Origin of the sequence: Dyadobacter sp. CY356 (assembly GCF_021440195.1) — a bacterium.
In the GTDB taxonomy this organism is placed as follows: Bacteria; Bacteroidota; Bacteroidia; order Cytophagales; family Spirosomataceae; genus Dyadobacter.
In genome coordinates this window covers 1-115,343 of record NZ_JAJTSZ010000002.1, presented here as the reverse complement: position 1 = coordinate 115,343, position 115,343 = coordinate 1, and the positions used below count along the sequence as shown (strand labels likewise).

General features: G+C 40.0%; 85 protein-coding genes and 6 tRNA genes (1 of these 91 running past the window's edge). 39 read left to right on the top strand and 52 right to left on the bottom strand.

Annotated features, from left to right (window positions below; translation table 11 throughout):
- From LXL81_RS06615 to LXL81_RS06540, 16 genes are all read right to left on the bottom strand, one after another.
- On the bottom strand, positions 1 to 1,274 hold the 5' portion of the coding sequence (locus tag LXL81_RS06615) for a sulfatase (protein ID WP_234645935.1). The gene continues 244 nt to the left of window position 1, outside the view; 1,274 of the gene's 1,518 nt are visible here — the first part of the coding sequence; it begins with the start codon at positions 1,272 to 1,274; the stop codon falls past the left edge of the window.
- 148 nt (positions 1,275 to 1,422) lie between these two features.
- Entirely contained in the window at positions 1,423 to 2,802 is a 1,380-nt protein-coding gene (locus LXL81_RS06610) for a sulfatase (RefSeq protein WP_234645934.1), read from the bottom strand.
- 103 nt (positions 2,803 to 2,905) lie between these two features.
- A complete protein-coding gene (locus LXL81_RS06605; protein ID WP_234645933.1) occupies positions 2,906 to 4,564 on the bottom strand; it encodes an arylsulfatase in 1,659 nt (552 codons plus the stop codon).
- Positions 4,565 to 4,699: 135 nt separating this feature from the next.
- Positions 4,700 to 5,632 (bottom strand): substrate-binding domain-containing protein, encoded by a 933-nt coding sequence (locus LXL81_RS06600; protein ID WP_234645932.1) that lies wholly within the window; start codon positions 5,630 to 5,632, stop codon positions 4,700 to 4,702.
- 641 nt (positions 5,633 to 6,273) lie between these two features.
- Positions 6,274 to 6,996: a thioredoxin domain-containing protein gene (locus LXL81_RS06595; protein WP_234645931.1), complete on the bottom strand. Its 723-nt coding sequence runs from the start codon at positions 6,994 to 6,996 to the stop codon at positions 6,274 to 6,276.
- Positions 6,997 to 7,352: 356 nt separating this feature from the next.
- On the bottom strand, positions 7,353 to 9,170 hold the full coding sequence (locus LXL81_RS06590; protein ID WP_234645930.1) for a sulfatase-like hydrolase/transferase: 1,818 nt from the start codon (positions 9,168 to 9,170) through the stop codon (positions 7,353 to 7,355).
- Between the two features lie 238 nt (positions 9,171 to 9,408).
- Positions 9,409 to 11,031 (bottom strand): arylsulfatase, encoded by a 1,623-nt coding sequence (locus LXL81_RS06585; protein WP_234645929.1) that lies wholly within the window; start codon positions 11,029 to 11,031, stop codon positions 9,409 to 9,411.
- 53 nt (positions 11,032 to 11,084) lie between these two features.
- Entirely contained in the window at positions 11,085 to 12,662 is a 1,578-nt protein-coding gene (locus LXL81_RS06580; RefSeq protein ID WP_234645928.1) for an arylsulfatase, read from the bottom strand.
- A 99-nt stretch (positions 12,663 to 12,761) separates the two neighbouring features.
- Positions 12,762 to 14,327 (bottom strand): RagB/SusD family nutrient uptake outer membrane protein, encoded by a 1,566-nt coding sequence (locus tag LXL81_RS06575; protein WP_234645927.1) that lies wholly within the window; start codon positions 14,325 to 14,327, stop codon positions 12,762 to 12,764.
- 25 nt (positions 14,328 to 14,352) lie between these two features.
- Complete coding sequence (locus LXL81_RS06570) at positions 14,353 to 17,412, bottom strand: TonB-dependent receptor (protein ID WP_234645926.1); 3,060 nt, start codon at positions 17,410 to 17,412, stop codon at positions 14,353 to 14,355.
- 603 nt (positions 17,413 to 18,015) lie between these two features.
- Positions 18,016 to 19,656: an arylsulfatase gene (locus LXL81_RS06565; RefSeq protein ID WP_234645925.1), complete on the bottom strand. Its 1,641-nt coding sequence runs from the start codon at positions 19,654 to 19,656 to the stop codon at positions 18,016 to 18,018.
- Between the two features lie 109 nt (positions 19,657 to 19,765).
- The gene (locus LXL81_RS06560) at positions 19,766 to 20,836 is read right to left on the bottom strand and encodes a sterol desaturase family protein (protein WP_234645924.1); all 1,071 of its coding nucleotides are present in this window, start codon (positions 20,834 to 20,836) and stop codon (positions 19,766 to 19,768) included.
- A gap of 657 nt (positions 20,837 to 21,493) precedes the next feature.
- Positions 21,494 to 24,583, bottom strand: coding sequence for an efflux RND transporter permease subunit (locus LXL81_RS06555; RefSeq protein WP_234645923.1), 3,090 nt, complete (start codon positions 24,581 to 24,583; stop codon positions 21,494 to 21,496).
- Between the two features lie 18 nt (positions 24,584 to 24,601).
- Positions 24,602 to 25,645: an efflux RND transporter periplasmic adaptor subunit gene (locus tag LXL81_RS06550; RefSeq protein ID WP_234645922.1), complete on the bottom strand. Its 1,044-nt coding sequence runs from the start codon at positions 25,643 to 25,645 to the stop codon at positions 24,602 to 24,604.
- An 8-nt stretch (positions 25,646 to 25,653) separates the two neighbouring features.
- Entirely contained in the window at positions 25,654 to 27,018 is a 1,365-nt protein-coding gene (locus LXL81_RS06545; RefSeq protein WP_234645921.1) for a TolC family protein, read from the bottom strand.
- Positions 27,019 to 27,241: 223 nt separating this feature from the next.
- Positions 27,242 to 27,880, bottom strand: coding sequence for a TetR/AcrR family transcriptional regulator (locus tag LXL81_RS06540; RefSeq protein ID WP_234645920.1), 639 nt, complete (start codon positions 27,878 to 27,880; stop codon positions 27,242 to 27,244).
- 188 nt (positions 27,881 to 28,068) lie between these two features.
- On the opposite strand from LXL81_RS06540, the gene LXL81_RS06535 reads away from it, so the two are divergent.
- The 3 genes from LXL81_RS06535 (at position 28,069) to LXL81_RS06525 (ending at position 31,416) form a co-directional block, all read left to right on the top strand.
- The gene (locus tag LXL81_RS06535) at positions 28,069 to 29,844 is read left to right on the top strand and encodes a tetratricopeptide repeat protein (protein ID WP_234645919.1); all 1,776 of its coding nucleotides are present in this window, start codon (positions 28,069 to 28,071) and stop codon (positions 29,842 to 29,844) included.
- 260 nt (positions 29,845 to 30,104) lie between these two features.
- Complete coding sequence (locus tag LXL81_RS06530; RefSeq protein ID WP_234645918.1) at positions 30,105 to 30,530, top strand: globin domain-containing protein; 426 nt, start codon at positions 30,105 to 30,107, stop codon at positions 30,528 to 30,530.
- A gap of 364 nt (positions 30,531 to 30,894) precedes the next feature.
- Complete coding sequence (locus LXL81_RS06525) at positions 30,895 to 31,416, top strand: hypothetical protein (protein WP_234645917.1); 522 nt, start codon at positions 30,895 to 30,897, stop codon at positions 31,414 to 31,416.
- 290 nt (positions 31,417 to 31,706) lie between these two features.
- Here LXL81_RS06525 and LXL81_RS06520 read toward each other — a convergent pair.
- The 3 genes from LXL81_RS06520 to LXL81_RS06510 form a co-directional block, all read right to left on the bottom strand.
- Positions 31,707 to 31,779: transfer RNA gene (locus LXL81_RS06520), tRNA-Thr, on the bottom strand.
- 401 nt (positions 31,780 to 32,180) lie between these two features.
- A tRNA-Thr gene (locus LXL81_RS06515) sits at positions 32,181 to 32,253 on the bottom strand.
- A gap of 112 nt (positions 32,254 to 32,365) precedes the next feature.
- On the bottom strand, positions 32,366 to 34,270 hold the full coding sequence (locus LXL81_RS06510; protein WP_234645916.1) for a DUF349 domain-containing protein: 1,905 nt from the start codon (positions 34,268 to 34,270) through the stop codon (positions 32,366 to 32,368).
- Between the two features lie 106 nt (positions 34,271 to 34,376).
- On the opposite strand from LXL81_RS06510, the gene pdxH reads away from it, so the two are divergent.
- The 4 genes from pdxH (at position 34,377) to LXL81_RS06495 (ending at position 37,414) form a co-directional block, all read left to right on the top strand.
- On the top strand, positions 34,377 to 35,015 hold the full coding sequence (pdxH, locus tag LXL81_RS06505; protein WP_234645915.1) for a pyridoxamine 5'-phosphate oxidase: 639 nt from the start codon (positions 34,377 to 34,379) through the stop codon (positions 35,013 to 35,015).
- A 270-nt stretch (positions 35,016 to 35,285) separates the two neighbouring features.
- Entirely contained in the window at positions 35,286 to 35,489 is a 204-nt protein-coding gene (locus tag LXL81_RS29280; protein WP_409013865.1) for a response regulator transcription factor, read from the top strand.
- A gap of 96 nt (positions 35,490 to 35,585) precedes the next feature.
- Positions 35,586 to 36,842 carry a hypothetical protein gene (locus LXL81_RS06500; RefSeq protein WP_234645914.1) on the top strand — a complete coding sequence of 419 codons (1,257 nt, stop codon included), beginning with the start codon at positions 35,586 to 35,588 and terminating at the stop codon, positions 36,840 to 36,842.
- Positions 36,839 to 37,414 (top strand): hypothetical protein, encoded by a 576-nt coding sequence (locus LXL81_RS06495; protein ID WP_234645913.1) that lies wholly within the window; start codon positions 36,839 to 36,841, stop codon positions 37,412 to 37,414. Before LXL81_RS06500 ends, LXL81_RS06495 begins: the two co-directional genes overlap by 4 nt.
- A 99-nt stretch (positions 37,415 to 37,513) precedes the next feature.
- On the opposite strand, the gene LXL81_RS06490 is transcribed toward LXL81_RS06495, so the two are convergent.
- The 5 genes from LXL81_RS06490 to LXL81_RS06470 all read right to left on the bottom strand — a co-directional run bounded on the left by LXL81_RS06490 (position 37,514) and on the right by LXL81_RS06470 (position 42,407).
- Positions 37,514 to 38,797, bottom strand: coding sequence for a citrate synthase (locus tag LXL81_RS06490; RefSeq protein ID WP_234645912.1), 1,284 nt, complete (start codon positions 38,795 to 38,797; stop codon positions 37,514 to 37,516).
- A 328-nt stretch (positions 38,798 to 39,125) separates the two neighbouring features.
- Positions 39,126 to 39,581 carry a hypothetical protein gene (locus LXL81_RS06485; protein WP_234645911.1) on the bottom strand — a complete coding sequence of 152 codons (456 nt, stop codon included), beginning with the start codon at positions 39,579 to 39,581 and terminating at the stop codon, positions 39,126 to 39,128.
- Positions 39,582 to 39,617: 36 nt separating this feature from the next.
- Positions 39,618 to 40,592, bottom strand: coding sequence for a tRNA (adenosine(37)-N6)-dimethylallyltransferase MiaA (miaA, locus tag LXL81_RS06480; RefSeq protein WP_234645910.1), 975 nt, complete (start codon positions 40,590 to 40,592; stop codon positions 39,618 to 39,620).
- Between the two features lie 6 nt (positions 40,593 to 40,598).
- Complete coding sequence (locus LXL81_RS06475; RefSeq protein WP_234645909.1) at positions 40,599 to 41,483, bottom strand: hypothetical protein; 885 nt, start codon at positions 41,481 to 41,483, stop codon at positions 40,599 to 40,601.
- Positions 41,484 to 41,552: 69 nt separating this feature from the next.
- A complete protein-coding gene (locus tag LXL81_RS06470) occupies positions 41,553 to 42,407 on the bottom strand; it encodes a methylated-DNA--[protein]-cysteine S-methyltransferase (RefSeq protein ID WP_234645908.1) in 855 nt (284 codons plus the stop codon).
- A 159-nt stretch (positions 42,408 to 42,566) separates the two neighbouring features.
- Between LXL81_RS06470 and LXL81_RS06465 the strand changes: the two genes are divergently transcribed.
- Positions 42,567 to 43,211: a cysteine hydrolase gene (locus tag LXL81_RS06465; RefSeq protein ID WP_234645907.1), complete on the top strand. Its 645-nt coding sequence runs from the start codon at positions 42,567 to 42,569 to the stop codon at positions 43,209 to 43,211.
- 45 nt (positions 43,212 to 43,256) lie between these two features.
- Positions 43,257 to 43,580 (top strand): hypothetical protein, encoded by a 324-nt coding sequence (locus LXL81_RS06460; RefSeq protein ID WP_234645906.1) that lies wholly within the window; start codon positions 43,257 to 43,259, stop codon positions 43,578 to 43,580.
- A gap of 284 nt (positions 43,581 to 43,864) precedes the next feature.
- Here the strand turns inward: LXL81_RS06460 and LXL81_RS06455 are convergent, their stop codons facing one another.
- Positions 43,865 to 44,851, bottom strand: a complete 987-nt coding sequence (locus LXL81_RS06455) for a Gfo/Idh/MocA family protein (RefSeq protein ID WP_234645905.1) — start codon at positions 44,849 to 44,851, stop codon at positions 43,865 to 43,867.
- 98 nt (positions 44,852 to 44,949) lie between these two features.
- Between LXL81_RS06455 and LXL81_RS06450 the strand changes: the two genes are divergently transcribed.
- From LXL81_RS06450 to LXL81_RS06435, 4 genes are all read left to right on the top strand, one after another.
- A complete protein-coding gene (locus LXL81_RS06450) occupies positions 44,950 to 45,171 on the top strand; it encodes a VF530 family DNA-binding protein (protein ID WP_234645904.1) in 222 nt (73 codons plus the stop codon).
- A gap of 94 nt (positions 45,172 to 45,265) precedes the next feature.
- Complete coding sequence (locus LXL81_RS06445; RefSeq protein WP_234645903.1) at positions 45,266 to 46,159, top strand: DnaJ C-terminal domain-containing protein; 894 nt, start codon at positions 45,266 to 45,268, stop codon at positions 46,157 to 46,159.
- A gap of 13 nt (positions 46,160 to 46,172) precedes the next feature.
- Positions 46,173 to 46,472, top strand: coding sequence for a chaperone modulator CbpM (locus LXL81_RS06440; RefSeq protein ID WP_234645902.1), 300 nt, complete (start codon positions 46,173 to 46,175; stop codon positions 46,470 to 46,472).
- 304 nt (positions 46,473 to 46,776) lie between these two features.
- Positions 46,777 to 48,012: a DEAD/DEAH box helicase gene (locus tag LXL81_RS06435; protein WP_234645901.1), complete on the top strand. Its 1,236-nt coding sequence runs from the start codon at positions 46,777 to 46,779 to the stop codon at positions 48,010 to 48,012.
- Positions 48,013 to 48,083: 71 nt separating this feature from the next.
- Here the strand turns inward: LXL81_RS06435 and LXL81_RS06430 are convergent, their stop codons facing one another.
- Together LXL81_RS06430 and LXL81_RS06425 are read right to left on the bottom strand one after the other, a co-directional pair.
- Positions 48,084 to 48,551, bottom strand: a complete 468-nt coding sequence (locus LXL81_RS06430) for a CHRD domain-containing protein (protein WP_234645900.1) — start codon at positions 48,549 to 48,551, stop codon at positions 48,084 to 48,086.
- Positions 48,552 to 48,631: 80 nt separating this feature from the next.
- On the bottom strand, positions 48,632 to 49,366 hold the full coding sequence (locus LXL81_RS06425; RefSeq protein WP_234645899.1) for an SH3 domain-containing protein: 735 nt from the start codon (positions 49,364 to 49,366) through the stop codon (positions 48,632 to 48,634).
- A gap of 74 nt (positions 49,367 to 49,440) precedes the next feature.
- Between LXL81_RS06425 and LXL81_RS06420 the strand changes: the two genes are divergently transcribed.
- The 3 genes from LXL81_RS06420 to LXL81_RS06410 all read left to right on the top strand — a co-directional run bounded on the left by LXL81_RS06420 (position 49,441) and on the right by LXL81_RS06410 (position 49,799).
- Positions 49,441 to 49,513: transfer RNA gene (locus LXL81_RS06420), tRNA-Lys, on the top strand.
- 76 nt (positions 49,514 to 49,589) lie between these two features.
- A tRNA-Leu gene (locus LXL81_RS06415) sits at positions 49,590 to 49,673 on the top strand.
- A gap of 50 nt (positions 49,674 to 49,723) precedes the next feature.
- Positions 49,724 to 49,799: transfer RNA gene (locus tag LXL81_RS06410), tRNA-Lys, on the top strand.
- A 636-nt stretch (positions 49,800 to 50,435) separates the two neighbouring features.
- On the opposite strand, the gene LXL81_RS06405 is transcribed toward LXL81_RS06410, so the two are convergent.
- Positions 50,436 to 50,786: a helix-turn-helix domain-containing protein gene (locus LXL81_RS06405; protein ID WP_234645898.1), complete on the bottom strand. Its 351-nt coding sequence runs from the start codon at positions 50,784 to 50,786 to the stop codon at positions 50,436 to 50,438.
- Between the two features lie 103 nt (positions 50,787 to 50,889).
- Here LXL81_RS06405 and LXL81_RS06400 point away from each other — a divergent pair, with 103 nt between their 5' ends.
- The 5 genes from LXL81_RS06400 (at position 50,890) to LXL81_RS06380 (ending at position 57,990) form a co-directional block, all read left to right on the top strand.
- The gene (locus LXL81_RS06400; RefSeq protein ID WP_234645897.1) at positions 50,890 to 51,258 is read left to right on the top strand and encodes a DoxX family protein; all 369 of its coding nucleotides are present in this window, start codon (positions 50,890 to 50,892) and stop codon (positions 51,256 to 51,258) included.
- 375 nt (positions 51,259 to 51,633) lie between these two features.
- The gene (locus tag LXL81_RS06395; protein ID WP_234645896.1) at positions 51,634 to 52,959 is read left to right on the top strand and encodes a Gfo/Idh/MocA family protein; all 1,326 of its coding nucleotides are present in this window, start codon (positions 51,634 to 51,636) and stop codon (positions 52,957 to 52,959) included.
- Between the two features lie 534 nt (positions 52,960 to 53,493).
- Positions 53,494 to 55,155 (top strand): ATP-dependent endonuclease, encoded by a 1,662-nt coding sequence (locus tag LXL81_RS06390; RefSeq protein ID WP_234645895.1) that lies wholly within the window; start codon positions 53,494 to 53,496, stop codon positions 55,153 to 55,155.
- Positions 55,156 to 55,314: 159 nt separating this feature from the next.
- Positions 55,315 to 56,268: a hypothetical protein gene (locus LXL81_RS06385; protein ID WP_234645894.1), complete on the top strand. Its 954-nt coding sequence runs from the start codon at positions 55,315 to 55,317 to the stop codon at positions 56,266 to 56,268.
- 726 nt (positions 56,269 to 56,994) lie between these two features.
- Positions 56,995 to 57,990 carry an alpha/beta hydrolase gene (locus LXL81_RS06380; protein ID WP_234645893.1) on the top strand — a complete coding sequence of 332 codons (996 nt, stop codon included), beginning with the start codon at positions 56,995 to 56,997 and terminating at the stop codon, positions 57,988 to 57,990.
- 102 nt (positions 57,991 to 58,092) lie between these two features.
- Here LXL81_RS06380 and LXL81_RS06375 read toward each other — a convergent pair whose 3' ends face one another.
- From LXL81_RS06375 to LXL81_RS06330, 10 genes are all read right to left on the bottom strand, one after another.
- Positions 58,093 to 58,617 (bottom strand): antibiotic biosynthesis monooxygenase, encoded by a 525-nt coding sequence (locus tag LXL81_RS06375; RefSeq protein ID WP_234645892.1) that lies wholly within the window; start codon positions 58,615 to 58,617, stop codon positions 58,093 to 58,095.
- Between the two features lie 22 nt (positions 58,618 to 58,639).
- Complete coding sequence (locus LXL81_RS06370; RefSeq protein WP_234645891.1) at positions 58,640 to 60,835, bottom strand: hybrid sensor histidine kinase/response regulator; 2,196 nt, start codon at positions 60,833 to 60,835, stop codon at positions 58,640 to 58,642.
- Between the two features lie 115 nt (positions 60,836 to 60,950).
- A complete protein-coding gene (locus tag LXL81_RS06365; protein WP_234645890.1) occupies positions 60,951 to 61,646 on the bottom strand; it encodes a LytTR family DNA-binding domain-containing protein in 696 nt (231 codons plus the stop codon).
- A 234-nt stretch (positions 61,647 to 61,880) separates the two neighbouring features.
- On the bottom strand, positions 61,881 to 62,417 hold the full coding sequence (locus LXL81_RS06360; RefSeq protein WP_234645889.1) for a carboxymuconolactone decarboxylase family protein: 537 nt from the start codon (positions 62,415 to 62,417) through the stop codon (positions 61,881 to 61,883).
- A gap of 23 nt (positions 62,418 to 62,440) precedes the next feature.
- Positions 62,441 to 62,914, bottom strand: coding sequence for a Dps family protein (locus LXL81_RS06355; protein WP_234645888.1), 474 nt, complete (start codon positions 62,912 to 62,914; stop codon positions 62,441 to 62,443).
- A gap of 183 nt (positions 62,915 to 63,097) precedes the next feature.
- Complete coding sequence (locus LXL81_RS06350) at positions 63,098 to 63,856, bottom strand: LytTR family DNA-binding domain-containing protein (protein WP_234645887.1); 759 nt, start codon at positions 63,854 to 63,856, stop codon at positions 63,098 to 63,100.
- Positions 63,853 to 64,962, bottom strand: coding sequence for a sensor histidine kinase (locus tag LXL81_RS06345; RefSeq protein ID WP_234645886.1), 1,110 nt, complete (start codon positions 64,960 to 64,962; stop codon positions 63,853 to 63,855). Before LXL81_RS06345 ends, LXL81_RS06350 begins: the two co-directional genes overlap by 4 nt.
- Before the next feature lie 78 nt (positions 64,963 to 65,040).
- Complete coding sequence (locus LXL81_RS06340) at positions 65,041 to 65,391, bottom strand: hypothetical protein (protein WP_234645885.1); 351 nt, start codon at positions 65,389 to 65,391, stop codon at positions 65,041 to 65,043.
- 137 nt (positions 65,392 to 65,528) lie between these two features.
- Positions 65,529 to 66,476, bottom strand: a complete 948-nt coding sequence (locus LXL81_RS06335; protein ID WP_234645884.1) for a ketopantoate reductase family protein — start codon at positions 66,474 to 66,476, stop codon at positions 65,529 to 65,531.
- A gap of 9 nt (positions 66,477 to 66,485) precedes the next feature.
- Entirely contained in the window at positions 66,486 to 67,052 is a 567-nt protein-coding gene (locus LXL81_RS06330; RefSeq protein WP_234645883.1) for a hypothetical protein, read from the bottom strand.
- 509 nt (positions 67,053 to 67,561) lie between these two features.
- Between LXL81_RS06330 and LXL81_RS06325 the strand changes: the two genes are divergently transcribed.
- Positions 67,562 to 67,637, top strand: a tRNA-Lys gene (locus LXL81_RS06325).
- 4 nt (positions 67,638 to 67,641) lie between these two features.
- Here LXL81_RS06325 and LXL81_RS06320 read toward each other — a convergent pair.
- The 3 genes from LXL81_RS06320 to LXL81_RS06310 form a co-directional block, all read right to left on the bottom strand.
- Positions 67,642 to 69,387 carry a recombinase family protein gene (locus LXL81_RS06320; RefSeq protein ID WP_234645882.1) on the bottom strand — a complete coding sequence of 582 codons (1,746 nt, stop codon included), beginning with the start codon at positions 69,385 to 69,387 and terminating at the stop codon, positions 67,642 to 67,644.
- Between the two features lie 63 nt (positions 69,388 to 69,450).
- Complete coding sequence (locus tag LXL81_RS06315) at positions 69,451 to 69,621, bottom strand: hypothetical protein (protein WP_234645881.1); 171 nt, start codon at positions 69,619 to 69,621, stop codon at positions 69,451 to 69,453.
- 180 nt (positions 69,622 to 69,801) lie between these two features.
- Positions 69,802 to 70,374 (bottom strand): antirestriction protein ArdA, encoded by a 573-nt coding sequence (locus LXL81_RS06310; RefSeq protein WP_234645880.1) that lies wholly within the window; start codon positions 70,372 to 70,374, stop codon positions 69,802 to 69,804.
- 637 nt (positions 70,375 to 71,011) lie between these two features.
- Here LXL81_RS06310 and LXL81_RS06305 point away from each other — a divergent pair.
- From LXL81_RS06305 to LXL81_RS06270, 8 genes are all read left to right on the top strand, one after another.
- Positions 71,012 to 71,920, top strand: coding sequence for an ABC transporter ATP-binding protein (locus tag LXL81_RS06305; RefSeq protein WP_234645879.1), 909 nt, complete (start codon positions 71,012 to 71,014; stop codon positions 71,918 to 71,920).
- Positions 71,901 to 72,668, top strand: a complete 768-nt coding sequence (locus LXL81_RS06300) for an ABC transporter permease (protein ID WP_234645878.1) — start codon at positions 71,901 to 71,903, stop codon at positions 72,666 to 72,668. The genes LXL81_RS06305 and LXL81_RS06300 overlap by 20 nt, the downstream gene beginning before the upstream one ends.
- 7 nt (positions 72,669 to 72,675) lie before the next feature.
- Positions 72,676 to 74,127 carry a sensor histidine kinase gene (locus LXL81_RS06295; protein ID WP_234645877.1) on the top strand — a complete coding sequence of 484 codons (1,452 nt, stop codon included), beginning with the start codon at positions 72,676 to 72,678 and terminating at the stop codon, positions 74,125 to 74,127.
- On the top strand, positions 74,108 to 74,836 hold the full coding sequence (locus LXL81_RS06290) for a LytTR family DNA-binding domain-containing protein (RefSeq protein ID WP_234645876.1): 729 nt from the start codon (positions 74,108 to 74,110) through the stop codon (positions 74,834 to 74,836). Before LXL81_RS06295 ends, LXL81_RS06290 begins: the two co-directional genes overlap by 20 nt.
- A 1-nt stretch (position 74,837) precedes the next feature.
- The gene (locus tag LXL81_RS06285) at positions 74,838 to 75,971 is read left to right on the top strand and encodes a serine hydrolase (protein WP_234645875.1); all 1,134 of its coding nucleotides are present in this window, start codon (positions 74,838 to 74,840) and stop codon (positions 75,969 to 75,971) included.
- A gap of 206 nt (positions 75,972 to 76,177) precedes the next feature.
- Positions 76,178 to 76,576, top strand: coding sequence for a hypothetical protein (locus LXL81_RS06280; RefSeq protein WP_234645874.1), 399 nt, complete (start codon positions 76,178 to 76,180; stop codon positions 76,574 to 76,576).
- 616 nt (positions 76,577 to 77,192) lie between these two features.
- Complete coding sequence (locus LXL81_RS06275; protein ID WP_234645873.1) at positions 77,193 to 78,680, top strand: caspase family protein; 1,488 nt, start codon at positions 77,193 to 77,195, stop codon at positions 78,678 to 78,680.
- Between the two features lie 5 nt (positions 78,681 to 78,685).
- The gene (locus tag LXL81_RS06270; RefSeq protein WP_234645872.1) at positions 78,686 to 79,210 is read left to right on the top strand and encodes a hypothetical protein; all 525 of its coding nucleotides are present in this window, start codon (positions 78,686 to 78,688) and stop codon (positions 79,208 to 79,210) included.
- Positions 79,211 to 79,488: 278 nt separating this feature from the next.
- Here the strand turns inward: LXL81_RS06270 and LXL81_RS06265 are convergent, their stop codons facing one another.
- A complete protein-coding gene (locus tag LXL81_RS06265) occupies positions 79,489 to 79,890 on the bottom strand; it encodes a helix-turn-helix domain-containing protein (RefSeq protein ID WP_234645871.1) in 402 nt (133 codons plus the stop codon).
- Between the two features lie 137 nt (positions 79,891 to 80,027).
- On the opposite strand from LXL81_RS06265, the gene LXL81_RS06260 reads away from it, so the two are divergent.
- The 3 genes from LXL81_RS06260 to LXL81_RS06250 are packed head-to-tail and all read left to right on the top strand — an operon-like array spanning position 80,028 to position 83,011.
- The gene (locus LXL81_RS06260) at positions 80,028 to 80,981 is read left to right on the top strand and encodes a hypothetical protein (protein ID WP_234645870.1); all 954 of its coding nucleotides are present in this window, start codon (positions 80,028 to 80,030) and stop codon (positions 80,979 to 80,981) included.
- A 21-nt stretch (positions 80,982 to 81,002) separates the two neighbouring features.
- Positions 81,003 to 81,260, top strand: coding sequence for a hypothetical protein (locus LXL81_RS06255; RefSeq protein ID WP_234645869.1), 258 nt, complete (start codon positions 81,003 to 81,005; stop codon positions 81,258 to 81,260).
- Positions 81,261 to 81,304: 44 nt separating this feature from the next.
- Complete coding sequence (locus tag LXL81_RS06250; RefSeq protein ID WP_234645868.1) at positions 81,305 to 83,011, top strand: HEPN domain-containing protein; 1,707 nt, start codon at positions 81,305 to 81,307, stop codon at positions 83,009 to 83,011.
- A 1,152-nt stretch (positions 83,012 to 84,163) separates the two neighbouring features.
- Here LXL81_RS06250 and LXL81_RS06245 read toward each other — a convergent pair.
- From LXL81_RS06245 to LXL81_RS06220, 6 genes are all read right to left on the bottom strand, one after another.
- Positions 84,164 to 84,847, bottom strand: a complete 684-nt coding sequence (locus tag LXL81_RS06245; RefSeq protein WP_234645867.1) for a nucleotidyl transferase AbiEii/AbiGii toxin family protein — start codon at positions 84,845 to 84,847, stop codon at positions 84,164 to 84,166.
- Positions 84,805 to 85,116, bottom strand: a complete 312-nt coding sequence (locus LXL81_RS06240) for a DUF6922 domain-containing protein (RefSeq protein ID WP_234645866.1) — start codon at positions 85,114 to 85,116, stop codon at positions 84,805 to 84,807. The genes LXL81_RS06245 and LXL81_RS06240 overlap by 43 nt, the downstream gene beginning before the upstream one ends.
- A gap of 493 nt (positions 85,117 to 85,609) precedes the next feature.
- A complete protein-coding gene (locus tag LXL81_RS06235; RefSeq protein ID WP_234645865.1) occupies positions 85,610 to 86,143 on the bottom strand; it encodes a hypothetical protein in 534 nt (177 codons plus the stop codon).
- Positions 86,133 to 86,837 carry a hypothetical protein gene (locus LXL81_RS06230; RefSeq protein WP_234645864.1) on the bottom strand — a complete coding sequence of 235 codons (705 nt, stop codon included), beginning with the start codon at positions 86,835 to 86,837 and terminating at the stop codon, positions 86,133 to 86,135. The genes LXL81_RS06235 and LXL81_RS06230 overlap by 11 nt, the downstream gene beginning before the upstream one ends.
- Positions 86,834 to 87,169: a hypothetical protein gene (locus LXL81_RS06225; RefSeq protein ID WP_234645863.1), complete on the bottom strand. Its 336-nt coding sequence runs from the start codon at positions 87,167 to 87,169 to the stop codon at positions 86,834 to 86,836. The genes LXL81_RS06230 and LXL81_RS06225 overlap by 4 nt, the downstream gene beginning before the upstream one ends.
- A gap of 417 nt (positions 87,170 to 87,586) precedes the next feature.
- On the bottom strand, positions 87,587 to 88,351 hold the full coding sequence (locus tag LXL81_RS06220; RefSeq protein ID WP_234645862.1) for a hypothetical protein: 765 nt from the start codon (positions 88,349 to 88,351) through the stop codon (positions 87,587 to 87,589).
- Positions 88,352 to 88,799: 448 nt separating this feature from the next.
- Between LXL81_RS06220 and LXL81_RS06215 the strand changes: the two genes are divergently transcribed.
- The 6 genes from LXL81_RS06215 to LXL81_RS06190 all read left to right on the top strand — a co-directional run bounded on the left by LXL81_RS06215 (position 88,800) and on the right by LXL81_RS06190 (position 106,955).
- Complete coding sequence (locus LXL81_RS06215) at positions 88,800 to 89,504, top strand: hypothetical protein (RefSeq protein WP_234645861.1); 705 nt, start codon at positions 88,800 to 88,802, stop codon at positions 89,502 to 89,504.
- 564 nt (positions 89,505 to 90,068) lie between these two features.
- The gene (locus LXL81_RS06210; RefSeq protein WP_234645860.1) at positions 90,069 to 94,727 is read left to right on the top strand and encodes a DUF3320 domain-containing protein; all 4,659 of its coding nucleotides are present in this window, start codon (positions 90,069 to 90,071) and stop codon (positions 94,725 to 94,727) included.
- A gap of 663 nt (positions 94,728 to 95,390) precedes the next feature.
- The gene (locus LXL81_RS06205; RefSeq protein ID WP_234645859.1) at positions 95,391 to 98,648 is read left to right on the top strand and encodes a DEAD/DEAH box helicase; all 3,258 of its coding nucleotides are present in this window, start codon (positions 95,391 to 95,393) and stop codon (positions 98,646 to 98,648) included.
- A 194-nt stretch (positions 98,649 to 98,842) separates the two neighbouring features.
- A complete protein-coding gene (locus LXL81_RS06200) occupies positions 98,843 to 104,713 on the top strand; it encodes an NACHT domain-containing protein (protein WP_234645858.1) in 5,871 nt (1,956 codons plus the stop codon).
- Between the two features lie 107 nt (positions 104,714 to 104,820).
- A complete protein-coding gene (locus tag LXL81_RS06195; protein WP_234645857.1) occupies positions 104,821 to 105,978 on the top strand; it encodes a hypothetical protein in 1,158 nt (385 codons plus the stop codon).
- Positions 105,979 to 106,136: 158 nt separating this feature from the next.
- Positions 106,137 to 106,955, top strand: coding sequence for a hypothetical protein (locus tag LXL81_RS06190; RefSeq protein WP_234645856.1), 819 nt, complete (start codon positions 106,137 to 106,139; stop codon positions 106,953 to 106,955).
- Between the two features lie 334 nt (positions 106,956 to 107,289).
- Here the strand turns inward: LXL81_RS06190 and LXL81_RS06185 are convergent, their stop codons facing one another.
- The 4 genes from LXL81_RS06185 to LXL81_RS06170 all read right to left on the bottom strand — a co-directional run bounded on the left by LXL81_RS06185 (position 107,290) and on the right by LXL81_RS06170 (position 114,233).
- Entirely contained in the window at positions 107,290 to 108,216 is a 927-nt protein-coding gene (locus LXL81_RS06185) for a hypothetical protein (protein WP_234645855.1), read from the bottom strand.
- A complete protein-coding gene (locus LXL81_RS06180; RefSeq protein WP_234645854.1) occupies positions 108,216 to 110,204 on the bottom strand; it encodes an ATP-binding cassette domain-containing protein in 1,989 nt (662 codons plus the stop codon). Before LXL81_RS06180 ends, LXL81_RS06185 begins: the two co-directional genes overlap by 1 nt.
- A gap of 263 nt (positions 110,205 to 110,467) precedes the next feature.
- Complete coding sequence (locus tag LXL81_RS06175) at positions 110,468 to 111,697, bottom strand: TIR domain-containing protein (RefSeq protein ID WP_234645853.1); 1,230 nt, start codon at positions 111,695 to 111,697, stop codon at positions 110,468 to 110,470.
- 4 nt (positions 111,698 to 111,701) lie between these two features.
- Positions 111,702 to 114,233 carry a sacsin N-terminal ATP-binding-like domain-containing protein gene (locus LXL81_RS06170; protein WP_234645852.1) on the bottom strand — a complete coding sequence of 844 codons (2,532 nt, stop codon included), beginning with the start codon at positions 114,231 to 114,233 and terminating at the stop codon, positions 111,702 to 111,704.
- Positions 114,234 to 115,343: the final 1,110 nt, after the last annotated feature.

The window sequence follows — 115,343 nt, the reverse complement described above, 5'->3', positions numbered from 1 at the left end:
GCTCCGTTTTTGAAGGAGGCCATTAAGTCTTTCCCCTGAATTGTAGCCGGTGTCGCAACACCGGCAAAAGATAAAATCGTTGACGCAATGTCAATATTCAATGCTATATTATTGGTCTTTTTGCCAACCAGTTTTCTTGGAATAGGTGCACCGGAAATGATCAGCGGAACACGGATGGATTCTTCAAAACCAAACCATTTCCCTTCCAATCCATGTTCTCCAAGCGAAAAGCCATTATCACCCATAAAAATGATGATCGTATTTCTGTCGATCTGCAATTGCTTCAGCTGCGCCACCATGTTTCCAACCGCCTCATCGACACCAGTAATCAGCCGGTAATAATTCTTCACGGTCTCCTGCCGCTTTTCTTCTGTTGAGAAAAATGTCTTCCAGCGTTGTCTGCCAATATTTTTATCCGACCTGAAAAACTCAGGAAAACTATTCCAGTATTTCGGATCCGTTGTCACCGGTTTTGGAATATTTGTATTTTGGTATAAGCTGGCGAAACGCTCCTGATAGGGAAATGTTGGAGGATCGTTTTCTGATTCATGCGGCGCTTTGAAACTTACAGAAAGACAGAACGGTTCCTGTTGCCCTGCGAACTGATATAGAAATTGTTTGATATCTTTTCCAACGCTATCCGTGTTATGGATTGTCTGACCACTTCTGTTTACAACCAGATAAGGTGGCTGTTCCACTTTTGGGCAGGCCCAGTAATCAAATAAAGAATCTGGCTGGCGGTTGCTGTCGATACCAAACTTTCCAATAAATCCAATTTTATATCCCGCTTTTTTCAACAAAGCCGGATACGTTTTATCCAGTGCTTTTTTGGAAAAACAGGTAGAAAAATCATTAATCTTGTGGCGCGACATATATTGTCCGCTTAAAAGACTCGCCCGGCTTACACAACAGATGGAAGTTGTAACGTAAGCCTTTTTAAATAAGATCCCTCTTTCAGCAAGTGCATCCAGATTTGGCGTTTTAATGATATTGTTACCCATCACACCAAGAGCGTCCCAGCGGTGATCGTCTGTCAATACAAAAATAATATTCGGCCGACTGGGTTTTGGTTTGGTATTATCTCTGGCATTTTTATTCTGCCTGCTCTGTGTCCTGCTGGTCAGCGCGTCCCAAAGTTGCCTGTTACCCAGCTGAAAAATTAAATTTGGACTTGCAATTTTTCTTACTTCAATTCGCTGGCCGAACCCGGCCATTGAGGTTAAAACAAGCAAAACAAAGAAAAATACTTCCCTGACAAACTTCCTGATTTTCATAAAAGACTGACCATAATCACAAATTTCAAACTAATATTTTGAAAAACAATTAGGACTTTACAGAAAAACAATTTTTCGGGAGATGACATGCTTTTTTATCACGATCAATGACCTTGTTACAGTTGCCAGAATACCAATCATCTGGCTATTATTTACTCCCTTTTGCGGCTGCTCGTTCTGCACGTTTTTTGATATGGCTGTTGTCTGCGGGCATTTGCTGAACCAGCGCAGGCGGTGTCTGCCCCATTTTCTTTGTAAATAAATCAAGTGATACCAGCAATTCCTTCGCCTTTTCAGGGTTCGTTTTCAACAGATTATTTTTCTCTCCAATGTCTGTTTTCAGATTAAACAACAGTGTGTCTGTTACGGGAACAACCGTTATTCCTGTAACTTTTGTATCCGGCTGCGGCAAACGGATTTTCCAGTCTCCATTTCTGTACGCTTCAATCTTACCGTTCGAATAATAGGCAAATTCCTTTCCTTTACGTTTTCCCGTTCCAAATAAAACCGGACTGATATCTTCGCCGTCAATTGGCTTTTTAGTTTCTGTTTTCTGGCTTGCGGTCAGGCTGATGATGGTAGGATACAAATCCAGCTGCAAAGCCAGATCGTCGTAAACAGTCCCCGGTTTTATTTTCCCCGGCCAGGATGCCACGGTCGGCACACGTTGCCCTCCTTCAAAAGTGGTGCCTTTCCCCTGTCTCAAAGGACCGGCAGAACCACCTTCCACATCAAAGATAAGCCACGGTCCATTGTCGCTGGTGAAAACAACAAGTGTGTTTTCTTCCAATCCGTTTTTCTTCAATGCTTTAACAACCTCGCCTACACTCCAGTCAATTTCTTCGATAACGTCGCCATATAAACCTCGTTTGCTTTTCCCTTCAAAAGCAGGGGACGCATATAACGGAACGTGCGGCATATTGTGCGTGATGTACAGGAAAAACGGTTTTTCTTTGTTTTTATCAATAAATTTTACTGCTTCGCTGGTATATGTTTTTGTGATATAATTCTGATTGACTTTAATACTGTCGACATCGTTACCCCGCAAATACACAACCCCCATCATATCGTTGCTATACGGAATTCCATAATATTCATCGAAGCCATTTTGCAAGGGCAGAAACTTTTTATGATGCCCTAAATGCCATTTTCCAAAGATTGCGGTTTTATAGCCATTGCCTTTAAGCGCCTCTCCTATCGTAACTTCTTCCGCTGGTATTCCGGTGAAACTTTCAGGAAAAAATACATGATCAATACCCAGTCTTTTTGGATATCGACCTGTGATCAGCGCCGCCCTGGAAGGACTACAAACCGGCGAAGTAGAATAAAAAGAAGTGAATTTAATTCCGGTTTTCGCCAGGTTATCAATATTTGGTGTTCGGATGTCCGTTGCACCAAAAGCGCCGATGTCACCATAACCAAGATCATCAGCCATGATAACTACAATATTTGGCTTAACATTTTTTTGTTGCGCAAAGGAAATTGCCGGACCGGCCAGCATGATAATTCCCAGTAAAATCTTTTTCATTTAATACAATTATTGAATCCTGAAAAGGCTAAATCAGCCTGCAATAAAAAGGCCCCAGACGTATAACTTTGCCACATATACGTTTGGGGATGAGTTCGATCGACTATTCCAAATTTGCCCGTCTTGCAGCCGCTCTGGCCGGGGCTTGCGCCGGAGCTCCATTGGGATTTGCCGGCTTTATTTTTTCATAATCCACAACACCCGTCTTGACAGCCCATTTGAAATAATCCGCAGACAATTCATTGACAATTTCTGTATTCACGGCCGACAGATCATTGTTTTCTCCACGGTCTTTTTCCAGATCATAAAGCTCCCATTTGTAAGCCGGGTACGTTGAAACAATTTTCCACTTCCCTTTTCGCACCGCACGGTTTCCTGCACGTTCCCAGAAAATTGGCTCTCCTCTGTCAACGGTTTCCGATCTACCGGTTAAAACAGGAACCAAACTTTTTCCCGGAAGCGAATTTGTTGTGATTCCATTTAGTTTAACGGGATATGGTGTATTGGCTAACTCATAAAATGTGGGTGCAAGGTCAATCAAATGTCCGGTACCCTTTACGATACTTCCGCCTTTAATCTGCTTTGGATACCAGGCGATAAAAGGTGCGCTGATGCCTCCTTCATGCATGTTATTTTTGTAATTGGTATGCGGCGTGTTGGAAACATAAGCCCAGCTTTGTTCCTGATAATCGTAGGATCCGGCAGTTCCGATCGGTCCTGTATTGCGTGGTGGTTTTCTACGGTTACTAGCCGAATATCCTCCCTGTGCACCATTATCCGAGATAAAAACGATCAACGTATTTTCATCTTTTTTCAACTCCTTCAACTTTTCCCGCAGACGGCCTATGTTCTGATCAACCCGGTCCACCATGGCAGCGTATACTTCCATTTTCTTTTCCCAAAGCTGTTTTTCGCTGTATGTAAGATTATCCCAAAGCGGGACTTCCGGATCACGTTTTGCAATTGCCTGGTTTGGATCAGAAATACCAAGTGCCTTTTGCTTTTTAATACGTTCAATTCTGAGCGAATCCCAACCGATGCTGTACCGGCCTTTGTATTTTGCTATATCTTCCGGCAAAGCCTGAAGGGGCCAGTGCGGCGCGTTATAAGCTACATAAAGAAAAAACGGTTTTTCAGTTTTATTCTGCTCATCCAGAAATTCCAAAGCATTGTTTGTGATTTCATTGGTAAGATATAATCCTGATTTAAGGTTGATTTTCTTATTGTCTTTTACCAGCTCAACCGGCGGCGCCTGACCATATTCTCCAATGTCAAAATAATTGCTGGCACCTTTGATAAATCCATAAAAATGATCAAATCCACGCTGATTTGGCCAGGCCGTGCTATCACCGCCAACATGCCATTTTCCGCTCATTAAAGTGCTGTACCCCGAATTTTTTAATACTTCTGCAAAGGTCAGAGATTCTTTGTTAAGGTAACCCTGATATGCAGGCAAACCCAGATTCACATCAAAATATCCAATGCCGGCCTTGTGCGGGTATTGGCCTGTGATGAGGGATGCTCGTGTTGGTGCACAAATGGAATTGTTGTAAAACTCACGGAACCGGATTCCTTCTTGTGCAAGCTTATCCAGATTTGGTGTCCGGATTTCGGAGCCGTAGGAACCAATATCAGAATAGCCCATATCATCAACCATGATCAGGATGATGTTGGGTCTTGTATCTGGTTTTTTATTTTTTTGAGCAAACGCGGTAAGTGTACTGCCTGTTAAAAGCAGCCCGATCATAATGTTAAATTTCATCTGGCAGGGTTAGTTTTTGGAGTATGACGTCAGGAATATTTTAATTCCGGAAAGGATATCTTCGGGTTTGATAAAACTTTAAGGTGCCAGGAACGACATGCCCGGCACCAAAAGCGTAAATTAATTCACCTATGCTTATTTCACTGCTGAAAATCTTTCCAGCTTTTCTTTTTCAACCTGAAGACGTTTTGGTTCAGGTTTAAGATAACCATACTGGTGCAGATCCGCGTCTGCATGAGAAGCTACCCAAAGAAGAAATTTCTTCGCTTCCGGGTTGCTGTTATTTTTTGCTATTGAAAAATGTACATACTCAACCGGTACGTTTTTAACTTTTTCAATTTCAAGTTTTTCCAAAACCTGATCCAGATTGTTTAATTGTTTTTCTTCTTTCGAAACTTTTCCGTTTCCATCCAGATCAACAGGAATAACGGTTAGTCCTGCCGCTGGCTGACGTGTCGTTAAGTCATATGCCAAACCCGGAACGGTATAGGTGATACCAGTGTCGTCTTTTATCAACGCCTTGATCAGATGCTCGTCTGCACCTGCAATACTTTTCCCTTTAATCTGCTGTTGCTCATAGCCGAAATATTTTGCAAAAGTCAACGGTGCTCCTGCTTTTTGCAAACGGGTATAAACAGTGAATGGAACTGTGATCGACTGGTCTTTTTCTGCGTAAATATCGTGGAAGAAAATTTGCTTGTAAGTTTTCTCAATCAAACCTTTATCTCCATATTCTTTTGCAAATGCAGAAGCTGAATTGGCTACCGGCAAAAGCGCATAACGACCGATAGAAATATACTCCCTGGTTTCCTTTACCGCTTTGTCCTGATCATAAGCCTCAATCAGCAAGTCATATTTTTCAGGATCGGTAATTGTTCTGGCGTCAATGGTTATCTGTGCCTTGGGATTTTCAGCTGTATATTCTTTAATCCATTTATCCACCAAAGGATACGCAAAACGCACACCGGTGATAACCACTTTGTTTTGCGCTATTTCCTGTGCGAATAAATTTGGACCGGCAGACACTGCCAGGCCAGCAACAAATAGTAATGATTTGATCTTTTTCATGATGTTAAAATGAATAATTTGAGCTTATCGGAACGCAACTTTGTGACAGGTTGATTTCGATGAGAATGGAAATAAGTTTTGATTGTTGTTAAGCCGCCTGGCAACAACAAATTGTATCATAAGAATTAAAAAGATTTCCCACCGGAAATGCAGCACCAGGCCGCGAAGAATCAGCATTCATCGGTCTCATAGTTAAACTATTTTTGACATATTCTTTTTACTGGTGGTAATAAAAAGAACAATACCCTACTATATTGATAGACAAAGTAAGTTTAATAAAAACAGATTACCAAAGCTTTTTTTAAATTTTAATATCAATCTAAGAAATATAATATTTTATAATTAAATCATTATTTATTACCCTCATTGGCAGGTTACAACAGCTGCTGCATTCTTAGGTTACACGGAGTTTCACAGAGGTAAATGGAGATTAAGAGAGAATTTATATCGCTGCGCAACTTCGTATAAAACTCCACTGGTAGGTTACACAGAGTTTTACAGAGGCAAAAGGAGATACACAGAGTAATAACAGCTCTGTGAAGCCAGCTTCCACGGAGTACAAAAAGTTGAAAGGAGTTACACAGAGAAATATAATCCCTGCGCGACTCCTTTTAAAACTCCTTAACGCTTCGTTTAAAAAATTAAAGCGTTTGTGCGGCAAGTGCTTTTTCTATTTCTTTTTTAGGCGTTACACCGATTTTCTTCCAGATTACTTCGTTGTTTTTATATAACACCAAAGTTGGAAGTGATGTGATACCAAGCTCTTTTACAAGTTCCTTATTTTCGTAAGCTTCAATTTTTACGACTTTAAGAGTGCCCGCCTGCTCGTTTTTGATAGAATCTACCGCTGGTGCAAGTTTCTTGCAAGCTCCGCAATATCTTGATCCAAAATCAACAAGCACCAGTTTGTCGCTTTTTAGTGATGCCGTATATTCTTCACGATTTAATCCTTTTCCAACCGTCGAAATAACGGGTTTACCCAAACCAATCCATTTGCTCAACCCACCAGGAATTTCGGTAACATCTTTAAAACCAACACTTCTCAAATCTTTTGCCAAAACGCCGCTACGGCCGTTTCCAATAGAATAAATAAATACCGGTTTGTCTTTATTCAACTTTGCACTTTCCTTTTCAAAATCTGCCTTGTTCGCAATGTTGAAGCTCACGGCTCCTTCCAGATGGTTTTGAGTGTATTCTTCCGGCAAACGTGCGTCCAGGATTTGAGCGTCCTTTCCGGCTGCTTTTAACTTTGATTCGAATTGCTCAAAAGTCAGCAGATCTTGTCTTGGCTGGGTTTGCGCGAAAGCGAGTGTCTGGAAAAGAAGTGCCACCAGCGCAAATGCGTACAGTTTTTGATTTTTCATTTGTAAAGCTGTTTAAGATTGAATTGAAAATGTTGATTAGAAATGAGAAGCAATTGAAGGTTCGCGGAAACACGATGTGTGCAGCAATTTATCTCCCTATACAAGGGATCGTTGCAAAACGCAAAGACAGATGAATACCACCACTATGATTGCAGAAATTCGTAATTAACCCGCCATAGATCGCTAAACGATCTGGCGATTATATATCCGCGCTGGTGGTTAGCTTTCAGATATAGTCTATTAAATTGATAGACAAAGAAAGAAAAATATTATAGTATTGTCAACTATTGTTTCAAATATGTTTTTAGAAATATTTTATTGCCGTCTTATTGATACAACAGGACGGCAATAAAATACTATTTGTTTTGAAACCTCGTCACAAAATCCTTCGCCGCCCTGGAATCGTAATCCAGCATTTCAGGCGTTTCTTTAATTAATGTTTTTGCCGTTTCCAGTGCCGGAGCAGCCTCCGGGCCTATATTACTTAAAGCATTCAGCGCCTGTACGCGGGCCGGCACGTTCTTCGTTGTCAGTGCTTCGGTCAATGTTTTGATTGACAGATCCTTTTCTCCGATATAATTCAAAGCTTCCGCAGCGGCTATCCTGACAGCAACTTCCTGATCTTTTGTCGCTTTTGTCAAAGCCTCTTTACCAGATTTTGATTTTAGAATAATAAGTCCGGTTGCGGCCCAATAACGCACCGTCGGGTCGGAATCAGACAATCTTTGAATCAGATCATTTGTATAAGCAGGTTTTCCTGAAGAAGCCCAATCGGCAGTTTCCAGTACATGTTTGAGATTGTACTTCCCGCTTTTAGCATAATCACGCAAAGGTGTCGTGGCAGAGATTTCGGATAAAATTGCTTCGGGAATAAAACCAACATCTTCCGTTTTCAGCAGCCAATCTTCGTTCGCTTTTCTCAGGCGGGCCAGATCTTTTGCATATTTGGGATCGTCTGCCAGATTTTTGATATTATGCGGATCTGCTTCAATATCAAACAATTCCTCAGCCGGTTTTTCCTGCCAGAATTTCGATTGAACCGCATTCAACCTTCCTGCTTTGTATTCATTCTCCCAGGATTTTACAGAAGGTGCGCGCCATAAATATTCAAGATATTGGCCATAGATCTTGTGCGGCAAGTAATTGCGGATATACCTGAATTTTTTGTCACGCACCGCCCGCGAAAGATCAATCCGCTCATCCATCCGGCCGCGAAAGCCATAAGCATACTGATGTTCCGGTTTCTCTTGCTTTCCCAGAAATGCTTCTCCCTGCATATATTCAGGAATTTTTATTCCAACAAGGCTTAAAATTGTTGGCGCAAAATCCAGAAAAGTTACCAGCCGGTCTGTTTTTATGCCTGGTGCTAACGTCGCAAGTTTTTCATATTTCTTTGGCAAATGAATGATCAGCGGCACATGCAGGCCCGACTCGTACATGAATCTTTTGCTTCTTGCCAAAACGCCGCCATTATCAGCATAATAGAAAACAATCGTATTTTCTGCCAGTCCGGATTCTTTCAACTCCTGCAAAAGTTTGCCAAACTGACCGTCCATTGTTTCAATTTTATCATAATATTGCGCCCAGTCATGTTTCATTTCCGGTGTGTTTGGGTGATACGGTGGAAGCGGTACTTTCTCAGGATCATGCTTCAATTTCGGAAGCGGCACAAACAAAGAACTTTCATGGGTAGTCATCAGATTGAAAACGGCAAAAAACGGCTGTCCTACTTTCCTGTTTTTATATGTCGCCTTTTCACTGGATTCGTCCCAGGCATCCAGCTGGTCGGTGGTGTTATAATCTTTTTTTGAATTATTTGTCGTATAATAACCAGCTTCCCGCAAATATTTCGGAAAGAATTTCACATAAGACGGTACCGGATAAACACTGCGCATATGCTCTGTCCCAAGCGACGGCGGGTACATACCAGTGATCAATGTATTACGCGAAGGCGCGCAAACTGGGGCTGTTGAAAAAGCATTCTTGTACAAAATACTCTCTTTGGCAAAAGCATCCAGATTGGGCGTTGTCGCAAATTGATCGCCATAAGCACCGATCATGGGGATGTTATCTTCACTGACAATCCAGAGAATATTCGGCCGGTCTTCCTGGGTTTGTGCTTTGGTAGAAAAAACACATAAAACGAGGGAGATCGATAAAATTATTTTTTTCATATTGAGGCTTTTTAACAGTAAGCGTCTGGTGGTAAATATATTGCAAATTTCGCTGTGGCTAAAGCCGGGGAAGTCTGTAGATATTAAACCCAGGGTTGAAACCCTGGGTTAGTATTTTGGGTCCGGCACAACTTTGGTGGGTTGTGCCGGAAACGGGCTTTCGTAAAATAGATATAAATTCACAAATCTATACTACTTTCACCTGAGCAGAATTCGCAGAAAATCTGATGTTTAGAAACTATTTCAAAGAAGCAGCTTCCCTTTTTGCTTTATCATAATCATAAAACCATTTAAAATTCCGGTCATAAGGCTCAGCACCGACGCGTTTGAACCAGTCATCATATTTGGTTTTCAGGTCTTTAACAACGTCAGGATATTTTGCTGCGAGATCTACAAGTTCTGTGCGGTCTTTTTCAATATCATACAACTGCCATTCTTCCGGACGTTCTGCCACCAGTTTCCATTTCCCGTCGCGGATCGCGCGGTTTCCTTCGTGTTCCCAGAAAATCGGGTTTTTGCGGTTGATTTCCTTTCCTGATAATAATGGTTTCAAACTGGTACCTTCCAAAGGCTGAATCGTGTTGCCGTGATATGTGGCAGGATACTTCGCTCCGCCAATATCCACCAAAGTTGCCATGATATCGGTGATATGCGCAGGCTGTTTTTCAAATTTTCCATTACGACTTGCAGGAATTCCGGCAGGCCATGAAATGATGCCTGGCGAAGAAATTCCTCCTTCATGCGTATGATGTTTATAGGCCCAGAAAGGCGTACAAGCCGCTTCCGCCCAGCCTTGCCCGATAAATACGGCCGATTCAGCAGATCCCGGCTTTTCACCTTCAAACTTACCTTCAATACCCGGTTCAGCGTTTCCGCCGTTATCGGAAACGAACATAATAATGGTATCATCAAAAACCCCTCTTTTCTTCAAACCCGCAACGAGGTCGCCCACACTTTTATCGAGACGATAAATTACCGCGGCGTAAATCGCCATCATGTGGTCATATTTTTCCTTATCAGCTGCACTGAGTGTTTCCCACTTAGGAATGTTCGGATTGGCTGGCGGCAATTTCCATGACGGATCGATCAGGCCTAATCTGATCTGTTTTTCATACCTTTCCTGACGCAGCTTTTCGTACCCTTTCAGATATTTACCTTTGAATTTATCGATATCTTCCTGCGGAGCCTGCAAAGGAAAATGAGGGGCATTATGTGCGAGATACAGCAAAAACGGCTTTTTGGCAGCAATTCCTTCATCAATAAACCGAAGGCCAAAATCTGTCCATAAATCGGTAGTATACCATTCCTTCGGAAGTTTTTCTGAATCGTTGGCAAGCTCTTCTCCGTCAAGAAAAAGTTTAGCGCCTTTTCCTGCGCCATAGTAAAATCCACCTGCGGCAGCATTTAAAGATCTGTCAAAACCGCGTTTCCAGGGCACAGTTCCCTGCGGTTGCCCAACGTGCCATTTTCCAGTCATGGCTGTAAAATACCCTGCATCCTTCATTACCTCGGCAATGGTAACGCTGTTGTTATTTAGTTGGGCGCGATATGCCGGGTGATCAACCCCTTTGTCTTCCATCATGTGTCCGATACCAGCCTGATGGCTGTAAATACCCGTAAGCAATGCCGCACGGGTTGGACAGCAACGGGCTCCGTTATAAAAACTGGTCAGCCGAAGACCATTTTGTGCAAGTTTGTCAAGATTGGGCGTTGGAATTTCACCGCCATAACAACCCAGATCTGAGTATCCCATATCATCTGCCAGAATTACGATGATATTTGGTTTTTTCTGAGCAAAACTTATGTTTTGAAACGAAAGAAAAAATATCAGTGCCAGGACTGATTTGAAGTTTTTCTGCATAATAATGGGTTTAAAATTATTTAAAGTTTCCGGTAAGCATTTATTTCAAAAAATCATTTGATGGTATTCCAATCCACCACACCAACCTTATCAGCCCATTGCAGAAATTCCTTTTCCAATTCCTTCACTTTTTCGGGTTGCTGCGCTGCCATGTTTTTAGTTTCGGTACGATCTGTTTTCAAATTGTATAACTCCCAGGGCTGGTTAATTTCCGCTACCAGTTTCCAGTCGCCTTTCCGGATCGCGCGGCTTCCTTCATGTTCCCAAAAAAGTGCCTCGTGTTCAGGTGCGGTTTGGTTTTTGAAAATGTTCAAAAGACTTTTACCTTCCAGTGGCGTGAGGTTTTTCGAATTGAAATCTTTGGGATAAGAAACGCCTGCTAAATCCAGGCAGGTCGGCATGATATCAATAACATGTCCAACATGATCACTGACCGCTCCGGCTTTGATCATAGCAGGATACCAGGCAATAAAAGGCGTTGCGATACCTCCTTCATGCGTATTTTTTTTGAACAATTTAAAGGGCGTGTTGCTGACATTTCCCCAGGGCGGATAGTAACTGTCGATAGAATTAACTGTACCCTGCGCGCCATTTTTCTGCGTAACATAATCCCAGTCTTTCACCGTATCACCACTTCCACCATTGTCGGACACAAAGAGAATAATGGTGTTTTTATCCTTTTTAAAGTCTTTTAATTTTGTCAGAATATTTCCGATTTCATGATCCATACGGTCAATCATGGCTGCATAAATCGCCATACGCATATCCCAGAAATCTTTTTCCGCCGGAGTCAGCTTATCCCAATCCGGAACCTGATCATACTTTTTAGAAAGCTGCCAGTCATTTTTAATAATGCCAAGTTGCTTTTGTTTTTCAAAACGTTCGGCTCTCAGCTTTTCCCAGCCTTTGAGATATTTACCCTTGTATTTTGCTATGTCTTCTGGCAATGCCTGAATAGGCCAGTGCGGTGCATTATAGGTCAGATAAAGAAAGAATGGATTAAGGTCAGACTTGATTTCGTCCAGCGATTTTATGGCAAAATCAGTGATGGCCTGCGTCAGATATTTTGAAGTATCCTGTCTGGTTATGGGTTTCCCATTTAACAGAAAAGTAACTTTTCTGCCATCATTATAAATCGGCTCGGAATTGAAATAACTGCTCCCGTTGTTCTGCATGGTAAATGATTTGTCAAAACCGCGGTTGTGGGCCAAAGCGGATGGCACCAGGCCAACATGCCATTTCCCGGAAACAATCGTGTTGTAACCGGCTTTTTTTAGAAGCTGGGCAATGGTTACACTATGCTCGCTTAAAAATCCCTGATAAGCCGGTGAACCCTTATCCTGAACCATATCGCCCACGCCTGCCTGATGCGGATACAAACCCGTAAGCAGGGCGGCACGGGAAGGACAGCATCTTCCGCTGTTATAAAACCGGGTTATTTTCAAACCTTCTCTGGCGAGCTTATCGAGATTAGGCGTTTTAATTTCCGAACCAAAACTTCCCAAATCTGAAAACCCCATATCATCCGCCAGGATGACGATAATATTTGGTTTATCCGGTTTCTGGGCATGTAGTGTAGTTGCGACAACCAAAACGAAAAAATTGTATTGAAAGATTCTTTTTAAATACATAAATCTGATGGGTGGCTTTAACATCTGACTATTATTATTTTTAGAAAGTAAATGCCCTGATCCGGTTAAGGAAAAGGGCATCCGTACATATCGAAGTTGTTATTGCCAAAGTGTATTTTGTTTCAGCAATGGATTATTGTCAAGCTCAGTTTGTGGTATCGGATACAGGTAATGTTTCGGAGCCACATTGTTTTTTCCTACTTTCTGCAAACTTTTGATCAAAATTCCATTTCCGCTGGCATCTTTTTCACGGATCAGGTCAAACCATCTCTGGTATTCATAAGTAAGTTCAAGGCGGCGTTCAAAGTAAACCGAATCCCGGAACTGATCTTTTGTAAGCCCCTGCGTAAGATTTGCCAATCCCGCTCTGGTCCTTACACGGTTGATCGATTTATATGCTTTTGTAGTCGGACCGTTTACTTCATTTTCTGCCTCTGCGTGAATTAAAAGCAGTTCTGAGTAACGAATGATCGGGACATTTGCTTCTGAGTTGGTTGTAACAGCCTGGTTGTTCGGATCCCACCACTTGTTCCAGAACGGTGTCGAATCATTTGGAACGGCTGTATTAACGATTGGCAAAGCGTATTTTCTACCATTTGTCGGACTGGTAAAACTTCTTACGAAGGTGACATTTCTTCTTTTATCAGTAGCTTTAAAAAGCTTGTAGATACTGAAAAACTTGTCGTTACCTTCTGTGTAAAAACGAACCATATGCGCATAGTTTCCAGTCAGACCAGGAATAGCGGAATAGATAGCGCGGGAGGTTTCACTATTACCCTGGCTGTACGAATTGCCTTTCATCTGGGCTGAAAAGATATGTTCAACACCATTTTTGTAAGCGGGCAGAAAAACGCGGGAGTAATCTGCGAAAAGATCATATCCATAATTACCCGTTCCGCCGTCCGCTGCTGAAAGTGTTTCCTCAGCTTTGGAAATTGCCTTCTGATAGTTTTCAGTCAATTTTAAGGGAAGTGACGCTTTGATCAGGTATACTTTTGCCAACAGTGATTTTGCAGCACCAGACGTTGCGCGGCCAACGTCAGGAGAGCTGTAAGATGCTGGTAAAACCGCTGCTGCTTCTGTCAGATCTTTTTCAATCTGCGCATAAACATCTGCTGACGGACTTTTTGCAATGGCATAATCGGCGGCGGAAACATAGTTCTGATATTCGGTTACCAATGGCACATCACCATATAAACGCACCAGATTAAAATAAAACAACGCCCTTAAAAATTTAGCTTCCGCCAAAATCCTGTCTTTATTCGCGGGAATAGAAAATGTGATATCCGGTATTTTATTCAATACCACATTGGCCTTGCGGATCGCTGCGTAATGCTGCTGCCAAAGTTCATAGACACGCAAGTTACTGGATGAATGCGATTGCACAGCAAGCGACCGTACGTCGGGGTTGGTTGCACCTGGTCCCGGATCTTCATCATCGCTGGCCATGTTCATTCCGGTGTTAAAAAGTGTATTGTACGGGGTCTGGATCTTACCGGAATTCAGAAAGAAATACACCGCGTTGATTGCTGTCAGGGCATCCGTTTCCGTCTTGTAATACTGCTCTTCCGTAATGATGGATTCAGGTTTTTCGGTCAGAAAGTCGTTGCAGGAAGCAATAAATAAGGAACCTGCTGCGAGCAAAATATATTGGTACTTTTTCATTGTAAAGCTCAGTTAAAATTTAAAATCAGAATGTCAGAGACAAGCCAACCTGGTAAGATTTGTTGTTCGGATATACACTGTCATCCACGCCCTTGTTGATCAGACTTTGTCCGTTAGAACTCACTTCCGGATCATAGCCAGTGTATTTTGTCCAGGTAATCGCATTTTGGGCAGAAACATAAATCCGCAATGCCTGAATCCTGATCTTTGAAAGCACTGCTTTGGGAATCGTGTAACCGAAGGAAATATTTTTCAAACGGTAATAAGTAGCGTCTTCAATGAAACGATCCGAGATCGTGATTGCAGGATCCTGATAAGCCTCTTTTACATCTGTGTTTGTGTTGGTAGGTGTATAACGATTCAAAAGTTCCCTTGAAGCATTGGTGTAACCGGTTCCCAGTTCAAGATTTGCACGGTTCACATTATACAATTTTCCTCCTACGGAAGTCTGGAAGAAAACGGCCAGATCAAATCCTTTATAGCTGAAAGTGTTTGTCAAACCAGCCGTAAATTTAATCTGGTTGTCGATCACCGCTCTGTCGCCTGCCTGTGTAATCAATCCGTCGCCATCAAGATCTTTGTATTGCTGTCCACCCGCTCCTTTGTTGGATTGTGGCGTCAGCGGCGTTTGTCCTTCTTTTATTACACCGTCCGTTTTGTAAACGATAAATGAACCCAGCGGATGGCCCACTTTTGCAATCGAAGGTGCAGAACTTGATGGAATATATTGTTTAACTCCTTCGCCGAGGTCAAGAATCTTGTTTGTATTTCTCGCAAAAATAAACGTCGTATTCCATTTTAAACCACCGGTTAGGTTTTGAGAATTTACTGCCAGCTCAAATCCCTGGTTAGAAACAGCACCCACGTTCTGGTATATCGTAGAACCCTGGCTGCCATAAAAATCTGATAATCCGGAAGTTCCTGGCACCGTTCTGGTTAAAAGCAGATCAGTGGTTTTTTTGTAATAATAATCTGCTGTAATATTCAACCGATCTTTGTACAAACCAATATCCAAACCTGCATCCACCTGGAAGGTTTTCTCCCAACCCAGATTTTTGTTAGATACAGTACTCGGCGCATAACCAGACACCGTTCCTCCAGAGAAATTGTAAGGATAGTAAGTCAGCTGGGCAAGGGATTGATATGGCGGAATACTTTGGTTACCCGTTGATCCTGCACTCAATCTCAATTTAAGCAAACTTACATTTCTCACATTTTTGAAGAACTTTTCATTGGCAATATTCCAGCCCAACGCCGCGGATGGAAAATATCCCCACTTGTTGCCTGCTCCAAACTTGGAAGAACCATCCGCACGCAGGGTGAAAGTTACCAGATAACGGTCATCAAAAACGTAATTGATACGACCCAGATAAGAAGCAAGTGAAAATTCAGATGCCGAAGAAGCCGGTGTACGGTTTGTAATTCCGGTACCCAAGTTGTTATATGAAAAGGCATCAGATGAAAAACCGGCAGCCTCTGCAATAGCGCCTTTCGATTGGGATTGCTGTGCAGTAAAACCTACAACGGCATTAATCCTGTTTTTCTCGTTAATCTCTTTGTCATAACTTAAAGTATTTTCGTTCAGCCAATTGGTTGTAAAAACCGATCCTACCAGAGCATCACCGTTTAATGCCGTTCCTTCATAGGTCGAGATTGGTAAATATCTGTTTTGCTTGTTATCAACGATATCGGCACCAAATAAGACTTTCGCTTTCAGACCTTCAATGATGGTGTATTCAGCTGAAAGATTGCCTAAAAAACGGTTGGTAATTGTTTGGTTTAACTGATTGTAAAGCGAGTTGATCGGGTTGGCATAAACCGTTTCAAACGGGCTGAATTTCACAAAAGTGCCATTGTCCTGATAAATCGGCAAAGCAGACGGCGTTAAAACGAGCGCAGAAACGACGCCGGCCGGTGCAACATTCGCTTTGGTATGGCTTCCTGTCACACTGGAAGTTATTCTCAATTTATCACTATAATCATGGTCAATATTGAAACGCGCCGAAAGTCTTTCAAAATCTGTATTCCTAAGCACACCATCCTGTTTCAGATAGTTGGCAGAAATTCCAAGTCTTGTTTTATCGCCTCCGGACAAGATCGATAAACTGTGACTTTGCTGCGTGGCTTTTCTAAAAGCTGCTGCCTGCCAGTCTGTTCCGGCACCTACAGTATCCAGTTTGTATCCTGTAACACTTGGCAAAACCGGCGTTTTTCCGGAATTAATCGCTGCATCCTTGCGAAGCTGCCACCACTCTCCGGCATTCAGCAATGGAAGCGTTCTTATTACCTCTTGCTTTCCAAAATAGGTTTCATATGTGATCGAAGATTTCTTTTTTGATCCGCCTTTTGTAGTAATAATGACCACACCATTCGCTCCCCTCGAACCATAAATTGCCGTGGCGGAAGCATCCTTTAAAACGTCAATTGATTCTATGTCAGCTGTATTTAAAAATGAAAGCGGATTGATTTTTGAACCAACCGTAACACCAGCATCATTTACACCATAATCATTGTTGATAGGGAAACCGTCAATTACATATAACGGATCACTACCTGCCGTGATGGAATTACTACCGCGGATCTGAACGCTAACCCCACCGCCAGGCTGACCGGAAGTTTGCGTTACTGTTGCCCCGGCAATGGAACCTTGTAAAAGTCTTTCAACAGAAACAACAGGCTGAGATTTGATTTCTGCCGGAACGGAAGAGATTGAACCTGTAATGTCTTTTCTTTTTTGCTCACCGTAACCGATTACTACCACTTCATTTAACAAGTTGGCCGTTTTCAGAATAACTTCAACAGGCTCTGTGGTCAGTTCGTAAAGTTCGATTTCCTGCGTTTGGAAACCGGTAACGCTGATTTGCAAAGTAAACGGAAATGTTTTAGCAGCAGGGATGCTGAACTTTCCGTCAATGTCTGAAATCGCATTTTTTGAAGTTCCTTTTTCAACAATTGTTGCGCCTGGAAGGCCTTGTCCGGTATCGTCTTTCACGACACCTGTTATCACATCCTGCGCTTTCAGGGCAGTTGTGCTGAAAATTAAAACACCTAATAACCAAATCAGGTAAAAGTTTTTCTTAATCATTGCTGTGGTAAATAATAGTAAATTACTTGTAGAGAATGACCTGACTGGTATATAATCCTTCCTAAACAGCCGAATCGTCAGCTGACTTTAAGGTATATACGCAGTCACGATTTCCGTAAGTGGAAATCTTGGCATTTAAAACTTCCGGGGTATTTGAAAGAAATATTTTTGGGAATACCGATTAACAGGCTAACCTAAACTATCTTTTCAAATTACATAGGACCTTAACAGCAAGGTTGACAACAACGGTGCATGAAGGATGGAGAAATGATTGTAACCACCCGGGGTGCAGTATGGTACTGCGGACGTAGTAAAGAATTTGTTTTCATAAGTAAACAATTGATCTGTTGTATATTGACTGGTGGTAATCAACATAAAACTATAAGTCTATTAATTATATAGACAAAGTAAATTTATATTTTTGGCTTTACCAAATGAATGGTTTAATATTCCCTGGAAGTTTGACAATATTTTACATTTACCCTGAAATATTATATAAATTATGTGGGAAGTAATAAGCTATTGGCTTTTAGCCGTTAGCCTTTGGAAAGAGACCAGCTTATCCCGCGTGCTTAAATTCAAAGGGCTGGTGTCTTTTTCAAATCAGGGATTAAAGCTTGGTTCAAATCCTTTCCCTTTGCCAATAACATTCCAGTCTTCAACTTTGACACTTTTGGCCCAGGTGTCATATAATCCTTTCAACTCTGCTGCTACATCAGCGTGATCCTTAATTACATTGGAAGTTTCTCCCCTATCTGACTCAATATCATACAATTCCCATAAATCACTCCGAACAGAAACAAGTTTCCATTTCCCTTTTCTCACCGCTTTGTTACCTGCCCTTTCCCAGAAAATAGGTTTTGAACGGGTCCATTCTTTTCCATAAATTGCCGGAAGAATACTCTCACCGGCCAATGGATGAATCGTGTTTCCCTTATAGTTCTGCGGATATCTGGCTCCGGCAATTTCGTATAAAGTTGGTGCGATATCAATCAAATGCGCTGTTCCGTCAATCAATCCTCCGGCGGCAATCTTTGAAGGAAAACGGGCGATAAACGGACTGCTGATCCCACCCTCATATTGAAATCCTTTGAATGATTTAAGCGGTGTATTAGACGCATAGGCCCATGTTCTGGTGTATGAATCGTATGAACCGGCGGTGCCGACAGGGCCCCAGTTCCTTACCGCCCGGCCGCTAAAACCGTGTCCGACATCCTCGCCCGCTGCGCCGTTATCAGATATGAAAAATATAATCGTATTATCCAGCTGACCTGACTCTTTCAAATGGTCGATCACCTTTCCAATGTTCTGGTCCAGGTTATCTACCTGAGCTGCATAAACTTCCATTTTTTTTGCCCATAACTTTTGTTCGTCATAGGTAAGACTGTTCCAGGCCGGCAAATCACTGTTTTTGATACTGATCTTCTGGCCTTTACCCAAAATATTTAATTCCTGCTGACGCTTGAAACGAAGGATTCTGAGCGAGTCCCAGCCGATATCATATTTTCCTTCATACTTTTTTATATCCTTTGGCCAGGCTTGTAAAGGCCAGTGCGGTGAAGTAAAAGCTAAATATAAAAAAAATGGTTTCTGCTCCTGAAGCTGATCTTTCAAAAATCCGATCGCGTTTTTAGCAATTTCGTCGGTATAATAGAAATTGTCCTCATCTTCCGGATCGACTACCTTATCATCTTTTACAAAAAAACTGCGTTGCTTTTTTGGAAGATTTTTGATCACGTAATAATCACTTGCTCCGCCGATGTTTCCATAAAAATGATCAAAACCTCGTTTTCTTGGCCACTGACTGGTACTATCATCTCCCACATGCCATTTGCCAGACATGAGTGTACTATAACCAGCGTCTTTTAATACCTCAGCCAGAGAAACGGTTTGTTTGCTCAAAAATCCCTGATAAGCGGGTGTGCCCAGATTGATATTGAAATATCCCATTCCGGCTGTATGCTGGTACTGTCCGCTTAACAAAGAGGCTCGTGTTGGGGCACAAATCGCGTTATTATAAAACTGCCTGAAACGAATGCCCTCAGCAGCCAGTTTATCGAGATTAGGCGTCTGAATTTCAGAACCATAGCTCCCTATATCAGAAAACCCAAGATCGTCTGCCATGATCAGCACGATGTTGGGTTTTGTATTTGCAGGTTCTGCTTTTGACTTTTTCTTCTGCGAAAATGACGGGGATGTAATTAGCAACGCGAGAACTAAAATTCGGGTAAAACGGGTGGTCATCGTGTAATTATTAATTTGAAAGATTATTTTAAAACCGGTTTTTATCGAAATACCTGAGTTCGCTCAGGGATATCCCAATGCGAACTCAGGAATATTATATGCCTGATTATTAACTTGCTACTCTGGTTTCCAGAGGAAGCGGCTCAATAATAATGGTATCATGCTCCACGTCTCCCACCATCGGTCCGTTAGCTGACAATTCGCTGCCTTCTTTATTGGATTTTAGAATCGGCCAGATCAATTGGGCATACCACTCTTCTTCTTTATAATGTTTGATACCAAATGAAGTCGGATATTTTCTGGTGATGATACCAGTTCCAAAAATGATGTCCCAAAGGAAAAACATATTACCAAAATTACCTTTATAATGACCAACTCCGTCATCCGTCGTGTCTGCATGATGCGCCTGATGTGTAGCCGGTGTGGAGATAAATCTTTCCAAAACCCAACCAACCGGATGAAGCCATTTGATCGTGTAAAACGGTTTGTCCCAGGGAATGCTTGAATGAGCACCCGTAGTAATCAGCGACTTGATCACTTTTACAAACAAAGCTGCATATCCCAAACCAACATAAGTTAGTGCAACGGTCAGATAAGTTTGTGAAAAGAAAATCGTGTAAATGATATTCTGTCTGCCGGCCATTGCCATGCCCATATAGGGCGCGCTGTGATGTGTACGGTGAAAACGCCATAACCATGGAAGCTGGTGATGCAGGCGGTGATACCAGTACTGTGTCAGGTCATCGGCAACAGCGATTATCGCAAAAGCCCACCAAAACGGAACCCAGGAAAAACTTCCTTTTGAATCTGGTAAAATTCTTGGTAACAGTTCAAGACTATAATAAGCAACGACCGGAGCAATTATAATTTTGGGTAAAATGAAGCATACAATGTCAAGCGTTCGTTCATTTTTTGTCCACTTGTTTTCATAAAGTCCTGCAAAAAGTTCAATAACACCGATTACAAGAATGATAACAGGCAATCCCCAGGAACTCAGGTTTTTGAAAATTCCCTCAATAAAATGTGGTACTTTAAACGGCAGCTCATTACTGCCCAGCCATGGTTTATAATCTGTTAAATAAAATGCGCCAAACATTAAAACGATGGGTGCCAGATATAATCCGACGCTAACCAGACCGTCGCGCGTCAGTTTTTGCGCGTCCTCTTTTGCAAGTTTCATATGGTTGTAAATATTTTGGTGAATAGTAAAAGCTACCGAATAAGGTTATACGCAAGCCAGATACCTCCGGCTACGAGAACGAAAGGAACAACTGTTAGAAAAATTCCGATTGCAATTTTTTTAATGAGCAGAACAACGTCAGCTGTGGTCATGAGAATACCAGATTATGATGAGTTCCAAAAATACCCCTGGACAGTATGCCGTAAATTTGAAAATTGACAACCACCGAAAATTTACTCCTTTACAGCAGTACTGACTGGGATATTTCTGGATGATAAATGTAAATGGGGAATTAAGGGATTAGCAACAACAACATGGTTCCGGGAAGAACTGCTGAAAGAATACCACCCTGTTTGTCATCGAGGACAAACTTAAATCGCGTAAAATAATCGCTTTCATAAACGAATAATTTCTTGTTATACTCGTGGCAAAGGGTGGTTCAAGCCATAAGTCTATAAAATATATAGACAAAGTAAATTTATTGATTTTAAAATTGCAAGTTTTTTGGAAATCTTTTTGAAAAAATAATTAATACTGAAATTTATAAAGGCATTTGCCACCGCAAAAAACTGATAATATAACAAAGTAAATGTCCCATGCCTGCAAAATAATTTGCTGGCACGGGACAATTTTCAAGTATTCAAACTAATACTTTTTTCAATGCATAACCAGCTCTGGCTGTATAATTTCTTCCTCTTTTTCCATAAGTACGGTTGGTGGCAAAAGCTTGTACATCACCGGAGTAACCAGCCGGGAAAGTAACGTCGAGCTGATTAAACCACCGATAAGTACCAACGCAAGTGGCGAATACAACGCACTATACTCAATTACGAGTGGAAGCAAACCGCCAATCGCCGTCAGAGAAGTTAATAGAATCGGAACAAAACGAACTTCACCCGCTTCAATAATTGCTTCCTGAATTCCCATCCCCTGCGCCCGCAGCTGGTTTGTAAAATCTACAACCAGCAAAGAGTTTTTTACTTCAATTCCAACCAATGCTATAAATCCGATGGTGGCCGTAAAAGATAATGTTTCACCAGTAAGGAAAAGCATGACCAAACCGCCCATGATCCCTAGTGGAATAACGGATAAGACGATCAGGATGCTTTTGAAGGTTTTGAATTCCAGGATCAGAACACCCAGAAATCCGAAAATGGTAATGATGATGATCATACCCAGTCCGCCAAAACTTTCGTCTTTGCTTTCCTTTTCTCCGGAAACCGTGAAAGTCTGTCCCTTTTCAAATTTGAAGTTATTAAGCTGGGCAGTAATATTTTCATCCAGCTGGTGCACATTGTATCCGGGTTTTACAAATGACGAAACAGTTACATATCTGTCCTTATCATAATGCCGGATCTGATTTGGGGAGCTTTCCAGACCGATTGTCGCAATGTTTTTTAACGGAATGTTGGCTCCGGTCGAAGAAGTAACATACAATTTATCAAACATGCTGTAATCCTGAATCGCGCTATTTCTGGCGATAGAAACATTGACATTATAATTGTCCGCTTTTCCAACATCTTCTCTGTAAGTGGCTACGTTCAAACCAGCCGCACCCAATCTTACAGTGCGGTCAATATCGGAAGACAGTACGCCGAGTGTTCCGGCCTTTTCTTTATTTACGCTGACTTTCAAATCCGTCGGTTGAACAAGCAGCGGATTGTTAACGTAAATCGTTCCATCCACTTTTGACAACAATGCTGCAACTTTGAAAGCTGTCTTCCGCAAATCGTCAAGATTGTCGCCATAAATCCGGTAAGCAAGCGGCGCTTCCAAAGGCGGCCCTTGTTCAAAATCTTTGACTTTGATTTCCGCTCCCGGATATCGTTCCAGCTTTTTTCTTAACCTTTCAATCACTTCCACTTTTTCGGAAGTTTCCAGTCCTTCAACCTGAACAAAAATCTCGGCAAAGTTTTCACTTTCGTTACGGGGAACTACGTTGTAGTATATCCTTGGATTTCCTTTTCCGACATTCGTGGCAAATGAAGTAATCAGAGGCTCCTGTTTCAAAACCGATTCGACATAACGCGTAACCTGATTTGTTTTTTTCAGATTGGTACCCTGCGGCGTCTCTATATCGACTAAAAACATTGGCTTTTCAGATTTCGGGAATAAACTACTTCCGATCAAAGGTACCAGCGCAATAGAACCGGCAAAGAGCAAACCTGCCAAAATCAAGGTTACAACCGGCATTTTCAAAGCACGGTCCAGCAAACTTCCGTAGGTTTTATGAATACCTTTTTTCATCGCTCTCAGTAAAAAATTTCCATCAGCACTGGCGTGCGGTTTTAAAATGATACTCGATAAAAACGGAACAATTGTAAGCGAAACCAACATGGAAGCAAAGACCGTTGTGATGACCGACAATGGCAGACTTCTGATAAAATCTCCGGCTCCCTCGGGTAGAAATGTCAGTGGTAAAAAAGCAAAGATCAGAAGAATGGTACAGCCCACCACCGCCATACTGATCTGGGTTGAAGCTTTTATGGACGCATCAATCCGATTGTAACCCATGCGTAAATAGCGCTCAATATTTTCAACCACCACAATGCTGTCATCAACCAGAATCCCGAGTGCTACGATCATACCGACAATACTAAGCTGATTGATATTATAACCCAGCAAGTTCATGATAGTCAGACCGATAGACAATGAAAGCGGAATTGAGATCATAACAACGAGTGATGCACGGGTACCCAAAGGCAGCAATGTCAGCAATACCAAAAGAATGGCGATACCGAAATCTCTGGCAAAATGAGACAAGCGGATATCAACACTATTTGCCTGGTCAAAAACTTTGATCAGATCAATATTGGATGGCAATTCTTTTTTGAACTGTGCAATAGCCGGCTCAACCTGATCTTTCACTGCAATAATATTTTCTCCTTCTTTCTGACTAAAACTTAAAAAACTACATCTGAAACCATTCAGACGGGTAATATGCGTCTCGTCATCATAACCCATTTTGATATCGGCCACATCTTTGAGATATACAATTTTCCCACCAAATGAAGAGACGACCGTATTGCTCACTTCATCAAGCGTGCGGTAGTTTCCACTGGTTTTTATATTGAGTTTTTTAGAAGCCATGGTTATGCTTCCGCCGGGAATATTGATATTTTCACTTTGTAAAGCGGCAATAACCTGGTTTTGTGTCAGATTTTGTCTCGCAATTTTCTGAAGATTTAAACTGACCTTAACCTGGCGTTCAGGCACTCCTGAAAACTCCACTTTTTTAAGTGTTTTAATTTTTTCCATGCGCTCTTTAAATGCTTTGGAATAAGCCTTCATTTGTGCGTAAGAAGCATTTTCACTAATTAAAGCGAACTGATAAATACTCACATCAGACGGTATCAGTTTATTGATACGGATGTCGTTAATATCAGCCGGGAGCGAGCTTTTCAAACTATTAACTTCCCGTACCAGTTCCTGATACTTTGTATCCGGATCGGAACTGTATTTGTAGATCACCTGCATTACCGCAAGCCCATCCCTGATATCGGTGATGACATGTTTGATGTCATCCATTTCATTGATCTTTTTTTCCATCGGATCAACCACCAGCTGTTCCATATCCTTCGGACTGGTTCCTGGATAAATGACCACAACCGTAAACTGAGGAGAATGCGTGTCCGGATCTTCACTGCGGGGCATGGTAAAAAGTGAATAAACACCCAAAGCCAAAACCGCAATGAAAACGACCAGAGTGAACTGGTAATTTTTAACGGCAAATGCTGGTAATTTCATGATTTCCTGTTTAAAATATTATTGGACTATTTTAATTACCGAACCGTTTGCCAGATAAGCAGATCCTTCTCTGATAACCTTTTCGCCGGTGCCTATTCCCGATAAAATAAATGCCTTGCTGCCTTCCAGGTATGCCACTTTCACAGCTTTCTTTGCCGCCACGTTTCCATTGGCTACGAAAACAAAAGCACTGTCATTTTCACCTTCGATCAACGCATCAAATGGTATGGAAACCATGTCTGTTTTTTCATTTGGATAAATACTGACCTTGGCAAAAAGTCCGTTGACCAGCTTCACATTTTGCTTATCGACCCGGATTTCCACCTGGAATAATCCCGAAGAGATCTCACTTCCCTGGGCCAGGGTTTTTACGCTCCCCGTGAATGTTTGAGGAAATGCATCGAAAGTTATTTCAGCTTTTTCATTACCTTTTAATCTTGTCCAGTCTTTATCGGTCAACCCGCATTTTATAACCCAATCATTGTTATTGACACCGCTGATAAATAAAACAGGAGCACCGCCGTCAATTTGTTCACCGGCATTTACCAGTTTTTTTATCACCACACCGTCCGCCGGTGCAACGATACTGGCGTGAGAAAGATTGAAGCGGGAAATCTCCATTTGCTTTTCAGTAATGGCAAGATTCGTCTGGCTGTTTTGCAGCTGTTCTTTGGTATTCACACTATCCCGGTAAAGATTTTGTGTACGCTGGGCATCACGTTTTGCTTTCAGATAATTTTCTTCTGCAAGGCTCATCTGTGCAGCTATTTCTGTGGTATTCAATGTGGCCAATAGCTGTCCCTTACGCACTCTGTCTCCTTCTTTTACCAGAATTTGCCTAATAATCCCACCCACCTTAAAAGATAATCTGGCTTCGTTTTCGGATGATAACAGTCCGGAAGTTTCCACTGCCTGAACCTGATTCAGAGATGCTGAGTTTATGATTTTAACGGGAATAGTACTATCTGTTTTTTCTGGTTTTGCGTTCTCTTTACAAGCCGTCATAAAAAGGGTCGCAGAGAGTAATATAATGACCGGATTTATTTTAAAGATCGTTTTCATGTTCGTTTTTAGTTAGAAAGTGGATAGCTGGCTCTTGCTCTTTCGAGTTCGACAGCGCGGTTTTGTACATTCAAATAAGAAATACTTTGCTGTAACTGATCACTTATCAGCCTGTTCTGCGCATCGAGCAATTCCAGATATAACAGCTGGCCTTCCCGGTATAACTTCCGCTGATCCTGATAGTATTGTTCGGATAAAACAGTCTGGCTTTTTGACGCTTCGTAAATTTGTTTTGCAGAACTAAGTTTATTCATTGCCGTCTCTGCCTGTAATTGAAGCTGCTGCTCAACCTGATTTATTTGCTCCACAGTGGCTTTGATCTGGTATTCAGCTTGTTGCGCTTTGTAGAATGTCCTGTTAGCCGCAAATACCTGCCAGGTGAGAGTCACGCCAAAAAGATAATAACGGGTTGTGTTGTTGAATTTTAGAAAATCTCCCTGAGAACCCAGATCAATGAATGTAGAAAGTTTGGGAAGACGTGCGGATTTTGCAAGTTGTAATGATAGTGAATTGATATCCTGCAAAGTTGCAAGTTTGGTTAATTCTTCTCTCCGTCCGGATGCTGTTCCATCTGTATCAACCATTATCTGTTGATGCTGAGGTATTTCAATTTTTGTATCAAATGGCTGGTTCAATATAAAATTAAAATAGGCAGCCGCATTAACAGACTGGTATTTAGCATCTTCCAATCTGGCCTTTAAACCAATCAGTTCATTTTCTGCCCGACTTACCGCAGTTCTGATCGCCTTGTCATTTTTAACCAACGTCTGATTGTAACGAAGGTTTTCCTGCGCCAGAATTTCAGCATTTTCTAAAATCCTGATCGATTCCAGTGTCTGTTGATAGGCATAGTAACCAAGTTGAATGTCTTTGACCAACTCACGTTTGTATACGTCTATCTCCGCTTGTTGAAAATTGATTTCCTCCTTTCTGATCCGGCTGTTATAAATGATTTCAGCATCAAAGATCGGAATGGAAGTTCTGAATTTAGCGTCATAATAATTGTTCGGATTAAACGTTTGGCTGATGTTTTTGACTTCCGGAAATGCGGACGAGTTGGTGAGTTGGTTCAGAGAATTATAAACCGGATTCAGTAAATCTCCAATAGGAAGATTAATCTTTCGCCCACCCCTGGAATCCAGGTAGTTACCACTAAAATTAACCTCAGGAAGGAAAAATGTTTTAGCTTCTTTCAGCGCAAACATATTCTTCTGTAAAAGAAATTTCTGTTGTTTCAGACCTTGGTTGTTTTCCAAACCTTGTTTAATGTAGGATTGCAGCACTCCTCCCTGAGCTATTGATAACCTGGGTATACCGGTGATCAATAGAGTCATCAGGTAAAACTTCCATAAGTTTTGAAGATTGGTTATCATATGATAGGATATTATTTTAAGTACAGTGTTAAGTTATATTGCAAGTTTTACAGAGATTTCACCTGACCACAAGCGAAACCAGCTTGTAAGTCACATAATAATAATTGACAGTAATATTATTTACAGTGTTAATTTTAAATTGTAAAAAAAGACAAACACTAAGTATTTATCTTCTCATCAAATGTACGGTAAATATTTTATTTACAGTGTTATCATTTAAAATTTATTTTAATCTTTCCAGCAGACTGATGAAAGACTCATAAATATATTCGGGTCTTGACTTTTCCGGAACAACTTCATAGTCATCCTCAAATTTTACGCAATCCAACCGCATATGCATATGCAAAGTGCACATGCCATGCAATGTTGACCAGATGATCAATGAAACATTATGAGGCAGTAAATTTTTAAATAACCCCTCTTTCTGGCACTCAATAACGTTTTCATACAAAACATTATAAGTCCGTGATCCCTCTTCCCAATCGTCACTATTATGTTTTTGAACGTGAAGAATTGGCCCCTGGCGCACAAACATTAACTCATAAAAATCAGGATTTTCCTCAGCGAATTGCAGATAAATACGCGCCATGGTTTTCATCCGCTCATAGGGATGCTCAATACCAGCAACAGTCTTAAATTGCTGAGCCAGAAGTTTGAAACCTTCCTGGTGCAAGGCATACACAATATCATTCTTGTCTTTGTAGTACAGATACAAAGTCGTTGGACTGAATTCCACTCGCTCGGCAATATTTCGCATTGAAGTTGCTTCAAAGCCTTTTTCCAGAAATAATGCCTTGGCAGCTTCCAGGATTCTCTTCTTTAAATCTTCCTTCTCCCGTAACTTCCGATCTGATATTGCCATATTATTATTTTTTTGCAAAGATACTTAACACTGTTAATACTTCAAAGTATCTGCATTTATAGATGTAATTTCAATCCCTTAAATAATAATTTGAGCTGAACATAGCCCTATTAATTTAACGGTCAGTATTAAGCTATGAATTTCATTTACATTTGATTGCCTCTTGAACTTTTGATACAATCACGCTTATGAAACTTAGTTTTTGTCTGTTACTTCTTGTCTTTAATATTCAGCTTTATGGCCAGTCACCCAAAGCAGATAGTCTCCAGAATTTACTTCAGAAAACAAAAGATGACACGAATAAAGTTGGCATACTGGTCGATTTGGCCATGGAATACTGGTCGTCTGAGCCTGAAAAAACATTAGAATATGCCAAAAATGCGATGGGTCTATCCGGAAAGCTGACATATTTCCGCGGACAAGCCAGAAGTTATCAGGTTTTTGGTGTGTATTACTGGCAAAAAAATGACTACGTTGCTGCGCTTGAAAACTATTCCAAAAGCAAAGACATTTTTGAAAGCATTCACGACAAAAATGGAATTGCCCGGGCGATCTGTAATATGGGAATTGTTTATGGAGAACAGGGAAATTACAGTCAGGCATTGGATAATTATTTGCAGGCCTCGACAATTTTCAGTGAACTCGGGGATCAGAGTAAAATTGCATCGACTTACAACAGCATCGGAAATGTTTATAAAAACCAGAAAAATTTTGAGGAAGCACTTATATCCTACAAAAAAGCCCAGTCCATCTGGCTTAAATTGAACGATAAAAAGTCGATCGCAGGATCTTACATTAATATTGGTTCCATTTATACCAAACAAAAGAAATTCCCCGAAGCGATACTAAATGCAGAAAAGGCTTTGAAATTATTTGAAGATTTTCATGACAGCAATGGCCAGATAATTTGTCATAATAATCTGGGAGAAATTTATTTTCAGAAACAGCAATATCCGGAAGCACTTTCTCATTATGAAAAATCACTTTTGATAAATGATAAATTTCAAAGTAAAAGACTAATGATTACCGCTTACAATGGCCTTGGGAATGTTAATACCCGGTTAAATGAAAATGCAAAAGCTATTTCCAGTTATCAGAAAGCAAAGGATTTGGCATTGGCTACGGGGGTTAGACCAGCTTTACAGCAGGCATATGAAGGTTTGGCAACGGTTTATGGACAGGTGAACGATTTTTCGAATGCTTATCATTTTCAAAAACTCTCAACTACATTGAAGGATTCAATATTCAATGCCGAAAACGCAAGCAAGATGACAAATCTGAGGCTGCATTATGAAACCGAGAAAAAACTGAGTGAGATAAAACTGATCCAGAAAGAGAAAGATCTGGGTTATGCTACCCGCAACACAGCGGTGCTTGGGTTACTCGGAGGCCTATTGGTGCTGGGATTGGCTTTTAACCGTCAAAGGTTGAAGGTCAGGAAAAACCGGGAGCTAAATGAAGTTCAGCAGGCTCTTGCAGAAACGGAAATACGGAATAGATTGGAAAAAGAACAACAATTGATGGCTGAACTTGAATTCCGAAACAAAGCTTTGACGACGCACACGCTCAATCTGATTCAAAAAAACGGTATTCTTGAAGAAATCAGACAAACGGTTTCCCTGACCTTGAAGACCGGCCAAAAGGATGAAAACACACCTCTGTTCAGCAAATTAATTAACCTGATCGATTACAGCTTCAACCTGGACCGGGATTGGGATGAATTTAAGATGTATTTTGAAGGCGTACACAAAGATTTCTTTATAAAACTAAAAAAAGAAAATCCGGAATTGAGTGGTGGTGAACTTCGGCTTTGCGCGCTGATCCGTTTAAATCTAAATTTGAAAGAAGCTGCCACGCTACTAAATATTTCGCCGGATAGTGTAAAAACCGCACGCCACCGTCTGCGCAAAAAACTCAATTTACCCGAAGAGAGTAATCTTACAGATTATCTAATGTCGGTTTAAACCTCACAGAAATATTTTTGATCGCTTTGATACATCCTTTTCCATGATGGAGAAAGGATGTTTACCTTTTGTATACCAGACTTTCTCATGGGTCTACCTCTTGTATACCTTCATAATTAGGTAGATGGTTTGCCTGTTCCCTATTTTTGTTTCGACTTAAAGCCATGCAAGATTTGACAGCGTTTAGTGCCTAGCGTTTGCATCTATTCTTGACAGCTTATAATCCAAAATCTCATCATCAGACATTCTCTTGTACTATTATGAACGACCGCAATATTCTCATTATCAAAACTTCATGGAGCCACGTTTTATCGCAACCGGAAAATCCTGGATATGTGTTTTACAACGCGCTTTTTGAAATGGCACCTTGTCTGAGGCATATGTTTAAATCAGATATGGATCAGCAAATAGTAAAACTGACTGACATGATTACCTTCATGGTATCCAATTTACAGAATATGGCGGAAATAAGACCTGAAATTGATGCACTGGCGCGCAGGCACGCACATTACGGCGTAAAACCCGAACATTATAAAACGGTGGGCGACGCTTTAATCAGGACCATGGCCACCATCTCCGGTTCATTATGGAATGATGAAACAAAGCAAGCCTGGGTGGATTTATATAATACATGGGCAGAAGAAATGATTACGGCTTTTGATCATGAAAAGCAGAATTCGATGTAGAGACAACACAAAATGTGTTTTGATTTAAACAAAAAAGCATTTGTGGCCAACAATTAATTGCCGTGTATACCTTTTGTATACCCTGTTTTTCATTAAATCAACCTTTTGTATACGGTTAAATATTGACATTTGTCCGCATCCGGCATAGGTTTGCAATGTTCTTACAATACAAAACATATTGAATATCAGACCCTACGCTTTCACTAAAATAGAAATGTTAGCAATGAAAACCTCTTGAAAATTAACCATGATTCAGGATGATGCTTAATTAGCGACACCTCGATTACCTAAATTAAAAGTATTTCATAACTCTAAACCCAGTGTCAGTTAAAAATACAACTGAAACTACAAAGCAACGTTAAAAATGACTATTGACTTTACTAACATTACAGAAGATGTGATTCCGATGACTGAGTTCAGGCTGAGACATCGCTTTACAAGTGAAAACTATGAAAAGCTGCCCAATTTTCACCTTAAACAATTAAAGCCGCTTGGTAAAAAGGCCGCTCATTTCTTGTGGGATTATACATTAAGAACTAATTTACATGGCAACAAACCCTTCAAAAAAGATTTTTTCAGGACAATTGAAAGAGCGCGAATTTCAGAAGGCAGTGAAAAGGAAATAAAGCTTTGGCTTTTTCAGCGTGGGGTACCTTTTGAAAAACCTGTCTATCTATCCTGGCAACCTGCCGAAGCCATGATTGTCCCCTGGAAGCTGCTGATAAGATATTTCGATCATTTCCATAATTGTACTTGCGGCGATTTGACTGTGATGGATCAAAACCTGAGCTGGGCACTCCTTTTCCATCATCAGGATGAAATATTCTTTGGCTCTAATTCAGAAGTTAAAATCATACAGATGAATCAGGAATTCTTAATCGCATGAAAATCTACCTTTTAAAAAATGATTTCAAAATAATTTAAACAGATGAAATTATGCATGATTCATTACTACGCATCGATCGCGAAGAAGCCGTATTTCTCTTTTTAATTTTTGTAATTATGCTCTGGATCTTTTCCTGTTTCAGAACGAGAATCCAAAAATTTTCTGAAAAGAAAAATATTTAAGAACCAGACTTGCGAAAAGTTTAAAGTCCGAAAATTCAAGGAAAATCTTAGCACTTCATTCCAAACAAAAAAGCACTTATCCGGGTAAGATAAGTGCTGAATTTTAAGAGCCTCCAGTCGGGATCGAACCAACGACCTACTGATTACAAGTCAGTTGCTCTACCAGCTGAGCTATGGAGGCCTCTTTTTTTACGATGCCGTTTATTATTCCGTTATCATGGTGCAAAAGTAGAAGAATAGAGTATATAACGCAAGTTTTCAGATATTTATTTTCTGTATTTTTCAATATATTTTTTTGCCTGAACCGGATATAACTGTATTTGAGATACTTAAATACTGGATTATGTTCAAAATTTCTTATCTGATAACCCAATTACTTTTATTAGTGACAGCTTGATTTGATAAAGTGAAGCAAGCCTCTTTCAATAATGGAGTCTTAAACGAACTAGCGTAGCAGGATGATCATTTTAAAATATTACCTGGTGGAGGTAGAGATTATCACGTTCTACACGAATGTTTTGAGAAAGTATTCTAAATCAACAAAAAAGGACTTAGCATTGATGCTAAGTCCTTGATAATCTGAGCCTCCAGTCGGGATCGAACCAACGACCTACTGATTACAAGTCAGTTGCTCTACCAGCTGAGCTATGGAGGCCTCTTTTACAATGCGATTCCGTTTGTTATTCCGTTATCGTGGTGCAAAAGTATAATTTATTTTAACACTACATCAATATTCAGGTAATTATTTTTGACTTTTTTTTACCTTCTCAGATAGCTTCCTGAATAATAGATAGTTGATGTTTCAGTTCTTCAAGCTGCGCCTGGGCGCTGCTGATCTTCCTTTCGAATTCCGCTTTCAAGCGATCAGAAGTTTTAGACTTAGCAAAGAATTCGATATTGTTCTGCCACAAAGAAATATCGTTTTCAAGTTGAGAAACCCGGCGTTTGATATCGTTTTCTTTACGGAACAATCCACGACTACTTTCGCCATCACGTACCAATTCAACTTCGCTTTCCAATACAGCCTGTTCTTTCTCCTTGCTCGACAATTTTCCTATCGCACTTACATAGGTGTTTACAGCCGCTATATAACGTTTCTGCGTTGATTGCATATCCTTCTTTGGAACGAAACCAATAGAACTCCATTCGCTTTTGAAAGCGCTTAGCAAATCCAATGACGATTCATCCTTATTGGCAGCAGCAAGTTCAATACGTTCGATCAGATCAATTTTGCGGCGCAGGTTTTCTTCAAACTCAGCTTCCACTTCCTTGTTTTTCGAACGTTTCTGATCAAAATATGAATCGCAGGCTTTCTTGAAACGATCATAAATCGTGTCTTTATATTTTTCCGGAACCTGCCCTACTGCTTTCCATTTCTTTTGCAGCTCAATAACTTTCTGTGTATTGGCGGCGGTATCCTCACCTGTTGCAAGAATCGCTTCGGCATCAGCACAAAGCTGGTTCTTCAATTCCAGATTCTGCTCACGTTTTGATTCAAGCTGACGGAAAAACTCCCCCTTATTATGGAAGAAAGTTTTCAGTGTAGCCCAGAATTTCTTGCTAAGCTCCTTGCCTTCTTCTCTCGGCATGATACCTTTCAAAGCCACCCATTGATCCTGAAATGCCATCACCTCTTTGGTTTTAGCGTTCCATTCCTTAATGCTACCCGAGTTATAAGCAGTAAAAGGAACAATGGCTTCGTAAATTTTCAGCTTCTGATCATAATTTTCCTGCATGGATTTCTTCTGCTCAGCAAACTGTCCGCGCTGCGCATCATACAACTGATCCAAAGCAACTTTAAATCGCTGCCAAAGTTTCTCCTGATCCTCCTTCGGTGCAGGACCAAGGTGTTTGTATTCTTCAAAAATATGGTTTGCCTCTGCCAGGATTTCCTTCGTCATCGGACGCGATTCCAGTGATTTGGCAAGATCTTCAACCTTTTTACAAAGTTCAGCTTTCAGATCAGCATTACGACGACGATCCAGTTCTTTAAGCTCAAAATAAATGTTCCGGTTGCTGAAATAACGGTCGATCAGTGCATTGTAAGTCGCCCAAAGCGTACCATTATGTGGAGACGCAATGTTGCCGGCAGATTTCCATTCTTCCTGAATCTTCTTAAATTCTTCCCAGCTGGATTTCATTATCACAGGATCTGTCTCCCGGGTTCCTTCTTCTTCCAAAAGTGTGCGAAGGCGTTGCAAAAGAGAAGTTTTCACATTGAAGTTTTTCTCTTTTTCCTTTTCAACACTCTGGTAATAAGTATTTTTCAACCCTCTTATCTCGCGACTAAGAGCATCAATTTTTTGCGTTTCCGCATCATATTTAAATTCAAACCCATCTTCGCTACCCGAGTCAGCCACGAAAGCTTTAAGAGCTGATTCTCTGTCGGTTTGCTTGATATGATCTAAAACAGGACGGATCTCACGAGCCAATGCCTCTGCTTTTTTCAGAGATGTTGGCTTCACACCTTCGCTATTAATCAAGGACAACTCGTTTTCTAACAAATTAACAAGCTGTTCCTTAGACAATTGGCTATAATCCACATCTGGCGCTTCTTCTTCCAGTTCTTCCGTCAACTCATTGTTAAGATCAATTTCCAGGGTATCAATCGTTTTTTGTGTCAGGTCTTCCTGCGCATTGCTCTCGACCCCTTCGTGTTGTTCTTGTGCCATTGTGATTAATGTTTCGTAAGTACGTCCTCTTATAGAATACAAATCTAACAATCTTTCCTATGAATTGGCTAATTTTGGCCTCCTAACATTGATATATTACCAAACAATGAATCAGAAAATCGCAAATATACGGGCGGATTACAGCCAGAAAGGTTTACACGAGTCAGAATTGGATGCTAACCCCCTGAACCAGTTTAATAAATGGTTTGATGAAGTCTTAAAATCAGAACTTTCCGAATCGAATGCAATGCTTTTAAGCACTGTGAATAATGGGCGCCCTACTGGTAGAATAGTGCTTTTAAAAGGTGTCGATGAAAACGGTTTTTCATTTTACACTAACTATGAAAGTAAGAAAGGCCAGGAAATCGAAGCCAATCCGCAGGTTGCGCTGACTTTTTTTTGGAAAGAACTGGAACGCCAGGTAAGGATTGAAGGAAAGATCGAAAAAACTTCGGAAAAAGATTCAGACGACTATTTTGCAATCCGCCCAAGAGGAAGCCAGATCGGTGCCTGGGTTTCTCATCAGAGTGAAGTCATTGAAAATCGTGAATTTCTGGAACAGAAACAGAAATCATTTGAACAAGAATTTGAAGGTGTTAATGTACCCCGTCCTCCTCATTGGGGAGGTTACCGTGTCATTCCGGATTATGTTGAATTCTGGCAGGGAAGACCAAGCCGGTTGCATGATCGGTTGGCTTATGTATTGAAAGATGGCGTTTGGGTGGTGGAGCGACTTTCACCATAAAGCAGCGCCAGCAGGCGTTTGAAAAAATGTGACTTTACGATCATTTTCTAAATTACAATTACAGTAATACAACAATACTTCCAATAAACTATCATATCGAAGTCATTAAATTGAGATAAAAAGCAGGTCAGGAACTTTGGTCCCCAACCTGCCTTTTGGTTATGCATAAAGCCTCTAATAATTTTTCATCATCAAAACAATCTTTACATGTCAGCTAAGAAGTGACGCTTTGCTCTTTTTTTGGTACAAAGTATAGTTAAATCTCATACTATGTTTACTACTAGAGAAACGCAAATATTGGCACTTATTGCCAAAGGTTATACTTCCAAGGACATTGCTGGATTATTAGTTATCAGCATCGATACCGTGAAAACACATCGTAAAAATATGATAAGGAAGGCTAATGCTAATAGTTCGAAATTTGAGTCATTATTAAAGTTAGCTATTCAAGAAACGAATAAAAATACCCCCTAAATGGGTATTTTAGATTAGTAGTGTTAGTTCTATATTTGATGTAATATTTATTTCAGTAATAGGTAATAATATTTATCACATTTAACTGCTATTAATATGAAAACACACATTTTATTCCTCGCGTTTCTTTTTTTAACATTACATGTATTAGCTCAAAACGAAAATATCGAACTTGACCCGATTTACCGTGTCGCCGCCCATGACAATTCTATTAAAAGAATTGAAATTAGAAAGGGAGAAGATATCAGTATTGACTTTTCCGTAAACAGTATTTTAATAAAAAAATCATCTGGTTTACTTTTTTTAAGCTCAGCGCCGTTAATTGGTCAGAGTGTAAAAACTGAAAATACTATGTTAAGAAAATATACTCCAATTAATTTTTCTATTACCGCTGGATTAGCTTATTTAAATTTATTTGGAAATAAAAAACGTCGAAAACCAGGCATTAACATCAAGCAATTTAATTCCAAAGGCGACCTTTTAAATTCTGAATGGTTGAAAGGTAGAAATAAAGGCAATTCTCTTGAATTTATATTTGACAAAAACATTTTACAAGACGGATATTTGGAAATAGCTATCAATAACCCAGCAAAAAAAGCTATTGTAGTAAGAAGTGAAATTAACTCTAAATTTTCTGGGAAGGGGATTGTAATTGTCGGCGACAGTTTACCTCATACCAACAGTGAGATTCCTAATGAGCCAATCGATGGTGGTACATTTGGAGAAGTTGTCATTATTGGTACAACTGAAAATGGAGATTTCTCTTTTGAAGCAGATTATGAAGCGTCACTTGGCCCATCAGGTACCTGGACTGTGGACGTTGCTCCTGGGAGTTCAGGAGATGGAGCGCCAGGCGGAGAGCCCGCTGGTGCGGATCCGGGACCAGAGGAAAAGGCGATTGTTAGAGAGCTTAATAAAATTCAAGCTAATAAGTGTGAAGCCAGATATATTATTGAACATGCCATATCTGATCCTTTCATTGGACCCAGTTTATATATCAACAAACAGACGGTTGAGGATTATTTAGACGATCATAATCTTGGAGCCGGAAATACTGATGGCGGGTCGGTTGAAAATGCTTTTAAACATGCCTTTTTCGCAGCTTTAAATTATTGTTCTCTTGGTTCGCAGAATGCACAAGCAATGGCTGATTTACACGAAATATGTGACGGTGTTAACATGAATCCGGGAGAATCCAATGAACAATGGTTTATGGATGACTATAATAATACTGAAGGTTTTGAAATCGCCCATTCTGTTGGCTGCAATGAGGCTGATATTTTAGCAGCTGTGTGGGATGAATATGAACATGGTGGCTTACATGATATAAATGGCAACGGAACGTATCAATGAAATATATAATCATAACTTTTGTAGCCTTGTTCGCAGTATTGTTCAAAGCACAACAAGAAACATGTGAATCTGTTTCCTTTACTTTTAGCAACACAACATGGTCATTACCTTCTTCGGTTAAGGAAGCGGTTGAGAAACATCGATTAAAATATAAACCTCCTGGCTTCTACTACGACCTTCAACAAGACTCAATGGAAGTTATTGTTGATTATCATTTCGAAACAGGTGACTTTGACAATGAATATCAACCGAAGGAAATTTTATTTCCAAGAGTTTTACATTCTTATATTTTTCGATTTCCGGAACATCCGGGAGTGTACGATTCTTTGATAACTACTATCGAGCAGACTTTTAATAAAAAATTTATATTGACCAAAGGTTTAAAAGTTGGCAGAACCTTACTTGAGTCTGAGAAACCTTTTGAATATTATTTTTTAACTGTAAGTCCTTGCTTAACTATTGGTATTGCATCAAGTCCTGCTAGAAAGAAAAAGGACAGAAAAGTCGTTGTAAGATTTATGTATGACCTACCATTAGGGCGAATGGGTGTAATAATGGGCAATTATTTATGATTCCAAAGATTAACTGATATCATTAAGTAACGTTCATAAAGAAGGCCTTATCAAAAGCAAAAAGCTATTTGATAAGGCCTTTTTTTTATAAACAAAAATCTATCTCTCGCTTCTTTCAACATAAGCTCGTTTCGGAGCACCAACATAAACCTGACGTGGTCTTCCGATTGGCTCTTTGTTGGCACGCATTTCTTTCCATTGCGCAATCCAGCCCGGCAAACGGCCAATGGCGAACATTACCGTAAACATATTAGTCGGGATTCCCAGAGCACGATAAATAATTCCAGAGTAGAAATCTACGTTTGGATACAATTTACGCGATACGAAATATTCGTCTTCCAGAGCTGCTTTTTCAAGTTTCTGAGCAATTTCCAAAACAGGATCACTGATTCCCAATTTGCTCAAAACATCATCGGCCGCTTTTTTGATGATACGTGCGCGCGGATCAAAGTTTTTGTAAACACGGTGACCAAACCCAAACAAACGGAACCCGCTTGATTTGTCTTTTGCCATATCAATATATTTCTGAACGTCTCCACCATCATTTTTGATCGCTTCAAGCATTTCAATAACTTCCTGATTTGCGCCACCGTGAAGCGGGCCCCATAAAGCACTGATACCAGAAGAGATTGACGAGTAAATATTAGCGTGAGAAGAACCAACAAGTCTTACAGTTGAAGTAGAACAGTTTTGTTCGTGATCAGCATGTAAGATCAGTAATTTATTCAACGCCGCAGAAACAACAGGATCAACCTTGTACTTTTCAACTGGCAGCGAGAACATCATGTTCAGGAAATTTGAACAGTAATCCAGCTCATTGTTTGGGTAATTTACCGGATGCCCTTGTGATTTTTTATATGACCAGGTTGCGATTGTCGGCAGCTTTGAAAGCAAACGAATGATGTGTAATTCGGTCGTTTCAGGGCTGTCTAAATCCAGAGTTTCAGGGTAAAATGCGCTCATGGCACTTACCAGCGACGACAAAACACCCATCGGATGCGCATTCACCGGGAAGCCTTCAAAAATCTTGCGCATATCTTCGTTTACAAGCGTATGCGTTGTTATTTCATGTACAAAAGTAGAATATTGCTCTTCTGTCGGCAATTCACCGTATATTAAAAGATACGCTACTTCTAAAAACGAAGATTTTTCAGCTAACTCTTCAATCGAATATCCGCGGTAATTTAATATTCCTTCTTCCCCATCTAAAAAAGTAATAGCGCTTTTGGTAGCGCCTGTGTTTTTGTAACCTGCATCTATGGTGATGTAACCGGTCTGGTCACGCAATTTAGCAATATCAATGGCCTTCTCTTTTTCACTACCTTCTATTACTGGGAACTGGTAATTTTTACCTTCAATGGTTAATTCAGCTATTTCGGACATATAAATTAAGAATAAAATTAAAAGGTTAGTTTACTATACTTATGTTGATGACGGTTGATAGCCCAAAGAACTACCCTACCTCTTATTTACTGAGCCTATATGTTAATTTAAGATTAAATCTCGAAACTGACCTATTAACCGTAAATACACAAGCCGCAATATCTTAAAAAACCTTGTATTTTCTATTATTATCAATGTTTAATTTGTGAAAATTCAAGATAGGAACTATATTCTTACACAATTTTAAGTATTAATAATAATATTCTATGGATCAACAAGGCAATAATTCTATTTCGTCTTGTTAAAAGTATTAAAACCGCTTTAATACTTAGGAAACATCGTTTTTTGTTTCCACAATACCGACCGGATTCGAGTTTAATGCAGGCCTCAATTGCAGTTTGACAAAATATCTGCCAAAAAGCCCGGTCAGGATAACGGGCAATAAATGTGCTCCGTAAATAAAAGATTTTCCTGTAATTCTGTAAGCAAAAGATGAGAACATCGAATAGACATAAACAAACCAGAAAGCACTGATTAAAAGTAATGTGATATAACTGAACGCTGCCTTCTTCTTATCAACGAAACGAAATAAAACTTCGGAAATCAAGACAGAAATACTAACAACCAACAGTACCGTTCCCAGTGCTCGCGGGAAAGTTTTAATGTAACTATGTTTATAAATCAGGATACCTAATTTACCGATCAAATTGGGATGAGCCAATAAAAAGGCATCAGTAACACTTAAAACAAATAAAAGCAGAACACTGCTTAGCTTCTTATTCATAACGTTAAACTAAAAATTATTAAATGCTGATTGTGGTTAAATGTTTTGAATGAACGAATTGTAGGCAGTAATAATTCGATTAATATTTTCTTCTTCTTCCTTATTATAATCAAGCCAGTTGATTGCAATACCATCCTTTTCCATTTTCCTGAAAAATGTCATTTGACGTTTGCCGAAACGGTGAATTTCGGTTTCAAGCCGTTTACTCATTTCCTCGTAACCTATCACACCTGTGATATATTGGGTAACAAACTTATATTCCAACCCATAATAAATCAGATCGCCGGGACTAATTCCTGATTTTAAAAGCGATTCAACTTCTTCAATCAAACCATTTTTCAATCTGTAATCCAATCGTTGCGTTATCCGCTCCCGCCGGATTTCAGCTGGCGGATTCAGTCCGAAAATAATGGGACTGTAACTGGTCGCAGAATCCGTTTGTAATTCATTTTCTTTTTCCGGGTTTTGTAGCAAAAAAGTTGAAATCTCAATCGCCCGGATCAGCCGTTTCCGGGTTGTAGTATCGGCCAGATCCTGATACGATGTGTGCAGATTTTTAAACAGCATAAGAAGTTCTTCATTAGAATTTCTTTCAAGTAATTCACGAAGTTTTTCGTCAACCGGAATATCCGTATAAGAATGTCCTTTGAATAAAGCATAAAAATAAAACCCGGTACCGCCACAGGCAATTGCCGTTTTTTTTCTGGCTGTAATATCTAAAAATGAGGTTTGGAAATCCTTTTGAAACAGATTGACATTGTACTTCTCTCCCGCATCCAGAATATCAATCAGATGGTAAGGTATTTTTTGTCCTCCTAATATATATTCTTCCAGATCCTTCCCTGTACCAATATTCATTCCCCGATAAACCTGGCGGGAATCCACACTCAGAATCTCACCATTGATCCTGGCCGCAACCTGATTTGCCAGATGCGTTTTCCCGGAAGCTGTTGGACCTAAGATAATTAATAACGGATTCAAAAGATGCGTTGGGAACGTATGAGCAGACAAATATTTTCAATGGATCGTTTTGACAAATTTACGACTTCCGGCATTATAAACCTCAATTAGTTTATCATTTTCCGGCCTTCTGTTGTCCGTATATCTGACGTTGAGCGTTGGATCCAGCCAGAATTGAACAGGATCCTTATCCGATATTTCATCAAAGCCAAGCCGACTGTAACTGGCCCCGTCCGACCATTCCAGATCTGCGTAAGTCATGATATCACCTGGTTTATATTCGTCGGTGAAGGCGCGAAGCAGCTTATCAAATCCTCCGACGACGGTTGTATTTCTCAGATTCGCAAAACGGATCAATTCATATGACCGGTACAAACCACCATTTCTTTCGAATGTACGCGGGTGACTAAACGTTGCAACAGCAACTAGTAATTCTTCTATTCCTGAATCTAGCTGATACCCGGTACTAAGCACCCGAAAATACCGTTTCGGAAGAAATAGCCCATATCGGATCTTCGAATTGACAGATCCCTGTAAATGGTTTTTGTCCAAAAAATCTTTTGCCGTGGGTTTATCCAGCTTTCTGGCTTGTGTGACCCTTCCGGGAATTCTTTCCGAGATTCCCGTAATAGCATTTAATCTTGATTGGACAATTTCTTTTTTGTTAAACCAGATATCTTCCCAAAGTGTTACCGATGCAATTCCAGTTGACCTGAGTAGCGTTTGTTTATCTTTAAAATCATCAATTTCAGAGACAAGTAAATTTCCACGGTTCAGCCAGGTTTCAAGGTCAATCAGCCTTAACAACAAAACCAATCTGTCATTTTTCCAGATTTCAATTAAATCAAAATGATCCTTATCTGTTCTTTTCAACATCCAGTCAAAATTCATTGACGAGAGCCAGTCAAATACTTCGCCGGTAAATTTTGATTTGGAATTCAAACTGATGTCAATTCATGTAAGGAAAGCGGCAAGTTAGCTACTTGGCTGCTTTCTAGCAAAGAATCAAAACTAAGAAACCAATCCGGCGTCCATTTTCGCCGCTTCCCAACCTATCAACGCTTTTTTTCTCAAACTCCCCCAACGATATTCTCCCAGTATACCCTCTTTTCGGATAACGCGGTGACAGGGAATCAGATAGGCAACGGGATTATCCCCAACCGCTGTCCCGACTGCTCTTACCGCTTTTGGATTTCCGATACTGTTTGCAATTTGCTGATAAGTGGTAACGGAACCCTGCGGAATTGTCAGCAAAGCTTCCCAGACTTTAAGCTGAAAATTTGTTCCCTGCACCATAAGCGGCAGCTTTTCCAATGAATTCAGATTGGGCGAGAAAATCCTGTGAATATAACTTTCAGTAACTTTCTGGTTTGGCTCAATGGTCGCGAAATGCCATTTTTTGCCAAGTAAAATCAATTGATGTGCCCTGGAATCCTCATCTACAAACGCCATTGCGCAAATACCTCTTTCTGTTACCGCAACAAAACATTCTCCAAAAGGCGTCTGATGAAAACCATATCTGATCTGCAATCCTTTTCCACCAGTTTTAAATTCCTGGGGTGTAACTGCCTCAATACCAGTAAACAAATCATATACCCGGCTCTGACTTGATAATCCTGCTAACTCGGCAAGTTCGATAAGATTGGTTGATTCCTTGATTTTTTCTTTCAGGTAATCTGCCGTTATGTATTGTAAAAATTTCTTGGGACTGACCCCTGCCCATTCGGTAAACATTCGTTGAAAATGAAACTGGCTGATGTTTACCTCTTCTGCTACTTCAAATAAGGATGGCTGGGTTTTAACATTTTCGGAGATGTACTCGATTGCCCTGGCAATCTTTTCATAATTATAGGTTTCCTGATCCATATGTTTATCATTTTGTTACACAAAGGTGCCATCAAAATACCTGTTCTTCAACCCAGATCTTGCGCTAATTATCAAAATACCTGAATGTGAAATACGGAAATATTAATGATAGCAGTTATATTCACGGAACATTATTTATCAATCAAATCCGTACTGACCATGGAATTAAACCCAAAAGAAACCGCCCTTGTTCTGATTGAATTTCAGAACGATTTCACTTCCGAAGGAGGTATATTTTACGGAGCAGTTAAAGGTGTGATGGAATCCAACAATATGCTTCAGAACACCGTTGATACCGTTGCAGCGGCGAGGGAAGCCGGCGTTCATGTGATGTTTGTACCGATTTCATTCACAGAAGATTACCATGAGATAACAACCAAACCTTATGGTATTATGAAGGGTGTGATTGATAACGGTGCCTTCAAGAAAAACACCTGGGGAACAGAAATTATCGACGTTTTAACACCTGAAACCGGCGATGTGATTATTGAAGGAAAACGCAGCTTTTGCGGATTTGCAAGTACAAATCTGGATTACATTTTACGCAGCACAGGAATAAAAAATGTTGTTCTGGCTGGCTATCTGACCAATTGCTGCGTTGAATCGACCATGAGAACGGCTTACGACAAAGGCTATAACGTCATCACATTGACTGATTGCTGCGCAACGCTGAGTCAGGCGGAACATGACAATGCCTTGAAAAGCGATTTTCCAATGTTCAGTCAACCCATGACACATACCGATTTCATTGAAGTTCTTGAAAACCAAAAAGAGCTTGAAATGAAAGGCAAAGGATATGAATGACAAATAAAAATCGCAAGAAGTATTTTTTAACTAAATGAGCACTTAATGAAAGATATCATGAGGTTGACTAAATATCTGTTTATTAGTATTTTAGTATCACATTTTTTCATTTCAAAAGCACAGTCACAGAATTTTGCCGGCCAGCAAAAAACGTTACAATCTACTATTATTGCTGACTATAAACATAAGAAGATAACAGCAAAGGAATATGCAAAACTGCTGGAAGAACAGGAAATTATTAAAAATACGATATTCAAAGCCAAAGCCGACGGCGTGATGACACCGGATGAGAAAAACAGAATTCATTCCAAACTTACAAGAGCAAGAAAAAGACTGTTGAAATATAAAACGAACAGAGAAATATATTGATGTGCTTGCATTAAGCAAAAGAGCTTCTCCACAATTTGTGAAGAAGCTCTTTTACTTTGTTATAAAAAGCGATTCTCAGTATTCTTTCTTACTATCTTTTTTTGCTTTCTTTTCAGCACGTTTTTCTTTAAGATTTTTCTCAGGATCTTTTTTTGTACTGCCCTTGTCCAGATTCTTACCCTTTGCCATGACTATTAAGATTTAAATTTAATATGGTAAAATAACAGAAATAACCGCATATTTTGTATCGCAAGCTAGCTAAAAATTTTCAGGAATTTCAAAACCTATTTTTGTCCTTTCGTAATCCAATCCATAATTAAATTCGCCCTGCCGCCAGTAATACCGTTACTCGGACTTTTTCCTTCGCCTCTAAGCTCCGCAACGATACACTCAATGAGCGGTTGCTGCACATGCTGGGGATAAGGAATGGTAAAAGTTTCTGAACCTGCCTCCGTTTCAACAACAATATCAAATTTCTCAAAAAAGGAAAACCTTATCCTCCCTTTCGAACCAACAATTTGCGCAGAATCTTCACGCTGCTCTTTGTTGATTGTAAAACACCAGGTTCCCGTTCCCAAAACGCCTGATTCAAATTCGAAATTAGCTACCGTGATATCATCCGCTTCATACAAACCTGCCTGATTTCTTGTTATTCCGCCAGCTTTTTTGACAGGCCCTAAAACATATTCCAGAAAATCGAACTGGTGCGAGGCAAGATCATGAAAATGTCCCCCACCCGATATTTCAGGCTGTACCCTCCATTTTGGTTTACGCAACTCTCCCACTTCCTCATCATAGGGTTGCCATTGCAGACAAATATTGACATAACGAACATCTCCAATTACCTTGCTGTGGATCAACTCTTTAAGTTTGACAAAATAAGGCAGCGACCGGCGATAATAAGCTACAAAAAGCGGAATTCCTGTTTCCACGCTTACTGCATTCATCCGGTCACATTGTTCCGCATTCATAGCCATCGGCTTTTCTACGTAAACAGGTTTTCCGGCACGCATTGCTATTTCTGCATATTCTTCGTGTACATTGGGCGGCGTGGCAATGTAAATTGCGTTAACTTCCGGATCATTGATGAGGTCATCCACGTTGCTGTACCACTTCGGAACGTTATGTCTTTTTGCATAATCTTCCGCCTTTTCAGCGTCTCTGCGCATGACTGCAACGAGTTGAGAATTAGGTACTTTATTGAATGCCGGACCGCTCTTGACTTCCGTAACATTACCGCAGCCAATAATCCCCCATTTTATCTGATCCATAAACGTCTGATATTAAATTGAACTAATAAGTAAGCATAATAATTATTTATTCTAACCAATTTTCCTTATACCTTTAATATCAATACTAAAAATTACGCATGGAAGGCCAGCTAAATAATCCGTTACACGGAAAGACCCTAGAATCAATATTAAATGAACTGGTTGACTATTTTGGGTGGGAACAGCTTGGATATCATATCAATATAAACAGTTTCAACCACGACCCAAGTGTGAAATCCAGCCTGAAATTTCTTCGTAAAACTCCCTGGGCACGAAAAAAAGTAGAAGATTTATATTTAAAAATGCTCGACAATAAATAAATTTCGTACGGAACAGCGACGTTGTTTTGTCTTTTAAATCAATACAAAATGATATTCAATAACTTGATACCGAATAACTTCATCAGATAAAAACATGGCTTTCGTTGATTATTATCAAATACTGGGAATACAAAAAACTGCTTCCGAAAAAGACATAAAAGCTGCTTACCGGAAGCTTGCCCGGAAATACCATCCTGATGTAAACCCGAACGATCAGGAAGCACAAAAGAAATTTCAGGAATTAAATGAGGCCAATGAGGTTTTAAGCGATCCTGAAAAACGAAAAAAATATGACCAGTATGGAAAGGACTGGGAACATGGGGAAGAATATGAAAAAGCACGGAAGGCACGCGCCTCTTCACCCAATTATGGCGGAGGTTATTCGTCCGGCGGCGGTGACAATTTCTCCGATTTTTTTGAATCGATGTTTGGTGGAAATTCAGGATTTGGTGGCGGCGGCCGCTCCGGGAGACAGACAAAATTCAGAGGCCAAGATTATCAGGCGGAAGTGCATCTGACATTGACAGAAGCATACGAAACGCATAAGCAGACGCTTAACGTTAATGGAAAGAACATTCGTATAACGGTACCGGCAGGTATTGAAAATGGTCAGAACATAAAAATTCCCGGACATGGTGGTCCCGGCAGCAATGGCGGACCTAATGGCGATTTGTTCATCACTTTTTCAGTTGCGAATGATGAGAGATTCAAGCGACTGAAAAATGATTTGTATCTCACCGCTGACCTTGATCTTTACACTGCGGTTTTGGGAGGCGAGCTGATTATAGAGACGTTGAGCGGAAAAGTTAAATTACCTGTAAAGGCAGAAACGCAAAATGGCAATATCGTTCGTTTAAAAGGTAAAGGTTTTCCGGTTTACAAACAGGAAGGCCAGTTTGGTGATTTGTATGTAACGTTCAACATCAAAATCCCGACAGATCTTACAGAAAAGCAAAAGGAGCTGTTTACTGAATTATCAAAATCCTAATCTCATTTTTGTTATGGAAACTGATCAACTGATTTCGATTGATATATTTTGTAATCATTATAATGTTGAATATTCCTTTGTCCAGTCGCTCCGGGAAGTGGGACTTATTGATACCGTTGTAGTTCAGGAAATACAATATATCTATTTGCCGCAACTTCAAAAACTGGAAAGAATGATTCGTTTGCATGATGATCTGGACGTTAATCTGGAAGGGATTGAAGTTGTTCAACACCTGTTGAAACGCGTTGAGTCCATGCAGGATGAGATCATTTCTTTAAAAAACAGATTGCGCCTATACGAATCTAACGACTAGTATGTTTTCTCATACATTAAGCTGCTGATTATTGACGTATAAAAAACACCGTTTTATTATACTGATAATCAGCAGCTTTCTCATATCTACAATCACCATATATTGATAGTAATAATTTATCGGCACCAATTCTATTTTAGTAATATAAACTAACACCGTTAGATTTCATCTTTTTCACAATCTTCGCCTACGTTTTTTATATTGATAGAAATCAAAAAATAATGATTGACAAATAACGGCGTATCTTTGCAAAATGTTAAATGAAGGCAAATGATTGATCACTTGCCCGACCATATTAAAATTTATGAAATTCGAAGATTACCACATTGTTCCCGAAATAAAGCGAAGTCTGGAAAAGGCAGGGTTCAAGCGCCCAACCGATATACAGTTCAAGGCCATTCAACCGATCATGAAAGGTGAAGATGTTCTTGCGATCGCGCAAACGGGAACAGGAAAAACGGCTGCTTTTGCTATTCCGATTATTGATATTTTACACCGCAGAAAATCAGCAAGCAGACCAGAGGGAATAAAATGCATTGTGATGGTACCTACCCGGGAACTTGCCATCCAGATCACAGAAGTTTTTGACAGAATCGGGCAGTATACCAAAGTAAAGGCTTTTAGTGTATTTGGTGGTGTTGAGCAAGGGCCGCAGATTGCACAGCTTGAAAAAGGTATTGACATACTTGTGGCAACGCCCGGTAGAATGTTTGATCTGGTGAGCCAGGGACACATTAAACTTAACCGCATAGAAATTCTTGTATTGGATGAAGCCGATCATATGCTTGATCTGGGCTTTATAAAAGACATTCAGGACCTGATCAGGTTTTTACCAAATACCCGGCAGACGCTGTTTTTCTCTGCCACAATCAATGAAAAAATAAAGAAACTGGCGTATTCGCTTGTTCGCAACGCGATACGTATACAGATATCGCCCAATGATAAAGTTGCTAAAAATATCACCCATTCGGTTGCATTTATCGGAATGGACGATAAGCGTTTCTTTCTGGAAAGGATCGTTGGAGAGAATGCAGAAAGCAAAATTCTTGTTTTTGTAAGAACCAAAGTAAGGGCGGAAAGAGTATTTAAGGCACTGGAAAGAATGGGTATCAAAAGTGTGACCATTCACGGTGACAAAGAACAGGACGACCGTTTGGAAGCGATGAATTCATTCCGGAAAGGTGATGTTAAAATACTGATTGCCACCGATGTAAGTGCACGAGGAATTGATATAGCCAATGTCGATTTTGTGGTCAATTATGATCTTCCGGATCAGGCAGAAAATTATGTTCACAGGGTTGGGCGTACCGGCCGGGGAACGCATAAAGGATTTGCCGTTTCATTTTGCAGTCCTGAAGAAAAACCAATGCTGGAAGAGATTCAGGAGTTCCTTGGCAAACCTATTGAGGTATTAAAAATCACAGGCCAGGATTATTCCGAAACAATAGATTTCAGTGCCGAGCCCAAAGATGATCTGAAAGCACTATTGCTTGAAGTTGAAGATTTTGAATCAAAAAAGAAAAAGAAGAAAAAGAAATAATTTTTGGTTTACCAAAAGAAAAGCGATCGTAGAAATTCTACGATCGCTTTTCTTTTGGTGACTATTTTATTTTAATATTCTACTTCGTCAATAACAATCTGCCCACGAATTTCACCGTAAGGATATGTTTTACTTGTGATGTTCACATACATTGCACCGATAAGCAACTGTGTCTGGTCACCCACTTTAACGTTTGGAATGGTACCGGAAATCTGAGCACCTGTTGGATTTGTTGCCAGGGGATAAACCACATCACCTATTTGCCATGATGGGTTGGCCGCATTAATCGTGATATTGACTGGTGTAACATTCTGGTATGAAATATTGTATTTCAGCTCCATAGATGCCTTGTTATACTCAAACACACCTGTTCCCTGCGCAGTGGACGAAGACTTAGGAAGTGCCGGCTGACTATTAATTGTTGCGTGAAATTTTACTACATCATCCTTCTGCGGGCCTTCTTCTTTGCAGGAAGATACTAAACCCAACATTGCAACACCCGTCATTAATAGTAGAAAACGTTTCATTGGCTTTTTCATGAATCTTGATTTTTTAAAACAAATTATTCGTTAAATATATGCAAAGTTACTCCACCACAAAAATGATACCAGTTCTTTTCTTAAATATTCCACAAATCGCTTTTCCGCACATAAACAATTCTGTTGTTCCAGATCACGCGGTCCCAATGGTCAACTGAGCCTACAATGGTCAGTTTATGCCCCTTTCCAACCCTTTCAACGACTTGCGAAGCGGAAGAGGGCTCATCTCTTAAAAACGTGTTGGAATTAATGATAATACACGTTTTATAAAGTGAAGGTATATTAAGTAACCCCAACAAAGCAACAAGATAAAAAATGATCGAAATCTTGTGAATTTTTAAAATCGGTTCATTCCGGCGCACTTTCAGCACCATAACCAGAACAATGTATGCCCCCAAAGTTAGAAGCAAAATCGGGATGTAATCACCATACCGGCGGTAAAATATTATAAAATAATTGTAATCGTCGAATTCATAGCCTTTTAGATTTTGCTCGGAAGCCAGTTTATCCATTTTTTCAAACAATCTCCGGGATGGCGTAATGAGGGCGAGCTTGCTGAGATAATAAAGGCAATCCGTGTAGTCGTTTGTCTTTTCTGCAAGAAAAGCGAGCTTCAAAAGCAGACTTTGATTATTTTTTTCATCGTTCCCGAAATTTTTTTTATACAGTATCGTTGCCTCCGAATACTTCGCCATAGCGAACAGAGAATCAGCTCTTTTTAATTCATTTTTACTGGCTGAAAACACTTCACATTTGGGTAATATAGAACCCAGAATGATCCAGAAAATTAGGTTTTTATTTATCAGGGCTTGCATTTGACTTTTAAGAATTCTACTTTTGCATCGCAATTACGGAAAACGTCACGGCTAATCCAACTGCAAAAATAAATGATTCCGTAGCTCAGCTGGTAGAGCAATACACTTTTAATGTATGGGTCCTGGGTTCGAATCCCAGCGGGATCACTAGAAAATATAGCATGAAATTTTGTTGATTGACTGACCGGACTTCACAAAATTAAATAACAAAAACCTCAGTAATGTCCAGGTGGTGGAATTGGTAGACACGCTACTTTGAGGGGGTAGTGCCCGTTTGGGTATGGGAGTTCGACTCTCCTCTTGGACACAGAAATTGCGATAATCGTGAGCAATTTTGACTATTAAAAAAATTAAAACGATTCCGTAGCTCAGCTGGTAGAGCAATACACTTTTAATGTATGGGTCCTGGGTTCGAATCCCAGCGGGATCACCAGAAAGTCAAATCTTAATTGGTTTGGCTTTTTTTGTTTTAGAATAATATCAAAGCAATATACTTTTAAAGCATGGATCCTGGCCGGGTTCGCGATCGAATTCGAATCCCAGCGGGATCACCAGAAGTCAAATCTTAATTGGTTTGGCTTTTTTTGTTTTAAAATAATATAAAGCAATATACTTTTAATGCATGGATCCTGGCCGGGTTCGCGATCGAATTCTAATCCCAGCGGGATCACCAGAAGTCAAATCTTAATTGGTTTGACTTTTTTTGTTTTAGAATATATAAAGCAATATACTTTTAATGCATGGCTCCTGGCCGGGTTCGCGATCGAATTCGAATCCCAGCGGGATCACCAGAAGTCAAATCATAATTGGTTTGGCTTTTTTTGTTTTAAAATAATATAAAGCAATATACTTTTAATACATGGATCCTGGCCGCGTTCGCGATCGAATTCGAATCCCAGCGGGATCACCAGAAGTCAAATCATAATTGGTTTGGCTTTTTTTGTTTTAAAATAATATAAAGCAATATACTTTTAATGCATGGATCCTGGCCGCGTTCGCGATCGAATTCGAATCCCAGCGGGATCACCAGAAAGTCAAATCTTAATTGGTTTGGCTTTTTTTGTTTAAGTCACTTCATAATCCTCTCCCTGTGCTGCTTGCCCCAGAAAGCCATTTCATTAATAATCGGCCGCAGTGAGTGACCATATTCTGTCAATTCATATTCAACTGTGACCGGTTTGGTATTAAGCACAGTCCGCTTAACCAATCCATTTAATTCCAGTTCCTGTAATTCTTTCGAAAGCATTTTTGCGGCAATTCCGTCAATACTGGCTATGAGCACCATAAACCTTTTCTTTCCGAAACTCAATGAACCAATGATCGGTATTTTCCATTTCCCTGCCAAAATATCCATTGTGTCGCGAATAGCCCTGTGATGCGTTGAGCAGGCTACCGGATCGTGGTTTATATTATCGTTCATATCATCCTAGTTTCTTAGAGGAAACCGGTTTCCTCTGGTAAACCAGTTACAAAAGTAAACCTTGCCACAAATATATTTGTCTTCGTTAAAAAAACCATCATTTATGAAAGCTTTAAAAATTACCTATTGGATCTCGACCGGCCTGGTTGTGATCGGAATGTTATTCTCATTTTATAATTATTTCTTTAATCCCGCGCTGAAAGATGCTTATGTGCATGTTGGATTTCCGGATTGGTTTCGGGTTGAACTTGGAATTGCAAAACTGCTGGGCGCACTGGCGCTGGGAATCCCAATCGTACCGGCTCGTATCAAGGAATGGGCTTATGCTGGCTTTTTTATTAATTTCTTCTCAGCATTCCTATCCCATTTCATGATTAACGATCCGGTATCCAACCAGTTAGCACCGCTATTGCTTCTCTTATTATTGGTAATATCGTATATCACTTTTCATAAAGCGATTATAAAGAAATAGCATTAATCTGATTTTGGTACAAGGCAATTCCATCTCCTCAAAAAATGTTTGGGGGCTGTGAGTTGCTTTTTTTGTTTTTGGCGTAGCAAAATTTCAACTTCTTAATTACTGTTGATGTTGCAGATTAATAGCTGACAAGCTGTTCTTCCCTTTACCATGGAAACCCATTAGCGAAGTCCCCCACCCCGGCTTCCTATAAAACTCAATAAATTACATCCAACAAGTACTGCATTTTTTGGAATTGACCTAAAAACAGCTCAATTTTAAGCTTTTTCAAAACTGTGTTGGTTAAACTTATATATTTATCACAGCGATAAGTTTCTACATGCATCTTGATTACCTAATTTCTAACCCAAATAACTAACCTTTCAATTCATGAATAAAAGAGAGTTCCTAAAAAATGCAGCCGCTTTATCTTCACTTGCCATGATACCTGCTGAATCATGGTCATTTTCTGCCGACAAACGTCTAAGAACTGCGCATATTGGTTTAGGTGGAATGGGCCAGGCGGATCTGGCGTCCATATCTTCTCATAGCAATGTGGATGTGGTTGCCCTTTGCGATGTTGATTCCAATGTTTTGGCGGAGGTGAAAGCCAAATTTCCGAATGCAAAAACGTACAAGGATTACCGCGTGATGCTTAAAGAAATGAGCAAGGATATTGATGCTGTGATAGTGTCTACGCCGGATCACACCCACGCGCCGGCATCGATCATGGCTATGGAAATGAATAAACCTGTTTATTGCCAAAAGCCACTCACGCATTACGTAAAAGAAGCAAGGGCGATGGATAAAATGGCCAAAGACAAAAAACTGGTAACCCAGATGGGTATTCAGGTGCATTCATTTTATGACTACAAACTGGCCACTTTGCTGATCCAATCCGGAATTGTTGGGAAAGTACATACCGTAAGAGCCTGGTCGCCCAAAAACTGGGGTTACAATGGCCCCGTTCCGGAAACCAGCGATCCCGTACCAGCCAACCTGGACTGGAATTTGTGGCAGGGTACTTCGGCAGAAAGACCTTACAAAGACGGTTTCTACCATCCGGGCAACTGGCGCAAGCTTGTTGATTATGGCTGTGCTACGTTGGGTGATATGGGTGTGCATATTTTTGATACGCCATACAACGCTTTGCAACTGGATGTACCTAGAACGATCACCAACAATTGCAGAAAACCGAACGGATTTGGATACCCTGAAAAAAACATGGTTACCTATGAATTTCCGGGCACAAAATATACCGCAGATACCCTCAAATGGGTTTGGTATGATGGCGTGGGCGCAGACAAACAACGCGAAGATCTGATGCTTCCGGACGGAGCTGATCTGCACGACCAGGGAGCTATGTTCATTGGAGAAAAAGGAAGATTGTATCTGCCGCATTTCCAGGTAATGCCAAAACTGATCGTTGACGGTGCCTATAAGGAAATTGATATCACGCCATTTAAATTGAGCGAACCTGTTCGTGAGTATAGCTCGGAAGTACACAAACATTACCACGAATTTGTGGATGCCTGTTTGGGCAAAGCGACATGCAGCGCGCCTTTCTCTTATGCTTCCCGCCTTACGGAAACTATTTTGCTGGGCGTAATCGCCGGCCGTTTCCCGAATAAAACATTACACTGGGACGCTAAAAAGGCGCAGTTTGCGGAAGAGGATGCTAACCAATATCTGGGTGGGGTTTATCGGAAGTTTTAGGTTGCCATAGTAAACAAAGATTCGGGTTATTACCTTTTCATGGTTGACCGTTAATTCTGCTTTTTAAATTTTTTTGAGAATCTCCTGCGGGCTTTGGCTTGTGGGAGATTTTTGATGTTATAGACACTACATTCCCCGCTCCCATTTACCACTTAATAAATATTTCCAGGTTTTACATCACTTTTATGCGAACTAATTTGCTACTTGGGGTTACAATCTAACCTTCCATATATATGACAACGTTATGAAAACTGCATTTTGGCTTCTTTGTAGAAATTCTTCCTTAAAAATTCTTTGTAAACGTTAGCTTTTCTTTCTTGGAATAGGTAGCTAGTGGCTGATATGGGCTTGGGGGAGTTTTTGGCTCTTTTGGCGCTTAATTAGAGACAACTTCTTTTTTGCGGGCTTCGAGTTCGTTTATTTATGTTTTTTCATGTAAATATTTAATAAATACAAAATTACGACAGGATTTTCGATTACTTCGTTAACCTTCATCCTGCCTGACACAACCACCTATCAAAGTATAAAATTAATATGCCAAGACTAAAACAAATTATCATAGAAGGTTTCCGCTCAATTTCAGATCAAGTAGTAATCAACTTTCCTGAAAACAAGCCTGTTGTTTTAATTGGCGAAAACAATTCTGGTAAATCAAATATTATTCGTGCAATTGAATTGATGTTCGGCGAATTTCATCCAAAGTACAAGAAGCTTGAAGATTACGACCATTACAAAAGAGACACAAGTAATCAAGTAATAATTGAAGCCACCGTTACAGGCTTTAATGCAAGACTTGGTAGGGCTTCTGAATTTTCTTGTGGTGGTTTTAAGTTTCAAGCACAAAAAGGAAAAGAGAATAATTTTTACGCAATTCAGGCAGAAGACGGAAGAGAGAATATGTATGTAAGTACAAACTTGCGTGAAGAACTTCTTTGCATTGTTGTAAATTCAGAACAAAATTTAAACTTTCAACTTAGCTATTCTTCAAAATACACGTTGTTGTCGAAAGTTACAAAAGCCTTTCACGACAAGCTAACAGACGATAAAGACAGAGTTGAAAAACTAAAAGGATTTTTTGAAAGTATTAAAACCACATTCATGGAAGTGAAGGAGTTTAATGTTTTCAGCGAAAATATGTCTTCAATTGCTAATACAGTTTTGTCTAACATGACCCATGCTTTGGCATTTGATTTTTCGGCATACGACCCAAGTAACTACTTTAAAACTTTACGTGTCCACCCTACCGAAGATGGCGAAACAAGAGCCTACGAAGAATTAGGAACAGGACAGCAACAAATTTTGGCTTTGTCTTTTGCTCATGCTTACGCTAAATCATTTTTAGGTCAAGGCTTGTTATTTATTCTTGACGAACCCGAAGCCCATTTGCATCCTTTGGCTCAAAAATGGTTAGCAAAAAAGATGTTTAAAATGGCAGAAGATGGTTTGCAAATCATCTTAACAACACACAGCCCTTATTTTGTGGACTTGAATTATATTGAAGGTATTAATCTCATTCGCAAAGATTCCGAAACTACTTTAAACATAAACCAAAACGCTACTACATTATATAATCATTGCCTTAAAACTGCATCCAATCCACACAAGACAAAGGAAGAAACCATTGTGCCATTTTATGCAAACAATTCTACATCGCATATTTTATCGGGTTTTTTCGCAAATAAAATTGTCCTTGTTGAAGGTCCAACCGAGGAATTGGCTTTGCCAATTTATTTTGAAAAACTTGGTTTTGACCCAACAGAATTTGGAATTGAAATTATAGGAGTTGGCGGTAAAGGTAATCTTGCAAAATGGTGGCGACTTTTTACATTATATCAAATACCAACTTTCATTTGCTTTGACAACGACTATAAAAAGGATGATGAAAAAGGTTTTAAACGTAAGGACGCATTAAAAGCAATTGGTATCAAAGACGAAGAACTGGACGGAATTTTAGGAAATGACACTTGGGCAATATCTGACAGTTTCTGTGTATTCGGGACAGATTTTGAAACAACAATGAGAGCTTCGTTTGCAGACTATGCCGACATTGAAAAACAAACAATTGAAACACTTGGTAGCAGTTCAAAAAACTTAATAGCAAGGGAGACAGCTAAACTAATCAACCTGCATGACGACAGCGAAGGCAAAACTCAAATGACAGGTTTAATTGGACGCATTAAGAAATTAACTTTATAAATTTGAAAAGGGCGAACGGCTAACATCGGTTTGGCAATAGTGGGGCTTACGTGCATAATTCAACAGCAGTAATTCTATTGTAATTTTGTGCAAAACTGAGCTTTTGTTCTTCGATTTCCACACCATCGCAAAGCCGAAAAACGTTAGTCGATATTAAAAATGGCACGAAGAAGATTATACATACCAGATGAAGTTAAGCAAGACATCCAAAAGCACTTAACTGAAAAGTACACTTTGGCACTTGAAGGTTTTTTATCTGCAAGTGAAGAAGAAGATGCCTTAACAGGTGACTTGGGTGCGACACTTAGAATTAAAAACCAAAAGGTATTTGTACAAAATAGCCAAATAGAAAAACCCGGTGAATGGACATGGAGTATAAACTATCATAAGTTCAGAGGTCGAGGTCCAGGAGCGACAGAAAATAAATTAGGGGCAGATGGAATACTTGAGCTTACTTTAAAAATTGGCTCCCGAGTTGAGAAGAAATCATTGATGTTTCAATCAAAAATTAATTGGACGGATGACCCCAATTTAATTAAAGAGACAATCAAATTAACTACATGGCGTGAGGCTGCGTTTATCTTAAATTTTACCTCAAAAGAGTTTGAAGCTATTGACATTGATAGTGTTATTGCTTCCAGAGGAAAACGCAATAATACTCTTATAACTACACCCCTTGATAAATATATAGGGACAACTTTTCTCGACTGCATTGTTGGCGACGTAGACCTTAAATATGATGCGGTTTCACGAAAATTAATATGGAGGACTACAACAGGTCAAGTCGTGGCAACTAAATTTTCTATTCCTCATAAAATTGCTATACAAATAACTGCTCCAAATGTAACATATGGACATAACTTAAAATACGATCAGGAAATACTAAACGACAAAATTCATGATTACAGGATGGATGCATCCGAAGAAGAAATGCTTTCACTACAAGAAAATTACAATACTTGGGAATTACGAAAAGCAAGAGCAAAAAAAGCTTTAATTTATCACTCTGACTCACACAGTTTTGGAGATGCCTTGTTAGACGAATTGATGAAAAGGAGAATGCAAGAAATTAATGCAGCACATGACAAATTAAAACAAAAAGTAAAAAAATGACATCGCCTAACACACGAACTGTTTTGTGCAAGCAGGGCTTGAAGGTCAACCGTGACCTATGTCTTCACAGGACCATTGCCAAACCCAATCTCAGACGACATTAAAAATCTAAAAATACGCACCATAGCGAGTCAAAATTTCAAGTTCATCCCAGCCAGATTTGTAAAATTCAGCGTATGACCAACGATAATTTCAGGATAAGACACCAGATTCCTTCGCTCATGCAGGGGATTATTAAGTCAACCGTAGTCTGGCCTTCATAGAATCATTAAAAAAAGTCAACTCCCTCCCACGACCCATCCTGCCCACTCACCAAAATCCCCACCCGTTTCCTTCAAATCATTTAGAAATTTGGCACAGCTGAAAAACATTCATGCCAAATTCTCATAACCAAGGAAAACCGCCGACTCTATTTCAGGAATAACTCAAAAAGACTTCCTATCCCCTGCCGAGGCAACTACACCGTGCACTTCAATAAAAGATTTTTGCATCGTCTATCGCCGTTGCTGATGTATCTATGTATCAATGGCGGCGCTGCTCTGTCTTATCAACAAACCTGTTCTCCCATTTTCATAATCCAATAAGCGGTCAAACCTGCTAACCAACTTTCCAGCGACCAAAACTGCCTGTTCAACGAATTTCACCACGCACAAACTGCCCAGGCCGTTAACTTCACTTCATCAAAAATAACAGAACTATAACTAAGCATACCTAATCTAAAACATCATGGAAAACACGACCATTTTCGAAAACGCAGTTGTTGATTACGCCGTAGACACGCATTTGGACCGTCAGGTAAAAGACTTTTTGAAAGTGCTTAATTCCGGAGGAGCACCTGTGGAAAGCTTGTCGAAAGAAGATGCACGGCAGGTGCTGATCGGTGCGCAGGCATCTGTGGACGTTGACCTTTCCGGTATCGAAGTTTCTGAAAAAACAATTGTATCGGAAGGACTGGAAGTGAGCCTGAACATTGTCCGGCCGGCCGGTGTGAGCGGGATTTTGCCTGTTTTCATTTTTGTTCATGGCGGTGGCTGGATACTGGGCGATTTCCCGACGCATAAAAGGCTGGTCCGCGACCTCGTTGTTGAATCAGGCGCTGTGGCGGTATTTGTCAATTACACACCATCACCGGAAGCGCAATACCCGGTAGCGATCAACCAGATCTATGCGGCAACACAGTGGGTGGCCGAAAATGGAAGTGAAATTGAGGTCGACGGAAACCATTTGGCTATTGTCGGCAACAGTGTGGGTGGCAATATGAGCACAGTAACCACCCTGATGGCAAAAGAAAAAGGCGGCCCGAAAATCAGTCTGCAAGTATTGATGTGGCCTGTTACCGACGCTGGTTTTGATTATGAATCTTATGCACTTTATGGTGCGCAACGTTTTTTAACCACGCCTTTGATGCAATGGATGTTTGACCAATACACCACAGATCCGGCAGAACGTGCGCAAAAACTGGTATCGCCTTTGCAGGCTTCTCTGGAAGAGCTGAGCGATTTGCCTCCAACGTTGATACAGGTGGCGGAAAATGACATTCTGAGAGATCAGGGAGAAGCTTATGGACGCCGATTGAACGAGGCAGGCGTAACGGTAACAACCATCCGTTACAATGGAATGATCCACGATTTTGGCTTGCTGAATGCGCTGGCCACTGTGCCGCCTGTCCGTTCGCTAATTGTACACGCGGCTGCGGAGCTTAAAAAATATCTGTTTGTTTAGTAACTCTTAATACGAAGTAAACCCGACATGTTATTGCAAGTGATTGCGATAAACATGTCGGGTTTCTTGATTTGGATGGGGCCTAGATAATGCAACATCTGTTTAGTCCTTACTTTGCAACCAGGGTTTAAATACCTTAATAACCTGTGGCATCACGACCCAGGTGAGCAGCGTAACCATGCTCGCTGCGATGATGAGTAGGCGGAGCATCACCGGCAGCGGCTGAACAAAAGGGCCGATGGTGAGGGATAAAAACAGGCTGGTCGGGAAAACACCGCATAGGGTGGCAATGGCCATTTTCCAGCGCGGAGGCGGCGTGGGCGACCGGAACCATGCTTCCAACCCGCTCAGCTGACGGTAATTTGGCTCTTCGGTGAGTGTGGAGGCATAGGCTTCCCAGTCTTTGAAAAGCTGTGAATTGTAAAATGCGTCGCGTTCAGCTTCGTCGGCGAAAGTTCTGAGAATACCAATTTCCTGGCTGTCTGTTCCGGGTAAGGGCGATATCATCCCGGCTCCCTGCACGCCCCCATGCAGAAATGACTCACCAAGAAAATGGCGGAGTGCTTCCTTGAATTCCTGTTCTTTTCCCGGTAAAACCTTGCGGGTTATCGCTACGTGTATAGGCATGAGTTCAGATTTAAATTTTTTGTCAGGTTGTCAGTTTGCTGAAAACCTGTTTTGCTTCCAGGACAGCGTGGTTGCAAATATCTTGAACGGTATAAATACAATTTTGCAAATCATCAGAGCCAGCATCTGATTCTTCCAGTTTATCCAGATGGTTTTCTAAAACGGGAGTCAGCCCCATAATGCCGATACTTGTTTTCATATTATGCGCAATATTGCTCAATTTGGCTAAATCCTGCTGATCCAGAGCCTTTTGAAGATTATCAAGATCTTTCGGAATACAATCAATAAACTGGCCGATGACAATTTTTTCATAATCAACATTGCCGCGGCTGATCTCCTTCATCCCTCGAAGATCAATATACTGGTGTCCTGTTGTGTTTCCCATCCGATTTTCAGATTGAACAGGATTATTGATACCAGGCACAAATTTGCGGATCATTTCGAAAAGATCCCTTTCGTTGATTGGCTTGGAAATGTATTCGTTCATACTGTGGCTCAGGGATTTTTCCCTTTCGCCAGCCATGGCATGAGCCGTCATGGCGATGATCGGCAATTGCAAACCTAGATCCTCCCGAATAATTTCCGCGGCCGTATAACCATCCATTTCCGGCATCTGAATATCCATCAAAACCAGATCATAATGTTTTTGTTTCAAATAATCTATGGCTGATGCCCCGCTGGAAACGATGTCAAATGAGGTATTCCACTGGGTCAGCAGATGTTTCATCAGGCTTTGGTTCATTATATTATCATCCACAACCAGAATTTTCACGGACCCGTCCATGCTGTTTTTAAGGCTGTTCAGATCCGGTGTTGGCGACACAGTAATTTGTTCCGGGGCAATTTGATAAGGAATAAAAAATGTAAAGGATGTTCCCTTTCCTGCTTCACTTTTCACTTCGATTTCGCCGTTTTGCAGCGTGATCAGGTTTTTGACAATGGACAAACCTAGTCCCGTTCCGCCATAATTCCGGGTGATAGAATCTTCCGCCTGACTGAACCGCTCAAAAATACTTTCCAGTTTTTCCTTACCAATCCCGATTCCGCGGTCGGATACCGTGAAGCCGAGATGGATCCTATCTTCTGAAAATTCCCTGGCCTGCACATCCACTAAAATCACGCCCTTCTCACTGAATTTCAAAGCGTTACCAATCAGATTCACCAGGATTTGCGTCAGCCGTGTGGCGTCACCGATAAGCGTGTCCGGTATATCTGCATCGATCCGGCTGGTTAAAGTCAGACCCTTTTCTTTGACTCTTTCACCAAATAGTGTCTCGATAGAATGAATCAGTCCCCGCACGCTGAAAGGGTTCACAACAATGCGCATCATCCCCGCTTCGATTTTGGAAAGATCGAGGATATCATTAATAATCGCCAGCAGATTTTCTCCGGCCGACTGAATCGAATTCACAAACTCAGTGCTGTCGGCATCCAGTTTTTTTCTTTTCAAAAGATTGGTAAAACCTAGTATCGAATTGAGCGGCGTCCGTATTTCATGGCTCATGTTGGCCAGGAAATTTTCCTTAATCTGCAAGGCCTCTCTTGCGGTTTTTTCAGATATATCGAGTTTTGAAATCAGCTCGTTCTGTTTTCGGAACTGGCTGATAATAAACCAGCAGCCACCCGCGAAGCTGATGAGCAGCAGCGTAATGTAAATATTCCCAAATAGCCGCGCTTTTCTTCCCCCCTCTCCGATACGTTCACTCAGGGCCCGCATCGTTTTTTGCCGGCTGTCATAAATCTGATGCGTCGCAACCATGATCTCATTTGAAATCATTCTGGCCCGCGGATTGGCGATCAGACTGGTATCGTTCATTTCGCCGGTCCTGAGAAACCTGGCCATTAAATGATGTTTGATGCGTATCTTTTCACTGGCAAGCACTTCCAGCCTGTCCAGATATTGCATCGTTTTGGCATCATGATTTCGCGATTTCAGCGTATCAAGAAACCCGTTCACCTCAATTATTTTCTGGTCTACACCTTCCAGGTGCGAAGTATCACCCGTGGCAATGGCCGCACGGATACGGCTTTCCACACCCAGCAAATCCCGGTCTATGGTGCGCAGATGGTTGCTGATGACCAGTTCCCTGAGCAGCTGATCATTTCCGTTTTGCAGGGAGGTCAGGTTTTCAGAGGAATTATATCTTACGACCATCAAAACCACCGCAGCGGCGATAAATGCAGACAGGATATAATAAACAAAATATTTGTTGGCCATATTCATGTTGATAAAGGCAATGTTCTGCAACAAAATAGCTCCGAAAAGATGAAACTACATACCGCAAATCGCCGAACAGGCAAAATCAGTCGCCGAAAATTCGGACAACAGAAGATCAGAAAATATTGATCCGTGTATTGAGTGTTTTGCGGTAAGCATCAGCCACCGGCACATATTTCCCGCCTACCACCAATCCGCCTTCCTGAAATGTATCAATTTTGCTCACAGCCACAATGTAAGACCGGTGGACCCGTATAAATTTTGCAGCTGGAAGCCTTTCCTCTGCCGATTTTAATGTCCCGTGTATGGCGTAAAAAGTCTGGGTGGTGTAAAATTTGACATAATCTCCCATGGCTTCTGCATACAAAATATCATCAAATTTCAGCCTGCGCATGACATTGGAATCCCGGATAAAAATGAACTCATCATTGATCTGCTGAATCTTGTCATTCTTACTGGCCAATATCTCGCGCGCCTTTCCGACAGCCTGTAAAAACCTGGCAGGTGTGAAGGGTTTTATCAGATAATCAGCCACGTTCAACTCGAAGGCTTCCACGGCATACTCCTTTTTTGATGTTGTAAAAATAATAACCATCCCATTATTATTCAGGGTTCTGGTTAGTTCAAGTCCGGTCATTTCTGGCATTTCAATATCCAGAAACAAAATATCCACCTGGTTATTTTGAAGATATTGATAAGCCTCCATGGCATCACAGCATTCACCGACCACAGTCAGATCGGAAACATGCGTAGCCAGCTGGCTCAGCGTCGCACGCGCAATCAGGTTGTCATCAACAATTAAACATTTCATCGAGTCGGGCGAGTAGCTTTTATCAGATTATTTGATCCAATAAGTTAGATTATGAAAGCTAAGTTATCAAATTTGGAACAAAACGCCCGACATCCGAACAGGAATCATAACGCAAACCTGAATACACCAAAAAAACCGCTGGAAAGTACAGCGGTTTCGTGGTAAAATTGTTGATGTAAAGATTGGTCTTTTTGTTGTATAACTGCGATTCAGGAATCCAGATATTACCCGGCTTCAATCAAGATCCGGTAATGGAAAGTCTATCGCAACCGGCGTTAAAGCGTAAAGATAATTTGAGAAAATCCAGAGCGATACAAGGCCCGCAAGTTCGACAGCACCAGACTCCTGAAATCCAGCCATATAAAACCGTAGTTGTAAAGATTCTTCCGGATGTCCCTGGCTTTCCACCATGGATTTAGCCAGTTTCACAATCGCATTTAACTTGCGGTCTTTAACCTGATCCAGCCTGATTGCTTTGATTTCATCCCTGGTTAATCCTGTTTTTAATGCTTCTGCCGTATGCCAGGCCAGGCAATACTGACAATCATTAACCTGAGAAACGATGATGGCGATAGCTTCGCGCTCCTTACGGGTAAAGACCCCGCGGCTGAGTGCTTCGTCCAGTGCCATGAAACCTTCCAGGGCCGCGGGAGAATAACCCATCACTGCATAAAGCGCCGGAAGTCTGCCCAGACTGCTTTTCAGGTTTTGAAATGAACGCTGCACACCAGGCGTTAGCTGGTAGCTGAGAGGTAAATCAAAAGGTTTCATAACATAGGACGGTCAATTGTGAATCAGGCGAAATGTGCGCGCAACATCCACGCCATTTCTTCATGTTTCTCCAAAAGACCGGTAATAAAATCACTGGTTCCCGCGTCATGATATTCGTTTGCAAAAGGATTAATGTTTCCACGAATGAAGGCTATGATACTTTCGTGGTCTTCAAGTAGTTCTTTCAAAAATCCGTTGCTGTCATTTTTATTTGCCGTTGCTTCGGTCAGGTGGGTCAGTTTTAAAAGTTGCGTTAACGTCGCTGGTGCATAGTGCCCGATCTTGCGTATACGTTCTGCTACGCTATCCATCACATCATCAAGCTGCTGATACTGACTTTCGAAAAACAAATGCATGGCATGAAAGTCTGCACCCTCTACATTCCAGTGTGCATTCCGGGTTTTGGTATACAATACAAATTCATCAGCCAGCAATTTGGCAAGCTGAGCTGCAACAGCACTTTTGTTTTCTTCGGAGATTCCAATGTTCGCTTTCATGATCCAATCGTTTTAGGTATATTTTTAAATTCTGTTTGATGATTTAAAAGTATGCGATCACGAATTGAATCAACGCCATTTTTCGGTGAAAAGGCAAATGTGGTCGACGGAAAACGATTTGGAATGCTTAAAACTGAAAAGCGAAAACATCAAGTACAAAATATTTTACTGAAGTATCAGGATTTACTTTCCCAGCCAATCCTTGAATTCCGCCAATCTTCTGGTACTTACAAAAACCTCGTGGCGTGAAACCGGTAATAAATCCAGCTTTAATTTTCCGGCAGAATAAGCGTGAATCGCATGAATAGCAGTTCTGGCTATAATGAATTGTCTGTTTACTCTGAAAAAATGATCAGGGTTTAATAATGGCATCATCTGATCAAGACTTTGTTCAAACGGCAGAAGCTGTCCCGTTTTTGTCATCAGGAATGTCCCTTTTTCTTCGGAATAAAAGTAACCGATGTTAGTAGCTTCGATACTATGAATTTTAGTACCAATATTGATCATAAAACGCTCTTTAAAAGCAGGCACTTTTGGTTTTTGTATCAAGGCCAGAAGCGCGGATAAATCAGGCGTTACTTGCTGGTTACGAAGATTTTTAAATTTTTCAATGGCAGCTGTCAATTCGTCAAATTCAATCGGTTTCAGCAGGTAATCAATACTGTTCACCTTGAAAGCTTTCAGCATATATTCATCATAGGCCGTTGTGAAAATAACCGGAACGGTCAGTTGGATCTGTTCGAAAACGCTGAATACCAACCCGTCTTCCAAGTGAATATCCATGAAAACCAGATCCGGCTTGGCATTCTGGTTAAACCATGCGACAGCCGTTTTTATGGATGGCAGCTGAACAAGAATTTGTACTGACGGATCATATTTTTTCAATAATCTTTCCAGTTGCCTTGCCGTGCGGTCTTCATCTTCAATGATGACAATGTTCATGATAACAAAGGGATTTTAACAGTAAAAAAATCATTCTGATGTCCTGAAAGTACTTTCTGATCTGTAAAGAGCGCATAACGGTTAATGATATTAGGCAGGCCAATCCCTGTTGAGGTTTCGGGCTGTTCGCGTGGCTGCCAGGTATTTTGTATGACCAGAAATTCAGCTTCCCTGAACAAATGCACTTTCAAAGGCTCCTGTACAGACATCCGGTTATGTTTAACTGCATTTTCGACCAGTAATTGCAAAGTAAGTGGTGGAATCTGATACCGTTTCTGATCAGCTGCACTGATATCAACAAGTATTTCAAATTTATTTTCAAAACGGATCTGAAGCAAAAATGTATACGCTTTTATAAATTCCAGCTCGGTTTCCAGTGACACAAGTTCATGATCGCGCTGTTCAAGAATGTAGCGATATACCTTGGAAAGCTGTTTGACAAATTTTTCTGATAAGTCTGCATCCTCATGGACCATGGAAGTAAGAATACTCAGACTATTGAATAAAAAATGCGGGCTGATCTGGCTTTTTAAAGCCTCAAACTGACTTAAAGCAGCCTCTTTTTCTGATCTTTCTGCCCGAATCTGCACATCTTTCAACTGCTGGTAGGATCGGGACATGATAATCAGGTAAAATGCCGAAAGCATGATTACCTGGTTAAATACGGTATTCGTCCGGTGCATATAGGTTAGAACCTCTGGCGTAAACAAGGCGTGAGGCCCAATAAAAGACTGCGTGGCTTTGCCCTGGAAAATAAAACTCAGAATGGTATACAAAGTCCACTGAAAAGCTTTGGAGTAGAGCAAGGAAAGCGTAAGCGAAATGACCATGGTCAAAATCAACGCAAGCCAGTTAAAATCAAGCAAAAAATCTTCGCCATAACGCTGGTGAAGTTTCGTCTGAACCCAGTCGGTGGCGGTGATACAGACAAAATAAAAACACAGTACAACGGTTTCAAAGAGAAGAATAAAAGGCAGAATTTCTACGATCTTGCCGGGAGTTCTGAATGATTCAGGCAGGTTTACGTATAACATCAAAGGAGAATACAAAATCAGCAGGCGGATTGCCACCTGCCATTTTTGTCTGAAACTTAGATTCGCTGCCATGAACTGTTTTATGATGAAAGCCCCGCTGTGTAATTAATTACTGATCACCAAAATGTTGTTGTTCCAAATCAATAATCATTATTGAAAAGTGACCACCTGCTGACTTGTAGTTTCAGTAATGTCAATCGTTTTTACGGTTTGCTCATCCCCCACAGAAAGTGACAACTGGTACAAACCATTTTCAAGGTGAGAAACATCAAAAACCTGTTTAATTCCATGGCTCAGATTAACACGACTTGAATACAGTAAATGACCCTCACTGTCCATTAATTCAAGTCTTGCTTTTGCATTCATAGGCGCGATAACCAGTTTCACCTTTTCATTCTCTACAACCGAGGTTTTCGCTGACAATTTTGAATCGTTGTTGGTATTTGCAAACGATGCTGAACCGGCTACCAGTCCTAACACCAATAAAAGGATTTTTTTCATGATTTGTCTATTTGTTTTTGTTTGATAGGACAAATCTAGAACCGATCGTAAACCTCTGAAAATTAATCCTTACGAGGGTAGAAAACAGGCTGACGGGCGTATGCTTTTGCAGGATGAGCGAGGGAATCCATTTGCGCCTAGATTCTTGATAACTCAGACATTATTTTTATTAATTCTCCCAATAACGCTGTGACAGGAACTTCCAGCTGATTCGTTAAAGCAGCGGCCTTGGCGATGGCAAAATTTAGTGTATCAATCTCCGTTTCCCGTTTGTTTAAAATGTCCTGATAAGTTGATATTTTCTGTCCGTCAGACATTTTGCTGATAGAAAGTACATTTTGCAAAACTTCTTCTTGTGTCAAATCAATTCCATTTTCCCGTGCCACAGCCAGACATTCGCTGATGACTGTTTTGGCGATTTGCAGCACTGCCTCATTACGTAGAAATACACCGTTATCTGTTTCCAGGAGAGGACAAATCGAATTAAAAACACAGTTACTGATTACCTTTTTCCAGATAACATTTTGTATATCCGCTTCTGACCGGAAGGAAAAAATGTCTGTATTCAACGTCTCAACTATGTTGTCAAGTGTTTTTTCAGAGCCTTTGATCACGCCAACCGGCGATGGAGCAACCAGCTTAAACCTTACTCTGTTATCTGAAAGTGACTGACTGGTTGCCAACAGTACGCAACGGTATAACTCAGAATAATGCTGATCGATAAAACAGTTTTCAATATGCAGACCATTTTGCAGAAACACAATTGGAGAATGGTTAGCTTTTGATTTGAGTTTATCCGAAAGCGCCGGATTTCCGAATGATTTATTGGTCAGCAATATTATTCCGTCAAGTTTTTGATAGTTGCTGATTGAGCTGATCAATATTTCGGCTTCAAGTATTTCGCCTCCGGTTTCAACCTGAATATTCTCTGAGTAAACAGATTCATTATCAACCGTTCCGCGGAGTATGGTAACGTTTTTACCATTAACTGTAAGCGCAACCGCCAATGCTTTCGCAATTACACCGTTTCCTATGATGAATATATTTTTGTTATCCTTTTCTTCGCCTATTATCAAAGGTTCCATACGCCAATATCATTTGCTTGTCGTGGTATCAGATAAATTCTTCTTTATGTAATTTATGTTTTGATAATAACTCGCAGGAAACATTCCGACTGTATTTGCTTCGGCCATTAGTTTGGACAAGGTATTGAATAATTTCAGCAGTTCTCCATGCAAAGCCGGTGGAATGAAATTGATGTATTCAGTTGCCGAACCATCACTTTTGTAAATGGCCAGGCAATATTTATATCCGTCATATTTTCCATTTGTTGACGAATGCAGATTCGATGTATCAAGCTTTGAAAAATTGAGCCCATTTATAAGTTGAATTGTTGAATCCGGCAAATTGTCGACGTAATACTTCTGGTCTTTTTCTAATCCATCCCTGCGTATCATTTCACATTTTCCAAGAGAATCAATTTGCCAAAATGATGACACATAAAAATCCTTCCTTTTTGGAACAGAATCATTTTCCAGATAGGCATAGGCAGTCAGGGCAATTCTTTTATAATGCACAGGAAATGGACTTTCCGGTTTTTGATTACAGGAGATCAAAATTGAAGCGAAAAGAAGAAAAAGGTATGTAGTTTTTAAATTCATATAAGGGGTATTGAAATCAGTAATATCTCATCAGTCCAAAGATATTTGAATTAATTTTACTACAAACGTATAAGCTTCGTGCATTGCTTAATTTCCTGGTCTAATTAAGTAGAAACAAAAGTTCAGCATTTTTGCAAAAATCCATTCAATTCAACAGATTCCAGGGGAAATTCTTCTTATTTATCAACTCTTCCGTCTTTTTAGTTTTTAATTTTTCAAAAAGTTATCCGCGTCAATAATCTCAAACAGAGCAATTTGAATATAAGCTTTAAAATAACTCAAAAAATAATTCACCGCCATATTTGGATTGAATGATTAAAATACTACTTTTGCACCACGATATCAGTGATAGGCATTACAAAATGTTAACACAAAATATTCGGTAATGTAAAAGTTACCAGTTCGTCAAAAGTTTGATTCACGCCGGTCCGGAGATTTTAAAAATTCAAAATATTCCAGCGGAGTAAGAAAAAGTAGATGGCAGTCACTTTTTTTCAACATTGCCAAACGATTCCGTAGCTCAGCTGGTAGAGCAATACACTTTTAATGTATGGGTCCTGGGTTCGAATCCCAGCGGGATCACCAGAAGTCAAATCTTCATTGGTTTGGCTTTTTTTATTTTAGAATAATAAAGCAATATACTTTTAATGTATGGATCCTGGCCGGGTTCGCGATCGAATTCGAATCCCAGCGGGATCACCAGAAAGTCAAATCTTAATTGGTTTGGCTTTTTTGTTTTAAAATAATAACAAAGCAATACACTTTTAATGTATGGATCCTGGCCGGGTTCGCGATCGAATTCGAACCCCAGCGGGATCACCTGATGGGACAAATCTGAAAATAACAGATTTGTCCCTTTTTTATTTCCATTTAACTCGCTGTTTTTCTGATAGATAAGATTGAGCACTTCATTAATTCGAGTGGTTCGATGTTGCACACCATCAAAAGTGAGTTTTTCCGGGAAGATCGAACCAAGAATCTTTCGTTTTTCTTCAATATTGCCGTTTTCATAAAGTAAATCCAGTCCTGAAAGGTTTTTTAATGCTTTTTCAAGAAGAACTCCAATTTCCTTATCCCTGCCTTGCAGACTGTTAAGTTTCTTTTCCAGCTCCTCGGTTTTGCTGGCTGATTGCTCTTTGATCATCTTAAAGTCTGATTCTTCCAAATCGCCGTCAACCTTCATAATTCTGGCTCTTTGCATGCGAATGCTGATACTATCCAGTTCAGAAAGTATCTGTTTGCGCTCAGTTTCCTGGTGTTTTACTTTCTGCTTGAAGTCGTCCATGATGGCCTGGGTGAATATTTCTATCCTACCAGGTCTAGGAATCAATTCCCTGAGCTCATGCAATAATCTTTCGTTTGCTAGTTGGGCTTTAAACCGCACCTTACAGGCCGCCGAGCAATGGTAATAGTAATAATACCCTCCATTTCCTCTGGAGGCACTTCCGGTGAGCATTCTGCTGCACTTTGGGCATTTCAAAAACCCACGCAAAGGCAAGTCATCCAGTGAACGAACTTTGGGCTTTTGATTAGGATTACGTTTTCTACCGTCGAGTGACTGCTGCGCACTGTCAAAGATCGATTCCGAGATAATTGTTTCATGAGCACCCTTTACAAAAAAGCCAGCCTCATCTTTGTAGGGAGGAATAAATATTTTACCGCAATAGACGGGGTTACGGATCGCGACCCAGAAGTTATTTTTACTACTTCGTAGTCCCTTGTGTCTGGCCATCTTCCAAATCTGCTCGGTGTTATAAGTTCCGGCAGCAATTTGTTTGAAGACTTCTACCATAATTGGCGCATTAACAGGATGTGGTGCAATATGCTTTTTCCCTTCTGGTGTTACTCTATTGATGTAACCAATGGGTGCTGTGGCCATCCAGCGGCCTTCTTTTTTAGCACGCCTCATTCCATGAAATACATTCAATGCCCGGCGGTCATTCTCTACTTCGGGTGCCGCCAGGTAAACTGCCAACATCATTTTGTTCTCAGGGATAGATAAGTCCAAAGGCTGTTCAATTGCCTGTGGTTCCGCTCCCAATTTGCCTAGCAGACTGATCATCTGATAGGCATCACCTGTATTGCGGCTAAAACGGTCCCATTTTGTAAACAGAACCAATCGTGGCTGCCGTGATTTTCTCAGATGTGCAAGGAGGCGTCTCCATGCGGGACGTTCAAAAGTTTTGGCCGAGTAATCTTCAATTACAATTTCGTCGATATCGATGGATTGCGATTGACAGTGCCGCCTGAGCCTTTCTTCCTGATCTCTTTGGGAGTAACCTTTGTCAGCCTGCTCATCGGTACTGACCCGGATATATAAACATGCCTTTCTCATCTTAAAAAAATCGATTAATGAAGTAATAATTATTCGACTCTAAATCAGCAGCTTTAAAAAAAGCTAACTTTTGGTATTCCTAAGATACTGATTTACTGCGATTCCGGCAAGTAAATTCACCATTTCTAACATCTTTTTTGCCTGTTGGACGGTGATAATTTCATGATGTCTTGCCAATATTTTAACAACCCTCTCCGGTGTCATTCCTTTGCTTTCCTTATGCTCCTCTTCCATATCCCACTGTCTTTAAAGTTAAACAAGCCGGAAAACTAGGAAAAGGGAGTTTATTGACCGTTCCATAAGATCCCGTCGGAATGAAAAGAATCTTTTTTATTGTAACGCAGATGGAATTAATGCTATTTATCTTCAAAGAGCCTGAAAGTGTATGACTTATCAGGCTCTTTGAAGGATAATTCAATAGTCGGCGAAAACATGACCATCATATTCACTATACCCTTCCAGAAATAAGTCCCTTGAAAAGGCTTCGTAATCAAAATACCTTACAAGTATGTCAGGAGCATTTATCAGCATTCCTGTCTCTTCGATATATTGATATGTAAATTCAAGCTTAGGGTCTTTCATCGATCCTGAAAAGGTCCCTTGATAAGATTCTTCAAATCCTTGTAGCGTTTCTTCTAAATCATTTCCGTTTGAAGGCCATGATACGATGCTGGAACAGTAAATCTCAAATGCTTCTGCGCGTTCCAGGTTCATTTCATCAGTCAGTTCAAAGTACTTGAATGTCTCCGAATGCAGACTGCATTCGGAAATTAAAAAATCCGGAATGTATTCCCAATCCAGGAACATTAACTCTGGCCGGCAGCCGTCGCTGAGAAATTCGTTTCGGTGGTATTCATAGCAGTCTTTGTAAAACTCTTCATTATCAGAATAGTCTGAAAGATCAAACCATTTTCCAAAGAGCGATCCGTCATTATACTGTCCGTAAGTTCCCACATAAATTTTTGGAGTGTTTTCAAGATTTTTCATGATTTGAAAGTCTTTAAAGTAGCTTAGCCCGGCGTTGTGCTCAGAGCAATCGCTATCTCCACTCAAAGAAAAAATGACGGGATTTACCCCTTGGCTGCAAGGGTAGCCCGCGGTTTAAGGAGCGGCATTAAGCCGGGGGCGCCAAGCCGCGGTAAATAGCGGACTACCCTTGAAGCCGTCATTTTTTGCTTTGTAACTTTCGTTGCACTGACTGACAACCTGTGCGGTTGGTACTTGAATTAAGCTTCAAAAATTAACTACTTATATGGCTACCAGGGCCGCCATTAGCTAAAATAAAAGCTGGCGCTGTGGCCGCTGGGCAATATTGCCATTGGATCGGTTAGCCAAACTGGCGTAGGCAGTTAAAGTATATTCAAATCGTGAATGCAGCACAAGATTCAAGCATTAAAATTCTACCATTTGAAAAGCTAAGCTGGCTGGCAATGGCAAGAAACAAATTGATATGAGCTCTAGGGCAGATCTGGCCAGAATGTTCTCTTGGTTATGTTTACCCGTCTTCGCACGTTTTAGACATTCTGAAAAACGCTTAAATCAGTTTTCATAGCCTTCGCATTACCTCGCATAGTATTCACACCATTAGCTTTTTAAGAATAGGTTATGATCATACCTTGGTCTCATGAATATAATAGAGACTAACTCATTGAAGTACGATTTCGGAGGTAAACCTGTTCTGAACGGAATTGATCTTGCGGTTCAGCAGGGAAGCATATTCGGCTTTCTGGGGCCTAACGGCTCAGGTAAAACAACAACAATCAGGGCCTTGCTAGGCCTTGCTCACGTGCCTGAAAAAAGCATTATGCTTTTTGGGAAAGATATACGGACCCACAGGATAGAAATTCTGAGAAATACAGGCTCGCTAATTGAGTATCCTGCATTGTATAATCATCTGAGCGGATACGATAATCTGCACATTTTATGCAATCTTACATCAACGCCAAAAAAAAGAATAGAACAGCTTCTTAGCATTGTTTCGCTTACTGATGATGGAAGTAAAAAAGTAAGCAAATACTCATTGGGGATGAAGCAAAGGCTTGGTATCGCTGCTGCGCTGCTCACCGATCCGGACCTGTTAATTCTGGATGAACCTACAAATGGTCTTGATCCGGCAGGAATCCGTGACATGAGACATTTAATCAAAATGCTCAACCATGACTTTGGTAAAACTATTTTTATTTCAAGCCATCTGCTGTATGAAGTAGAGATGCTGTGCAGCCATCTGGCGATCCTCAATGAAGGGAAGCTGGTATTTCAGGGGAAAACTTCTGAGCTCAGAGACAAATATGCCAAGCTATTAATAGCAGACACCTCAGACAATAGCAAGGCAGCGGGTTTGATCGCACAGCATTTTCCCGTCCGGGTAACTAACGGCTTGCTGGAAATAGCAATCAAGGAAAGAAATGATGCGGCGGTTATTTCAAATACCCTTTTTAGAAACGAACTGGATATCTACAGGCTCGAAACCAAAAGTCAAAATTTAGAAGAACTATTTTTTAATCTTACAGCAAATGATTCAGAGCGTCTTTAATCCAATCATGAGGTTTTATGCAGAACTGCAAAAGCTCAAAAATACATTGGCCATTGTCGTGGCTGTTGCACTCCCGTTATTTATTGCCTTTTTAAGTTTTGTCATATATATTTCAGAAGGGCATAAATTGGTTGTTCCTGGCATAAATCCTTGGAAAGGATACATCTATCATCTGCAAAAATTTTGGGCAGGTTTGCTGTTACCACTGACGATTATTCTTGAAGCGTCGCTCATTAATTCCATTGAGCACTCAAATAACATGTGGAAACAGGTTTATACGCTTCCTGTTTCCAAAAGCTCCGTTTATTTATACAAATTACTGTCATTCATCTTTCTAAACATTCTCACGGCTGTCAGCCTAACGTTATTTGTCCAGCTATTCGGCTATCTTCTCATCCTGATTAAGCCTGAATTTGGTTTTTACGCTCCGAGCTTTTTTGGAGAGAGTCTGATGATGTCATTAAAAATGATGCTGGCATCATCTGCGATTATTGGATTTCAATTTTTTCTCAGTTTCAATTTCCGTTCTTTTATAGTTCCTATGGTCATTGGATTTTGCTTAACCGTGGGAACGGGAATAGCCTCTTCATGGAAATATATAGAGTTCTTACCATATTCATATCCTTCATTGTCAACCAATAGACAGGATGCAGGAATTTGGGATTCGTATGTCAGTATTGCTGTGATCTCATTGGTATTTCTGTCAGCAGCAGGATTTTATGTATCTTCAAAAAGGGAAATAAGCTAAAAGGGTTTTGAAAAAATCGATTCATATCACAATTCATATTTTAGTATGGCTACTGGCCTACCTGATCGCATTTAAAGTTGCCCATGTGCCATTCTTCTATAATCCTGTAACCTGGATAACGGGCATGGTAGGTTTTTACATCAATGTTTATGTTTTTGTTCCTTATTATTTAGGCCGTAATAAATCCTGGTTTCAATATAGCTGTGTGATTGTACTGCTCTTCACAGGCCTTGCCGGCTTGGAATTCTTTTTTGATTACCTGCTAAAACTCGAGCCTGTATTTCTCAGAGGCAGATCACCAAATACGATTGCTGAATCAATCATTTTATTCGGAGCAATCGCTTTCCTGAAAACCATAATTGTGTTACTGCTGTCCAATTTTTTTCAATTTATAAAGGATCTTGTTATTTATAAGAAGGTCAGCACATTCGCCGAAATATCCCTGCACATTCTTATTATCGGGATGTTGTTTTTGCTCAGGATTACGGATTATCCACAATGGACGCCTGAAAATGAACCTCTTTTGTTTCTCTTTAAAGCAGTCTATTCTTTGCTGCTTCTGACGATAAGCCTGTCATTTTTCTACCTTAACGTATTCTGGTTTATACCCCGTTATTTATCCAAGGGCAAATACACATTGTATTTTTCTTTATTGTTATTGCTGATTCCTATATCGATGGTATTGGAATGGGCTATTTATAGCGTCCCGCTATTTACGGCTCAACAAACAGCAGTATTAACAAAAACTATAATTCCCTCGCTGGCATTTAAACTTCTTATACTACTAGCTTCCTTTTTGTACCGGTTTTCAAAAGACTGGTTTAGACATGAAAACCTGCGCAAGCAACTGGAATCAGATAAACTGATTGCTCAGCTGGATCTTTTAAAGTTTCAGGTCCATCCGCATTTTCTGTTCAATACGCTCAATAACATCTATTCCCAGGCTATGCAGGAAAACAGCCCCAAAACGGTTCAGAGTGTCGCCGGTCTGAGTGGTTTAATGCGCTACATGCTGGAAGATTGCAAACAGGATCTTGTGCTGCTTACCAGGGAACTTGAATATATTGAGCAGTATATCAACCTGCAAAAATTAAGAATAGACCGGCAAAATAAAATTACAACTGACTTTAAAATTGATCATTCCTGCGCGCTTTTGATTGCGCCCATGCTACTTATTCCTTTTATCGAAAATGCATTTAAGCACGGAATCAGCACAAGAAGCCCATCCATTATAGAGATGAAAATCGATCTGGTCGCCGATGAACTGGCCTTCTCAGTTCAAAATTCCGTTCATGAGCATAAGGATAGGCCAATCAGCACGGGTCTGGGGCTGGCGAACGTAAGACAAAGACTAACGCACTTATACCCTGATTCTCATACGTTAACGGTTGATCAGAGAGATGGGATATTCAACGTAAATTTAAAAATCAAGCTTTCAGATGGAATGTATAGCAATTGATGATGAGCCACTGGCGCTGGATGTGATAAGGTACCATTCAGAAAAGATTCCGTTTATCAGGTTAAAAAAAGTATTTATCGATGCCTTTAAAGCGCTGGATTACATGCATGATAATGCTGTTGATCTGGTTTTCATGGATATTTCTATGCCTGATATTTCAGGCTTAAATTTAATTAAAAGTCTTCCTGATCCCCCGATGGTTGTGTTTACAACAGCTTACAGCAGCTATGCAGCCGAAAGCTACGAGGTCAGTGCTGTTGACTACCTGGTAAAGCCCATTTTATTCGACAGGTTTTTAACGGCCTGTAATAAGGCCCATGCTGTTTACAAAACCGGAAGGGGAATGTATGATAGCGACAGAGAAAATGTATCCAACTTTGTCATCGTTAAAAGCGGTCATGAATCATTTAAGATCAATTTTGAAATGATTCAATACATTGAGGCTGAAGGTAACTTCGTAAATTTTGTAACCAGCGATAGAAAGATCAATACAAGGTTATCTATAAAAGAAGCTTTGAAGCTACTTCCGCAAGAGCAGTTTATTCAGGTGCACAGGTCTTTTATTATCTCATTATCCTACCTGACCAAATTTGAGAATCATCAGCTGCTTGTTGCAAATAAGTATATTCCGTTAGGTGGAAGTTACAGACAAAATTTTATGGATCTGCTAACCAGCTATCATGTTAAAAATTCAGGAAAGCCTATTTAAAATGATGAAAAACGTATTATGTCATATTATACTCCCGATCCTTTTTCTTAGCTGTTCATCATCCCACCATGATTTTGAAGAAAAAAATACAGAGAAAGAAATTATCCAGGAACTTGAAAAGGTCATTTCAGAAAGCCTGCCCAAGGATAGAAGTATATCCGGCGCTATTCTAAAAGGAGATCAGCTCATCTGGTCAAAGGCCTATGGCGTTTCCAATGTGTCAACTCATGCTATGGCAGATACGGCTACGATTTATCGAATTGGCTCAATTTCCAAGCCTTTCACAGCGTTTTTAATGATGCTTTTAGTGCAGGATAGCATTATTCATCTGAATGATCCTGTTGAATTATATCTTCCTGAGGTAAAAAAACTGAAAGGATATTCGGATCATACCAAAATTACCTTTCAGCAATTGGCCACGCATACCTCCGGATTGACCAGAGAACCAGGCTTACCAGATGCTGCGTCAGGACCCATTCAGCAGTGGGAAAGTAAAATTTTGCAGTCCATTCCGACCACGTCCTTTGAATCCAACCCTGGCGAAAAATTTAGCTATTCAAATATTGGATACGGAATTTTAGGCCTGGCTCTTTCGAGGGCAGCGCAGAAGCCTTTCATTGAATTAATACAGAAGAGGCTCTTTGAGCCGTTGCATATGAATTCTAGTTATTTTGTTGTACCCAATAAGAAACTTTCAGATTTGTCAGTTGGGATGCAGGAGCTTTCAGGTGGGAGAACGGATACGGAAACACCTCTGTCAGAGCACGCCGGGCGCGGATACAAAGTTCCTAATGGTGGTATATATTCCACTCCGAATGATCTGGCAAAGTTCATGCGCTGTATCCAGGGTGCTGCACCCAATCTGTTAACGACTGAAAATTTGAGAATGATGCAAAATAAAATGATTGGGATTGGCGAACAAAATTTTTACGGTGCAGGTTTTTTCATTAATCAGGAGAAAGGATTGACCATTATTAATCACGGAGGGGCGGTTGCTGGTTATACGGCTAATTTTGCTTTTGCCAAAGAGAACAATTATGGAATTATATTGATGAGAAACTATGCCGAAGGTGAACCCGATATTTATGAACTGCCTTTTGAACTCTTGGGAGCCTTTAATAAAATTAAGGAATAAATGAGCATAAGTAATCGGTTTACAGGTCAGTCGGCATTTTTACGCAAAGCAATGTCAAAGAATTTGCTAAAAATCAGATTTTCAGTCACATTTTTGTGTTTTATAAATCAGTGCTGCGCCACGCATAGTTTTTATATACCAAATCGTTAAATTTGTAAGTAATCATAAAAGTAAGGGAATGGCGGTCAAGGAAATGAGATATGAAAATGGGAGACTTTCGGCTCTTTCATCCTATTGAAGATATAGAAGAACTTAAAAGCGATCTTAAAGGCGATTCACAATTTCTGAGTTATCTGGATGAAATTCTGTTCAAACAGCAGGAATCGGAATTACAGCAGCCTCTACCCAATGGTCTTTCTTTGCAGCAGACCAATGAAAGAGCGGCGGAAGTAATCACAAATCTTCATAGAGAAGCCTTCTCCAAAGGAATTCCGATGTATTACCGGGATGCCAGGGCAACTCCCCCCAAAGAATTTATCAGGGCGAACCCCGACGGTTCAGAGGATTTGGTCTCATTGCATCTTTCCACGGCTGACTATACTCTAATCAAACATTTGGTACCTAAGGGAGAAGGAAGCTGGGCATTTGTGCTTGCAGACAGGTAATTTCTTTACTTATGAAGCCGCAATTCTACATTCTAGGTGTTATCGCTGGTAACCATTTTTTTATTGTGACCTAATCCAGCAAGTCTTCAAAATTTTACTAGAAGCATCTTGAAGAAGATAAGCTAATCCAACCAATTAAAAAGTATTATAGTATGGGGAATCCGGATACCTTGACCGCTATAGTCCGAAGCAGATTGACCATTAATTGCTTACTCTCTACCCCGAGTTACGATGCTCCAATCAATCACTTAAACTGGTTAATTCGGACCGAAACAATATGGCCGTAATTCCCACTTGGTATGATCAATGGGCTCCGAATTCTCTACTGATAGGCCCCCATAAACTATCGATATTGGTCCGCTAATCACCTATCTGATTTAAGCAAAGGAGTTCACCGGGCTGTTGAGTAAAAAATATGATGCCAGTCGGCTAAACTTCCTTAATGCTTTCCTTAATTTAATCAACAAGTACCAGTTAATAAAAATTCTGTAATTATTTAATAATCAGGTTGACATTAACCACTTTTATTTTTAGATTGGATGTAACGTGACCGAGGTTTGAATATTCAAGTTACGTTATTGGCATCCCTTCTAAAAACTATCTTTCATAAATTGTTATGCTTAGAAATATTGCAATAATATTTGCTGTTATCATAAAAGTATTTAATACTATCCCATGTCTGGCGCAAAATGACGACCTAACTCTTACTATAAATGAGCAATTCTCCAACAATCAAGAGAAATGGGCACTCGTCAACAACGCTACCACGAAAACAGAAATTCGTGATAATGCTTATTATTTCTCTTATCACTCGTCTGCATGGTGGAATACAAAAGTTCCGCTTCCCAGCATTATTCAAAATGCATTTAACGCGAATGTGGTCAATCTTTCATTTGATTTAACATTTCCATTGCCGTCTATTACGAAAACAAGCGGGGTGGGTCTCGTCTTTGACAAACAAGGTGATAATTATAACATACTATATATCGGGAAAGAGTCCAGGAATACTTTTGCTGCTGTGATCCCAAGACGGAACAAACAGTTTCTAAAAGCCATAAAAGATGGATCAACTGATTTGTTAAGCCAAAGCAATACAGTTCGGGTGACAATTAAGAAAAAAATGGAGTCATTCTCAGTCTACCTTGATGATATCCAAGTACTAACATTCGTACACGAGACGTCCCTAATGCCGGTAGATTTGCACTTCACTGCTGGAGATTACAGTATACGTAATCTTAATTTATATGAATTGAGAAAAGGTACTGTAACAGTTTCAGACGACGAAAAAAAATTCGATCCAAGTAAATTTAAGACATACGCTCTATTGGTTGGAGTATCAATATACGAATCGAATGCTTTTAGCAAGTTGAACTCATCCATAAATGATATTGACTCAGTAAGAGCTTTTTTAACAAGCCCTTATGGCGGTAGCGTTCCAAAAGAAAATATCAAATATCTGCCTGGAACCCAAGCGAAGCATGACCATGTTTTGTTTGAATTGAAGAAACTCGCTGCAAAAGCTACTTCTAATGATCTGCTAATGGTTTTTATGTCAGGTCATGGGTTTGCCAGTTCTTTCTATTGTTACGATGGACCGCTTGCATATGAGGAGATAAATAGAGTTCTCTCTACTTCGTTCGCGAAAAACAAGCTTGTTATAGTCGATGCATGCCAGTCTGGTTTCTTGAAACCAGTAATTTCACCGCCCAATAAAGACAACTCTACTCAAAATTATTTAGAAAATTCATTTCGGTTTAAGCTCTCCATGGCATCAAACAATACGAATTATTTTACTTCTTGTGATGAAAAAGAATCGTCATTTGATGGTACCAAAACAACAAATAGTGTCTTTACCAGCGCTCTTATAAGAGCAACTCGTGACAAATCATTGGGGGCCTCTGGAAAAATTCTGACCATTGCTGACGTTTATAAGTCAGTAACACGATATTTCAATGTATGGAATGAAAAAAACAGCAAGGTTAGGAACGATGTAGTAGTAAATTATAATGGCGTATTAGATAATTCGAGAATATCAAAACACATGACCCCAAGGCTAATGCCGACGACAACTATCAATAACTTACCTTTCGCGATCCTACCATGAACAAAATGTTGAAGAATATAGCCTTTTCTTTGCTTACAGTTATGATATTTTTTGTCGATTCCATATCTCAGGAAAAGGAAAGAGATACGATAGGATCAAGTAAAATTACGCCGGCTTATATTGCAGCTATAGAAGAAGCTCAAAACATAGCCGATAGTCTTAGAGTTCTAAACTTAGACTTAAAGAGCCAAATAGGCGCGCTCAAAGCGGCTGGTGGAGTTACCAAAGTCACTGAAAAATTTGCATTCGAACTGCTTTCTGTTGCGAAATGGTTATTAATATTCTCCTTCCTATTAATCTTATCGATTCTAATATTTTTATTCCACACTCATAAAGAGTTCGGAAGTTTTGCTTTTCAGATTATCGGTCTTATTGTAGTTGTTAATGCCTCTTTGTTCATGATTTTAACGGGTTACGATAAAGATCAAATAACTCCTATCGTTGGCCTTTTAGGGACAATTGTCGGATTTATTTTCGGGTCCAACTTGAACGCAAAATCCGCCAAAACAGAAAACGGACCAAAGGAGTAACAAATAAGAAATCCTTTGGCATATAGGATACACTGGAAAATTAACAAGATAATTCCAAAGATGTTTGGTTACCGAAAATGGGAAGGCGTTGACATTATTAATTTCTACCATCCTTCCAGCCGCAAAAGAAGTAAATGGCTGTACGAAGAAGTGGGTAAAGCATTTAATTACGTCAAAGATACCCGCTCAGTACAGAGTTAGGCCTGGAAAACTGCTTCTACTGGTTCTCCTTTATTTCAAAAGTTGACATAAAAGAAGAATTACAATACAAATTGGAGTCAGTTTTTCCCCTTTAGTAATTCGATTTTTTCCCGTTCACTTTGAAGTAGGCGCTCGTATAGCTTCTTATTCTCTTCGAAGGCCTCAATCAATTTGTCAAGTGGATTGAAATTGCACTTATAGTTCTCGACGTATGCAACCGATTCGTTATTAAAAGTATTAGCAATTATATTGAACACAGCTTCTTCACTAAAGTTTTTAATTCCTTCTGCAGTTACACCCAGGATCTGCGCAATCTGTTCCAAAATCTGTTGTTCCACAGTTTCACTTTGTTCAATTTTTGACACAGTCTGCTGACTGACCTTCAGCTCAAAAGCCAAAGCTTCCTGTTTAAGTCCGCGGAGTTCGCGGATGCGGCTTATTTTGTGTCCTATGTGGTTGGGTTTCGTTGATGTGCTCATAGTTACAAATATAAAAAAACTTTCAGGTAACGGCAATTCTTCCATCCCGGTAATATACGCATCAAAATTGGTAGAATACAAGCCTGTTTGGTTCTGTACCCGCGTCACGTGTTTTTCATTTGCTATAAAAACAGCATATGGAAAATTTAAACAGTGCGTCAAATCAGGAGCCGACCAAGGCCAGCGACCAGCCAACAGCAGCTACGGTAAATTATATCTATGTTACGCCGGATAAAAGTCTGGATCAATATAACAGCTGGTCGGAGAAAATTAATACCCTGGCGCTTACTGCTTCTGATCAAATCAGGCTGAAACCAATTGTGGATCTTCTTATCACCGCTATCTCACCCGAGCGGATATTTATGATTAGCTATAAAGGCCTTCCGCAGCATCGTATTGACAACTATACCGAAATACTGGTTACCCTCGATGATGATGAGGACATAGATGAAGACCAATACCTTGACTTTGTTAAACTGGCCTTTTCCCGACATCCGGATATTTTAGTCTCTCTGGGAGGTGCTTCGGAGGTTAGAGGATATCTACAATTCGGGAGCCCGTATCATTGCTCGCATTTTAGAAATCAGTTTCAGGTCTATTCCCGCAAAAGGTCTGCCATTACTGAAATGGATCAGGATCAATTGGATAAATTAAAAGCAGAAGCTAACACGCGTTTCCTGACTATCTTTTCTAAGGCTCAGCAATTGTTTGGAGTGGCAGATGAATTTTTAAAAGAAGAAAACCCGGATTTAGGTGCCTTCATACTTTATCAGACGCTCCATCTGCTGTATCAATCCGTCATTAACACTTATAAGGGTCCAATACCTGAAACATTTTCCGCGGCTGAATATCAAAAGCTTGCAGAAGAGTATTTACCAATCATGGCCAGGAATAACCGCTTCACTCATTTATTAGATAGACTGGAACAGGCCTGCAGCCTGCAGGGGCAGCATAACTTTCAAAATTGTAAAGTTTCCATGGAGCTGTTGTTAATTGATGTTAGCATTTTGATGAACATCTGTGAAACAGCAATCACGTGTAAGCTCAGCCAATTCGACAGCCCATCCGCAATGCCCGAAATGAAGATTTAACTCATTTAAACTTTGTAAGTCATGAGTACAATATTCAATATCAACAATTTCTATGGTGGTAAGGTTATTATTTCCGATTCCTGTAACGAGTGGAGAGCGCTGATCGAAATTTTTATCAGTAAACAGCAGCAGCGCAACGACCGAATCAACCAGTTACTGGAAGTGCTCGCTGATTCAGAACCGGAAGAAAAGCAGAAAGCCATTTCTACACTGCACCTGCTTCAAAAGGATAACGAAGCTTATCTGGCGGCATTCAAGCAAGTCACAAACGGCGAATAGCTCTGGAAGGTCAACTAATCACGATAAAAATCTGGGAGGAAATCATGGAAAAGCTTGAAACTAATCAAACGGAAACCGGTTCATTGAAGGGCATCATTGGTCATATTATTGCGTTGGTCGATGTGGAAAGGATTTATGTGCATAAGCATGAGAAAGAGGAAATCTGCCATACCGTGCTAACCATCCTGATTGCAAATACCTGCACCAAGTCTCCAGCCGAACTGTTGCCCCTTGTCAATATTCTCTTTACGGAGCAACAGACACTGCACTTCACCCTGCATCCGGCCCATCAGATCAAGGACGCCATAAGCAAAGGCAATCTTTATTTTTACAATACATGTACAGAAGCTAATCTGTTTTACGGAAAAGCCGGATCAGATTATGAGCTTATTCCAACATCATTGAACCGGCTCGAAATGCTGGAAAATGCCCGGAAGCAGTATGACTCGGAGGAAGAAAAAATCAAAGCGTTTGTCAGCGGAGCAGATTTTTATCTGGAAAAAGAAAATTACGTCCAATCAGCCTTTATGCTTCATCAGGCAATCGAACTTAACTTCCGGGCCATAGAGCACTTTATAACGGGAAAATCAAAAATCACGCATAGCATCAAGGCACATCAAAAATATCTTGAACCCTACAGTATAGAACTAAGCAACATCTTTTTAGCAGACACTGAGCGAGATATAAAACTTCTGAGATTATTGGACGATGCCTATCTGGCTGTTCGTTATGAAAACAGCTACCAGATTAATAAACTGGATCTGTCGGCACTACGGGTAAAAGCAAGCGAAGTGAAATTGGCTGCATTTAAAACTTATCAGCAATTGCTGACAACCTTCCAGAAGTGCACAGAGACATTCAGCCCACCTCAGACAAGCACCGATGCAGGAACAGAGATTGCTGCTCAGATTCAGGATGTCTCGAGGTTTGAGGTACCCTGTTCTTTAATCAATCAGATCGTAGGTGCTTTTTCGGTTGAAAGTATCTTTTGTTTTGGAAAAAGAATATTTTCAAATACGCGCACCAGTCTATTTTCCGTTGCAGAGGTAGATCAAACGCACCAGGTACATTATGATCTGCTGATAATAACCAGCGCTGAACCAGTCAATAATCCTGCCGATCTTCAAAGCGTAATCAATGCAGATACCAAGAGTGGGTGTTCAGTGTTATTGCTTGCTTACAGCGTTGAGTCTGCTACACGCGCACTAAGATTGAACAATCGCTTTTTTCATAAAACAATGCATCAATCCACCCAAATTTACAGGAAACAAGGCTTCATACAACTGGATGCCATGCAAGACTATGATCTGGCAAACACTTCCTTGAATTGTGATCTTAATTGGAAACAGCGCTATTTCCGCGCCGAGGCGTTCATGGATGCAGCAGAATGTATTTGGATTGACCAGGATGAGACCGTTGTTTTATCTTTAATTAGCCAGGCAGTGGAACAGCTCTGCCTGGGATTAATCTATGCTTTTCTTGGTTATCACCCAAAACAGCATTCATTACATCATCTTATGGACTTGTGCAATAATTTCACTAAGGAGGTAGATCATATTTTCCCGCGTCAGACCGAGCAGGATAGGAATATATTCTCCGTCCTTAACAAGAGTTCAAGCAGTGCACGGTTCATTCTTAAGTCATCTATTGATCCGACTGATTGTGGATTGCTTCATCGAAAGGCGAGATTGCTTTTAGAAAAGTCCGAGCAGATTGTTGAGCAAAGGTTGCTTACTATTGCCGAAGGGTGATCCACCTTTTTGATCCTGGAACGCGGTTGACTTGACTTCTGGATTTTGGAAAGACATTACATAGGAAGAGTTCTGAGATAAAGGAAATAATGATCAAAAAATATTGATATGCGGATCCGGTTTTTAGTACTGCAGAGTTGCCTACTTCCGACAGAATCATAAAGCTAACAGAAAATTAATTAGTACAAGTGAATCACAAGATCTTTAGCCACTGCAAAAATTTTTCCTTCCAACCCCTCCGCGACTTGAGAGAGGGGATTGAAAGAAAAAATTTGTTTATCTGGGGAAGAAATATGAAAAGAGCGCAATACCTATGAATGGCTCAATCGGAGTCATCGGCAATTCTCGGAATTTTTGATCCAAAAGAATCATTATGCGGCTATTAAGATATTTTTGGAGCAGAATCAGATTGATATTAGCTAAAAGGGATGACTAGGTTTTCTTTGGGATCATTTTGGCTTAAAAAAGATAAATGGTTTATCCAGTCAAATTCATCTGATTTTGGTCTCATTCGAACCTCTTAGTCAAAATTAGGAAAATTTCTTCCGGATTCATCCAACTAAAACTGATCACTATTCTGCTGTCACCTTAGTCCTATGCTAGTTAACTTTTTTCAACTTCTATGAACTTTTGCTGCCAAAAGTTAACTTTCACTACCATTTTTCAACTTACTGTATCTTAGGGACAAGATGGGACGAATTCAGGTGAGCTGAATTGGAGATTAATTTCAATTTGAGGTATTTCTTTAAGCATTACCTGCTTGAAAACTGAAATGTTAATACCAAACTAAGGCTATTTGACTCGGTCTTTTAAGAATAACAAAAAGCTGAAACCACCTGCTTTCCCGTGGTTGTCCAGATGTACAGTTGTATCACCTTGCCCGGGTGATACAACTGAAATCTGGCCCGCAAAAACGCCTCGAAACTCGGCTGCGGGTGACACTTGAAAGTAAGAAGGATTATGTAATGTTTGCCAGATATGACAAAGTTAAGCAGCTGTCAGGAACTTTGTCTATGACGGACTTTAACCGAAATATCTGACCTATACCGTGACAATTAAAAGCTTTCCTTCCTGTTTTTCGTGCGCCTGAAAAAGAAGCTGCCGCCAGAAATCTTAAAGGACGTATCTACATTACCTGCAATGATCGAAATACTAAAATTTATGCCGTTTCCCTTGCTTTCGGGTAGAACGGATCTGCTCAGATTCTTCTTCAAATATGGATAAAGGGCTTACGACGGCCTGGTTTAAACGTTCGTGGATATTCTGCCAGTTAAACTCTGTTTTTAACAGTTTAATCGGAACCGAAAAATCAATGTCTTTCTGATAAAGTAAGCCTGCGCGCGCCATTTGCATATTTACACCGGGATATTTCTGTGCGTATGCCTTCGATAAGAATCCAAAGGGGAGTTTTTCCAGCAAGTAGTACACGTCTATAAAGTCTTTTAACCTGGTTCCGTTTTGAACTATTGCCTGCAGTTTCATGGCTCCAATGTCCTGCAAAGAAAGCATGCGTATTCCCTCTGTTATTTCGACTGGTTTGACCAACCCGTACTGATGGCTGATAAAATCAACCTTAACCTGATTGATAAATCCGAAGAGTCCGTTTTTGATTTCTAATGCATTGGACAGGCCGTATTGGCTTTGGAGGTGACGGCTTAAAGAAGCCGAGTCAAAATCTTTGCTGGTAAAAAGATCAATGTCAATTGAAAGCCGGTGTCCAAGTTTTAACGATAAAGCTGTTCCACCGACCAAATAAAAATCATTGAGGCTTTGGTCCGACATCAAGGTTTTAATCAGAGCCAGTGTGCTGGCCTCGACTGTTTGCGTTTGTAGCATAACATTTCCTGTTTAGTAACAGGAAAGTATCTGCAGGCTGCTTCAATTGCATAATCAGGTAGAAAAGCGATTTCGTTTTTAAGGGCATTGATAATCCTTTCTTCGCCATAAAAACGGATCAGTTCTTCCAACTGCAGGTTTCCACCTCTTTCGATTATGCGGGCTATAACCGTTTTATAAGAGGCCTGCCAATCGATTTTTTCATAATCCAAGTCCCAAAACCATTTGGGTTCGAGATTGGGTCTTGGATATGTTGGCGTTGTTGACATACCTCTAATATACAGTTTACCTGAGAAACTTTCCTGTTGTTGATTGAAATTTGTTTTTTTAATAGATCTAAATCCGCTGGAAAAATGAGCAAAATCGCTCACCGCAAACGGACCGAACGTTTGCTATACTGCCACAGCACAGTATCTCAACATTCCTGCTTTTGAGTACCCCCAACGAAAGAGTACCGCCGAGTTTTTGAGGATCAGCATGATTGGGCAGTCCATACCGGTAGCGGTTTTTTCAGTGGCCGTTTAAACGGGGCTGTTCAGCACAGGCGTTAAAAAATACTGGCTGTCTGAAAGCCTGCTTCTTTCAATAGGCTCGTTTAAAATCTTATTGCCCTTCTTGATAGATCCTATCGAAAAATAGGATCTTCTAACAAAATGGCTCTTATGATCGTTGATTCGAGCTGGATTTGGCTTATTCTTACCTGCATGGAAATACTTCTGCTTATTTTTCGGGCTATTTGGGATCAACAGGAAAGGTTTTGGATCATTGTAACCTTTTAAGGGGCACTTTGACCACTTTTTGCCTTTCGTCAAACTCGTAGGTCTGCCCGAAGATGTGCTTACCTTTTTTGACCGGCTTTAAGATCAGGTAAACAACCCCGTCATCCTTTGTTAATTCCCCCTGACTGATCAGGTATTCATAGCTGGTGACATTACGGTAGTTGCGGACTGTGTATTTCAGATTTTCATAATCTTTGTACGTACTCATGTAAACGTAAATGAAAATGCCCAGGATCAAAGAGCAGACAGCGTACGGAAGACTCCGCCCAAAACCGTAGCGGAAAGCTTCCGGTTTTGAGTTGAAGTGAATCTGTTTGATCGAGCCTTTGAAGGTTTCACTGAGCCGTTTATTTTCTCTCAGGTTGGCAAGCAGCTGCATATTCATTTTATCGAGCTGCACCTGATTGTCCAGCATCGTGATCGCCGTCCAGTCATCCATCTCCATGCCGTAGCGGGCCAGGTAATCTGCCTTGATAAGCAGCAGCTCTTTATTCTGCAGTGGAGTCTTATCGGTCATAGCGAAAGTTGATATCAAGTTCTCTTATTAGTCTTTTTCTTGGACCACGATCATAATCTTCCAGGGCTAGCCCCTTGCTTACTCCAGAAAGTATTTCAGTACCAACGTATGTCTCCGGTTCAAAGTCACCGAACCTTCGGAAAGTGAGGCCCATGTTCTTACAGTTCTCAGCGAGTTCCTTTGCCAGTTCAGGAAATTTGCGAAAACCGGTAACACTTTCCCACACCGTAATCTTAAAGTCATCTCTTACAACTTTTACCATTTTAAGCAGGTATTCAACCGAAGCATTGTAGGCACCTGCGCCGCCGATGACTATATGAAATTCGATGTCCATATCATCGGCAAATTCTCTCAGAGGCAATTGCACATCATCAAATTCAATTAATGCTGGAAGCTGCTCGCTTTCCGGTGCGCCCAGGTCAATGTAAATTTCCTGATAGCGGCTTCGGGATACCTTATCCAGATAAACAAAAAGATTGTCCCGCTGAATGGCTGCTCTTTCATTCAAAAGACTTACTGTGTCAAGCTTGTCTTCATCTACAAAGCTCAGCTGACGTCTGCTTGTAAACGTAGAAGCGTCCATATCTACAAATAGACAATTCTCCTTATTGTGGTTTTTAAGTGCCATCAGATATATCAGAAGTGATTTACCTACGCCCCCTTTTGACTGTGCAATGAAATGTAGCTTTTTCATAATGAATCAAGTTTAGATCCTGTGAAGGATGGATTTTTTAATTCTTCCTGGTTTGTCCAGGTCGGTTTTTTGCTTTTCTTTTCCACTGCCTGCTGTGTGGTTTCAGAAGTTTCCGGTTGAGCTGTCTTCCATTGATTGCAATGAGCCCGGATGTATTTGACATCCTGACGGTTTACCAATGCATAGCCTAGATCTGCATTGATCAACTCGATGGTAAACCGGGCGGAATGCTGCTGCTGAAAATAGTGTTCGTAATACTCGTATAGTTTCCTGCGTCTTCTGACATCCCTGCTTTCTAAAAGCCGGATAAGCTGCTCTTTGCTTGCTTTCATACCGGCTGGGTTTGAGATGATAGAGATACATCCTGCCAGCCATTCTGTGTTTTCCACTGCAGCAGGACGTCTTTAAAAAAATACAGCCGTCCACTCTGACGGATGTGCGGGATTCTGTTGTGAGCGCATTGGTAGTAAAGCGCGTGCCTTGAAATCCCGTCCAAAAAGACGCGTGCCTGACGGGTGTCCAGAAGCATTGCGGCGTGTTGTCCGGTATCCGGTGAAGTCACCCGGACTAAAGTGGTTTCCAGATCGGCGACTGTTAGATCCGAAACTTTGGTTTGACTGTTTATCATAGTGCAGCTCGTTTTAGTAGAACATGCTGCAAAGTTGATCCGGGCAAATAGCAAAAACATTCCCGCAGTTCCGGCGGGAATGAAAAGAACATAAAAGTGAAATTTCAGGCCCGGATCGGCACTATAAATCCCGAATCAGCAACTTACAATCCTGGACATACTTGTGTCGCGGCTGGCGGACGCTGCAATTAAAAGCATCCTGCTGCTCGGGTTGGAACGCCTTGACAAATGAGTCCTTTGAAATATGATGGGAAAGCCAGCTATCAAAGAGCGCAGCAATTTGTGTAGCCATGAGCTCCTGGGCAATATGCCCTTGTTTGTTGAGCACATAATACAAAGCTGTCAGTTGAAGCCTTGCGCCTCTGCCGGTATTTCGGAATCTGTAAATGCCATCGTTATCTGTTGGAGCGATCCACTGTTCGCGTGTTAGAACTGAAATCAACCGCTCGAATTTTTGCCGCTTCTCTCTCTGGTCTGCACCGGAAAGTACCTGACAGAAATGTTCATACGCAGACTTTTTCGAAGATTTTACAGGCATTGGCTGAGTTGATGCTGATAGAAAAGGTGCCAGCGCCGTTTCTATCTCCTTTTTCCATTGGTTTAAATCGATATCTGAGGGCGGCTGGATTCCGGAGGGTGGCTTTTCAAGCCATCTGTAAATTTCAAGAATTGACTGCTGCTTGGCTTCCCACGAGCTGTAATCCTTTCGGGCTAGAAGCTGATCAAAGACCCGGCGGTTATTTTTGAGAAGAAAATACACCCTTTTCCTTACTATCTCGATCCGGTCTCTTTTGAAAGCCGCCAGATACCAGAAGTTCAGGGGTTTTTCCAGATACCTTTCATAATCATCCAGGTAATTTTCGGTATCATCATAAATCGAGAACACATACCTATTATGGTAAAGAATTAGCATCCTGTTCAAACAGGTGAGCTCATTCTGGTAAAAGCTACCTGCGAATTCCTCTGACAGGTATTTAAGTAAGGGGTACTGTAAATTTGAATGTAGGTTCATCTCTCTCTCCGTTTTCGTTTTGCACAATTAAACCTGGGTAAAGTCCATCAGGGACCTTAATCACACGAATATAAAAAATACTGGGCGAATTAGAAGACCGAATTGAAATCTAGATGAGACATGTATACCCTTTATGCATTAATCACAGTAGCGCAATAGGAATGAATAATCTAAGTTTTCCTACTACCAACTCAAAACCTTGGCTGTCCTCAAGCATCCACACATTAGGAAATGAAATTATTTTATATGAAATATGCATATTAGGGATATCTAACTGTCAGTATCCTGCTAAGATATACCAGAACCACTTTTTAACTTTAAAATGAACAACATCAGCGAATTTTTTTCTAAACCGTGGTGGCAGGGTATTTCTGTTATACTGACAGTTCTAGGCATAGCGGTCACTCTATTTCAGTTTCGAAAGAAGAAATTAGGTTATCTGGTGCAATTTTCTGAGTCGATTTTTAATGATGAAGATCTCGATATAGCAAAGCAACTTTCAATTTCTTACAAAAATAACCCCATTGAATCATTAAGAGTAGTTTCGATAAAAATTATGAACTATGGTTTCTTGCCAATAAAAAGAGATGATTTTCAAGAAGCGATTCAAATTCAACTACAAGGGAATTTAAAAATTCTTTATCATGAGGTGAAATCAATAGTTCCAAATAATCTAAAGATAGTGTGTGCGCAGGACTTGCAATCGATTTTCATTCAACCCACGCTGTTAAATTCAAAAGATACCTTCTCTATTAAAATTGTTTATGACGGAGATGATGCTCAAATCGAACCGGCCTGCAGAATTGTTGGAATAAGCCGTATCAAAGATTTAGAGCTCGTTCGACTCGCTGGCCGTAATCTGTTCGCAATAGGTGTTTTTGCGGCCATCTCGATTTATGCTCTATTTAATTGGGCTTTCTACACAACTCAGCCCGGTTATGGTTTTCAAGTCCTAGGATGTTTATTATTACTAGCTGTTATTTCTTACATATCCATTTATCGGGATCGGATGATTGAAAATCTATGATTTCAGGAATTTTGGTGCTAAACGGTCCTCGGCAAAAGCTAATTATGAACGAACCGCTTAATATTACAAATCAGGATATTGCCACATTGGAAGATAAGGGTTTTGAAAAAGGTTTACTTTATACTGTAGTGTAGAATCATTTTTCTACCCATCGTGGAGAATATGCAGGTTAAGCATTGCGTGAAATTTGATGTCCACTACTCTAAATTTTACTAAATAATGGCAGTAACATGGATTTACACACCAAATACTTAATCCAAATTTCCCGATGACGCCTATCACAATTATATCCTGAGCTGATGCAGCAAACTACAAGTAGGTTGACCCAATTTTTAGTTTCTTAGTACTGAACCCTCCCAGGTCTCATGTAAGCTAACTCATTGTAATTATTATTATAAATTTTATGACTAGATATTTAAATGAGATGATAACTCTGGTAGAAAATATAAATTATGGCTCTTAGGAAGTAAACTAAGAAACACTTAGATTTGAGAATATCATATTAAAACCTTCCTAATTCCATCTGGATTCAGCACTAGGCCCCAGATACTCACATTTAATTATATGTTAGAAACATTACTTCCAAAACTAGAAGCATCCAGAAAAGAACTGTTAGATCTGGGAATGAGAAATTCCTTGCTTAACTATAAAGTACCTCAAGGGAGAGGCCTTCATATAGTTCAAGAAAAATCTTCTGCCATATACGACATCTTGGTTAGACAAGCCAAAGCAATGACCTTTTTGGGAAGGCCAGGTAAAGAAGAGGATAGTGAAACAGATCTGCCGGAACTGACAGAATTGGAATTGACTGATGCATATAACGATACTAGACTTCAGACAAATGAGACAGAGAAAAAGCTTCAGGCAAAAATACTAAACACCTATTACTTCGCTCGCACAAGTATTGAGGAGCAGGGGGTTAACATTCTCTACATTTCCTTGGGGATGCTCAATTGGTACGAAGAAGGAAATAAAGAAAATGCCAGACAAGCTCCTTTGATTTTGATCCCCGTGTCGCTTGAACGGTCAAGTGCAAATGAGCGTTTTCGTTTGAGGTATACTGGTAGTGATGTTGGAGGTAACTTATCTTTACAAGCCAAAATGTTTGCTGATTTCAATATTACTTTACCAGACCTACCGGAATTTGAAGAACTTACTATTGAAAAATATTTTGATACAATATCTGAAAGGATTGACCATCACCCTTCCTGGAAAATTGAAAGAGATGTAATTGAGCTTGGATTTTTCTCTTTTGGCAAATTTATGATCTATCATGATCTGGACAGCTCCAAATGGCCAGAGGATAAAAAGCCTTACAATAATGCGATACTAATGTCACTATTTGAGACGGGCTTTCGTGAGCCGGCTCCCACAGCGACAGAAGACCATAACCTGGATACTGAAACGAACGCTGATGACCTTTATCATGTGGTAGACGCAGATAGTTCGCAGGTTCTTGCAATGCTCGCAGTTCAGGAAGGCAGACATATGGTGATTCAAGGCCCTCCGGGAACTGGAAAGTCACAAACCATTACAAATATTATTGCAAATGCAGTCGGTCAAGGTAAAAAAGTGCTTTTCGTTGCTGAGAAAATGGCAGCACTAGATGTCGTAAAGCGGAGACTTGACAGTATTGGTTTAGGCGAAGCATGTCTGGAATTACACAGTCACAAATCGAACAAAAAAGAGCTTCACGAAGAACTCAAGAGGATCTTGGATTTGGGAAGACCTACACTACTGCATTTGGAGCAGGAAATTTTTCTTCTTCAGGCACAAAAGGATGAGTTGAATGCCTATTGCAGTTCAATAAACTTAGGAATTTCTAAGAGTGGACTGTCTGCGCAAAAAGTAATTGGGCATTTATTAAATATAGATAATGAAACGAAAGGTGTTCAGCTTCCAAAAATTAATGTTGATTCAATTCAGCATTATAGTAGGGAGCAGATAACCATTGCAGAAGCGATGGCAGATCGAATACAGGCTCGACTTAAAGATATAGGCGTTCCGACGGAACTCTTGTTTTGGGGCAGCCGATTGAAAATGTTTCTTCGCAGTGATCAGGAAGCGGTTTTGTCTCATTTAAATATTGCATATCAAGCAACTGCGGACTTACAGTCAGAATCGGTCAATATTGCAAATTATTTTGGAACCCACATTCCCGATAGTTCTGAACAGGCTGCTTCGCTGATACGATTTGGCGAACTTGCAGGACAACCTCACGATCTGCGAGATTTAGCTGTTGAGGATGAACGATGGCTGTTGAACAAAGACGATATTGCCGAATTATTGGATACAGGAAAAAAACTATCTGCAATTCGTAATAAGTATGCCGAGATATTTTTACCGGAAGCCTGGGACCAAAATGTCCTTGAAATCAGACAGAACTTAATTACGCACGGTTCAAGTTTTTTTAAATTCCTTAACGGCTCTTATAAGCAAAGCAACAAACAATTAGCTTCCTTTTGCAAAACCGCATTACCGAATGATCTTCAATTAAAAATTACTTATGTCGATGCAATTTTAGAAGCAAAGAGGCTAGAGAATACACTCAGGGACCTCGAACCTATGGGGGTAAGCCTATTTAGTAAACGCTGGCATAAGTATAGGGCAGACTGGGAAGTGCTTAAATCTCAATGTGATTATTTATTGCTTGTCCATCAACAGGTTTTAAATGGATTTGTTTCACAAGATATTCTGAAATATCTAACTCGCAACGAACCAGCTTCAATAGCTTCAGAATACGCACGGATTCTTAACCAAAAAATCAAGGAACATAGAGAAACGATAAATGCTGTCCTGGAAAAACTAGAAATTGACGAAGTTAGAAGGTCACCGGGCAAAGTTTTGTTGAATGAAAAATTTGCCCTTCAAATGGAGGTACTTAGCCCATGGAAGGAGCGTCTTGCTGAAATTCAACAGGTAATAGCATGGAATAATTTAGAAGAAACTGCCAAAAACGATGGATTGCAATTTCTAACTAACGCATCTGTCCATTGGTCTGAGGCAGCCGATTTCTTAAAAATTGCTTTTCAGAAAACCTGGTATGAAAGTTTAATTGAACAAGCGGTGTCGTCAAGTGCTGCCTTAAGAAACTTTGAACGGACAAGCCATGAAGAGGTCGTAGAAAAATTTAAAAAAATAGACCTTTTAAAACTCCAGTATAACAGGGCATTGGTAGCATTGAAACATTGGGAAAGTGTTCCCCGGCAAGAGGCGGGTGGTCAGGTTAATATTTTAAGAGCGGAATTTAACAAGAAAGCCCGGCACAAACCAATTCGTAAACTCGTTCATGAAGCTGGTCTTGCAATTCAAGCAATAAAGCCTGTTATCATGATGAGCCCTATGTCCATTGCAAATTTTATGGCACCTGGTTCAATCGAATTTGATCTTGTAATATTTGATGAAGCAAGCCAGGTACGTCCGGTAGAAGCTTTGGGTGCTTTACTTCGCGGAAAACAACTTGTAGTCGTGGGTGACACAAAGCAGCTTCCCCCAACAAGTTTTTTTGATAAAATGAACAATGACTCGGAAGATGAAGAAAACGTTACTTCTGATATGCAAAGTATCTTGGGGATGTGTAACGGACAGGGTGCATCCGAAAGAATGTTAAGGTGGCACTACAGGAGCCGTCACGAATCACTTATCAGTCTTTCGAACCGCGAATTCTACGAAAATCGTCTGGTGATATTTCCAAGTCCAGGCTCTAAAACCAGAATGGGGTTAGCATATCATCATTTGCCTAATACGGTTTATGAAAAAGGGAAAACAAGTACCAATCCCAAAGAAGCTGAGTATGTCGCAGATGCTGTTATTGAACATGCCCTGAAAAACCCGAAACAAACGTTGGGTGTTGTTGCCTTCAGTTCCAAGCAAATGCAGGCTATACAGTTTGCGCTGGAGATCAAACGTAGGAAAAACCCTGCTGTCGAATCATTTTTTACGAGCCATCCGAACGAACCATTTTTTGTAAAAAATCTGGAAAATGTTCAAGGTGATGAGCGTGATGTTATTTTAATAAGCATAGGTTATGGGCGAATCGAGGATGGAACAGTACCAAAACGTTTTGGCCCGCTTAATAACGAAGGCGGGGAACGCAGATTAAATGTATTGATCACCAGAGCAAAATTGCGCTGTGAGGTCTTTGCAAACATAATCTCAGAAGATATTGCGATAACGCCCGGTGAAAAATTTGGAATTCGGGCATTAAGGAATTTTCTTTATTTTGCTCAACATGGAAAATTCAATATTGACAAGGAAATAAGTATTCCCTTAGTCCGGCCATTTGAAGATCATGTTGCTGATCAATTAGTTGAGGCGGGTTATACAGTTCGTAGACAAGTTGGCTCAGATGGCTTTTTTATTGACTTGGCAGTTGTTGACAATGATAACCCAGGTCGGTACCTATTAGGAATAGAATGTGACGGAGAAGCTTATGCCAATGCGAAATCAGCCAGAGACCGTGATCGCCTCAGAAGACAGGTGCTCGAAGCAATAGGATGGAAAATGTACAGGGTATGGAGTACTGACTGGTTCCGAAATCCTGAAAAGGAACGGCAAAGACTCATCGCTGCAATCGAGACTGCCAGAAATCAAACGCTGGTGGATGATTCAGTTGAAGAAGAATTACAGATGGAACTAAGTGCGGTCATTCGTGAAGAGGTAAGGGAAATTGAGGTGTTGCTACCTGTTTATGAATTAGCATTGTTACCAGCCGAAGTTGCGTCCCAAGAATTACATCTTCATTCACTGGGAAAGCTTGGTGGATGGATACAAGATATCGTAGCCGTTGAAAGTCCTATTCATTTTGATGAAATGGCAAGACGACTTGCAGACGCGGCTGGCGTATCAAAAGTTGGCTCACGTATCAGGCAAGCTTTGACTGATGCAGTCAGATATGCATCTTCGTCTGGGCTTATAAAAGTTAACGGCGATTTCCTATGGTATCCTGAAATGAAAGTTCCCGTAATTCGAGAGCGAAGCAATTTCCCTGGGACCTCCAAACGCTTACAATATATTTCTTCCGAGGAAATTCAGCAGGCAGTTAGGAAAATAGTAGAAACCTCGCTGGCGATTCAACCAGATTCCGCTGTTCCGCTTGTCGCAAAGTTATTTGGTTTTTCACGAGTAACAGAGGAAATGCGGAAGGATATCTTAGTTGCAATTGATCGAAGCACAGAAAATAACTTAATTAAAAAAGACGGGGAATTTTTGAAAATATCTTGAAGTGAGTTTATCAATCAGCGTTACAATCAACCTGTAATAAGTAGAAATGATTGGAGAATTCGTAGTCACTGATCAACGCAATTCGGAAATTGAGGGCAGATCGTCTTCTTGGGAATTGACCAGGCTAAGTAAATGATTGATTATTTGAGCATATGGTGAGTACTATTCTGTTAATGGTCAATCTGCCACGGAATCATATGCTCAACGCGTCAGAGTTCTTCAACTATGCAACCTATTTGCACACCAACTTATTTTCCAAAGACTGTATCAGACGCTGAATATGATGATAAATTTCACATTTTTCACATAGTCACATTGCATTTTTATTGTCTTATCTCCAATTCAATTTAGGAGTCGGAAAATGAATCTTTGCAAGCAAACGGTATTCAAGCAAACTTAAAGCAATACTCAATAAATACATTATGACACACTAAGCCTTCGAAATTCATTTCACAGAAAGTGATCAAGACTCAGCACAGGCAATACAAGGCCCTGGGTGTTGGTTTAGTTAAATTTTTAATATTTAAAATATAATTTTAACCTTAAGTTTCCTTTCCAAATTTTAAACTACCAAATCGCGACTGTTTCTTTCAAATAGTTTATTTGTTCGAAATATAAAAATCATCAATAAAAATATAAATTTAACTCTATCCTATGTTAACAATGACTCCTCCGGTACCTCTGAAGTTTCCAAGAATAGAGAAGATTCTTTATGATTTAAACGGCAATCAAATAATTCACTACTATGACAGAGAATTTAGTATTGATGATGCAGAAATCGTTAGTACTGATCCATTCGTTATTCGCGCTAGTGATATAGATTATTTAGTGGTGGGCTCACGGGAACACAATATCGACCTAAACTATGAACATATATTAGTTGCAAAAAGGAAACCGACGAGAAGGGACTTTGTGGATGGTAATTTAAATCTAGCACACTGGTTAAAGCATCCCTCATTTCAAACAATTACTCCTGAGAACGTAGTCGAATCTTGGGCTGACAAATTCAAATTTGTTAGTGAGGATCGAGAGAGAGATACAATAGGCTTACGACCACCACAGCTCGGTGCGATATATTCCATCTTAGCCCATTTAAATAATTCTGACGATATTGGAATTGTGGTCATGCCTACTGGAACCGGGAAAACGGAAACGATGCTATGCACTTTAATCGCAAACAAGTGTAAAAAACTTCTGGTGACTGTTCCTTCAGATTCCTTACGTTCACAGATAACCGAAAAATTCCTAATGCTCGGACTTCTTAGAGAATTCCAGGTCATTAGTGAAAGCAGTTTTAATCCAATTGTTGGAACACTGAATTCTAGGATTCAACAAATTGATGAAATGCAAAATTTCATTTCTGCCACTAATGTTATCATCACGACGATGGATGTATTGACCGGCTTAAATTCAGATGTAAAAAATATACTGCGTGATAACGTAACTCACTTGTTCGTTGATGAGGCGCATCATTCAAAGGCAGAAACATGGGAGAATTTTATAAATGGATTTGATAAGAGAAAAGTTTTTCTTTTTACCGCTACCCCTTATCGTAATGATGGTAAGAAATTATCGGGAAAATTTATTTTCAATTTTTCCTTAAAGAAGGCACAGGAACAACAGTACTATAAGAAAATAAACTACATACCCATTCGAGAATACAATAAGCAACAAGCCGATGCACAAATTGCCGAAAAGGCGGTTCAACAGCTTCGCGAAGATCTGGCACGAGGACATAATCATATCATCCTTGCAAGATGTATAAACAAAGAGAGAGCCAACCAGGTTTTCGAATATTACAGGCAATACGTGGATCTAAATCCTGTGCTCATCTATACGAACATTCCGGGAATGACAAACCTTATCAAGGCAATAAAGAGAAAGGAGCATTCAATAGTAGTATGTGTGGATATGCTTGGCGAGGGCTTTGATTTGCCAGAATTAAAAATTGCAGCAATTCATGACGAGAGACAAAGCTTACCGATTACGCTACAATTTATCGGAAGATTTACTCGTACATCATTCGGTTCCTTGGGAGAAGCAAGCTTTATCACAAATGTTGCCTATCCTCCAATAAAAGAGGAACTTGACCAACTATATTCAAGGGACTCTGACTGGAATTTGTTATTGCCAATTTTAAGCGAAGGCGCTACTCAAAAAGAGATTGATTTTAAATTATTTCTGGAGGGGTTTGGCCACCTAGACGATTCGAAAATTCCTTTCCAAAACATCAACCCTGCGTTAAGCACAGTCATATTCAACAACGAAGGTGAAGAATGGAGCCCTAATAATTGGAGAGAAGGTATAAGTCATATCGGTACATATGAGCACCAATATAGTGATCACAACCCACAAGAAAATACACTTGTAATAGTTTTGGGAAAGGTGAACCGAGTCGAATGGGGTGATTTTGATACTGTTCAAAATTTGGAATGGGATATTGTGATACTCTTTTGGGACTACAGACCCAACATTAATCGTGTTTTTATTAACACATCCATCAAGGGTTTAGCAACCGAAAAACTTATGGAGGCAATATTCAAAAATGGATATTCCAAAATTACAGGCATGGATGTCTTTCGGATCTTTCACGAAGTTCATAGACTCTCCCTCTTTAACGTCGGGGCCAGAAAAGGGATTGGACAAGATATAAGTTTCCAATCATTTTTTGGCAAAGGTGTTCAGGATGGCATTAAGATGCTTGAACAGGGAACACTAATCAAGAATAATATTTTCGGGGTTGGTTTTAAGGAGGGTGAGAAAGTTTCACTAGGTTGTTCCGTAAAAGGGAAGATTTGGTCATATTTGCGTGGCAACCTGGATGAATTCACAGAATGGTGCAGAAAAATTGGTGATGTTGTAACAAACCCAGCAATTGATCCAAACACAGTATTACAGCATACGCTCGAAATTGAAACAATAAGCCAAAGGCCACTCGAGACCGTTATTTCGGTGGATTGGCATCCCGAAATGTATGCTTTTTCTGAAAACAGGTTTGAATTCTATTTAGATGGAGTTGCATCTTACCTGTGGGATATTGATCTTGAGGTAGTGGATACTCCTCCGCAATCTGCTTTAAAATTCGCCATATGCACAGATCATTGCAGAGTAGAGTTTGAAATGCAATTGGGCGAATTAGAGATAGACGGCAAGAATCAACCAACTTACAGCATAGAGAAAACAACGAATCTAAGTGCCGTAATACACCACGGCGCAAAAGAAGAAGATTTGCAAACCTTTTTTCAACGCTTTACTCCAATCTTCTGGTTTGCAAACGGAGCTCAACTTTTGCAGAACCAGTATATCAAGCCGCGAGAACAGGCTAGCAGGATTCCATTGGATAGTATTATCTCAAAGGTATGGAATGGCGTGTCTATCAATAAAGAGTCACAAGGAGTTCTTCCTTACATACAAGATTCCATTCAGTATCATCTTTTAAATCAGATTAATGATGACTTTGATTTGATTTATGATGATGATGGCAAAGGGGAAATTGCAGACATAATTGGGATCAATGATACACCACTAGCAATTGAGGTGCACTTATTCCATTTGAAATATGCAAGAGGAGGTGTTGTGAGTAATAATATTGAAAATTTCTTTCAGGTTTGTGGCCAAACACAAAAAGCAATTAACTGGAAATATAAACCAGGTAAGGAATTCTTCGAACACCTTTTTAGACGTTTAACAAAGTCTGAAAACGGTGTAACCTGTAGTCGACTAATTAAAGGTACCGAAGACCATCTTGAAATTTTACTAAACGCAGCAAAATGGACCAAAGCCATGAAATTTCATATGTATATAGTTCAACCCGGCCTTGCTAAGGCAAATGCCTCCGAAGCTATATTGATACTTTTGGGTAATACTTTTCATTATCTCCATACTGTTGGTAACATTGATCTGAAAGTATATTCAAGTTAACATTCTAATTACAGTGAATAGGAAATTTAGTCATCGAATTTATTGATGGAGGAAGATAACATCACATTGATAATGTAATTGAATCCGTACCCATCTGAACGTGGTTTACTTTTACAAGAGTATACAATTCGGGGCTCATTGTCATTGGCGGCGGACTTTTTTTATTAACTTGACTACAAATTAGGCTCCACCAAGTGACCAGAAATAACCCCAACAGCTCAATCAGGAGCGGATATGCCTATGAAGATTTGTACGTACTACAACTTTGTACGGAATGGCTAAGTGAACCGGAAAAATTTAAGGGGATCAGGATTCAGTATGTCCCTGATGGGACGAAAGGATTTGCTATTGACGATGTCGTGGCAGAATTTAAAGATGGAAGCCAATCTTTCTATCAGTTAAAGTATAAGCAGAATCCAACTGTCGATCTCTGGGACTTCAAACATCTTCTTGACAAAGGACTGCTGCGATGGATAGCGTCATATGGGATGCTTACAAACTCCGCTTCTTTTCAATGCAGCCTGATTACTAATGGTCAACCAGCGGATGAGATCCTTACCTGCAGCTCTGGAGAACGGATCTGCCTGAGCAAAATAGCAACGCACTTTCCAGATGTGGGGCAGTTGTTAAGCGAAAAGTTTAGCACTATTTTACTGGAAGATTTTTTTGCGAACTTTAATTTTATTTTCGGCCAACCCGACAAGCACGAGCTTGAAGAAAAGCTGAGAGCTAAACTCTATGAAGATCTTAAAGTTACAAAGGCCGGAGTAGACAGCCTTCTACTATTCATCGCAAAAGAAGGCTCTGAAAAACATCCAAGGGAAATAACGCTCAGTGAGATAAGGAATCATTTGTCTTGGGACACCCCTAGGTCGTTGAACCAGAACTTCTTCGTTCCCGCCGATTTTGAATTTTTCAACCAACGGACCCATCACCAGATATTAGATGACTTAAAGGATCCAAAAGGTGGTACAAAGGTTTTTATAGGCAAACCAGGAGCAGGAAAAAGCACTTATCTTTCAAAGCTTTACGAAACCTTAAAACATGAGCATATCTCGGTTTTCCGCCATCACTATCATTTAAATCCCAATGACCAATCCCAATTTGAGCGACTAAGTACAGACCGGGTCAAGGAAGCTCTCCGCGCTGCATTCAAAAAAGAGAAGTCAACGGTCCTAAAGGAACTAAGCCGGGAAAATACCGAGCATACTCCATTAAGGGAATTTATTTCCAAAATAGCCTCCTACTATTCCAAACTTGGAAAGAGCTTCGTGCTCATAGTGGATGGCCTCGACCATGTGATAAGGGAAGGGAACAGTGAAGATCAGCTAAGGGAATTCATAGCTGAAGTTTTTCATCCTCAAAAGGGCTTTTGGCTTTTGCTCGGCACGCAGGAAATGGCCGTAAAATGTCTTCCAGCCGGTGTCTTTAAATCCTGCCCAGAAGATACGTGGATAGAGATCAAAGGGCTTAGTAGAACGAATGTTGCCAAAATCGTTAGGACAGCCATTAAATCTCCTGAACGCAGGAAAGACAAAGATGGGCAGAGAGTACTTGCAAATAGGATTTTTGAGATAACCAAGGGCAACCCGCTACATCTCAGATATGTGATTGGAGAAATAAGTAATTCGGGAGAATATATCTCAACCTATGATCTTGAACGTATTCCACCTTATAAAGGTGATATAAAAATTTACTATCAGGATATCTGGAGAAATCTGTCCGATCTGGCTAAGACTTTCTGCTTTTCAATAACTGCTCTGGATTTCAAGCTCCATAAAGAACAACTTATCGATCTTGCCGGCTACCTTACGCCATATCCCTCGCAGATTACAAGCTGTTTCAAAGAGATAGCACACTTGATCGTTACCGAACTTTCCGGCATTTCGGTTTACCACAACAGCTTTATGATATTCATGTCCGAGCAGCCAGAACTCAGCCAGCAGCAGCTGATTCTTTATAAAAGCATAAGGAACTGGCTTAACACTTGTAATGATGAGAGTCTTAAATGGTCTGAGCTTTCAAAGATTGAATATTATCTAGGGAATTCCGACCCTATATTGAGCATAGATAAGGAGTGGATTATACAAAGCTATCTGCAATGCAGGGAAGAAAACCAGATCCAGAACCTAATTGACCTGGCAACACGCGCCGCATTTGAAGCGAAAAATTTTAAAAAATCCATATTCTATGGCGAGGTCAGCCTAAGATTTGAACGCAGATCGCACAATTTATGGGATGATAACCTTCAGAAAATTTGGGTAACATCATTTAAAAACAACCCTGATATTTTTATTACATATCCAGATTTTTCGGTACTCACTTACTATCAAATTAAAGAACTTTTAATTGCGCTCAAAGAAAGGGGGATGATTAACGAAATTCCTGAAGAAGCGGTAGATCGAATAAATATACTTTTTCAAGATAGTAACAACGACACCGGAAGCATAGTAAAAGCATGGCTGGAAGTACTTCTTCATTTTGAGGATTCCAGTGATCAAAAAATCACAAATTTCATCAAGCAATTTAGGAAGGCGGATGGATCCGATATATATGTTGCACATTATGTTACTAAGATACTTGAGAACCAGGAACGTTTTGGACAAAGGTTATCAGCTCTTTTCAAGTCCAAATTAACCGATCTTGAAAAAAAGGCCATCAGTGAGATTCTAATCGAGCATGACCTCAGAATGGGCACCTTTCAATGGAAAAATAAGCTAAAAACTTTCCCCGTTGAAGAAGACTACAACTATAAGATATATATTTATTTGAGCGAAAAGCTCCTGCCCGATGGCGCTAAGCTGGCCGAACGCAGGGAGTTCACCGAGAAATATGACTACGCATCTGGTAATAAGCGGGGCCAAACGCTATGTTTCGACCATTTTTTTACTTCGTTATTGCTATCCTTGAAACAACAGCTACAACCCATTGATAACTGGCTACGAATCAAGAAAAACGACAAACAGACTCAACTGCTCAAGGCGCTACTCCATATAGGTAAAAAAATAGGAACGGATTTTTATCAGAAAGTACCAATCACCGTAAGCGATGTTCTCGCATCACTCGAAAATATCGATACATTGGACTTTTACAAAGACCATTCTCTCTATGAACTACGCCGTTCGGTAATGCCATGGATAATCGATCAGGTAATTTGGCTTGCCTATGTCTTTAACAAACACAATGGTTTCAACGAGGAGCTGTCCATAAAGGAAATCAAAACGTTATCCACCCACCCATGGTACTACCAGGGCAACCTGTTCGAACTTTTGCACGCCAAAAAAGCAAAGCTATCTGCAGAAGCATTTTCTTATTTTGCCCAGCAGGAACTTGCCAAGATGGAGGATGAACTGATTGATTTCAAGGATAAGACAGAGCGGATGGTAAACCTTGCTATCTTGGCAGCTGACCTCAAAAACTTCGGGACGCTGGACCTTCTACTTTACCGGGCAGCGGAAAATATTATAGCATATGGCAATCATAAAGATATGCTGCTATATGATATACTGCTGGGTATGAAGCGGCTTATAAATGTAGAACCAGAGAAAGGCAGGGGACTATTGCGTCAGATTTCTCCATACGTCTATAATATCGATAAACTGACCGATGGTGATGAAACTGGCAGCTTCATATATGACTATTCCTCCCAGCTTGCCTTAGCAGATGTACACTCTTTATACAACTTCTACTTTTTAGCTACTTCAAACCGGGATTATTATCTTTCTGAAAGTCTATTTGCCGATATCCTCAGCACACTCGACTTTACAGACCCCATCTCCAGGTCGGTGGCTGCTACGGCTGTTGGCGATAGCCCTTACGGCGCACTTAAAGATATTGCGGCTAAGGATATGAGAGCATTGGAAGTACTCACCGATATACAAAGCTGTCTTGGGGATATCGGATATGAACACCGGCCAGATCAAAAGGACAACAATGGCATTAAAGGAAATCCAAAGCCTAATGAAAGCTATGAGCAGGTGAAAGCCGGAGATCTGGAGGAGCATTTAAGAATAATAGGCACTGCTTCAAAATTCCAGAAATACGAAAAATCAAATTTTTTACTGAACTGGTCAAAATATTGGCTTGTCAGGCCGGAAGCAGACGTAAAAGAGATTATAGCAGTCCTAAAACATATTATACAAGAAAGTTTTGCACAGACCGAGCATGAGCTATTGGATTTTATTTACCCATTCGCAAAAACTGCAGATCGTGATTTCGCATTCCATTGTATTTGCTGGGCACATTCCAATAGTGGCTCCTGGGCCAGTGACTACTTTGCATCTCCTGAACAGGCTCATGAGAGGTGGAAAAAAGTGATAAAAGATTTCCCATTAAGGAAAGATGAATTTTTTGTTATGAGCGTCAACAACTCAGGAATGAAGTACAGTGTGACAAAAAAGAAAAACTATACTTTTACCCCACCAAAGGCCGTACAGTTCTTTATAGATTCCGGCGAGATAAATAAAGCAGAAGCGATTATGCAGCATTACATCGATGCCTTGCCTTCCCTTTTTCCAAATGTTAAGCTACCAGAACCGGAATTCTATACAACGGATATTCAGATTGACCCATTCGATCTACTGATAAAGCGTATGGAATGGTTAAGTCCACTTGTAAAGGAACGAGCAGCCAAACAATTGATCTCTATATTGTCCAATGATATAGATGGCAAGTATCATGTGAGATATTTTGCGTGGCTGAACGGACTGTTTCTAGAATCGAGAGCATGTGAAGGTCTGATTATCCTTTTGTTGTCCACACAACAAAATGGTAGTTCCTCCAGAAAATATGTAACCGAAGCTAATCTTGGAAGTCTATTATCGCTAAGATGCATGGCGACAGACCTTATTTGCAGTTCCATAGGTTATGAACTTGATATATCCTTTAAATTCACCCAAACTGCCTATGCAGAGATGTACTTCGGAAGTGTTTCCAGAACAAAGGATGAATTTGATGAACTTGTTGGAAGGAATTTACCTCTGGTCTACTCACTTCATCTGGAAGAACTTCAGGAGAACTGTCCATTTGAGCTTTGGTCATGCTGGAACATGCTTTTTGATGAGTATTGCGATGAGTATGAGCTGAAATATAACCGGGATGATGAAACTTATAACAATGATTTCAACAGATGGATGATCGGTAGGTCGACAATTTTCGCAGAGATCCTTCGCTCTACTTTTTTCAGGCTTCTGGACTATCTCTATTCGGAAAAACTGATTGGGATGCAGGAAGCCTTTGACTACAACGTTTACAATTTCCCAATTGAACCATCACTATGGTCTGTGTGCCTTTCCAAAAAGCCAGCCTGGTGGCCCGAAGCAAAGAATACACAAAAGCTTAGGTATAATCATGAACCTCCACAGCTTGAAGTCGATCTGGAAAAGCTACTCTTTAAGGATGGGAGAGAGCAATTGTTGTCCCTGTACGGGAACATACCCCACACGGATAATTTTTATCATAGTGACTATTTCTACGGTCTTGCAATCCTTCCATTTGCCTCTTCACAGAGGCTCAGCCACGGTCAAAATGCACGGGAAATTTTCCGCGAGCTTGAAATAAATTCGGGAATATGGTATCCGGGAGTTAGGGACATGAGGAATTTTGGCACGTATACCAATGAACTAAGGTTCATCCCTCCAGAAACCGCCAGTAGATTCGGGACTATTCCATTATTGGCCGCTGTAAAAGGACTGAATGTAAACATGCTACAATATTATCGCTCTTTTTTTCCGACTATGATGCTTAGCCAGTTTATAAAAGGAACGCTTGATCTCAAAATTGATGATGGTCACTTGCGATACTTCGACAAAGAGAAAATCGTCGGAAACTATATGGATTTCCTCGATGGTCTCCGCGACAGCTCGGATACTCCCGACGTATTACCTTACGGCTCCTTTTTTACACTTGACAAAGGCTATCTTTCAAAATTTTTATCTGATCGAAAACTGAACCTTTCATTTGCCGTAAAAAAGACACTGTACCCTAAGGATAGGTCAAGCAGGAGATCAGAACTCAATGAAAAAAACGAATATCTTATTGTCAATTTTAACGGCAACTTTCAATAGACTAAGTCACCAACATTTTGACTTATCAGATTAGGAATGTTAACTTTAAAACTAGTATCTGGCCAGATGCTAATTTGTAAAATACAGCAAAGACACATACACCTAGAATGACAGCCTCGGAGAGATTACTGACCATCATAAACAACTCTGTCTTTTTCAAGGAGTTCACCTATTCCGAGAACCAGATATTTCAGGAAGATGGCAATACCAAAGAACTAGCCGACAATATAGTCTGGCTGGACGACCTGCTATTGGTCTACCAGGTGAAAGGTCGTGAATCTCAACATATCAAGGACACCCAAAGCGAGGAAAAATGGTTCGAGAGGACCATTGTAGGCAAAGCAAAAAGGCAGATAAAGGATACAATAAATTTCTTTCAGACTTGGCAGAAGCTTTTGGTAACTAATGAGCGTGGTCAGACGGTAGACATTGCCAAAGCGGCAGGACAAAAGCTGATTAAACTGGTGATTTTTGAACCTGGCAGCGAATTGCTTGAGCACAAAAAGAACATCAAATTTCTGGAGAGCTCTACAGCTGGGCTGATTCATTTATTTCACATCCAGGACTATCAGATGGTTTGCAGGTATCTTGTCACCCCGAGCGAACCCGCTGAATATCTGCAGTTTAGGAAGGAAATATATTTGAGGCACAAGGATCATCCAATTATAAGAAAAGAGGAGTACCTTTTGGGACACTTCTTTACTACCCAGGATATTACAGCTATCAATCAGGATTTTTTAAATAATTTCGGCAAAATAGATACTGATTCCGGCCACTTTGAAGTGGGCAGCATATTGCACAATTTTTTCAACAAGGTAGCCCTATATGAAAATGGCAGGGAAACTGACTATCATTTTATACTAAAAGAAATTGCCAAGCTTAACCGGAATGAGCTGGTGGCTTTCAACAGCCGCTATAGGGAAACTATCCAAAATGTGCAGGCGGACAAATTCGCCCTTCCACTTCGCTTTGTCGTTCCTAGAACCGGATGTGGATTTGTTTTCGTTACCATGCAACGGCACAACAAAGAACATTGGTACAATGCCTTGTTGAATTTCGTTGATACCTACCACTATAAACATGAATTGGATAAATGTATCGGCGTTGTCATGGCAAAAGACGGAAATTGGTTCAACATAAACTGGGCATTTACAGCAGTCAAGTGGGAATTCAATGAAGAACTGGAACAGGCACTTGTCGATGAGGCTGAATTTTATGACGACAGCGAACTGCGATTACTACCACGTTATAAATTGAGTAACTGATGTCCGGATATCAACTTCCTCCTACTGACAATGCCAAGCAGTTTGAGCAATTGGTGTGCGAACTGCTAAATGAGCATTACCATACGATATCCTTTAAGTGTTTTGGAAAAAACGGCCATAGGCAAAAAGGAATAGATATATTTTCAACTGATAAGCAGATGATAGTTCAGTGCAAACATAAGGATCTGAGGAGAAATATGGTACTGATCAAAAAAGACCTGCTCTCTGACATAGATGAAACATTATCGGTATTGAAAGACAGATCTACTCCTATTACCTATAACCAATTGATAATTGCAACAACAGCAAGTGAGCACCCTGACTATGACGAATATATAGCTGCTTTGAAGGATAGTCACGGGCTTTCTTATGATATCATCTTTTGGGGCTGGGAAACCATCCAGCAACGATTGAGCCATTTGCCTGGCACACTTTCCAAATATTATCCACAATTTAAGATTGGGCAACATCAGGAAAGCCATCTTTTGTCAAAAATTACGATGAAGAAAAGACTAGAACGAGACTTTGCTGACTGGCTGAATTATGCTCCAGAGAACCGTCGTTTCCGTTCGAGGATGATCATACATTCTTCTGCTGACACGCATTACCCGGAACATCCGAACCCAAAAGGACCTTGGTTCTGGTTTAGAGCAGAGATTGCACGCCTAAATACAAAAGGTCTTGGATTTATCAATGAACTGGCAGATATATATGTAAATGCCCGTGGTGAATGGACAAGTAACCGTCCGGACGATCTTTCTGGATTTAAGGCAGTTAGGGTCGCAAAAATCTCGGTGGTAGCTTTTGAAGATATTTTGGACTATGACCTCAATGGCGATGAGTTTTATAACTGTCCACATTTCTATCTACGGTTTAACGAACATCACACACCTTTCTCAGACTTCTATTACCAAAAGCTGGACGAAGATGTCACCAGCGTCCCTTTATACTATGATTCCACCTCCAGATTGGAGTGAAATCATGAAGGTTATAGCTAACGTTGTTCCATTGAAAAAAAAGACAGAACTGTGTATGTATTTAGAGGATCAATGTAAATCTGACCGGTTGAGAACACAGAAAAAAAGTAAAGTAAAAACCCATACTGGGTGGTTTTGCTCAGCAGCGTGGAGATGCGCTAGTAAGAACTGTTCGCAATGCCATTACACAGTCCGGCCTTACAATTGATCGATATGTATATATAGGAGTACGTACTTTCGAAGCGAAAGGATTGCTTTGGGTCGGCAAAGGAAGTATACGGCTCTGCTTGTTACACTAGCTCCATATGTGCAAAATTAATCAAGCGTGATTTTGTTAGATAACTCCCAATTCCTTGAGGATATCACTTTTGAATTTGCTGAATGGTCTGTTTATAAAGTTGTTTACGTCGTATTCCGTACCAAATACGATTCGGTAAAGTTCTTCTTTGGACACAATTACGTCACGCAATAAATTGGCACTTAAAATTGACAGATACCTGTCTGAAAAATATTGTCTCGTCTTAATTAATTCCAGTAGTTCTCCTGTATGGCAATTGTATACATCCTCGATTGCAAAAACTTCAACTGTATTTCTAGATTTCGAAGGATCCGGGGTGACAACTTGTACCTGTAGGCCAGTCGTTGTATCCTTAGAATATTTGTACGTAAACTTAATATCATTAATCCCATTGTCCAGGTATGGATGAAGGAAGTCAGCGAGAGTCATTTTTTTTGTCCCTTTAATGCTGGAATTACATGTGGAGCAACTTGGTATCAGATTGTAAAATGAAACTGCTAGCAGGGGATATGTATCCTTGTCAAAATAATGATCAAATTGTGGTCTCGTAATTTTGTAACCATTATTGCGAATCACAGTATTGGTGTAATTTCTATTGCAGTAAGTACAAGTAGAAATGTCGAGTAATTCAGCTAACTTATATGCGTCATACCTTGTTTTCGCCTTTGAAATAAAAGTGTCATATGAAAAAACGTATTGGACTCCTTTTCTAATATCAGGAGAATCATCTATTAAAAGATCGATTTGATTATTTAATTCGATGAGTCTCCCCGGCTTTTCAACTAGTATTTCGTCGATGTGATCATTGATTATTAGGTCGAAAAAGCGTATAATTTTTGCCGTATCTACCTTCTCTATTTTTTTTATTTTATCGATTCTTTTAAATACAAAATCTGACATTCCATCATGAAACGACCTTCTCGCTTTAATTATTTTTGGTGTATTGGGATTTAAGTAGAGCATTACGAATTGAGTTTTTTTCTTAGTTCTTCTAGCCTATTTATTTGTTCGTCGATTACGTTCAGTTGAAAGTTAACTTGCATTTTATCATCAAACATTTCGGCAAGTTTTCTTTGTACAATTGGCTCATCTATAAGCCTGATTACACTTTTATGGTATTCTCCATTTTTCATGTTTTTTTTATCGTTCAACCAAGCAATCGTTTCCTGAATTTTCTCAAAAGCAAAATCACCTATGAGTGAGTTTTCAATGAAAAATGAATCAGCTATCAAGTTTGAAATATTGGCGCCAAAGGTTTTTAGAGGCCGTTTCGCATCATTGAAATCAAGTATTTTTGAGGCAGAGTCATAGTCAGGTCGCTCGATATAAATTACATTGGGATTGGGTAAATCAGATAATGTTATGGGATCATGAGTTGTAAGGATTATTTCTAGTGAGGGTTTGTTTTCTAGCTCGTTAAAAAAATATGGGATTGTCTTTAATATGGCTTTTATGTACTTTTTCTTCCATGAAAGATGAAAAGTAAGGTCTCCTTCATCCAGCAGCAAAATATAGTGATCTTTCAATTTTCTAAATTTCAGTTCCTTCAAATTTGAATGTAGGAAATCATAGATCCTTGAAAAGAAATTTAATAATGAATTTTCTCCAGAACTCATTCTTCTGGAAAAAGGCATGTAATTTATGAACTCCTCAATTCTTCGGTTGTCTTCAATCACTAACTCTTCCCGATTTGAATAGAATTTAATATGGTAGCTATTCAGTTCATTCAAAAATATCCGTTGCAAGCTTAAGATTTCAATAGCATCATTTGTAGTCGTTTTTAGAGATTCGTTGGTTACTGAATGTTCATCATCTGCGTTTTCAATTGCTCTGTATATTCCATTCAATAGAGCTTCCAAGACACTTTGGCTGAAAACATTTGTGATTCGATCGGAACTCATTTTTACCCCGCTATGCCTTGCAAACAATAGGAAAGCCGAGTATGCGTCCGCTTTTTCCACTTCTTCTTCTAATTCATCATATGGGAAGTGACCTTTCTGCAAAAACGAGTTTTCCCTTTCCATCTGATGATAAAGCAGACTCACAATACATCTGATTACTTTCCTTTTTAAAATATACTGATTTATTTCAAGCTGGTTAGTTACACTATCCTCATGAAATTCCCTGATTAAGTACCATTCGTCAATTTCGTTTTTCACCTTATCATTTATAAGTTTCAATATGTGACGGAGTTGGTAAGGTGTGTTCCATTCCGTTTCATTTTCTTTGTAGCCTCGGAAATGTAATATTGGATCGTAATGTCCTTGCAAATGAAATATATTACTAAATATTTCTTGTTTTTTTACCAAGTCAGAACTTAAAAACTGTATCTGTCGCAATGAATTCTTAAAGAGTAATTCTTGTGACACAGAATATGGGAAACCACCTTCGTTTGTATCTTTATTATTTAAATCTTCTAGATCTTTTTCTACTAATCTGTCAAATGAAATATCATGATTGTCAACATCATCAAAATTTGGATTGAATTTATAGTCGTAGTGTGGTGAGTAATAAATGGTCTGCGGTGTTTTAGGGAGTTCTCCTTTTAATTCCGTTTTAGGTGATTTCTTGCTATTTGTGTTGAGATAAACTTTGCCAAAATCATTTCGTAGTACGAGTGGGTTGGCATGGTCATCAACCTCCATTAGAAATATTGATTTAGACTGTGGCAATGCGTATTCGTGCTGAATAAACTCACTTCTGATTATATCAAGTAATGTTGACTTGCCAGCGCCATTTTGGCCGACAATGGCGGTTATATTTGTAACCTTTGTTTCAAGATTTGTTAAGTTGAAAAAGTTTGGTATAAAGTTTTTATTTTCCTCTCGGCTAACGGTAATATCATTGGCATCTTTTAAGAATTTGTAAAAATATCTACCTGCGAAGTTTATTGTTTGAGGTTCGTTAAATAAGTATTCATGTTCTTCAATGTAGATAGCAGCTAATCTCATAACTTTATGAAATGATTATTTTAGTTATATTTTAAGTCCGTCACGGGACAATGTTTTTTGGAGTAACCCTTGAATTTACAATGTACGGTTTTTAGACAATCAGACAAATGCCCGGCGTTGTCACATTGTAATGTGTTCGGGATATCGAGCTATTTTTCGTTGTTTCCCTAAACTGGTAAACTGTATGCTAAGTGGATATCATTAAAAAAGCCGGCGATTGCCGAAAGATCTCACGTTCCTAAGTTACTCATTGTGTGTAACATCTATCGACGCTGAATATAGGTGATGATGTTTAAGTACGAATTTTTTTCTTGCTCTTCGATGGTATTGGTTATCATATCAGAAATATCCGACAAAAAATCGCCAATATCTTGATGTATACGCTTAGCTATTTTTAGCTTTTTAAACTCTTCAATGGCACTTGTAGGGTCAATTCCAGTGAGCATTCCTTCTCTTTCTTCAATTTGCGATCTCCAAAATTCCACGTATCTAATTCTATCAGCCGGTTTGAAAATTTTTACATCCTTGTGTCGAATCGGGAGAATTTTTTTACTACTATCTCTATCGTTCAAGACATGTAAAACCTCTGTCATGCAGTTCTCTGATTTCAAATATTCATCGCTAATTATCAATATGGCAAAGTCAGAAGCCCGAATTGATTCCATGAAAGTTGATATTCTATCCTTATATCCTAAATTGTGATCGTCCATTGAAGGGGAATATCCATTAGTATCCAAGAACTCGTAAAGCCTGTTTGCTGTGACTTTATGATTCCAATTATAAGATATAAAAATATTTTTTCTAATACTGTGGGGGGAGCGCTTTATTACTAAATTGCTAAATCCTCCATTATTGATAAATTGCTTTGTATCAATCGATATACCAATGTATCTAGCTCCATAGGACTTAACATAATCGCTGTTCCTAAGTTCCGTTATTAATTGTTCGGCCTCCGAAACTGAAACTTGGTTGTTCAATATTATTTCTCTAACGGTATGTTTATTAACGTTAATGAGTCCGGGATTATCGATGAGATATTTCAATATCTCATCGAGGTGAACTTCATTGGCAATAGGTAATTTGCAGGTATTTTGGTCAATTTCTTTCACGGGATTGAGTTCGTATATTCTTTTAGACTTGATCCCGTACTGCCTTTTGTTATAAGATATAACTTGATTAGACTTTAGCACTTTTATTGCAAATAATTGTTTCCCTTGATGCAGAATAACGCCTTGTTCAAATAAGGGAGGAGGAGATAGTTTCGATATGGCGTTATATAGCACGACATTCACTTGAAAATCGGCACTAAGCCCGGTAACTGAAATCTTGTTATTTTTACTCAGCACGCCCAATAAAAGAATTCCGCCATCCGTATTTGAGAATGCACAAATTATACGACCAATTTCACTGCTTGATGGCAATAAAGGTTCATATTTAAGGCGACTACTCTCTGGTAGGCCAATTTGCTTTTTAATATCGTCTTCAAAAGGCATGTTATTAAATCGGGAATTTCTTTATGTTGTTTTTCTTTAAAATGTGACCAAGGCTGACCTGCCATACCTCTGTTCCGTCATCGACCCATAATTCGGCGTCTGCATAATCCAATGTATCTTTTTCTGCACCATAATAAACAATTACTTCTTTAGAATACGCTGGGCGAAAAACAATTTTTACAGGTCGCTCATGTTTAGAAATGCCTGCTAAAATCGTGGGGGCAGTATTAACGTCTAGTTCGTCGAGGTTATAGTCATCTACTAATTTTCTTAAATGCTGAATAACCCTCTTCCTGGCTCTATCGATATGTGAGTGAGAAAGTACGAACATGTCTTTTGTTGGGACGGAACGATGGTCAAACAGGGATTGCAAATCAGTATCGCGCATCGCATCATCCCATTCCTCTATATTCGTGATACCCATAGCAATCAATATTTCCTCTGTAACTGGTAAAAGACTTGGCTTATCACTTGATAAGGTTTCAAATTTTTTCCGGAGCTCGTCAGCAGAGGAAACCTCAAAAATGGATAAAAGATCTTTTAATTCCTCGGCTCTGTTGATATTGTCCATTATTTCCTCGTCGTCATAAAGCAAATGCTTTTTCGAATATATGCCTGGAAAATGGGCCTTAGCAGAAGAAGGGTTATCGCTAAAATATCGTATCAGCAAATTTAAGGCTGGACGGAAATTTTGGGCTACTTCTCTATCATTAGTTTTTTCTAACACCTCGGCATTTATCGTCTTTACTGCATCTGAAAGGCTATAATAATCATGGTCCTCGAAGTGTATAGTAATTTCGTCATTGACCAGTTTACTGCGTATATCGGTACCAAATAATTTCAATATATCTTTAAATAATTCAGGTATTTTATCTATTTGTTTAGACAATTGGCTTTTCTTCACGAAGTTTCCGTTTTGATCGGGAACTATAGCTTTCGCCTCCATGATGGCTACAAACTCTTTCTCGTCCTTTGATAGAAGGTCATAAAATAAATTTAACCATTCAATGGGATCAGTATTTTTTAGTGGTCCTACAAAGTTTGACAAAGTCTTATAATGCTCTACGAATTCAGAGAACTTAAGCAGAGTTAATTTCCCACATTCCGACCAGATAGTGTGTGTCCAATATTCTACGTGTTCTTTTTGCGGAAGAGCATACGGGAACCACAAATTTGCAAGGTCCCAAGTGATTTCCCGGATTTCTTTTGTTCCCCCGGAAGGAAACCAAATGCATTCCTTGTCTTGGTCATTTAAAACTGAACACAATTTGCCATTGGCATTTCTTACAATTTTAGAACGCGCCAGTTTTTTTCTTAACGGCTTCTGGATCATACGCTCATACCATTCCACAGACGTATTACTCTTTACCGGCTCTCGTAAATAACCCAGTTTGGCTAGCAAATGCAGATTTTTCCAGTCATTTTCTATTGCGTGATCCAATAAATCAAAATATAGCTTCACTGCATCTTCTAAAATTTGTTTATTCTCATCTGTCAATCGGTTAGCTCTTGTTGAATCAGTTAAGAATATTCCGTCTCTGGGATCTGTTAGGTTGAAGTTCGGGTTGTTAATAATTGCAGGGAAAGGGAAGCTTTCGGTACCGATCAAAGGGAAGTCACAGAATATCCTCGGTACATTTGGAACAATAGGATTGATGGTTGTAGAATCCTTTTTTCTTTCTATGGGAATCGCGATGCTGGTCAGTCCCGAAGACAATATGGCGAAATTTAGATTTTGAGGAACTTGCCCGGAATTGGCAATTTTTACGGCTACTACCTTTAAATGAAGACTTTTATCAATTATGTCTTCATTTAATACCTGATAGCTAATTGATCTATTTTCTAATATAACGCTGTTGATTTCGTTTACGAAACATAAGGCATAAGGCAAATTGACATGCAGATCGGCTATTCCTTGGTTTTTAACCTGTCGGCTCAAATTATCTTCTAACAAATAAACAAACTTTGTATTAAATTCTGCCTCTTTATAATCTAGATATGGTTTAAGTCCATCAATATCCACAATTTGGCTTTTTGACTTTTCGACGGCAGCGATAATCTCGTGAAGTTCAAATCCTGACCTGTCTAATGTAAAACTAAATTTCCGATAGTCTAGCCCTTCTTCCTTGGCCACTCCCACCACCTTAACTTTCTCCGAAAGCATATGTGTTGTAAGAAAGCCAGTACCAAATTTCCCAGTTTCCTTTCTTCTTCCATCTTCTTTCTTTTCTCTGTCCTTCGACGATATCTGCTCAATTAAAAACCTAATGTTATCAGCAGTAAATGGCAATCCATCATGTTGAAATGCTAGGTAGTCTTTCCCATCTTTCTCAATCTCTGATATTTTGATTTTGACACCCTCGCCTCGATGTACGTCTTTTGCATTTTGCAAGAGCTCCCATACCCATCTTCTTGGTGTATTAGGAGATGTATCGACACTGGCGCGCAACGCCGTCATTTCACGAAGAACCTTAGTCGCTATATTTTGGTAATGTGCTTTATGTTCGGAGGCGCTGAACTTGTCACGGTAAGTCATTAATCAGTTCGGTTTGGTAAGCAAATAAAGAAGTTACAGCAGTTAAAAAAAGAACATTTGATTTAGACGTCATAATTTTGACGTATTGAATTGTAAATACGCATACTTTACTAAATGAGTTGATAATTTGAATCATCTACAAAATTATAAAGGGCCTTTGGACGGTTACATCATTTGAACAAATCAAATTTGAAAAGTATGCGCTTCAAAGCTGTGGTAAGATAACAACAGTTGACTATATTTTTCATTCTCCTTGTTAATGTGAAATTACCTGAAAAGATGAATGTAAGGATTGGGGACTACATTTCCTCAATCTGATCCAATTGATGTGATCAATTTCGTATTTGTTCAGATTGTATAAAATGATAAGATCTTCTTCGATAACCGGTTAATGCACCTCAAATTCCTTTTAGGGTTATCTTGCATATTACGAAAACCTTCTAATATATTTTAGTTGCCCTCCTATTTAGTCAACATCTAGAAATATTCAAAAAGCCTTGAAATCGCTCAAACGACGACTATAAGCATGTTAAGCGACTGTTTTGTAGCGTAATATATATACAATTTCCTTTTGCAATAAAAATATTTTCATTTCAAGTGACCTCCCATACATTAGAGTGACAGGGATCTGAACACTCGAAGCCTTGAACGTTAGCTGATTAAACTACCCAAAAGCAATAAATCATCATAAAAATGGTTCGAGATTTGTACCAGCGGGGTCACCAGAAGTCAAATCTTAATTGGTTTGGCTTTTTTTATTTTAGAATAATAAAGCAATATACTTTTAATGTATGGATCCTGGCCGGGTTCGCGATCGAATTCGAATACCAGCGGGATCACCAGAAAGTCAAATCTTAATTGGTTTGGCTTTTTTTGTTTTAAAATAATATCAAAGCGATACACTTTTAATGTATGGATACTGGCCGGGTTCGCGATCGAATTCGAATACCAGCGGGATCACCAGAAAGTCAAATCTTAATTGGTTTGGCTTTTTTTGTTTTAAAATAATATCAAAGCGATACACTTTTAATGTATGGATCCTGGCCGGGTTCGCGATCGAATTCGAATCCCAGCGGGATCACCAGAAAGTCAAATCTTAATTGGTTTGGC

What these genes read in the sequence shown, in the direction of transcription:
- LXL81_RS06610 (WP_234645934.1), bottom strand. Translation starts at nt 2,802, where the DNA reads ATGAAAAAGATTTTACTGGGAATTATCATGCTGGCCGGTCCGGCAATT.
- LXL81_RS06605 (WP_234645933.1), bottom strand. Translation starts at nt 4,564, where the DNA reads ATGAAATTTAACATTATGATCGGGCTGCTTTTAACAGGCAGTACACTT.
- LXL81_RS06600 (WP_234645932.1), bottom strand. Translation starts at nt 5,632, where the DNA reads ATGAAAAAGATCAAATCATTACTATTTGTTGCTGGCCTGGCAGTGTCT.
- LXL81_RS06595 (WP_234645931.1), bottom strand. Translation starts at nt 6,996, where the DNA reads ATGAAAAATCAAAAACTGTACGCATTTGCGCTGGTGGCACTTCTTTTC.
- LXL81_RS06590 (WP_234645930.1), bottom strand. Translation starts at nt 9,170, where the DNA reads ATGAAAAAAATAATTTTATCGATCTCCCTCGTTTTATGTGTTTTTTCT.
- LXL81_RS06585 (WP_234645929.1), bottom strand. Translation starts at nt 11,031, where the DNA reads ATGCAGAAAAACTTCAAATCAGTCCTGGCACTGATATTTTTTCTTTCG.
- LXL81_RS06580 (WP_234645928.1), bottom strand. Translation starts at nt 12,662, where the DNA reads ATGTATTTAAAAAGAATCTTTCAATACAATTTTTTCGTTTTGGTTGTC.
- LXL81_RS06575 (WP_234645927.1), bottom strand. Translation starts at nt 14,327, where the DNA reads ATGAAAAAGTACCAATATATTTTGCTCGCAGCAGGTTCCTTATTTATT.
- LXL81_RS06570 (WP_234645926.1), bottom strand. Translation starts at nt 17,412, where the DNA reads ATGATTAAGAAAAACTTTTACCTGATTTGGTTATTAGGTGTTTTAATT.
- LXL81_RS06565 (WP_234645925.1), bottom strand. Translation starts at nt 19,656, where the DNA reads ATGACCACCCGTTTTACCCGAATTTTAGTTCTCGCGTTGCTAATTACA.
- LXL81_RS06560 (WP_234645924.1), bottom strand. Translation starts at nt 20,836, where the DNA reads ATGAAACTTGCAAAAGAGGACGCGCAAAAACTGACGCGCGACGGTCTG.
- LXL81_RS06555 (WP_234645923.1), bottom strand. Translation starts at nt 24,583, where the DNA reads ATGAAATTACCAGCATTTGCCGTTAAAAATTACCAGTTCACTCTGGTC.
- LXL81_RS06550 (WP_234645922.1), bottom strand. Translation starts at nt 25,645, where the DNA reads ATGAAAACGATCTTTAAAATAAATCCGGTCATTATATTACTCTCTGCG.
- LXL81_RS06545 (WP_234645921.1), bottom strand. Translation starts at nt 27,018, where the DNA reads ATGATAACCAATCTTCAAAACTTATGGAAGTTTTACCTGATGACTCTA.
- LXL81_RS06540 (WP_234645920.1), bottom strand. Translation starts at nt 27,880, where the DNA reads ATGGCAATATCAGATCGGAAGTTACGGGAGAAGGAAGATTTAAAGAAG.
- LXL81_RS06535 (WP_234645919.1), top strand. Translation starts at nt 28,069, where the DNA reads ATGAAACTTAGTTTTTGTCTGTTACTTCTTGTCTTTAATATTCAGCTT.
- LXL81_RS06530 (WP_234645918.1), top strand. Translation starts at nt 30,105, where the DNA reads ATGAACGACCGCAATATTCTCATTATCAAAACTTCATGGAGCCACGTT.
- LXL81_RS06525 (WP_234645917.1), top strand. Translation starts at nt 30,895, where the DNA reads ATGACTATTGACTTTACTAACATTACAGAAGATGTGATTCCGATGACT.
- LXL81_RS06510 (WP_234645916.1), bottom strand. Translation starts at nt 34,270, where the DNA reads ATGGCACAAGAACAACACGAAGGGGTCGAGAGCAATGCGCAGGAAGAC.
- pdxH (WP_234645915.1), top strand. Translation starts at nt 34,377, where the DNA reads ATGAATCAGAAAATCGCAAATATACGGGCGGATTACAGCCAGAAAGGT.
- LXL81_RS29280 (WP_409013865.1), top strand. Translation starts at nt 35,286, where the DNA reads ATGTTTACTACTAGAGAAACGCAAATATTGGCACTTATTGCCAAAGGT.
- LXL81_RS06500 (WP_234645914.1), top strand. Translation starts at nt 35,586, where the DNA reads ATGAAAACACACATTTTATTCCTCGCGTTTCTTTTTTTAACATTACAT.
- LXL81_RS06495 (WP_234645913.1), top strand. Translation starts at nt 36,839, where the DNA reads ATGAAATATATAATCATAACTTTTGTAGCCTTGTTCGCAGTATTGTTC.
- LXL81_RS06490 (WP_234645912.1), bottom strand. Translation starts at nt 38,797, where the DNA reads ATGTCCGAAATAGCTGAATTAACCATTGAAGGTAAAAATTACCAGTTC.
- LXL81_RS06485 (WP_234645911.1), bottom strand. Translation starts at nt 39,581, where the DNA reads ATGAATAAGAAGCTAAGCAGTGTTCTGCTTTTATTTGTTTTAAGTGTT.
- LXL81_RS06470 (WP_234645908.1), bottom strand. Translation starts at nt 42,407, where the DNA reads ATGGATCAGGAAACCTATAATTATGAAAAGATTGCCAGGGCAATCGAG.
- LXL81_RS06465 (WP_234645907.1), top strand. Translation starts at nt 42,567, where the DNA reads ATGGAATTAAACCCAAAAGAAACCGCCCTTGTTCTGATTGAATTTCAG.
- LXL81_RS06460 (WP_234645906.1), top strand. Translation starts at nt 43,257, where the DNA reads ATGAAAGATATCATGAGGTTGACTAAATATCTGTTTATTAGTATTTTA.
- LXL81_RS06455 (WP_234645905.1), bottom strand. Translation starts at nt 44,851, where the DNA reads ATGGATCAGATAAAATGGGGGATTATTGGCTGCGGTAATGTTACGGAA.
- LXL81_RS06450 (WP_234645904.1), top strand. Translation starts at nt 44,950, where the DNA reads ATGGAAGGCCAGCTAAATAATCCGTTACACGGAAAGACCCTAGAATCA.
- LXL81_RS06445 (WP_234645903.1), top strand. Translation starts at nt 45,266, where the DNA reads ATGGCTTTCGTTGATTATTATCAAATACTGGGAATACAAAAAACTGCT.
- LXL81_RS06440 (WP_234645902.1), top strand. Translation starts at nt 46,173, where the DNA reads ATGGAAACTGATCAACTGATTTCGATTGATATATTTTGTAATCATTAT.
- LXL81_RS06435 (WP_234645901.1), top strand. Translation starts at nt 46,777, where the DNA reads ATGAAATTCGAAGATTACCACATTGTTCCCGAAATAAAGCGAAGTCTG.
- LXL81_RS06430 (WP_234645900.1), bottom strand. Translation starts at nt 48,551, where the DNA reads ATGAAAAAGCCAATGAAACGTTTTCTACTATTAATGACGGGTGTTGCA.
- LXL81_RS06425 (WP_234645899.1), bottom strand. Translation starts at nt 49,366, where the DNA reads ATGCAAGCCCTGATAAATAAAAACCTAATTTTCTGGATCATTCTGGGT.
- LXL81_RS06405 (WP_234645898.1), bottom strand. Translation starts at nt 50,786, where the DNA reads ATGAACGATAATATAAACCACGATCCGGTAGCCTGCTCAACGCATCAC.
- LXL81_RS06400 (WP_234645897.1), top strand. Translation starts at nt 50,890, where the DNA reads ATGAAAGCTTTAAAAATTACCTATTGGATCTCGACCGGCCTGGTTGTG.
- LXL81_RS06395 (WP_234645896.1), top strand. Translation starts at nt 51,634, where the DNA reads ATGAATAAAAGAGAGTTCCTAAAAAATGCAGCCGCTTTATCTTCACTT.
- LXL81_RS06390 (WP_234645895.1), top strand. Translation starts at nt 53,494, where the DNA reads ATGCCAAGACTAAAACAAATTATCATAGAAGGTTTCCGCTCAATTTCA.
- LXL81_RS06385 (WP_234645894.1), top strand. Translation starts at nt 55,315, where the DNA reads ATGGCACGAAGAAGATTATACATACCAGATGAAGTTAAGCAAGACATC.
- LXL81_RS06380 (WP_234645893.1), top strand. Translation starts at nt 56,995, where the DNA reads ATGGAAAACACGACCATTTTCGAAAACGCAGTTGTTGATTACGCCGTA.
- LXL81_RS06375 (WP_234645892.1), bottom strand. Translation starts at nt 58,617, where the DNA reads ATGCCTATACACGTAGCGATAACCCGCAAGGTTTTACCGGGAAAAGAA.
- LXL81_RS06370 (WP_234645891.1), bottom strand. Translation starts at nt 60,835, where the DNA reads ATGGCCAACAAATATTTTGTTTATTATATCCTGTCTGCATTTATCGCC.
- LXL81_RS06365 (WP_234645890.1), bottom strand. Translation starts at nt 61,646, where the DNA reads ATGAAATGTTTAATTGTTGATGACAACCTGATTGCGCGTGCGACGCTG.
- LXL81_RS06360 (WP_234645889.1), bottom strand. Translation starts at nt 62,417, where the DNA reads ATGAAACCTTTTGATTTACCTCTCAGCTACCAGCTAACGCCTGGTGTG.
- LXL81_RS06355 (WP_234645888.1), bottom strand. Translation starts at nt 62,914, where the DNA reads ATGAAAGCGAACATTGGAATCTCCGAAGAAAACAAAAGTGCTGTTGCA.
- LXL81_RS06350 (WP_234645887.1), bottom strand. Translation starts at nt 63,856, where the DNA reads ATGAACATTGTCATCATTGAAGATGAAGACCGCACGGCAAGGCAACTG.
- LXL81_RS06345 (WP_234645886.1), bottom strand. Translation starts at nt 64,962, where the DNA reads ATGGCAGCGAATCTAAGTTTCAGACAAAAATGGCAGGTGGCAATCCGC.
- LXL81_RS06340 (WP_234645885.1), bottom strand. Translation starts at nt 65,391, where the DNA reads ATGAAAAAAATCCTTTTATTGGTGTTAGGACTGGTAGCCGGTTCAGCA.
- LXL81_RS06335 (WP_234645884.1), bottom strand. Translation starts at nt 66,476, where the DNA reads ATGGAACCTTTGATAATAGGCGAAGAAAAGGATAACAAAAATATATTC.
- LXL81_RS06330 (WP_234645883.1), bottom strand. Translation starts at nt 67,052, where the DNA reads ATGAATTTAAAAACTACATACCTTTTTCTTCTTTTCGCTTCAATTTTG.
- LXL81_RS06320 (WP_234645882.1), bottom strand. Translation starts at nt 69,387, where the DNA reads ATGAGAAAGGCATGTTTATATATCCGGGTCAGTACCGATGAGCAGGCT.
- LXL81_RS06315 (WP_234645881.1), bottom strand. Translation starts at nt 69,621, where the DNA reads ATGGAAGAGGAGCATAAGGAAAGCAAAGGAATGACACCGGAGAGGGTT.
- LXL81_RS06310 (WP_234645880.1), bottom strand. Translation starts at nt 70,374, where the DNA reads ATGAAAAATCTTGAAAACACTCCAAAAATTTATGTGGGAACTTACGGA.
- LXL81_RS06305 (WP_234645879.1), top strand. Translation starts at nt 71,012, where the DNA reads ATGAATATAATAGAGACTAACTCATTGAAGTACGATTTCGGAGGTAAA.
- LXL81_RS06300 (WP_234645878.1), top strand. Translation starts at nt 71,901, where the DNA reads ATGATTCAGAGCGTCTTTAATCCAATCATGAGGTTTTATGCAGAACTG.
- LXL81_RS06290 (WP_234645876.1), top strand. Translation starts at nt 74,108, where the DNA reads ATGGAATGTATAGCAATTGATGATGAGCCACTGGCGCTGGATGTGATA.
- LXL81_RS06285 (WP_234645875.1), top strand. Translation starts at nt 74,838, where the DNA reads ATGATGAAAAACGTATTATGTCATATTATACTCCCGATCCTTTTTCTT.
- LXL81_RS06280 (WP_234645874.1), top strand. Translation starts at nt 76,178, where the DNA reads ATGGGAGACTTTCGGCTCTTTCATCCTATTGAAGATATAGAAGAACTT.
- LXL81_RS06275 (WP_234645873.1), top strand. Translation starts at nt 77,193, where the DNA reads ATGCTTAGAAATATTGCAATAATATTTGCTGTTATCATAAAAGTATTT.
- LXL81_RS06270 (WP_234645872.1), top strand. Translation starts at nt 78,686, where the DNA reads ATGTTGAAGAATATAGCCTTTTCTTTGCTTACAGTTATGATATTTTTT.
- LXL81_RS06265 (WP_234645871.1), bottom strand. Translation starts at nt 79,890, where the DNA reads ATGAGCACATCAACGAAACCCAACCACATAGGACACAAAATAAGCCGC.
- LXL81_RS06260 (WP_234645870.1), top strand. Translation starts at nt 80,028, where the DNA reads ATGGAAAATTTAAACAGTGCGTCAAATCAGGAGCCGACCAAGGCCAGC.
- LXL81_RS06255 (WP_234645869.1), top strand. Translation starts at nt 81,003, where the DNA reads ATGAGTACAATATTCAATATCAACAATTTCTATGGTGGTAAGGTTATT.
- LXL81_RS06250 (WP_234645868.1), top strand. Translation starts at nt 81,305, where the DNA reads ATGGAAAAGCTTGAAACTAATCAAACGGAAACCGGTTCATTGAAGGGC.
- LXL81_RS06245 (WP_234645867.1), bottom strand. Translation starts at nt 84,847, where the DNA reads ATGCTACAAACGCAAACAGTCGAGGCCAGCACACTGGCTCTGATTAAA.
- LXL81_RS06240 (WP_234645866.1), bottom strand. Translation starts at nt 85,116, where the DNA reads ATGTCAACAACGCCAACATATCCAAGACCCAATCTCGAACCCAAATGG.
- LXL81_RS06235 (WP_234645865.1), bottom strand. Translation starts at nt 86,143, where the DNA reads ATGACCGATAAGACTCCACTGCAGAATAAAGAGCTGCTGCTTATCAAG.
- LXL81_RS06230 (WP_234645864.1), bottom strand. Translation starts at nt 86,837, where the DNA reads ATGAAAAAGCTACATTTCATTGCACAGTCAAAAGGGGGCGTAGGTAAA.
- LXL81_RS06225 (WP_234645863.1), bottom strand. Translation starts at nt 87,169, where the DNA reads ATGAAAGCAAGCAAAGAGCAGCTTATCCGGCTTTTAGAAAGCAGGGAT.
- LXL81_RS06215 (WP_234645861.1), top strand. Translation starts at nt 88,800, where the DNA reads ATGAACAACATCAGCGAATTTTTTTCTAAACCGTGGTGGCAGGGTATT.
- LXL81_RS06210 (WP_234645860.1), top strand. Translation starts at nt 90,069, where the DNA reads ATGTTAGAAACATTACTTCCAAAACTAGAAGCATCCAGAAAAGAACTG.
- LXL81_RS06205 (WP_234645859.1), top strand. Translation starts at nt 95,391, where the DNA reads ATGACTCCTCCGGTACCTCTGAAGTTTCCAAGAATAGAGAAGATTCTT.
- LXL81_RS06195 (WP_234645857.1), top strand. Translation starts at nt 104,821, where the DNA reads ATGACAGCCTCGGAGAGATTACTGACCATCATAAACAACTCTGTCTTT.
- LXL81_RS06190 (WP_234645856.1), top strand. Translation starts at nt 106,137, where the DNA reads ATGATAGTTCAGTGCAAACATAAGGATCTGAGGAGAAATATGGTACTG.
- LXL81_RS06185 (WP_234645855.1), bottom strand. Translation starts at nt 108,216, where the DNA reads ATGCTCTACTTAAATCCCAATACACCAAAAATAATTAAAGCGAGAAGG.
- LXL81_RS06180 (WP_234645854.1), bottom strand. Translation starts at nt 110,204, where the DNA reads ATGAGATTAGCTGCTATCTACATTGAAGAACATGAATACTTATTTAAC.
- LXL81_RS06175 (WP_234645853.1), bottom strand. Translation starts at nt 111,697, where the DNA reads ATGCCTTTTGAAGACGATATTAAAAAGCAAATTGGCCTACCAGAGAGT.
- LXL81_RS06170 (WP_234645852.1), bottom strand. Translation starts at nt 114,233, where the DNA reads ATGACTTACCGTGACAAGTTCAGCGCCTCCGAACATAAAGCACATTAC.